This is a genomic window from Terrimonas sp. (assembly GCF_003075435.1).
Lineage (GTDB): Bacteria > Bacteroidota > Bacteroidia > Chitinophagales > Chitinophagaceae > Agriterribacter.
The window spans coordinates 57,672-173,014 of sequence record NZ_QCZJ01000010.1; the positions used below are offsets into that span (position 1 = coordinate 57,672).

A 115,343-nucleotide genomic window follows, 5' to 3' on the forward strand; every position below is an offset into this window, starting at 1 on the left:
CTGGCTAACTGAATAGTTTTTTTACCGGAAGAAAAATATAATGAACCACATTTTTGTGCGGCAAGCTCCAGGAAAGCAATTGTAAGGAAAATAGTAAACAGTAAACTTTTCATTATTGGTTATGGGATTGACAGGAAAGATAGTAATAAAAAACCTTATAATGGTACAAGTGGTTTAACGGATATAAGGAGAAAGCTCCTGGAAAAATTACGTAGGCTCATATCTTTACTACTGTGGGACTTGTACAAAACGAAAGTTTCAATCACATCTGCCAGGAAAATAATAAAGGATTATTTGTGGAAAATATTAAATTGAGGATATGCAAAAGGCAGTTCTATACAGTTTATTCAGCCTGGTGATAATGTCAACAACCTGTTATGCTCAAAGAAGAGCACAAAAACCTGTATTGAAATGGGAGGAAAACTTTGATCAAACAAATGCTTTCGATACTGCCCGCTGGTCTAAAATACCAAGAGGAAGAGCAGATTGGCAAAAATATATGAGTGATTTTGATTCTTGCTATGCTATGCATGACGGGAAAATGATTTTGCGTGGCATAATAAACAATAGCCTGCCAAATGATACAGCAAGATATTTAACAGGCGGTATATATACGAAAGACAAAGTTAGTTTTGGTTTTGGACGACTTGAAATACAGGCAAAGCTGAATGGTGCAAGAGGAGCGTGGCCGGCTTTCTGGTTATTATCGCAGGGAATGGGTTGGCCGGATGGTGGTGAAATTGATATAATGGAAAGATTGAATTTTGACAGTATTGCTTATCAAACCGTGCATTCTCACTATACTTATACGCTTAAAATCAAGGAGCCCAAACAAGGTGCAACCGGCCCCATAAACCCGCTTGATTTTAATACTTACGCGGTAGAGCTGCACCGCGATAGCCTGGTGTTCTTTATTAATAGCAAAAGAACCTTTGCCTATCCACGCATTCAAACAGATAAAGAAGGGCAGTACCCCTTTGATAAATACAAATATTACCTGCTGCTGGATATGCAGTTGGGTGGCAATTGGGTAGGAAAGGTTGACCCTGCTGACTTACCTGTTGAAATGGAAATTGACTGGGTGAGATTTTATGAGTTTAAGGAGTAATTATAAAATACTTTACAGATATTTTTATTGATGATTGACCCAGACCATATTCTTGCTGATATTTCCCACAGACCCTGGGAAATTCCGGATACTGCCTGGCGCTATTACCAGGAATGGAATAATGTGATATTCTTACACTGGCAGGTACATCAAGACGAATTGGAGCGGCTTGTGCCTTCCAATATTACTGTAGATACTTTTGGCGGAGACAGCTGGGTTTCTCTGGTAGCATTTACAATGGAGAAAATTAAACCGGGATTGTTACCGCCCATTGCTGCGATATCCGATTTTCATGAAATCAATGTGAGAACTTATGTAACAAAAAACAATAAACCCGGGGTCTACTTTTTAAGTATTGAAGCAGAAAAACTTTTATCAGTTTTTTTTGCTAAACATCTATCAGGACTGCCTTATACAAAGGCTGTTATCAAACGAAGCAATGATGAGTGTCAAATGTATGCTTCTGTGAATATTCAAAAGCAGTTTCAGTTTGATATATCTTTTAAAATCGGAGCAGAGATTGATAGTCCTACAGAATTAGATCGCTGGCTTACCGAAAGATATTGCTTGTATTTTGATAAATCTTCTCATACTTTCAGGTATGAAATTCATCATAAACCCTGGAAGCTTTTTGATGTTGAGATAATAAAATTAGAGACGGAATATACAATAGGGGATATTAATTTGAGCAGGAAGCCAGACCTTGCTCATTTTTCTGATGGGGTAAAAGTAATTGCCTGGCCCAGGCAACGGTTAGATTGAAATAATTTATTACATTTTCAGGCTTATCAATCTTCCTTAATTTAGTACCAGGAAGGACATTGAAAATTAATTATTATGCCAATAAAAATATTTGCAGGTTTGATTGTGCTGATTTGTATCTCGTGTAATACCAACAGAAAAAAACAAGTGCCGAAAGTGCTGGATAATAAAAAAATATCTATTGAAAAAGCTGTGAAACGCGGCGAAGAAGATATTTTAGAAGGGTTATATAAAGAGATTGCCGATACAAGTGAAATATTAAATCATTTTGAATCTGGCTTACAGGAGTTATATAAAAGTAAAGATGATTCTCTTGCTGCTATAAGCACTTTTGATAATCAAAATGGTAACTATTATAAATCGGCAGCAGCTCATGCAAAACAAATTACTGATAGTGTCTTAAGAATAAATATCAGCATCCTGATATCTTCAAGTATAAAAAAATACGATTCCATAACCAGCAGGCACGACAGCCTGGTGAAAAATATAATGCAAAATGAAGCAACCCTGAAAGATTTACATAAAGTATTGAAGATAGCATACACATTGCCATTAATAGAAAAATACCAACAGGATAACCTGCCTGGTGCAGAACCGTTAGAAGGATTTTCAAACAGGCAGCATGAAATAATGCAACTGGCTGATACATTGATAAAGAAATAATGTAAACAATATATGAAACGAAGAAATTTTATCACCAACAGTACTATTGCTACTGCCGGCTTGAGCTCATTGCTTACTGCCTGTAATGGTTCAAAAGAAAAGGCAGGTATCCCGGCAAAGACTGAAAGTGAAGAAGTTGCTTCGTTTGAGTTAGATGAAGAAACAATAAGTTCTCTACAGGAAAAAATAGCAGCCGGGAAATACAGTTCGGAGCAAATAACAAAATTATACCTGCAGCGTATAGAAGCTATTGATAAGAACGGACCGAAGCTTAATTCGGTGATAGAAATAAATCCTGATGCCGTTTCTATTGCAAAAGCAATGGACGATGAAAGAAATACCGGTAAGATAAGAAGCGCAATGCACGGCATTCCTGTATTGATCAAAGATAATATTGATACAGCAGATAAGATGCAAACTACAGCAGGTTCACTTGCAATGGAAGGAAATATTGCTTCGCAGGATGCATTTGTGGTAAAAAAGCTAAGAGAGTCCGGGGCGGTTATTATTGGTAAAACAAACCTGAGCGAATGGGCAAATTTCCGGTCTTCCAGTTCCTGCTCAGGCTGGAGCAGCCGTGGAGGACAAACAAAATCTCCTTATATACTTGATCGTAATCCCTGTGGATCAAGCTCCGGTTCCGGTGTGGCTGCTGCTGCTAATTTATGCACTGTTGCAGTTGGCACTGAAACGGATGGTTCTATTACATGCCCGGCTGCTGTAAACGGGATCGTAGGCTTAAAACCTACGGTTGGGCTGATCAGCCGCTCCGGCATCATTCCTATTTCTGCTACACAGGATACTTCCGGGCCAATGGCAAGAACGGTGAAGGATGTAGCGATTTTATTGGGTGCGATGACAGGCACAGACGAAGCAGATGCTGCCACAAAACAAAGTGAAGGGAAAGCTTTAACGGACTATACAAAGTTTTTAGATACTAATGGTTTAAAAGGCAAACGTATTGGCATTGATAGAAACCCGCAGGGTAATAACCAGTACATGCATACCCTCATTAAAAAGGCATTGGATGTTTTAAAAAAACAAGGCGCCGAAATTATCGAAATAGCATATGCCGATGCGATTGATAAATTGGGGAAATATGAATCAGATGTATTGAAGTATGAGTTTAAAGACGGGGTGAATAAATACCTGGCTTCGGCAAACGCGAAAGTAAAATCGCTTACAGAGGTAATTGCTTTTAATAGAGCTAATGAGGATAAGGCAATGCCATATTTTAAGCAGGAAACACTGGAAGCTTCGGAACAGAAAGCATCCCTGGAGAGTAAGGCATATAAAGACGCCTATCAGCAAAGCCATATAGCATCAAAAAAAATAATTGATGAAGTAATTCAGAAAAATAAGCTCGATGCTATTTGCGGCTTAACGATGGGACCGGCATGTGGTATTGATGTGGTATATGGCGACCGCTGGGGAGATGTTTTTCTGACAGCACCGGCAGCAGTTACCGGTTATCCTCATATAACCGTTCCTGCCGGATTGGTATATGCCCTCCCCGTTGGTATTTCTTTTTTTGGAACAGCATACAGCGAACCTGTCTTACTCACTATAGCATACGCATACGAACAGTCCACCCGTAACAGGCAACAGCCTTCATTCAGGAAATCATTTTTGCCGTAACAATACCTGTTATTGATTATTTAGCATAAGCATATACTCTTACCGGGGTAAATATCAAATGTACATTTCGACTAAAGAACTGCATATGCAGATGAACTAAGATACTTTATGTTTGTAGCATACGTTTTTGCTGCAAACAACAACCTTTATGCTGCCGGCACCATTACCTTTTAATGAACTTCAGCGATTACAGGATCTATATGCATATGATATACTGGATACACATGCAGAAACGGATTTTGATGAGCTGGTTGAACTCGCAAGTCACATTTTGGGATGCCCGATTTCTTTGGTTACTTTAATTGATAAAGACCGCCAGTGGTTTAAGGCAAAAAGAGGTATTGATTTTTCTTCTACAAAACGCGAGCTTTCTTTTTGTGCACATACTATTTTACAGAATGATGTGATGGTGGTGGAAGATGCTGAGAAAGATGAAAGATTTTCTGATAATCCGTGTGTGGCAGGTGAGCTGCGTATCAGGTTTTATGCCGGGGCACCTATTATTTCGCCTGCCGGTCATAAACTGGGAACGCTTTGTATAGCAGACAGAAATCCCAGGTCGCTGTCTGCTGACGAGCACAGGTATCTTGTGCTGTTATCAAGCCAGGTTACAAAATTGCTGGAAATAAGGAAGAGGAATATAGTTATACGGGAAAGGGCTGCCGAGATTATAAAACTTAAGAGTGATGCCATTAATCGCTATATTGGCGATATTGAGCATGAAAAAAAAGTCATAGCCAGGGATCTGCATGAGCAATTTGCACAGGAAATAGCTTCAAGCCTGATGTACCTGAAAATGGCAGAAAAGGAAAAAACGGAAAAGCAATTGAGCTATATACTGTCTGCTAAAGAACAATTGAATAACACATTGCATAATATCCGTAACCTTTCTTATAAAATTTCGCCGCTTGCCAACCAGTTATTGGATACCGGCGAAATGGTATCGGAATATGTAAAAAGTGTAGCAGCTACCTGCTCATTTAAAATCATTTTGAACCTGCCTGATATAAGCAATATCAGAGCTGACCGTGAAAGATTATTAATTCTGATACGGACGATTGAATTATGGCTGAAAATGCTGAATTACAGAAAGGATATAACCGAGGTGCAGATTACGGTTAAAATAAAATCACAATTGCTGATAGAGATTAAACATAACGGCATCGCTATTGATGAAAGTCTTAAAAACGAAATGCTTCAGCATATTTTATGCGATAAAATTTATTCCTATAATGGCAGTGTGAATATTCCTTTAGAACAAGGGAAAAATATGCTGCTCATTACATTACCGTTGCCGGAATATATAAATGAAAAACCTGTGCCTGGCATACTATATAATTAGGACTTGCTGTTTAACTCCCGGCATTTATTTTTTTAAGTTTTTACCAGTAACCGGGTTAGCCGCCGCTTTTTGTCTGGTTTCGCCGAAGGCGAAATTGAAAAAATGCGAAGTATATTTTTTCAAAAGACAAAAAGCAGCGGCGTTCCGGTTACGCAGCCCGCCGGCTGTGGAGGCAAAAAAGGTTCGTAAAATTTAATTATGTCGAAACAGCTGCATGGTTTTTGAAAAATTTGATTCAAAACCCTTGCAGCAATTTAATAACCAATGCATGAATATACAATGATCTTTATCAGCATATCACCAAAATGGAGTTAAACAGCAAGCCCTAATTAGCAGTATAGGAGATGAGCCTATTTTCTCATCCTCATCCACGGATTACTGATCAGCACAACATTAAAGTAAAACTGGCTTATCCGGTCTTCCGGGGCATTGGCCAATGATTGTCTATCATTGGTTCTCCATGCACGTTTTTGAAAACTACCTGTATAACCTGCCTGTAGACCTATAGAAGCAGGATGTTTTGGAGATTTGAATAATACTCCGGCTCCTGCACGATACACAAAAAAGCCATTGGTAAACTTTACAGGCGTAATGTTTTGCTGCACGATGGGAGATTCAAGTACATCATCAAAATCCACCTGGGAATTATCCTTATAAAATACTGACTGGTATCCCTGGTAACCTAAACCGACTAATGGAAATAAGGTGATATGTTCGTTCTTCAGAACGTCATAGCCAATGTTGGCATTAAAACCTATATACCTTATTGTGCTGCTTTTTTCATCACGCCTTGCGCTCATGCTGCTGCCCAATGTTATGCCCGCATCAGAGATAATGCGGTTTCTTTCTTTAAACCAGCCAAGACCGATGGTGGCTGTGTAGTTTTTTAATGGTTCATATTGGGGGAGATTGACCAGCCTGTTGTTAAGCCCGCTGAATTTTTGAAAACTTCCGCCTAAGGTGCGGCTTAGTGATGGCATATATTCTGCCATTTTTTCTTTATCCCATTTCTTATGTTCCTTTTTATGTTGCGCTGTAGCTGGCAATACAGCGATGCTGAATAAGCAGCAGATGATGAGCTTCATGATAATATATTTATGATTTTGTATTACAAACGAAGTGCCCAAATTACTGGATGCGTGAAGGAAAGAAAGAACGCTTATATTTTAAATGGTTTTGAGAACTTTAAGATTTGCTGAATAAAGTTATATATTAATGAGTGGCCACGTGTGGTTGGCAGGCGACGCCCTGCAGTTGATAAGCATTACGGGACTGCAGGTAACATAAGAACTTTAAATGTTTTAGTCTACAATTGTTGTATCAATAAGATTGATGGTTCTGGCTGCATCATCATATTCTGTTGTGCGTATAGCTTTCAACATCATACCTGTTAATAAACCTGGAGATGCTATGCCCTGGCAAACGCGAAGTACAACGGTATCCATCTGGTTGATGTAAAACTGCTTTTGTTCTGTATTCAGTCCTGCCAGTATAAGTGCGCTGCTCCAGGAAGCCGTTCTGGCTTTATCTATACTGAAATTTAATACAGGCACATGCCTGCCGGATACTATTTTATCCAGCAGCCGCATTGGCAGCCAAACCTGTGAAAGGCATTCCTGCACATCATCAATTAATGTGGCGATTACGTCGTTTATCTTATTAAAATCATTTTGTAACGCATCTATCCCGTTTTTGTCAGCCATTTCGGCCGTGGCAATAGCAAGATCGAGATTAATATGTGTATTTACGCCAAGTAAAATATGCTGCACAACGGTAAGATCATTATTACTGCAATTGTCAAAAACAAACTTCCACGATGATGTACACTGCCCGCCGGCCTTGTATGCTTCATATGCATCAATATAGCGCTGCGCGAAAACAACATCTAACCTGTCCATCCTGCTGCCATCTTCAAAAAGATTATGCTTTATACCTTCATCAACAGCTATGGTCATTCTTTTATATAAAGCGGCAAAATACCCAAAGCAGCTTTTTTCAGTTTTGGTTTGCTGAACAATAGCATCAAGACGGGTAATTACTTCAGCAATGTTTTGAATCGGCATATAAAGGGATTTGTACAAGTTACGGTAGAAAACAGAGATAACAAATTACAACCAATTCTTGATTGTGTTTTAAATACTGGCTCTTCTGGTACAAATAAAGGAGCTGCTGAAACTTTCCTGCAATTTTTAAGCGGTAGTAACGTATTCTTCGTAAAATTTATCGCACCACTCTTCCATTTTACTGAATGTATCGTTTGCTGATTTTACAATTTTTTCTTCATTGTTTGCCGCCCGCTCATTTACTGCTGCTATAAAAGATTGCCACATCGGTAAATTATCTTTACCATACCCATTAAAAAAAGTGAGCGATTCAGGTGGAATAGCTGCCTGCTTATTCAGCATTTTAGCAATAATAGTTCCTCCCATAGTTGAGCCCTCCATTACGTATAAAACACCTAAAGCCTCTATTACATCATTTACCTGCGGCAGATTTCCGCACTTTCTGAAATTAATTGCCCCTGAAGAAATGGTATTGATATCCTTAAGAATGGTGTCGCTTTTTCTTCTCTGGCTATAAGCAGGTATAATGTTGTTGTTGATATATTTATTGAGCAGCGGCTCAAGGGGTGCATAATACCCATAAAAGAGACGAAGCAGCTTTTCATAATCCTTTCCTGATGCTACTTTCTTAATATAACCCACCATTTTCTTTTCAAGCGAAAGATGAGCCTGCTTTGTCTTTTCTTTAAGTTTTGCCGCGACCATGTATTACTTATTATTATGCAATTTACGGTATCGGATTTTATTTCGTGTTATGTATAGATTAAGTTCGGGGGGCGCGAATCAAGCAAAAAATATTGAATATACATTACAGGGATATTTTTACTAAATTTGTTAGTATGAAAACTGTTCTGGAAACAACAAAAATTCACTTACAATAATATTAGCATACATTCCATGTTTTACAAAGCAGATCTCCATATTCATTCTCATTATGCAAAAGCAACAAGTCCGCAATTAACACTGGAATTACTGGCAAAATGGGCAGCAATAAAAGGAATACAATTGCTGGGTACAGGCGATTTTACACATCCTGCATGGCTGAAAGAGATAAAAGAAAAACTGAAAGCGGCAGGTAACGGATTTTTTTATTTAAAAAACGCCGGCGATACAGGGTTTTGCTTATCCACTGAGATATCTTCTGTGTATGTATATGGCAATAAAGTACGAAAGAATCATAACCTGGTATACATGCCTGATATTGATGCTGTGGAAAGATTCAATAAAAAGTTGAGTAAGTATGGCGATCTTTCTTCAGATGGCAGACCAACTGTAACGCTGTCTTCCCGCGATTTGCTTGAAATGGTGCTGGAAATCTCTGATCATGCACACCTGGTGCCTGCCCATGCATGGACGCCATGGTTTTCGACTTTGGGTTCCAAAGGCGGATATGATAGCATAGAAGAATGTTTCAGGGATTTAACACCAGACATATTTGCCATTGAAACCGGTTTATCTTCTGATCCGGCAATGAACTGGCAATGGAGCAAACTTGATCATTTGGCTATGATGTCAAGTTCTGATGCACATTCACTTCATAATCTTGGCAGGGAGGTTAATTTGTTTGATACGGATTTTACATATGATGCAATGTTTAATGCGGTGAAAAACAAAAATGGCTTTTCAGGCACTTATGAATTTTTTCCTGAAGAAGGTAAATATTCTTTTGACGGACATAGAAAATGCGGCATATCTATGTCGCCTGAATTGAGCAATAAAGTAAATAATATTTGCCCTGTTTGCAAAAAGCAGCTAACCATTGGCGTTATGAGCAGGGTGAGCAAGTTGTCGGATCGCAGCGTAGCTGTCAGGCCTGCAAATGCAGCGGCTTTTGAGTATATTATTCCACTTCGTGAAATATTGTCCGAAATAAATGGAACAGGAGTGAACAGCATAAAAGTGGAAAAGGCATATACCAATGCTATTTCATTTTTTGGAAACGAATTTGCTTTATTAAAAGAGGCGCCGCCTGATGGTATAAGGAAATATGACCCGGTGCTTGGCGAAGCGATATCCCGTATGAGATTGGGTAAAGTAAACAGGGTAGCGGGCTATGATGGTATATACGGTAAAATAATGTTATTTGAAAAAGATGAATTGCAAAAAAATAAATCAACCCAGGTAAGCTTGTTTATATGAATATTCTTATCCGGAACAATAGCAAAATTTCGGCAATATGAAATGGAATAAGTTAGAAACGGAAACACAATGGCAGCAGATATTGGAAAACTCAAAACAGCGGCTTCAGCTTGTGTATAAGCATTCTACACGCTGTTCAATAAGCAGTGTGGTGAAAAGCAGGCTGGAAAGGGCAAACGTGCCGGCAGGCATAGATTTTTATTTTCTTGACCTTATCAGCTTCAGGTCAGTTTCAAATAAGATAGCGGAAGATATGCGGGTGATACACGAATCTCCGCAGGTACTGCTGATCAAAGATGGTGAATGTATTTATAATGAAAGCCATACCGGAATAAATATGGATGATATTGTTGCGGAAGGAATGCGGGCGTAATTTGCTACAATTAATTCGTATATTAGTAGTTGCAATTCACCAAATAAAAAGGAGGTATTCATGAAATCTACAGATAAATCATGGAAATCTTCGGTTATTATCGCGTAACCGGGTTATCCATAAAAATAATCTGCTGACAATTGTCAGGAGCCATCGGTAAAACGATGGCTTTTTATTTTTGCTTATTTAATCAACGAGAGGTAAGCGTTCCGGCCACAAGTCAGGCAACTCCCCACTGAAGCCCATTTGCGGTAAATTGTTTATCTGTTCAATTTCTTCATCTGCAAGATTAAAATCAAAAACATCCATATTCTCTGCTATTCTTTCTTTGGTAGTAGATTTGGGAATAGGGATGGCGCCGTGCTCTATAATCCATCGAAGGCAAATTTGTGAAACAGATTTATTATGTTTTTTCGCCAGTGATTGAAGTAATGGATTCTTAAAAACCCTTCCGCGGGCCAGTGGCGACCAGGCTTCAATGGCAATATTATGCTGCTTGCAGTAACCTGTAACTTCCGGTTGCCAATAGCCGGGATGAAATTCAATTTGATTCAATGCCGGTCTTACTTTAGCGGTTTGCATTAATGCACCAAGTTGAACAGGAAAGAAATTACTTACGCCAATGGATTTTATCTTTCCTTCCTGCTGCAGTTCTTCCATTGCTTTCCAGGAATCTGCATTGGCTTTTTGCCAGTTATCATAATTACGTGCATTGGCAGGCCAATGTATAAGATACAAATCTATATAATCAAGTTGCAATAGCTGCAGTGATCTTTCAAAAGCTTTCTTCGCTTCATTATAACCCAGTTCCTCCCGCCATAATTTTGTAGTAATAAATAATGCTGTACGCGGAATACCGCTTTTGCGGATGCCTGCTCCAACTACAGCTTCATTCTCATATTTGGCAGCAGTATCAAATAGCCGGTAGCCTTTTTCAACAGCGAATTTAATGGCATCAATGGCTTCCTCTTCCGTGGCTTTATAAGTGCCAAAACCAATAGAAGGTATGCTGTTACCATCATTAAGGGTAATGAAGCTTGTCATAATTTTTTGGTTTGTTAAATGTTGTTTTCATAAAGGAACAATTATAATGCCATCAAGACATAATTATAAACAGGGCACAATGGGTTTGAAAATTTGAAAATAGAAATATAATGTAAATTGTTTAATTCATAACAAATACCTGCCGTTCCAAAGAGTATGCCTGGTGTCTTATAAAGACATCATTACGTTTGAATTGAGAAAATAAGGTTTCCTGCGTTGCGCCGTGTGTATAATGATTTAACATTACAACAAATACTTTTTTATAGAATAGCACACGGAATAACTGATGATACTGATAAACACCGATACATTCCGTAAATATCCGCCATATCCGTTTTATCTGTGTTCCATTCTGCGTATTGGGCATGCCCGAAGTTATTTTTAAATAACCCCTGATATATTTCCTGCCACGAATTTCGGTGTCTGCCCGGCGGGAATGGGTTTGTTACACAAAGAGCCACGAAGGATACATAAAGTTACACAGAGCGTTTTATTATTCTTTGTGGTTCTTTGTGTAGCCTTCGTGTACCTCCGTGAAGTAACCAGTGAATAATGCAACCGGTAAGCCGGGAACTTATAAGCTGTAACCGGGCATCCTGCCGCGTAGCGGTTACCTGTTTGTAGAAAGAAAGCAAATGTCATCTTCATATTTTTCCTGAATCAGGCTTGGTACTCGGAATGAAATAAGTTTTATATCCCATCACTTCATTCAGTAACTTTACCTGATCTATACAGAAATCTAACACCATCTATTTCATGTTTCATTCTTCTTTCGTTACTTATCTGCAGGAAAAGTTTACCGGTTTCTTTTCATCGGATACTATTATTTATAAACACACTCCTGTTACGGGCGGAGATATTAACCAGGCATTTTTGCTTGAAACCAGCCAGGGACGATTTCTTATAAAAATTAACGCGGCAATGTATGGGTTGGATATGTTTGAAAAGGAAGCGAAAGGATTGCTGCAATTAGCCGATACCAAAAGCCTGAGGGTACCAATGCCGCTGTTTGACGGAAAATATCACCAGGAATTATTTTTTGTGATGGAATATATTGAACAGGGACCGCAGGTGAATGATTTTTGGGAATTATTTGGTGAGGGTATTGCAAATCTCCATACTAACAGTAATGCATATTTTGGTTTAGCATATAATAATTTTATTGGCAGTCTTACCCAGCCCAATAATACACATGAAACCTGGGCTGATTTTTATGCTAAGGAAAGATTAATGCCGCTTGCGCATAAGGCAAATAAAAGAGGTGTGCTGACAAATGAATATATTGAACAGGTTGAGAAAATCGGGAACAAATTATCATCCATTTTCCCGGATGAGAAGCCGGCATTGCTGCATGGTGATTTATGGAGCGGCAATTTTATGGCAGATGAAAAAGGGAATCCGGTAATTTTCGATCCCGCGGTTTATTATGGCAACCGCGAAATGGATATTGCGATGTCTTTATTATTCGGTGGATTTGATGATGCGTTTTATGACGCTTATAATGCTCATTACCCGCTACAACCAGGCTGGCAGGAAAGAGTCGGCCTATGCCAGCTATACCCGCTGCTGGTTCATCTTACACTGTTTGGAGGAAGTTATTATGAAAGAGTGGTTGAGATAATAAAGCAGTACAGGTAAGCTATAAGTTGTCAGCAATCAGCTATTAGCGGTCAGCTTTGGGTGTCGGCTATAAACGTCTTATATTTTCACTATTCAGTATTGCCCATTCAATACTACTCCTTTACGTCAAACCAAACTTTTTTTTCATTGTTCCAGGTGCCGTTATAATTGATCGTTAACTCTTCCCCCGGTCGTATTGCTCTTACTGTTTTTATAAACATGGTGTTGTCATCATAGTCCATAAAATATTCGCAGTTAGATTGATAGGAATGATTGTAAACAGGAATATATCCCAGCGCCATGCAGCATTGATCTTCATTATCTCCCCACACAAAAATATAGTCGTGTAGTAAAGTTTGGTCGATCAGCTTTCTTTCATCATTGCTCATTACAATTACGGGCGATACTTCTATTACTGTCTCAGGCTTTATTTTTTTTCTTGTAAAAACACCCCGTCCTTTATCTTTGGTAAAATCAATATACAAAAAGTCTGATATCATATTTTTAACAACATCTTTTTTATCGATAATATTGGATGCATTTCAAATTTTCGCGTGTTTGTCAATTTTGTGCAGATGCCTCGTGCCTCGGCATGACAGGCGGTTGAATATATGATGAACAATAGTACAAATGTGGAACGATTGTTCTACTGCTGAACATATCTCTGCAGTTTGTCATGCCGAGGCACAAGGCATCTACAGTAGTAGTACCTGCATACGAAAATCTGAAATGCACCCATAATATCTTACCTCAAAGCTATTTGTAATTTTGATACATTAAAATAAATATAATGTCTCTTGACCAGGATGAAATACCGTTGCAGGATCAGTTTGAGGAAGTAATTAACTCGAACGATAAGCTGGCTATACAGGAGTTCCTGAATAACCAGAACATCAGCGATGTGGCTCAACTGATCAGCGATAACGAAGACTACGAAACACAGATCATATCTATTCTTTCGCTGCACCGGGCGGTAAGCACGTTTAAAATACTGGACGTGCCTGAGCAAAAAAGGATCATTCAATCCCTTCCTCCTATAAAAACAGCCGAATTATTAAACGAGCTGCCTGCAGATGACAGAACCGCTTTTCTGGAAGAGTTGCCAACCAGTGTGGTGAGAGAATTGATTAAGCTGCTGAATCCTGAAGAGAGAAAAGTTACGCTTTCTTTACTGGGGTATGCTGAAGGCTCAGTAGGAAGGTTGATGACACCTGATTATATAGCTGTGCAGGAAGACTGGACCGTTGCCGAAGTGCTGGAAGAAATAAGAAAAGAAGGCAAGCACATGGAAACGATTGATGTGATATATGTAACCAATGAAAACGGGGAATTTATAGATGATATGCGTATCAGGGAAATCATATTATCAAAACCTGATAAGATCGTTTCTGAGATTATTGACCGCCGGTATATTGCTTTGCACGTAAATGACAGCCAGGAAGAAGCAAATAATATTTTTAAGATGAATAACAGGGTCGCCCTGCCTGTTGTTGACGATAATAATATACTGCTCGGTATTGTAACCATTGATGATATGCTTTGGGTCGCCAATGAAGAATTTACAGAAAATATACAGCGTATAGGTGGTACCGAAGCATTGGATGAACCTTATCTTGAAATGCCATTGTTTAAACTGGTTTTAAAACGTGTTGGCTGGCTGGTGATCTTATTTATCGGTGAAATGCTAACTGCAACGGCTATGAGCTTTTTTGAAGATGAAATTGCAAAAGCGGTTGTACTGGCATTATTTGTACCGCTGATTATTTCGAGTGGCGGCAACAGCGGGTCGCAGGCCTCAACGCTTATTATACAGGCAATGGCGATGGGCGAAGTGTATGTAGAAGACTGGTGGCGTGTAATGCGGCGGGAAATACTTTCAGGGCTTATGCTTGGGGCTGTACTTGGTATTATTGGATTTCTCCGCATAGAAATCTGGTCGCATTTCTTTCCGGAAGTATATGGACAGCATTCATTTTTTATAGCGTTGACGGTAGGCTTTTCTTTGATTGGCGTGGTGTTATGGGGAACACTGAGCGGTTCTATGCTGCCATTGCTGCTCAAAAAATTAGGCGCTGACCCGGCAACTTCATCTGCTCCTTTTGTTGCTACATTGGTTGATGTAACCGGGTTGATCATTTATTTTTCGTTTGCATATGTTTTTTTGCGCGGCATCTTGTTGTAAATATTGCCTTCTTAATTTATTAAACTGCTTTATAAATAAAATTGCTTATGCGAAAATTAATTATACTTTCCATATTACTGGGTGGGATATTCTTTGCTGAGGTACAGGCACAACTTTCCCCCCTTACTGTTGAAAAAATAATGAGAGATCCTGTATGGATTGGCACTTCCCCGGCAGATGTTGAATGGGATGATACAAATACTTTGTACTTTAAATGGAATCCTGATAAGAATAAAGGAGATTCTATCTACTCAATAACTATTACCAATAAAGTGCCACAGAAAGTGACCGCGGAAAAAAGCGGTGATATTGTTTATTCCCGCCGGCTTGCCTACAACAATAAACGAAACGCGTATACATATACAAAACGCGGCGATATTTTTTTCTCCGATATATCAAAGAAGAAAACCATCCAGGTTACGCAGACATCGGAATACGAAGCAAACCCCGTATTTTCTTTTAATGATAGCTGTATAGTATATGTTCGTAGCCAGAACCTGTATGCGTGGAATATTTTTTCAGGCAATACCATTCAACTCGCCAATATCCAAAAAGGAAATGAACCGCCGAAAGACCCTAAGCAGAAATTGAATACGCAGGAAGAGTGGTTGAAGAAAGACCAGTTGCAATGGATGGAAATATTGAAAGAAAGGAAAGAGAATAAAGATATGACTGATGCCTACAACAAAAGCCTGCCTGAACCTGATAAGTTAAGAACAATATACACAGGAGACAAAAGCGCATCCTCATTACAGGTGAGTCCTGATGGAAGATTTATTACCTACCGGCTTAACCGTTCTGCTAATGGTGCAAAAAATACCATTATTCCCAACTATGTTACCGAAAGCGGTTTTACAGAAGATATAAATGGACGTACAAAAGTTGGAGCGCCTCTGGGCAGCAGCGAATTTTTTGTGTACGACAGGTACAACGACACTATAATTGCTGTAAAAACAGATGCTATACCCGGTATAAAAGATATACCTGGTTTTATTAATGATTACCCAAAGCTGCTGGAAGAAAAACAAAAGAAAGCTGCATTGCGTGAAGTAACCTTTGCCAGTATCAGCTGGTCGCCAAAGGGAAGTTTTGCTGTTGTTGATATACGTGCACAGGATAACAAAGATCGCTGGCTGATGAAGCTTGAGCCTGCAACCGGCAGATTAGTATTACTTGACCGCCAGCATGATGATGCCTGGATAGGAGGCCCCGGAGTATGGGGAAACAATACCGGTTGGGTTGCAGAGCATATTTTCTGGTTTCAATCAGAAGTAACAGGTTATTCCCATCTCTATACCATTGATCTTATTTCCGGAAAGCGCGTTTCGCTCACCTCCGGTAATTATGAAGTACAGAATTGTGAGCTTTCTAACGATAAAAAATATTTTTACATTACCACCAATGAAATACACCCTGGTGAAAAGCAATTTTACCGGTTACCCGTGACTGGTGGTAAGGCAGAACGCATTACAACCATGACTGGCGCTAATCTTGCTGCCGTTTCTCCTGATGAAAAAACAATTGCCATATTATATTCTTACTCCAACAGGCCAACCGAATTATTTCTGCAGGAGAACAAGCCAGGTGGTAAACTCACGCAAATCACCTTTAAAGCGCAGAGTGAGGAGTTTAAAACTTACAACTGGCGCGATCCTGAGCTTATTACCTTTAAAGCAAGAGATGGCGCGGAAGTATATGCGCGGTTATATAAACCTGCCAACCCTGCTCCTTCAAAACCAGCCGTAATATTTGTGCACGGGGCAGGCTACCTGCAGAACGCACATAAGTGGTGGAGCAGTTATTTCAGGGAATATATGTTTCACAACCTGCTTGCAGATAATGGTTATTATGTGCTTGATATGGATTACCGTGCAAGTGCAGGTTACGGCCGCGACTGGCGAACAGGAATCTATCGTTTTATGGGAGGAAAAGATCTCACCGATAATATTGACGGCGCAAAATGGCTGACAGAAAAATTTGGTGTTGATCCAAAACACATTGGTATATATGGAGGCTCATACGGTGGTTTTATAACATTAATGGCTTTGTTTACTTCGCCGGGCACTTTTGCCGCAGGCGCTGCATTAAGGCCTGTTACGGATTGGGCACATTACAATCATGGTTATACCTCCAATATTCTTAATACACCTGCAGAAGACAGCATTGCTTACAGGAAGAGCTCACCCATTTATTTTGCAGAAGGATTGCAGGATAATTTGCTTATCTGTCATGGAGTGGTAGATGTGAATGTGCATTTTCAGGATGTGGTAAGATTAAATCAAAGATTAATTGAACTTGGAAAAAACGACTGGCAGGTAGCGATGTATCCCGTGGAAGATCACGGCTTTGTTGAACCATCAAGCTGGGCAGATGAATACAAAAGAATATTTAAGTTGTTTGAAGAAGTATTAAAAAAGTAGTGAAATGCCGCGAATGCATATTCAATCCGGGTAATGGAACATGGATAAAACGGATGTGACGGATATTCACGGATGCTATCCGTGCTATTCGGTATCACCCGCGTTTTCGTGTACTATTCTTCAAAGAGGATTGTCGTAAAGCTATATTATCATGAAGAGCAGGGCGATAAAATTCATGGCTGTATCTATCAGTAAAAATAAATGTTGCAATATGAAATTTAAATTGTTTGTACTGTTTTTATTTGTAAGTATTGCTGGCCATTCCCAGCAGTATACTACAGAAAGGGATATTAATTATTATGAAGAAGCTATCAATAAAAATGATGCTTATATCGCTTCACAATGCAGGCTTGACATTTATTATCCCAAAAACAAAAAGGACTTTGCCACTATTGTGTGGTTTCATGGCGGTGGAATAACGGCAGGAAGTAAAGAACTGCCCAGGGCGCTGATGGAAAAAGGCTATGCCGTAGTTGGGGTAGGCTACAGGCTTTCTCCTAAAGTGAAAGCTCCTGCATATATTGAAGATGCTGCCGCTGCTATTGCCTGGGTTTTCAATAATATTGGCAAATACGGAGGCAGCACAAAACTGATTTTTGTATCCGGTCACTCCGCAGGCGGCTATCTTACAATGATGGCGGGGCTTGATAAAAAATATTTAAGCAAATACGGTATTGATGCAAACCAAATTGCTGGTTTAATTCCATTCAGCGGACAGGTTATTACACATTTTACTGTTCGTAAAGAAAAAGGTATCAAAGAAACGCAACCCATCATTGATGAATATGCGCCGCTGTATCATGTACGTAATGATGCACCTCCTTTGCTATTGATAACCGGCGACAGGGAAATGGAATTGTTCGGGCGTTATGAAGAAAATGCATATTTCGCAAGAATGATGAAACTTGCCAGGCATAAAAAAACGAAGCTCTATGAATTGGAAGGTTTTGATCACGGAGGTATGGCTGAGCCTGCATTCCCGTTATTGCTGAAAGAGATGGCTGCCATTATAAAAGGAGGGCAGACACATAATCAGTAACCATATTCAACAGGCTGTTTAAGAGCTGAAATATTTCAGGAATATATTTTTCGGGTGAAAGATGATCGTGAGGTATATCCCCTGTGTCATACCTGAAACAAACCATGTTAAATTATCGGGAATAGAAGTTATATCTTCTCCTGCCACATACTATTTATTATCTTCGGATACTTCTAAAGTAACAATCATGATAAGCGTTATTATTCCTGCACTAAATGAAGAAACAACGATCAGAAGAGTGATCCAGCGCATACGCCAATCCGAAAAAGCTATTGAAATAATTGTAGTAGACGATAACTCATATGACAACACTGTTACTGAAGCACTGAAAGAAAAGGTAAGAGTTATAACCAGCTCACGGAAGGGTAAAGGTATCTCTATGCGCGAAGGAATGATGGCTGCTTCACATAATATTATTGTATACCTGGATGCTGATATTTTAACCTATCCTAAAAATATTGTATCAATACTTGCTGAACCGATTTTGAAGGAGGAAGCCGATTTTGTAAAATCGTATTTTGACAGGCAGGCAGGCAGGGTAACTCAATTGGTAGCAAAACCATTACTCAGCATATTTTTTCCGGAGCTTGAAAAATTTATGCAGCCGCTTAGTGGTATGATAGCTGCACGAAAGGATTTTTTACAACAAATTGAATTCGAAAATGATTATGGTGTTGATATTGCATTGCTGATTGATGCCTATAACAAAAATATTCGTATTAAAGAGGTGAACATTGGTTATATCAAAAATGATATGCAAAGCCTTGAATCACTCGGTAAAATGTCGCGCCAGGTATCCAGAACCATTTTACAAAAAGCGGGTTCTCTTTCAAACAATAACCTTGAGACACTTTCCGGAATTTATACTATCAGCGATGAAATGGAGATTTCAATTAAAGAAACTTTGCTGGATATGAAGAAGATGATACTCATTGATATCAACATACTCATGGAATATGATTTCAATGAAATTGCCGTCGCATATTTTGGACAAAGCGAACATTATAACTGGTTGTTAAAAACATATGGCGACCCTGCGGAACGGTTAAAAAAAACAGCTATGCTGCTTAAAGGAAAATCTTTGCCTGAGCTTCAGTTTATTGCAGATACAATTCCTCTGGCAAAAAATGCTGCGGAGATAATTAAAGAGCTGAAAAATAAAGGATACGTCTGCGTACTGGTATCTGAAGGTTTTGATGTTGTAGCAAATCACATCAAAAATAAACTCGGTTTTGATTATTGCTTCAGTAATTTTCTGGAGCTTGACAAAAGCGTTGCCACAGGAGCATTAACTATCGCCGAATGTTTTACTCCCGGTGATAATAAAAAAGTATATGATAAGTCATTTGTCCTGGAATACGCTACAAAAAAGTTTGGTATTCACGGGAAGAACACGGTATTTGTTGGCAACAGTCCTGAAGATATCCCGATGCTGAAAAATGCGGGAATGGGTGTGGTTACCAGCAATGCATTACCTGAAACAAGCATATGGGCCGACAAAATAATACCTGCAAACTCTTTAGAGTCAATATTAGACATAGCACACTCCTCTGTAAATAAAAAATCAATACTTGGACAGAAAGTTAAGTATACATTGCTTGGAGCGGTGGCGCTTGGCACGGCAGCAGCGGGATACTACCTGTATAATAAAATTAAAAAGAAAGAAGAGATAGCCGAAGCCTGACTGATCAACATGGACTTGATATTTGTAAAATCACCACATGGAAAAACTTACCGCAGAAAACCTTTTGATTATTATTTGCAGCATCGTTATTCTTTCTTACTTCTTCTCTATAATCAGCAGGTATATCAGAGTGCCTTCTGTTTTACTGTTGTTATTTGGCGGAGTATTCTTCAGATGGTTCTCCGACCTGAACAATGTGTATTATAATATTCCTCCGAAAATGGTAGAGTTGCTTGGTGTAACAGGTTTGATCATGATAGTGCTTGAAGCAGGGCTTGACCTGAAGCTTTCGCGAGATAAATTCAAACTTATAAGAGATTCTTTTTTTTCCGCTCTTGTGATTTTTGTAATATCAGCCGGACTTATTACCGCTATTCTTAAGTACTGGCTGGGCGAAAATATTACGCATTGTTTAGTATACGCCATACCCTTATCCATTATAAGCAGTTCGATAGTAATTCCCAGTCTGCATTCGCTTACTCCGCAAAAAAAAGAGTTCTCGGTGTATGAGGCTTCTTTTTCAGATATCATAGGCATCCTTGCATTTAATTATTTTACCGCTGAAGAGGTTATGACAGGAAAATCCCTACTTTTTTTTGGTGGCAGCATCATTATATCTGTTATATTATCGCTTGTTTTATCTTTTGTACTTTTTATCATTATGGCTAAAACAAAACTTAACATCAAGTTTTTCTTAATATTTTCCTTGCTCATTCTAATATATACTTCGGGAAAAATTCTGCATCTGCCGTCTCTTATTATTATAATAATTTTCGGCATGCTCATCAATAACTGGGAATATATTAAAGTAAAATGGATACAACGATCATTCCCTATTAAACAGGTAGAGCCTATACGTGAATTACTGCACTCTATTACAGCGGAATCATCTTTTCTGCTTCGTACTTTCTTTTTTATACTTTTTGGTTATTCCATACAACTCAACTTTATTAACCAGCCCGATGTGTGGCGTGTTGGAGGAATGATTGTTGCAGCTCTGTTTGTTGTTCGGCTTTTGTATCTACGCTTTTTTGTACATACCAATGTTTTTCCTGAAGCCTTTTTTATACCACGCGGCTTGGTTACCATTGTTCTCTTTTATAAAATTCCTGAAAAGATGAAACTCACTTCTTTTAATGAGGGTATTCTTTTTTTCATTATTCTTACAACCAGTGTTATTATGACGATTGGCATGATTTTTTACAAAAAGAAACCAGCACAAATACTTGAAGAAAGTGCTTTCGCGGAAAGAAATGATATGCTTTGATTTTTTACAGATTAACCATACTGTGCGTGGCGTCTTCGCCACGCACCACTATATTGTTGCCTCGGGCGACTACCATACACCCGGCAACAGAATTAATTAGGGCTTGCTGTTTAACTCCATTTTGGTGATATTCTGATAAATATCATTGCATATTCATGCTTTGGTTATTAAATTGCTGCAAGGGTTTTGAATCAAATTTTTCAAAAACCATGCAGTTATTTCGGCATAATTAAATTTTACGAATCTTTTTTGCCTCCACAGCCGGCGGGCTGCGTAACCGGAACGCCGCTGCTTTTTGTCTTTTGAAAAAATATGCTTCGCATTTTTTCAATTTCGCCTTCGGCGAAACCAGACAAAAAGAGGCGGCTAACCCGGCTACTGGTAAAAACTTAAAAAAAATAAATGCCGGGTGTTAAACAGCAAGCCCTAAGCATTAAGTGTCAAATATTGTCAATAGCGTAATAGTTGCAGGATTTTTTTTATAATATTGCGCAATCGTTTGCTCTGTATGCTTTATCAAATCAAAAACTTTTTTATTTTATGTGTGGAATTGTTGCTTATATCGGGTATCGCCAGGCTTATCCTGTAATTATAAAAGGGTTAAAAAGATTAGAATACAGAGGTTATGACAGCGCGGGAGTAGCATTGCTGAATCATGGAATTAAATTATACAAAAAAAAAGGAAAGGTAGCTGCACTTGAAGAAATTACTATAGGTAAAGACCTGGATGGTAGTATCGGTATCGGTCATACGCGTTGGGCAACACATGGAGAACCGAGTGATAGAAATGCACATCCTCATTTGTCTGCCAACGGAAAGCTGGCGATGATACATAACGGCATTATTGAAAATTATGCCGCACTCAGGCATGAGCTGATTAAAAAAGGTTATGTTTTTCACAGTGATACTGATACTGAAGTATTGCTGAATTTTATTGAAGACATTCAGAAGAACAATGAAAGTACACTGGAAGAAGCATTGCGTATTGCATTAAAACGCATTGTTGGTGCGTATGTGATTGTACTGATAGATAAAGATGATCCTGACACCCTTATAGCTGCAAGAAAGGGTAGCCCGCTGGTAATTGGTATAGGCAAGGGTGAACATTTTTTAGCGAGCGATGCTTCGCCGATTATTGAATATACCAAGGAAGTAGTGTATGTAAACGATTACCAGATAGCTATCATCAAAGCAGATGAACTGATACTGAAAAATCTGGGTAATGAAAGACAAACCCCTTTTATACAAAAGCTCGATCTTGAATTAGCCGCTATTGAAAAAGGCGGTTACGATCATTTCATGCTTAAAGAAATTTATGAACAGCCACATACTATTTATGATTGCTTACGCGGAAGGCTGGATGTTTCAGAGGGAACAATAACCATGTCCGGCATTCAGAATAATATTGACCTGATAAAAAATGCCAACAGGATTTTAATTATCGCCTGCGGCACATCGTGGCATGCGGGTTTGATTGCTGAATATGTAATTGAGGAGCTATGCCGTATACCTGTTGAGGTGGAGTATGCATCGGAATTCCGTTATCGGAATCCGGTTGTTCACAAAGGAGATATGATCATTGCTATTTCCCAAAGTGGCGAAACCGCAGATACCCTTGTGGCTATTGAGAGGGCAAAAGAGCAGGGAGCGGTAATACTGGGTATTGTAAATGTTGTTGGCTCATCCATCGCGAGAATATCTCATGCAGGCGCATATACACATGCCGGTCCCGAAATTGGTGTAGCCAGCACAAAAGCGTTTACCGCGCAGTTAACGGTACTTGCGATGGTGGCATTAAAAATTGCAAAAGAAAGAGAAACGATTACTAATGAACGTTACCTGCATCTTATCAACGAATTGAATGAAGTGCCGGAAAAGGTAAAGCAGATACTGGATGGAGCTGATTATATAAAAGATATAGCTGCAAAATATAAAGATGTACCGAACGCATTATACCTTGGACGGGGATATAATTTCCCGGTTGCATTGGAGGGAGCGCTCAAATTAAAAGAGATTTCTTATATACATGCCGAAGGTTATCCTGCTGCGGAAATGAAACACGGGCCTATTGCCCTTGTTGATGAAAACCTGCCGGTAATATTTGTTGCCACAAAAGATACCTATCACGAAAAAATTGTGAGCAATATACAGGAGATAAAAGCGCGTAAAGGGAAAGTAATAGCTGTTATTACAGAAGGCGATGAAACAATTAAGGGAATGGCTGACGATATAATGCCGATTCCTGAAGCAGATGAATTGATCGCCCCGATATTAAGTGTAATTCCATTGCAGCTGCTGTCGTATTATATTGGCATAGCAAAGGAGTATGATGTAGACAAACCCCGGAACCTTGCCAAGAGTGTGACGGTGGAGTAGAGCTGTCAGCTACCAGTGTCATGTGTTCACCTGGTAGCTGACGGCTGATAGCTCACTCTTCAGAGCCAAAAATTTCAAACTATATTAAACTTAGCTTCTTATTTTTGAATAACATCATCATAAGAAGACACATGAGATTCAAACATCTTTTTTTCAGTATCATTTTTGTATGCGCTGTTCAAACTGTTTTTGCGTGGGGCGTTACAGGTCACAGGGTTGTGGCTGAAATAGCGCAGCGTCACTTAAATTCAAAAGCCAAAAAAGAACTTAAAAAGCTGATAGGAGATGTTCCGCTCGCATTTTGGGCAAATTGGGCTGACTTTATAAAGTCTGATACATCATGGCGCTTTGCGGGTAAGTGGCATTATGTTGATCTGCCCGCGCATATGGACAAAGCTGATTTTATCCGTGACCTTAAAGCATTGCCCGGTGAAAATTTATATACGCAAATTTTATCGTTGCAGGCGCAGATCAAAGATGCAAACCTGCCACTGGATAAGAAACAAACAGCTTTAAAATTTCTTATTCATCTTGTCGGCGATTTGCACCAGCCGCTGCATGTGGGCCGCGATGAAGACCAGGGCGGTAATAAAATACAGCTTACCTGGTTTGGCAAGCCGACCAACCTGCATGTAATATGGGATGAAACGCTGGTTGATTTTCAGCAATGGAGCTATACGGAATATGCTACTGTGCTAAATGTAGCAGATAAAACGCAGGTGGCACAATGGCAAAACACCTCCCTTGAAGAATGGTTTTACGAATCGCATATTATATCTGATAAGATATACGACAATACAGCGCCGGGTTCGAAACTGCGTTACGAATACAACTATATGTTTGTACAGGATTTGAATGATCAGTTACTGAAAGGCGGGTTAAGATTAGCAAAAATTTTGAATGAGATACTGGGATAGAGGTAGTAAATACATGTTGTTATAGATATCGTAAGTTTTCGGCCTTAAACAGGTTTTATAAAAGCATGATTGCATGTTGCGGGAAAATTATCAATGAAATCATGAAAATAAAATGGAAAATGCAACACAGAATACGCGGATATGATGGATGATCCTGAAGCTATCCGCAGGGATCAGTATTATCCGGGTATTCCGTATGCTATTCTTCGAAAATATGTATAATAAATGGTTTACCTGTTTACAGCGCTGATACTGCGGCTATGCCCGGTAATATTTTTCCCTCAAAATATTCAAGCATAGCGCCGCCGCCGGTTGATACATAGCTTACTTTATCTGCATAACCAAACTGGTTAACAGCAGCTACAGAATCACCACCACCAACAAGTGAGAATGCACCGTTCTGCGTAGCTGCTGCTACAGCTTCTGCAATGGCTTTTGTGCCACCCTGGAATTTTGCCATTTCAAAAACGCCCATAGGTCCATTCCATAAAATGGTTTTTGATCTCTTTATTACATTGGTAAACTGCTCACGGGCATTTTCGCCAATATCCAGTCCCATCCAGCCGTCAGGTATCTCATTGCTGGGGGCAGAAGAAGTGTTCGCATTCGCGTCAAATTTGTCTGCAACAATTGAATCAGAAGGTAAATGAATATTAACTCCGGCTTCTTCGGCTTTCTTTAATAACATTCTTGCTACATCCAGCCTGTCTTCTTCACAAAGTGAATTGCCTATTTTACCACCCTGGGCTTTCATGAAAGTATAAGCCATACCGCCGCCAATAATAATATCGGTAGCCTTTTTCAGCAGGTTTTCTATAATGAGAATTTTATCAGAAACTTTTGCACCGCCAATGATAGCGGTAAATGGCTTTTCGGATTGATGCAATACTTTTTCAGCGCTCTTTACTTCACCTTCCATCAACAGTCCAAACATTCTTTTTTCAACAGGAAAGAATTTAGCGATGATAGAAGTAGAGGCATGTGCCCTGTGCGCGGTACCGAAAGCATCGTTTACGTATACGTCACCAAGCGATGCGAGCTTTTTGGCAAATGCTTCGTCTCCGGCTTCTTCTTCTTTATAAAAGCGAAGATTTTCCAATAATAATACTTCACCGGGCTTCATCATGTCGGCAGTAAGAAAAGCCTGCTCTCCAATGCAATCATTCGCGAATAAAACAGTTGTGCCGCTTAACAAATCACTCAGGTGCTTTACCAGGTGTTTTAAGGAGTATTTGTCTTCGGGTCCTTTTTTAGGACGACCGAAATGGCTCATCAGGATCACTTTGCCGCCATCGTCTAATATTTTTTTAATAGTGGGCACAGCTGCACGCATGCGCGTATCATCAGTAATTTCAAGTTTATCGTTCAGGGGTACGTTAAAGTCAACACGCACTAATGCTTTTTGACTTTTAAAATTATACGAGGAGAATTTTGACATATTGCAGAGGATTTAGACAATAATAAAAGCAAAGAGAGTGCTAAGATATACTATACTCACAAACTATGGTGAAGAATCTGTAACAATCTCTTTGCTGTTTAGGCAGCATGAGCGCTGCTGAATATGGTTATAAACGTACAAGAGTGCGACGCAACGAAGATGCCATATGCACTACAGCCGGCTTTCTAACAATTATTTGCTGATTAACTGTGCAAAATAATGCACACTGCGTACGAGCTGGCTTACATAGCTCATTTCATTATCGTACCAGCTAACTGTTTTTACAAGTTGTGCATCGCCTACGGTCAATACTTTTGTTTGTGTGGCATCGAACAAAGAACCATAGGTTGTTCCGATAATGTCGCTGCTTACAATTTCGTCTTCGGTATAGCCGAATGATTCGTTAGAAGCGGCTTTCATAGCGGCATTTATTTCTTCAACTGTAACTTTTTTGGAAAGTATGCTTACTAATTCTGTAAGAGAACCGGTAAGGGTTGGTACGCGCTGGGCGCTACCATCTAATTTACCTTTTAAGCCAGGCAATACCAGCCCGATAGCTTTAGCGGCGCCGGTGCTGTTAGGCACAATGTTCTGCGCTGCTGCTCTTGCACGGCGAAGATCGCCTTTGGGATGTGGCGCATCCTGTGTGTTCTGATCGTTCGTGTAGGCGTGAATGGTAGTCATGATACCGGAAACGATACCGAATTTTTTATCGAGCACATCTGCCATTGGCGCAAGGCAGTTGGTAGTGCATGATGCGCAGCTGATAATGGTTTCTGATCCGTCAAGAATATTATGGTTTACATTAAAAACGATTGTTTTTAAATCGCCGGTTGCGGGTGCAGAAATAACTACTTTTTTAGCGCCGGCTTTAAGGTGAGCGGCTGCTTTATCTTTATCAGTAAAAAAGCCTGTACATTCCAGTACCACATCCACATCATGCTCTCCCCAGGGAATTTGTGCAGGATCTTTTTGCGCGTATATTTTTATTTCATCACCATTTACTATGATTGAATTTTCGGTAGCTTTTACCTCTTCGTTAAAGCGACCCTGTGCGGTATCATATTTTAATAAATGAGCCAACACTTTCGGGCTGGTAAGATCATTGATCGCCACAATATCTATACCCTCCATGTTATGTATCTGGCGGTATACTAACCGGCCTATTCTTCCGAATCCGTTAATAGCAACTTTTACTGTGCTCATTGTCAATTGTTTTAATCTTTTTAAAAATTGAGATGCAAATTTACGACTTAATGTTTAACAAAAGTGAAAGAAAAAGGGTCTCTCTGCATCAGAAATACAGATATTTTAGAAAATTTTTTGGATGGATATGCTGGTACATATATCTTTGCACTCCCAAAAACAAAACGGCCCGTTGGTCAAGGGGTTAAGACGCATCCCTTTCACGGATGAATCACGAGTTCGATTCTCGTACGGGCTACAAGGGGTTTTTCCCAGATAGGAAAATCTAGCAGAAAATTAAACGGCAATTCCTTAGATGGATTGCCGTTTTTGTTTGACTATAGATTATTATAGTCAAACAAAATTTAATTTCTTTGACTATAAAAATTTTTAGTAAATTCGGAAATGTACCTAAAAGATTACAGAGCAGGCGTGTTTAGCAAACAACATGGATATAAGAGTTTCAACCCTAATCCTATCAATAAAGAATGGATAATAACATCCCCCGAAATAATTACTCTTTTAGAAGAAGCCAATTTAAAACTCGGAGAGCTTAATGCTTTTTCTTCTTTTGTTCCGGATGTTGATGTTTTTATCAGGATGCATATTGTAAAAGAAGCCACTCAATCAAGCCGGATAGAAGGTACAAGAACAAAAATGGACGAAGCTGTTCTGGAAGCAAAAGACATCAGTCCTGAACTAAAAGATGACTGGCAGGAAGTGCAGAATTACATTGAAGCAATGCATTACGCCATTAAAAAAATGAAGACGCTACCGCTATCTTCCAGATTAATAAGGGAAGCGCATAAAATTTTATTGAAAGGAGTAAGGGGAAAGCACAAGTTGCCAGGTGAATTTCGCAGCAGTCAAAATTGGATTGGAGGGGCAACTATTAATGATGCAGTCTTTGTGCCACCACACCATTCCCTTGTGCCGGATTGTATAAGTGATTTGGAGAAATTCCTGAATAATGACAACATTCAGGTACCACATTTGGTCAGGATTGCAATAGCGCATTATCAATTTGAAGCCATACATCCTTTCTTGGATGGTAACGGAAGGATCGGAAGGCTTTTGATTACCTTATACCTGATCAATCAGAAAATATTGAACAAACCGACATTATATTTTTCGGACTTTATTGAAAAAAACAGGCAACATTATTACAATAATTTAATGGCTGTTTCATTAGAAAGTAAAATAGAGCAATGGTTGAAGTTCTTTATAGTGGGGATAATTGAAACTGCAAGAACTGCCATAGAAACATTTGCCAGGATCATTGCCCTTCGGGATAAATTGGAGAAAGAAGTCATTGTATCATTAGGGAAGAGGTTACCCAATGCCAAATCTTTGCTTACATATTTGTATAGTAAGCCGGTAGTTACAGTAGCAGATGTTATGCATAGTTTAGATATAACTAAGCAAACAGCTAACGTTCTCATTAAAGATTTTAGTGACTTGGGAATATTAAAAGAACAAACAGGATATAAACGTAACAGGATATTTGTATTTGAGGAATATTTGAGATTGTTTGAAAAATAAGAACTTGAAATAAAAGGTTTGATAGTAAAAGTGGAGGACGCACTCATTTTTCTCTTTCCCCACCGCCAGAATGACAGTCAGGCAATTCACTGAACTGCAAAAAATTCTCTACGATTTGGTCAGATAATTTTCCCGTTAGGGCTACCTCACCGGAAGTTTTGAGAATCATCTCGGAAGTTCCGGTTTCTTTTTCCTCTGTATTGCACTTCAACACATTTCAAACCACCAAAGATGGAAAATTTAGAGGAGCGAACACTTGTCAACATGATGTGGATGTAGTGATTAATATACCCGAAAAATGCAAAGCTGTACAAATGGGTAGGTTTAATCAGGATGGTGAGATGGAGATATTTGAAGATTGAAGATAGACGTGTGGCTCAATAATTCAATGAAACGCATCCTGCTCTTTCCTTAGGTAATAATTTCTTTTAATCTGCCTCTTCAGAACCAATCAGGAATATCTCGAACCAAAATATTCCAAATAAATCAGGAAATGTCACCAGAAGTTGCTAAATACTTCAAGTCGTCTAAAATTTGGTTCGAGTCTTCGACCTTTGGGGCTACCAAACCGGAAAGTAGATTTTTATCTTCTTTCCGGTTTTTTATTTTGCTGAAACCCACATTCAGGCTATATGTCAGCCGAACGATCTTATTAAGCAGAGGAGTTCGATATTTAAAACCGTCAAAAATCAGTTTTCCAGGAAAAATCGAACACAGGATATATCACACTCTGTCCCAGGTTTGGCAGCATTGCCTTGCGCCAGGCCAGATCTGCTGGCTTACTGTTACTTATCTTGATTTTTTAAACAGGTATAGTATAAATAGCATGGCTATTATTATAGCGAAACAAGTAATGCTCAGGCAGCAGATCAGCCAACACACAACACCATCACTTCTTGCATGCGCCAGCGCATACAGCCTGTTAATTATTTACCTGGCAGGCGTAAGCGGAATCAGCAATATGTTTTTGATGATCATTTCTGCTCCTTCTGATTGAATCTGTATGCGGCCGCTTCCCGGATAAACATCAAGCGCCCTGTTTACCAGAATACCGTTGAGGTAAACAGAAATTTCCCTGCCTCGTACAACACATTCTATTTTATTCCATTCTCCTACAGCGTTTTCTATATCCTGTTTTCCTCTGAAATTAATAACATCCTCCCATGCGGCATCACGTCCCCACCAGTTAATTCTACCGCCGTTGATAGTGACTGTATCCTCTCCGTTTTTTTGAAAAACATAGCTGCTCTTTTGCTTATCCTTTGCTACTGTGCATGTAAGTGAAAAGTTTTTACTGCCATCGCCCACCACCAACATGTCTCCTGAACCGCCTTCTATAATCTGGCATTCAATGCCATGCATCCAGGTGCCTGAGTATCCTCCGTCTTCGCCATTTGAATGTACGAGTATGCCTCCGTCTCTTGCATTTTCTTTTCGGGGTATATGTGTTTTCCCTCCCCATTTATATTCTACAGACAATGTATAATTCTCGTAAATATCATTTGTAGTAATACATCCCCATTCTTCTCCTGAAATATGGAGTAATCCTTTTTTTACGGTAAATACTTTTTGGGGATCAGTATTTTTTCCCCGGTCTTTAATAAAAGTATACCAGCCATTCAGATCTATACCATTAAATAATTTTATTACCGTTGTATCGGTGTTTCTTTTAGTAGCAGGTAAAGCAACAACCGTTATATGCTGCAACGCCATTATGCAGAAAAGAAATAAAGATGTTGGAATTTTTATCATAATCAATGTATGTTTTAATGTTTTTTAATGGCGCCCAATCCGTCAGGCAATGATTCAAGATAAGCAACCAGGTTGGAGAGCTCTTCTGTCGTCAAAATTTTATTTAGCCCTGAAGGCATCATTGATGTATTTTCCTGTTCCATAGCTACAATATCTGAACGCTGTATTTGGGTTTTAGCGCCAGGTCCTGTTGATATGGTTATTGCGTCAGTGGTTTGCGCTGTAATAATTCCTGTAAATACATTGCCGCTCGTTGTTATTTTAACCGTTTCATATTCCCTTGCAAAGCTTACACCCGGATAAACTATGGCTTCCAGTATATCATGGCGGGCTCTTATTTCGCCAATATTAGTGAGGTCGGGTCCGAAATCTCCCCCCTCATTTTCAACAGCATGGCAGGTAAAGCAGGTTGCTTTTCCGAAAAACAATCTTCTTCCTTCATCTACATCTCCTTTTTGAAGAGACGATTCTAATCGCTCAAGTTGCTGAATCCGCTCTTTTTGTTGCTCTTTCAAAAATGCAATCAATGCCTGTGCCTGCGTTTGAACATTTACAGGGTAATTGGCAATAAATTTTTCAAAGTCTTTCATCGGTAGATTATCCAATTTGGTTTGTATCTTCTTAAGTGATGCGACCATTGCTAAGCCGGTATTTTCGGATGAATCGCTTTTGAATGACATTACAAGTTCCGGCACCAGGTAGGCGTCAGCCACAGGCAGTATATCTTTTGCAAGTACATTTAATTGTGCATTACTGAGGTTTGCGTTTGACAGTATACGGGCGGCCTGTTGCCTTACAATGGATTTGTTTGAAGCATCTATACTTTGCACCAGTATCTTAAATTGATTGTCTGACAGTATTTTTTTCTTGTTGATAATAACCCCGAGTGCTTTTAGCCGGAAGGATTGGTCCATTTTAGTATTGTTGGCAATGCCTTCCAGAATTTTGTCAAATGACTTTATATCCCGTAATTGTACAAGATTCAGAATGCGTGATTGTAATTCAATATTGCTATCATCCAGTAACATTTTTTTGAGTAACTGAAGCCAGGCGTCCGGCATGTTTTTTACAGGACTGCTTTCAATAACATCCAGCAGAAATATTTTTTTATGAATTGATTCACGCTGCAATAGTGCTGATGTAATTAAATCCTGTACACGGGAGTCATCACTGAACTTACTCATCAGGTTATTAATACTTTTATGTTCCTGTTTAGAGAAATCAGTTTGGGTTAATGCTGTTTTTAGAAATGCTGCCACCAAATCTCCCCACTGAGGATGATGCATTGTAACCCATATACCTGTTTCTTTAAGAACGCTGTCTTTTCCAAATAAAAATGGGTATACCTGTGATTTTTGGAGCGGATTACCCTGCATTTGGTCAAGTGCAATGAGCGAAGCCCTGCGAACAGCAGGAGAGGGATGCTGCAAAGCCGCCTCCAGTTGTTTACTATTTTTCAGAGTAATAAGCGCATGAATCACTGCGTGCTCCACAAACCTATCATTGGCATTGGCAGCCGCATTGATTAATGCAGGAACCGCAACAGTATCTCCTATTTGTTCCAATGCAATTGCAGATTGCCTTTGTACCGGTGCTTTATCATTTACAACCAGTCGGGAGAGTTTGTTAACTGACGATTTATCTTTTGCCATCCCCAGCGCTCTTGCTGCGGCTACCCTTATAGCACTGCTGCTGTCTTCCAGGGCATTCCTCACTATTTGCAGCGCTTGTGATGTGCCTATGCGATAAGCTGCAAAAATAGCAGCAGCTCTGTATTCGTTATCTTTTATTTTCGGAACCGCTTTTGCCAGGTCTTTTACAATGCCGTCTTTTCTTTGAATGATTTCTTCAACTGCCTTATCTCTTACGGGAAATCTTTGATCTGAGATGTAATGTATTAAATCCGTATTATCCAGTTTAGCATATTCAATATTACGCCCCCAGGGGTCATTAGTTTTTGGGGCTTTATCTTTCCTGATCCTGTATATCGCTCCTTTAACATCTGTTTTCGCAACTACAGATAACGGGCATCCTGCAATAAACCATCCCCCGGTATTTATCACCAGTAAACTGCCGTCAGCATCCTGCAGCACATCCGTCGGGTGTACATCATTGTTATCAGATTCCATAAAAGAAGCGTCCTGCGTAGTATAGGTGGCGCCATTAGCCAAAACAATATGACGCATGATTTTACCAGTATTAAACTGGGCGCTGAAAAGATTATCACGGTATGTTTCACCCATAGCATTATCTCTATAGCGCATCAAACCGGATGGTGCGATCCTTGCCATTTTAGTCATTACGGGCATTAAATCGCCGGTTAATATGAGCTTATCGTCTTCAATAACCTGGTTAGGTTTGGGATATACTCCTCCTTCCACCCAATGCATTAATGCATCTCTGAAGCCTCCCTGCGGGTCGGTAAAATAAGTCATGGTTCCGATGGTTTCACCTGAAGGCATAAACGCTAATTCAATTGAATTATCGAAACCGCCACCTGCTATTGATTCAAGTTTTGATCCGTCAGGCAGGCATCTCCAGATGCGTGCCCCTTTTCCCTTAAGCGTATCCCCTTCTTTTGTAACAATATCAAATCCCCGCCTGGCGTCTGTTAAATATAGCCATCCGTCGGGCCCCATATAGGGACCGCTTAATGTTGCGGCATTGTGGTTTAATGTCCATCCACTCAAAATTACTTCCCGTTCGTCTGCAACACCATCGTTATTGGTATCTTTAAATCTAATCAGGTCTGGCGGAGCCGCCACATAAAGACTGCCATTGTAAAATGCGCCTCCCATTGCATAAGGAATGTTGTCTGCAAATACCGTACTCTTGTCAAAAATGCCATCACCGTTTTCATCTTCTAAAATCCGTATTTGAAAAATGGGGTTTTTCAATACATCTTCTGTGGAGGTGGTTGTGCCATTCGATTCATAGGTAAAGAGTCTTCCATTATTATCAAAACCAGCGAATATAGGATAAGATACAAGCCCGCTGTCAGCCGCATTTTCTATGCTGAATCCTTCGGGTACTTTCAATCCTTTTGTTAGTTTGATTTCTTTTGAAGTGCATCCATTAAGAATACAAATAAGAACCCCAATAATAACCAGGTACTTTAGTACAGGATGTGAGAAGTGTTGCATGTTTTTATAAATTGTAGAGAGAAGCTAAAATAGTGAGTCAAGGTTTTCCGGAAAATCACGCTTACACCGTTCTTTAAATATAATTATATAGGGGCGTTGTTCTGGTTATTTGCTTTTAATAGGATGCAGAAGATATAGGATTCGCAGACTATGAGAAATATATTCCATTCAAACAGGTAGTTTCCTGCTTAATCGTGCTTTCACTTATCAAAATTTAAAAATACGCTTATGGTTTTCGGGTTATCTGAAATTAATCAGGAAGATAAATACAATTCGTGGATATTTAACACAGGTACGAAAATGAATCTGCATACTTTTCGAACCGCACCCTGGTGGCGCTCAGGCACAGGTTTAGTAGCATTGCCTTGTGCTTAGGCAGCAGGTCAGCTATCACACAGCTCCAGCGCTACAGACCTGCACCTGGGGGAAAATATGCAAGGATATTTTCAATACATCCTTTATAAGGATCAATGATTATTTTTTATTAGATTGTGTGTCATTCTGTTTCCAGGTTAACTTGTATTATGAAGCTGTTATTGATGATGGTGTTTTTTTCCTATGCAGGCAATGCTTTTGCTGATACTACCAGGTATGTTAAACTGACGTATACAACCTATATTACTAATCTGCCTGCAGGTGCAAAGGAACTAAGATGGTGGATACCTGTTGCTGTTTCTGATGAACGGCAGACTGTAGAACTTTTACCCGGAGACCAGTCTACAGGGTACATTACAAGGGATGCGAAATACAACAACCAAATATTATACAAAAAGATCAGTTTAGCAAAAGCCAATCCAAACGACACGCTGAAAGTAGTACTAAATTACAGGTTGGTATTGAATGAAAAGAATGTGCCTGAAGCCAAACATATACAGCCCACCGGTGCAAACCCGGTTAATAGCAATATGCAGGTTTACCTTACTGACAACCGGCTTATTCCATTAAAGGGGCCTATTGAGAAGTTGTATCAACAATTGAAATTACCGGAAGATCCTATTGCAGCAGCAAGAAAAACATATGATTACCTGATCGATAATATGGTGTATGATTATAAAGCGCCAGGGGCAGGCATTGGTGATGTGCTATGGGCATGTGATAGCAAAACCGGTGATTGCTCTGACTATCATTCTGTTTTTATTGGTGTATGCAGATACGCAGGCATTCCTGCTGATCATGTTTTTGGGCTACCCCTTAAAAAAGGTGTAGGAAAAGGAATTGTAAAAGACTGGCACTGCTGGGCACGCTTTTATGCAGGCAAGCCGGGTTGGATAACCATTGATGCCTCAGAGGCTGATAAGCACCCTGAACTCCGCGATTACCTGTTTGGTTCTTTGAGTAATTTATATCTTACCTTGTCGCATGGGCGTGATGTGATTCTATCGCCTGCTCAGAAAGGAGCGCCAATCAATATTTTTGCTGATCCTTATGCAGAAGTTGACGGCGTAAAATTTGAGAATGTTAAGTGGCTGGGCTCTTTTGAAGAACAATGATAATGAGTGCACGCTCCCGCATTAATATTTTTCTTCAACCTGAGATTAATTATGCAATATTCTCTGTATTTCTGTTTTGTATATTGCTTTTGAGTAGGTACAATTATCAACTTTATAATTTATACAGCCAGGTTTTCTGCAGTGGTTTGTATTTCAATTATCGTATCGACTAAAACAATTGTGATGACCGCTTTTAAGTTTCATGAACAAAAGTCCGGGCGATAAGCTGCTTTCCTGTAAAATATTTGTTTACCCCTTTGCCTCAACATAGCGCTCTGGCAGCGCATTGAGTATAGATCCTTAAATACGGTCTCTATTTTCACAACTTAATTTTTCAACAATTGAAATGCAGATGATTTTTTGAATGGCATATCTGCGTTCAAATTAAATGAACAGATGAAGTTTTATGAAGTATTTTTTCTACTATACAACCACTGCCTTGCTATTTTTTACCTCCTGTAATGAGCATATTAATGACAAACCGGAATACGCAAAAGATACACAGCATACTATCATTTATTCTCAGCAGGGGAGATTTGCAGGATGGCCGGCTAACTGTGCCGCCTTTATTTTTAATAATGATGAGATTGTTACAGGATTTATTGAAGCTCCCTATAAAAAAACTGATGGACATAATGCTGAGAAACCTTACCTGAACTGGCTTGCACGCAGCATTGATGGTGGTAAAACATGGACTGCTGCTGACCCGGAAAACTATGCCGGCGACTTTGGTGATAAACCTGAGCTGAGATCTGTTGACACATCCATTAATTACAGCCAGCCGGGTTTTGCAATGCGGGTGGTTGGTGCAGGTTACCATGGCGCAAACGATGGCAGAGCACATTTTTTTTATAGCTATGATGTGGGAAAAACATGGAAGGGCCCTTATGGTTTTGGTGATGTGCTGAACTGGTCTGAATTAACCAGTGCCGGATTAAACGAGCTTACTCCAAGAACAGATTATATAGTGAATGACAGCAGTAACTGCCTTTTGTTTTTTTCTGCGAGAAAAAAAGATGAGTTTGCTTCTGACAGACTTTTCTGTATTGAAACCAATGATGGTGGAAAAACCTTCCATTTTTCAGGCTGGGTTGTAGGCCCTGCTGGCATTGATACAGCAGGAAAATCTGTAAAAGTTAATTTATTTGAAGATGCTGGTAAAAATCCGGATGCTGATGAATGCCGTGCTGTAATGTCGCAATCCCAAAAACTCCATGATGGCACGCTTGTATCTGTAATCCGAAGGAAATTTATTGTGAAAGGCGGCGACGATAAGCACTGGATTGATGCTTATACTTCCACCGATGGTGGAAAAACATGGAACTTCTTATCTGAAATTGCTGATACAGGAGGTGAGAACGGTAATCCACCTGCGTTGGCACTTACCAGGGATGATCGTTTGTGTGTTGTATACGGAGAGCGTAACCAGGGCACCATTCGTACTGTATACAGTGCGGATAATGGGAAAACGTGGAGTCAGCCGCAAATACTTATGGATGGCTTTTGGTCAGAAGATATGCAATTGAATGATTTGGGATATCCCCGCGTTGTTTGTCGCAGTGATGGAAAAATGGTAGCTATGTACTATTATTCTACAAAAGAAAACCCACACCACCTGAGAGCTACGATCTGGCAACCCTAATCGGCAACAAGAATTGCGGGCACATTCCAAGTTAATAAAGCTGCGTTGCAGCAGATGCAGGGATATACTCAGCAATTTGCCAACTTTAAATTATCCTTTTCGAATTTTAGGTAGCTTACATTATATTAATGGAAGTTTATGATGAACAGAATGCTTGTTTTCATAATTGTTTTTTTTCTTTTATTGAACAGTCAACTACATGCACAAACTGCTAATGAACCAAAGCATAACCCTGAAGAATGGTCTGAACCATTTAAACCTTTCAGAATTGCCGGCGATGTGTATTATGTAGGAACTTATGATCTTGCCTCTTATCTTATAGTTACCGGTAAGGGAAATATTCTTATTAATACAGGGCTTGCGGGTTCTTTGCCCCTGATCAAAAAAAATATCGCTGAGCTTGGTTTCAGGTTCAGCGATATAAAAATACTGCTTACCACCCAGGCGCATTTTGATCATGTTGGCGCGATGGCTGCCGTAAAAAAAGAAACTGGAGCAAAATTCTGGGCTGATAAAGCTGACGCAGATGTGTTGAGATCCGGGGGTGTAACAGATTATGAACTGGGTAGACTGGGCATAAGTTTTGAACCGGTAATTCCTGACCGTTTGCTGGAAGATAATGCTGTTATTAAACTGGGGAATACAGAAATTACCCTGCTGCATCACCCCGGGCACACAAAAGGCTCGTGCAGTTATATGCTTACCACAAAAGATCAGGAAAGATCTTATGTAGTATTGATCGCGAATATGCCTTCCATCATTATCAACAAAAAATTTCCGGAAGCAACGGCATATCCTGCTATTGAAAAAGATTATGCCTATACTTTAAGCGCTATGAGAAAATTAAAATTTGATATATGGCTGGCATCTCATGCAAGCCAGTTTAATTTACATACAAAGTATAAACCCGGTAATGGGTATAATCCATCTGCATTTTTTGATAATGGCGGGTATATAAAAGCCCTGGATAAACTGCAGCAGGATTTTGTGAAAAAACAGCAGGAATAATGCCTGTATTTTCCAGGTTGTTCAATAAATATTTTCCGCACCTTCTTAAGCGGATGGATCAGTTTTACATATAGAAATTTTTCAGTCATTAGAAATATGGATACTTCCTTAAGTTGACAAACTGTGGCACAATGTTCAGTATGGTATAATCGCTGAACATTAGTATCGTTACTTGTATGCCGACCAAAGGATACAGCGATACTTGCTCTTTCTTATACATGGCAGCATTTCATCTGCCGGGAAGCGAATATGTTGCGAAAATGGAAATACATTCTATTGAGCAGGCTTTTCTTTTTTGAGCGCTATAATGGTGATAACTGAAGACAGCAATAATGAACCTGCCATAAAAATATACGAAGCGCTGAAACTGCCGGTTGTTCCGTTAAGATAGCCTACAAGGTATGAGCCTGCAAACGACCCCAGGGCACCAAAGCTGTTAATAAGCGCAATAGCTCCTGCTGATACATTCCTGGGCAACACTTCTGTTATGGCAGCAAAGAATGGACCGTAAGGCGCATACATAGCGCCACCGGCTATTACCAGCAGTGCAAACGACAGCCAGAAATTATTTTCTCCGGCAAGATATGAAGCATAAAAAGCAATAGCGCCTGCTAACAGAAACGGCCACACGAAAATTTTACGGGTAAGCATTTTATCAGAAAACCAGGAAACAACCAGCATTGAAACAGCAGCTAAAAGAAAAGGAACAGAAGATAACCAGCCAGTAGTAACAATATCGCTGTTGGGCGCTGCATTGATAATAGATGGTAACCACATTACAAAGCCATATACGCCAATGCTCCAGAATGCATATTGAAGGCAAAGCAATATTACTGTTTTTGATTTAAAGGCTTCCGCGTAATTCTTAACAGGCTTAATACCCTGTTGTTCCTGTTGCAGCTTTTCTTCCAGTGCGTCTTTTTCGTGATTGCTTAACCATTTCGCGTCGCGGGGTTTATCTGCAACAAGCTTCCACCAGAAGAAAGCCCATACAATGGCAGGCACGCCTTCTATAATAAACATCCAGCGCCAGCCAACAGATTTGATAAGATAGCCCGATACAATAGACATCCATAAAATAGTAACCGGGTTCCCGAGTATTAAAAAAGTATTGGCTCGTGACCGCTCCGATTTTGTAAACCAGCGGCTGAGAAAAATGATCATGGCTGGCATAACCGCGCTTTCCACAACGCCAAGTGCAAAACGAATAACAATTAAAAAATTCACATTACTTATCATTCCTGTTGCTGCTGCCAGACCTCCCCATAATATCAACGACCAAAAGATCAGTTTCTTCGCGCTTTTATTGGCGGCATATAGCGCACCGGGTATCTGGAAGAAAAAATAACCGAGAAAGAACAGGGAGCTCAGTAAAGAAGACATTACAGGTGTGATCTGAAGATCCTTGGCCATTCCCCCGGCAGCGGCAAATCCAAAGTTTGCCCTGTCAAGATATGCAAGACTATAGGTAATAAATGCAATGGGAATTAACCTTACCCAGCGTTGCTGGACAATCGTTTGTGTCATATTTCTACTGGTTTTTCCGGTAAACCAAAATACTGGTTACTAAGGATTGTCCCAGTTGGGATTTAATCACAATTTAGCCTGAAAATTGATACACGGTACAGGGGCATTCAAAATTGTCGCACTGCTTTTTTCTCTCTGCTGCGCGGAGAGGGAATAAAAAGGGGAGAGCAATTAAAATTGCAGCGAAAATTTGTAATGCACCCGGCACAAGCTGCTTCATTTCATTTCTTTAAATTAAAACCGGGTAATTATGAAAACACCTGTTATATACAAAGCAATATCCTGTATATCTTTTTGAGTTTAACGCTTATTGTTTCGTGCAATAAAGCCAGTTTATAAATAAGCGCTTCCTCCATTGAAATTAAATACTTTTTGCATGTGCGGAGATACCATTCTTCTGTAATCATCCGATACCTATATCCTGTAAAATTTAATTGAAATTACTTAGTATGTTGTATGAAAACATATAGTTATTTAAATAAATATACTTAATAAATATAAGTATAAACACTATTGTATTTGTTTAAATCACTATTTTCGAATATCTGATTCCTGGTACCCCCCAACTTTCACAAACCTTATCTAAAGTCTTTCCAGGAATGTATGCTCCAGGAAAAAATATTAGTTCTTAATTAATAAACCCAAAACTTGTCATGATGAAAAAACATCTACAATTTGTTCTTGCTGCCCTCTTAACTTTTATTTGTTTTACTAACAACCTGCTTGCTCAAACAAATGTTGCACTTAATCAAACCGCAATAGCATCATCTATAGAGAGTAGTGCATATCCTGCTTCCGGTGCCATAGATGGAAATGGCAGCACACGCTGGTCCAGCACATTTAATAATAATCAATGGATATATATTGATCTGGGAGAAGCTTATAACCTTACAGAAGTAAGACTAACCTGGGAAACAGCCAGGGGACTTGATTTTGATATTGATATTTCAAATGATGCTATTACCTGGATTACCGTACAGAGCATCAGGGGAAATTCAGACTTTAATAATGTAATTGATGTTAGTGGTTATGCTGCACGATATGTAAGAATGAATGGATTGGTAAGAGCCACGCAATATGGGTTTTCACTTTTTGAATTTGAAGTATATGGAGTGCCTGTAGACGATACACCCATCGTTAACCTTGCCCTTAATAAATCATCCAGTGTTTCTTCTCTTGAAAATGCAACAATGCTATCAGCTTATGCTTTTGACGGACTGGGAACAAATGTTGGAGCCGGCGGAAAGGCTTATGATGGCAGCAGCGTTGAGTATGGAAGATGGGCAAGTGAATATTCAGATCCTCAATGGATATCTGTTGATTTGGGCGGAGTATATGAGATCAGGGAAATAAGGCTTTTCTGGGAGGTTGCTAATGGTATGAACTTCAATATTGAAGTTTCTGATGATAATGTAAACTGGACATCTGTAGCCGGAATTATCAATAATAGTGCTAACCAATATATTAATCATATCCCGGTACCTATAGGCACTACTGCGCAATATGTGCGGATGTATGGTATAACACGAAATACCGGCTATGGCTATTCATTGTATGAATTTCAGGTAATGGGAGTTAACAGCATATTACCCATTAACCTGGTCAGCTTTTCTGTTTCAAAAAAAGAAAACAGCGCTGTGATCAGTTGGGACGCGGCATTAGATAAAGAAAGTAAATTTGAAATACAGCGTAGTAATGATGGTATTAGTTTCTCTACCATTGGCTCAAAACATGAATTAACAGGAAGCAATGGTATTGTAAACCATTATTCATTTGTTGATCAAAGCCCGGTAAATGGTATAAATTATTACCGCATTGCTTATTCAGAAGCAAACGGAGGGAGATTATTTACAAGAATAGAAGCTATTTCATTTGGAGCTTCATCACGATTAAAAGTGTATCCCAATCCTGTTACCCGCGATGTAAACCTGCTGCGTATTGAAATTCCTGATCAGATTGCAGGAAAAACGCAGGTGAGAATTATTAATATGGCCGGGGTTGTGGTTAAACAACAGCAGTTTGCTGAAGGCAATACTATTTTACTGGTGGAAGGAATTTCTAAGCTGGTTAAAGGGCAATATATCGTACAGGTATTACCGGAAAAATCAGCTCCGGTATCAAAGATGATTATAGTAAGATAAAATATCTTTTACTAAAAAATGAACGACGGAAATCAATTTTCCGCCGTTCATTTTTTGTAGCCGAGGTTCATGCTGGTGTAGAAACTTATTTTATCAATTCCTCATACAATACATTTACTACTGCTCTCAGCGGCTGGTTAAAATCATTTACATATACCGGGTTGCATCCATTGGTAATGGCAACTATTCCAAATTTTTCTTTTGGTTCAAAAAACATCATACTATATAATCCGTATGCTGACCCGGTGTGCCCGGTTAATGTTTTTCCGGGTATAATCTTTTTGGTTTTGTGCAATGCCAGTCCATAGCCTTCTTCCCCGCTGGATACGGGCGTTTGCATTATACGTGAACTTTTCTTTTTTATAATGCGTACACCCTTATAATTCCCGAAATACATGTGCATCGTCATATATTTTGCAAGATCAGCAGCGGAAATTTTCATGCCGCCCGTAGGAGAAAAAATTGGCGTGCTGTATCCTATAACATATTGTTCAATCTCTGATGTGCGCGGGTTGTATGCCATTGGAGCAGCGGTAAATTTTTGTGTAGCAGAATCATACTCGTACAGTGTAACAAACTTTGAAGCATCCAGGGCGCCAACCTGGTAACCTCCATACAAACCTAATGGATCAAGTATGTGCTCTTTCACATATTTATCAAAACGCTGACCGCTTCTTCGTTCTATGATTGTACCAACCATGTTAAAATTAAGGTTGCAATATCTGTAATCTGTTCCGGGAGCATAATCACTGTAGCATTTTGCCCAATTTGTATTTTTCTCGGGATTGATAACATCAAGCGTAAAATACCCTTCTGAATCATTAAGGCTGGATGTATGGGATAAAAGCATTTTCAGGGTAATCACTTTATCAGGGAATTTTGGATTGCGCACTTTAAATCCTATAAGATTGCTTACATCATCATCCAGCGATAATTTTTTTGCTTCAACCAACTGCATAATAGATGTGGCGGAAAATGATTTTGATATGGATGCTATCCTGAAAATATCCGTTTCTTTCAGTGGTGTTTGGGCTTCAATATCCTTTAACCCGTAAGAACGGGTATATATTAAATCTCCTTTTTTTACTACCGCCACAGATACGCCAACCATTTCATACTGCTTCATAACACTATCTATACGGAATGCTATTTTTCCTTCCTGCGAAAAAACAATGGAACTGATGCATAAGCATAATAAGAGAAATGTGTTTTTTTTCATGTATGGATTGTTTAAGTATTAGTGGTACTGTAAAACATTAAGAAGTTAAGGTAATTAAGTTTATCCTTAGTTGGTTAAATTCCTGGTAGTTTCTATTAAACATTTGAAATCAAAAAAATGCCGTGATTTACCCTGGTATCTTTGTGTGCCTCTTTGTGATTAAAATTGTATATGGCATAAGGCGGTGCAGGAGCTTTGTATACTGTTGTGTGTTATCAATGGTTTTTATAAGCCCTGTTTATATACCCAGCATAGTTTTGTATATGTTATGATTCTCATCATCAAAGCAAACAAAAATAATCTTATTAATTGTGCCGGGCATTAACATAAAATTCCTGGTAGTATCTATCGCGATTGCTGCGGCTTTTTGTTTGGGAAAATTATAAATTCCCGTACTTATGTTTGGGAACGCAATCGTTGTAATATTATATTCAACTGCAAGCAAAAGGCTGTTTGTATATGCGGCAGCTAACAATAATGCTTCATTATTATTGCCCCCATGCCAAACCGGTCCAACAGTATGTATAACAAATTTTGAAGGAAGATTACCTGCGGTTGTTATAACTGCTTCACCTGTTTTGCAACCACCCTGCCTGTTTCGTATAGCAATACATTCTTCCAGAATGGTTTTACCACCGGCTCTGTGAATGGCGCCGTCAACTCCGCCACCGCCAAGCAGGGAAGTATTGGCAGCGTTTACAACAGCATCTGTTGCGAGTTTGGTAATATCTCCTTTAATAAGTTCAATCATACTTACTGCCATTCAAAGCCTTCGCCCCTGGGTATTCTGTAGAATACTTCAGCAAAATGTGGGGGAGGAGTTGCAAGCCGCCGGCGTTCTGTATGTATCCATGCACCATCTACTGTAATCACCGCGGCAAGTGTTTCATCATTTATATAAATATGATGCTGCATTGTCCAGCGTGAGCCGTCTTTACGTGCTTTCAGCATGTGAAGCGTGATATCTAATTTGTCGCCAAATTTTATTTCGCGTTTAAAAACACATTCCTCCCTAAAGAGAATGGGACCCATTTGATGTTCAGCCATCACCTGCAGGTTCAGTCCATGCTCTGTTAAAAAACACATTCTTACATAAGCACCCAGGTCGTAATACCTGGAGTGCAGCATGTGGAAGTTGGGATCAAGATCGGCCCAACGTACTTCTGGAGATTTTTTATATACATCCATTATATTGCATTATACAACAGGCGGTAATATTCATCAGCCATCCTTCCCGATTCAAAGCGGAACCGAACATCCTTCATGCCGTTTTTCATGATCTGTCTCCATAAATCCGGGCGCTCATAATACAGGGGAAGAATATCACCTTCCAGTATTTCATATAGTTTCCTCAGGTCATATTCATCCTGGTCGTGCACACTCATGTTAGCATAATCTGCTTTAGGAATTACAAAACCATTATGACCATTATGAATAAATTCAGGTATCCATCCGTCGTCTGTAGAAAAATTCACGGCGCCATTCATTGCTGCCGTCATACCACTTGTTCCGGAAGCTTCGCGTGGCACACGGGGATTGTTCAGCCAGATATCCGCAGCCTGTTTAAGGCGTTTGCTCAACGATAATTCGTAGCCGATACAAACCGCTACATTCCTGTAGTTTTTACTAAGGTTTACCAGGTAGTTAAAATCGCTGATGGCAGGATAGTCAACAGGGTATGGCTTGCCTGCCCAAATGATCTGAACAGGATATTTCTGGTTTGACAGTAACGCTTCAAACCGTTGTTTATCTCTTGTAATTAAATCAGCTCTTTTATAACCCGCGAATCTTCTGGCCCATACAATGGTGAGCACATTAGGATCAAACAATTTTCCTGTTTGATCTGCAACAGCGTCAAAAGAGCGTTTTTTCAAAAACCATTTCCTGTCTATAAAATTGTCTTCATTATTTTCTTCGGCGGCATAGTATAATTGCTTATCTGCCCAATACCTGAAGTTTTGTGAATTGGTAATATGAATAATAGAACAGATGCCTTCATATTTGCCCCACATAGCACGGCTTACATGACCATGCAGCTCACTAACGCCATTGGCTAAACGAGCAAAACGCAGTGCCGCCAGCGAATGGTTGAACTGGTCATCGTATATGCCTGTCAGCTTACGCACTTCATCAAGCGGTATTCCGCAGAAATAACTCATCTTCTGGCATAAATATATATCATGCTTTTCATTGCCTGCCTCTTCAGGTGTATGCGTAGTAAACACAAGTCTTTTTCTTACATCTTCTTTATTGCCGAATTTTTTATACAGATAGAAGGCAGCGGAAAAACCATGCGCTTCATTTAAATGATATACCTGCGGATCAAACCCTAATTCATCCATGAGCTTTGCTCCGCCAACACCCAGCAAAATAAACTGCGCTACTTTGGTGGCAACATTGGCATCGTATAAACGATGGGTTATTGTTTGGGAGATATAATCGTTTTCAGGGAGATCGGTGCTTAATAAGAATATAGGAGCGCTTTTGAAAGTATCAGGATTAAGGTAATAAGCTTTTACCCAAACCGGGTGATCGTGAATATTGATCTGGAATTTTATATTATGATCTTCGAGAAAATTATAAATTTTCTCATTCCACTGTACCTGAAGCGTCTGATCCTGGTTGCGTGCCTGGTCGTAATACCCGTATTTCCATAAAATACCAATGCCTACCAGGTTTTGTTTTAGCTCGTAAGCGCTGCGCATATGAGATCCGGCTAAAAATCCAAGTCCGCCACTATAAATTTTAAGCGGTTGGTGGATAGCGAACTCCATTGAAAAATAGGCTACTCTTTTGGTGTACCTTTCATCAGGTGTATAAGGCACCTTATAATTCGTAAATGACGTCATGATGGAAATTTTCCTTAAAAATTGCCGCAATATAAAAGGAATTTTTTAAACGGGCGTATTTAGACGTAACAGGGAGGTGTTTCAACCTCGCTTTCATTGCGCGCCGCATAATCAAACCTGCAATATCAGCGTGTTACGCGGCAAAGCAATGCCAAGTCCGGTTTTTTTGATAGATTGCTTCACCCGCCGCAAGATGCTTTAATTCAATCTTCATGATGGCGGGATTATAATGACATCATTACGGATGAATTGAAAATCAGGTTTCCTGCGTTGTGCCGTGTGTATAATGATTTAGCATTACAACAAATACTTTTTATAGAATAGCACACGGAATATACTGATGATACTGTAAACACCGATACATCCCGTGAATATCCGCTATATCCGTTTTATCCGTGCTCCATTCTGCGTATTGGGCATGCCCGAAGTTATTTTTAAATAACCCCTGATATATTTCCTGCCACGAATTTCGGTGTCTGCCCGGCGGGAATGGGTTTGTTACACAAAGAGCCACGAAGGATACACAAAGTTACACAGAGCGTTTTATTATTCTTTGTGGTTCTTTGTGTAGCCTTCGTGTACCTCTGTGAAATAACCAGTGAATAATGCAACCGGCATCCTGCCGCATAGCGGCCAACTGTTTGTAAAAGAAAGTAAATGTCATCCTTATATTTTTCCTGAATCAGGTTTGGTACTCGAAATGACAGACAAGAGTATTTGTAGTTCACTATCCGTTCTCAAAAAAATAGTGAAATATTTAACAGCCCTACCCAACCTGTGGCACTATTTTCATAGTATTATTGTGGTGGTAATAATTTCTGAATATACCACCTTCAATTTACCAATAACCATATATCTCTCCCTGCTTTTGAGAAGCTTTGTTTAACTAAAAACTTTAATGGTATAGTAGAATTCTACATGTTCCTTATTTCTTACTAAACAGGAAACTGCAGATGAATGCTATATCAAAAAAAATAATGGTAATTACGCCATTACTGTCTTTTCAATATTTTTTTATTTGTGCGCAGATATATACCCATCGTTTTGAAGCAGGTATAAATGGCGGTGCATTTATTTATACCGGTGATCTTTCACGTAGCGATTTAGGTTCATATGTTACCATGCGACCCCAGTTCGGCTTTCATGCAGCTTATCTTTTAAACAGGTCTTTTTCTGTACGGGCTAATTTTTCTTTTGGTTCGCTGAGGGGTGATGATTCAAAATACAGCACACCAGCATACCGGCAACAACGCAATTTTAAATTTACCACACCGGTTACAGAGTTTACAGGTTTGCTGGTTTGGGATATTTTCAGGAAAAATGCTGTTGAGCAAAGGCGTGGATTTGCGCCGTATATTTTTACAGGAGCAGGCATTTCACTGCTTAACATACAAAGAGATTACAGCCGGTATAATGCCGAATATTTTGATGCAGAAACAACAGGAGCAGGACTTGCAGCAGATATTGCACACCGTACCCCCGTATCACTACCCGTAATACCCGTGGGAGCAGGACTGAAATATTATATTTCACCAAAATTGGCTGTTCAGGCAGAAACAAATTACAGGATAATGTCTACCGATTACCTGGATGGTTTCAGCCGTTCAGCCAATCCTGCAAAAAAAGATAATTATTACAGCTTCTCACTTGGGGTGGTGCTGGCATTGGGATATAAAGACAGAAATGATTGCCCTCCTGTGAGGCCCTGACGAACGATATATAAATTCCATGGTTATGGCACTGCGGAGTTTATATACGTTGTCAGCTAATGCATTGGCGAATAACCCTGAAGGGCGACACTATATCCATAAATGATTACAATCCGTTTAAAGCGTATTTGCGTCACAACATGTGTTAAGATGCAGGTATTATTAAAGAATAACTATTTAAGAAAGGAAGAAATATAGGATAAGGTGTTTTTTTGAGAGGAATGAGGAGGCTCGTATATTTACGCGCTAACGGCAATTTCATGGTGACACTTTGTATTGTGCAGGTTCTGAAAAGTTACCTGAAGGAGCAAAGTTTTACAGGACTAAAAACCACCGCTAACATGTGCATCTACAAGTATCAACTTTTATTAGCTGACAGTGCAATTTCCGGGCTTTACAACCCTAAGTTTTGCATCAACCCAAAAAAGAACAATAAAATTGGCGAGGCAACAAGTACGAATTGTAAAGCTTACCAGTCCAAAGACAAACGTCGGGTATACATTTATATGTTGAATGGCGAAGGTGCAGAACAATATGAAGTAACCTGGATTATAAATGAAAGCAATTACTACAGACGTGTAATTGACAAGATTATGCTTTAAAAGCGAAGAAAAGCAAGCATACAATAACCAAGCTTTCGTTTTGCTTCCGTAGGAAGCACCTCTCACACTATGGCGTTGGTTTCGTAGTTCTCTTGTTAGTTTTCTGAAAATTATTTACCGCAAAACAACTGAACTATGAAGCAGGCAAAAGCCGTGTTACTAAGCGTGGCAGCAATTATTGCATTACTATTTCCCGGTAATGAATATAAAATTATTGTCCTTCTCACTTCTTTAATTTATAATGACTCCTCTTTTTTTTCCACTACTTTCAAATCAGGAAACAGCGCGGCTAACAGCATAATTACAGACCCGAATAAAACCATATACAATCCATATTTTCTCTCGGGGCAGGTTCCCATTTCGCAACGGGCATATAATAAAAAATTTCTTGCTGCCCATGCCACACCCAATGCGCAAAATATAAGGTTCGCCCTCTTTGCCCATACTTTGGGAATAAGGTAAAACGCTATGGCAATAACACAGAATATAAGATGCAGCTTGGCCGGTTTACCAAGATTTGTTCCTGCATTATCCATACCTGTAACTATCTTTTGCAAAGTGGGGATTTCCATCCACGGCAGGTAACATGCTATCATCACCAGCACCGCTGTAGCTACACCTGTCCATTGAGAATATTTCATGTATATCGTCGTTATAATTTATAAACAGGGTGCAATTATACTATTTTTAAGTATGTGGATGATATCTTAAAGACTATTGCCCCTAATTAAGTATTTTTATCCTGGTTATTATATTAATTCATAAGCCAATTTCATGACTGCAAACACCCCTGAGGCATCTTTTATTGAGCATTTTCTTAACCCAAACTATAGTTATGCTGAATTTGTTGGAAAAGATGCTAACCTTCAACCTCACTGGAATACATTTTTTAATTCATTATCAGGCTTTAGCCCATCAGATATAGAAGCCAGAAGGCAGGATATTTTCAGAATGCTGCGGGAGAATGGCGTTACCTATAATATTTATGGCGATCCTTCCGGGCTTAACCGCCCCTGGAACCTTGATATTATTCCATACCTGATTGATAAAACAGAATGGGCTACCATAGAATCAGGACTGGTACAGAGAGCAGAATTGCTGAACCTGATTCTTAAAGATATTTATGGTGAAAGAAGATTGGTCAGGAATGGCATTCTTCCGGCAGAGCTCATATACAACCATATCGGTTTTTTACGGCAATGCGTGGGAGTAAAGCAATTGCATCAGCGCAGCCTTATTTTATATTCTGCTGATCTTGCACGCAGCACCAATGGCAGTGTTTGGGTATTGAACGACAGAACACAGGCGCCATCCGGCTCAGGCTATGCTTTGGAAAACCGCATTACTATGGCAAGGGTTTTACCTGAGCTGTTTAATGATTTACAGGTAAGGCATTTATCTGCTTACTTTGAAACCCTACGTCAGTCGCTACACGAAATTGCACCTGTAAAAAAACAGGATACACGTATTGTAATTCTTACACCGGGCCCGTCTAACGAAACCTATTTTGAGCATTCCTATCTTTCTACCTATATGGGTTTTACACTTGTGCAGGGGGATGACCTGATGGTGATAGATAATCATGTTTGGTTAAAAACACTGGGCGGCCTGGAGAAAGTTGATGTCATACTGCGCAGGGTAGACGACAGCTTTTGTGATCCGCTTGAGCTTAAAGACGATTCAAAGCTTGGGGTGCCTGGCCTGATGCAGGCTGTGCGTAGTGGGAATGTAAGTATCGCCAATCCCCTGGGCAGCGGTATATTGGAAAACCCGGGACTGATGCCTTTTATGCAAAGCATGTCGCGGTATTTTTTAAACCAGGACCTGGTTTTGCCAAGCATAGCATCCTGGTGGTGCGGGCAACCTAAGGAAATGCAATATGTACTCGATAATATACAATCGCTTGTAATAAAAAAAATACACAAAGTGTCCCGTGCAAGCACATCAGTTGATGGCGCATCGCTCACCGAAAAACAAATTGAAGATCTTAAACAGTCAATTAAGGCGCACCCGTATTTATATGTAGGACAGGAAAAAATTTCCATTACTTCCACTCCTTCATTTATTAACGGGAAAATTGAGCCCCGCACGGCTTTGTTCAGAACATATTTAACCAGTAACACATACAGCTATACTGCTTTGTCTGGCGGGTTAACAAGAACAGCGCCTAATAATAATTTCCTGATCTCAAACCAACTGGGGAGCATAAGTAAAGATACATGGGTAATAGCACCGGAAGATGAGTATAGAACCATTATGCCAAAAGACCAGATAGAGGTTGTTGCATCAAAAAAAGGAGATATTACAAGCAGAACGGCTGAAAATCTTTTTTGGGTGGGCAGATATGCCGAACGTGTATTGGGCACAGCAAGATTTTTGCGGACTGTAATGCGGTTTATTACCGAAGGCAACAGGCACAGCCAGAGCAATGACATTGAAACAGAGCAGCATCTGCTGGAAGCACTTACGCATTATACGGTCACCTATCCGGGGTTTTTGGAAGACGCGGAAAAGAAATTTGCTAATCCCTGGAGTGAATTGAACAGCATTTTGTTTGATGAGCAAAGAAGCGGAAGCCTGGTATATAATTTCAGACTTTTCTGCAGAGTGGTATATGCAGAACGCGATCACTGGTCAACCGATACATGGCGGGTGATATGGAGTATGGAAAATGTATTGAAGGGTACTTATGCTTCAGATACGACGCATATAAGAGCGCTGAATGTGCTGGATAGCATCATTACCTCAATGGTGGCATTTATTGGCTTGAACAGGGAAAGCATTTCCCGAGAGCAGGGATGGATAATGCTTGATATGGGACGAAAGATTGAGCAATGTATGCTGCTTACAAGTATGTTGCGGTCAACACTGGTAAATAAGCATGATGAACAGGTGGATTATAACCTGCAGGAGGCTGTTTTAAAAAGTAATGAAACATTGGTGAATTACCGGTACAAATACCGCGTACATATTCAGCATACATTAGTGCTTGAGCTGATGTTGCTTGATCCGAATAATCCGCGTTCTATTATTTACCAGCTCGACAGATTGAAAGCATATTTGAGTAATTTGCCTAAACTACAGGATGGTTTTTCTTTACAACCGCATGAAAAATTGATATTTGAAGCATACAGCCTCTTAAAGTTAGCCAACAGGGAACAGCTATCAACTCCTGATGAAACCGGAGCGCAGTTTAAATTGCTGGATGAATTTTTAGAAAAACTATACGACCTGTTATTTAATATTACCGGCGCGGTATCCAAGCTTTACTTCAAGCATGCGCAAAAGCAAAAGCAATTATTTTCAGCAGAATCATTTTAATTTTATTCAATGCACTATAAGGTTACACATTCTACTGTTTATCAATACAACGAACCCGTGAGCCTTTGCCATAATCTTGCACTGTTAAAACCAAGATCAACTGCAACCCAGATATGTCATAAAACGCAACTGGATATTACACCGCTGCCGGATATCATTAATGAGTACGAAGATTTTTTTGGCAATAAGGCTACTTATTTTGCTATACAGCAGGAGCATAAAAAGCTCGTGGTAACTGTAACTTCATTTATAGAAAATACGAATACCAGGGCCAGCCTGTTTAATTTTTTTGAAAGTGCTGCGTGGGAAGAAGCTAAAAAACATATTGCTGATCCCATGCCTGAAAACGCGGAGATACGGCAGTACATAACTGAAACACCGATGACTACTTATAATGAGGATATTAAAGCATACGCATTGGCATCATTCACGCCCGGCAGGGCTTTATTTGACAGCGCCAACGATCTCATGCAACGCATATACGCTGACTTCCGGTACACACCCGGGTTTACCACGATAGCAACTCCTGTTGCCGATGTTATGAAGAGACGCAGGGGGGTTTGCCAGGATTTTGCTCACCTTGCTATTGCCTGCATAAGATCATTAGGGCTGCCTGCAAGATATGTAAGCGGCTATATTGAAACAGTACCTGAAGGCGGAGCGCCAAAACTTACCGGTGCGGATGCAAGCCATGCATGGTTTTCAATATTTATTCCCGGTACAGGGTGGGTGGATTTTGATCCTACCAATAATCAGATACCTTCTTTTCAGCACATTACTATTGCATGGGGCAGAGATTATACTGATGTTACTCCGCTGAAAGGTGTTATACTCAGCAGTGGCAAGCATAAACTGGATGTGGCAGTTAGTGTGACAAGGATGTAAAATCTGGAACCACAGTATTGTTGAATGTCCATCCCTGCGATTATATGCATGTGCAAAATGAACCTGCAGTTCTGAATATTTTTTTGACCAGGTTATACCAACCCGCTATCAAGATATATAAAATAAAACATTATCTTTGTCTTCCAAAAAGACAATGCGCTTAATACGTTTATCTCCACATTTAAGTAATAAGGAATTACTATTGCGAATGCAGTCTCAAACCGACCTTCGTTTGTTCAAGTATTGGCAGATACTATATAGCATACAGCTAAATCCAGGCAAGCAGGCAGATGAATATGCATCGTTTTTAGGAACTGATGTTGCAAAGATTTATAGAATAGTCCAGCTGTATAATAAAGAGGGGGGCGTGTTTGCAGATAAACTTGTTTGGGGTGGGCGACGTGATGCCCGGAGTTTGTTGTCACTTGATCAGGAGCAGTTATTAATGGAGGGTTTAAAGCAAAAAGCACTAAAGGGGCAGATCATTACCATGAACGATATCCGCTTAACAGTGGAGAAGCAAACCGGATGTCCTGTTTCGGATGATTATTTGTGGGATTTATTTAAACGCCATGGCTGGAAAAAGAAGGCGCCCCGCCCCAGCCACCCTAAAAGGAATAACACAGAACAACAGGCATTTAAAAAAAACTCCCCGAACTACTGGAGTCCGGCATAAAGACATTCAAGAGTTCCCGGCCGTTATTGCTTTGGTTTGAAGATGAAGCCCGGTTTGGAAGGATCAATAACCTGTCGCGATGCTGGGTCAGTACTGGTCAACGAGCTGTTGTCACACAACAGCTGATACGGGAATATACTTATGCGTATACCGCAGTTTGCCCTGCCAATGGACAATGTTTCTCCATCATATCACCTGTCAATAATACCGACGCGATGAATATTTTCCTGGATCAGCTTTCTCAAAAATATTCGATCCATAACCTGATCATTATATTGGATGGAGCAGGATGGCACACCAGCAAGTCATTAAAAATCCCTGCCAATATTGCGCTGTTAAGGCTCCCTCCGTATAGTCCTGAATTAAATCCGGTAGAACATCTATGGGATTATATCCGCGAGCAAAAGGGATTCAATAATCACACGTTTAATTCCCTAAAGCATGTTGAAGATCAACTTGAGCTTGCCTTAAAACAAATCGCCAATGAAAATGACATTATTAAGTCTCTCTGTAATTTCTCTTGGATATATCAATTATCTTGATAGCGGTTTGGTATTAAATATTATTACTACTTCGTGTGAGATCGCAAAACCGCAATCAGCCTGTCAACATCTTCGCAGGTATTATAAAATGCCAGTGACGGGCGAACAGTAGTTTCTACACCCATCCTGCGCAAAATTGGTTGCGCACAATGGTGGCCAGTACGAACGGCGATACCTTCACGGTTTAATGCTTTACCTACATCGTCGTTTGAATAACCTTTTAAGGTAAAAGATAACACACTGGCCTTATGTGCTGCAGTGCCGATAAGCCTTACGCCAGGTACCTGCTTTAAATGATGTGTGGCGTATTCAAGCAGGGCATGTTCGTAAGCGTTGATATTAGCCATGCCGAGTTTTGTTACATAATCTATCGCGGCGCCAAGTCCAACAGCATCTGCAATATTTCCTGTGCCTGCTTCAAAGCGGTTAGGGGCTTTATGATATTGTATTTTTTCGAAAGTTACATCCTGTATCATATTACCTCCTCCCTGCCAGGGCTCGGTGCTGTTCAGCAGGTCTTCTTTGCCATATACCACACCAATACCGGTTGGGCCAAATACTTTATGCCCTGAAAAAACAAACCAGTCCGCGTCAAGCGCCTGCACATTCACCGGCATGTGCGAAACAGATTGAGCGCCATCTACCAAAACTTTAGCGCCAGCGGCATGTGCCATGGCAACCATCTGCTCTGCCGGCGTTACTGTGCCTAATGCATTAGATACCTGTGTGAATGCCACTAACTTTGTTCCGGAGCTTAGCAGTTTTGCATATTCATCTAATAAAATCTGCCCGTCATCATCCACCGGAATCACTTTTAATATGAGTCCCTTTTTATCTGCAAGTCTTTTCCACGGCACTATATTGGCGTGATGCTCCAGGTGACTTACAATAATTTCATCACCGCTCTTCAGGTACTGATCGCCCCAGCTTTGGGCTACAAGATTAATTGCTTCTGTAGCACCACGAACGAAAATGATTTCATTGGGAGATTTTGCTCCCAGGAATTGTTGTACTTTCTTTCTTGCTTCTTCATATGCATCGGTAGCTCTTGCTGCCAATTCATGAGCGGCACGATGTATGTTAGAGTTTTCGTGCCGGTAAAAATAACTCAGTCTGTCAATTACAACCTGTGGTTTTTGTGTAGTAGCCGCGTTATCCAGCCAAACCAGGGGTTTGCCATTCACCTTCTCATTGAGAATGGGAAAATCTTTTTTTATTTTATATGCGTCAAAGCCATGCGTAAAACCGCCCAATGTATTATTGCTTACAGGCAATTGTTCGCGCTGTAAAAAATAAAAGGATGGCGTATTTGCATCCGGAATAGCTGGAAAAGTTTGTGCATGTGTATTAACAGCAGGATCGCTGATATGAATAAACTTCAGGATTGATTCAATATCCGACCAGTATGGTTGTTCATCTGTAAAAGGTAACGCAAATGAATCATGCTGTTTGCCGGGAGTTTGTTTATCTATATTAGCATCCGGAAAGCTGGTTACCGGTTCTTTTATGCTGAAATCTTCCTGCTGGTGTACATACGAAGGAGACGCGCCACTGCCTGCAACAGAAGAAGGCACACCGCCACTCAGTGTAGATTTGTCAGACTTCGTTTGTTCGTAACCGGGAGTTAAGCCTGTGCCGGCACCTTTTGTTGAATAATCAGGAGAGGAAGGAGATATACCACTTCCTGCCACGGAAACCGGTACATTGCCGGTAGAGAATGGAGTGTTCTCTGAGGGCAGATGATTGTCTCCTTCAATTGTACCGGGAATATCACCAACGTTGTTGTAGTTTGTTATTGAAGATGATGCTCCCAATCCTGAAACGGAAGGCGGCGCAGTGATTACGCCAAAAGGATCAGATAATGCAAACGGCGCCGGAGCTCCGGCCTGAACCAATGCATCATCCACCGGAACATTTGCTGCCGGAACAATTCCTTCACCAGTAATTGATTTTGCAAAAGCTGTTGCACGCGGGTGATCGTATGGATCAAATGAAAACTCCTTTGGCGCATCTTCCGGTAAAGCTTTAAAAAACTGGTTAGCCAATTCCTGCAAAGCTTCAACCGAAGGAAGATTATTTGTATTTGTACTCATGATAATTACCAATTTCAACGTCATCCAATACAGCAATAGCATCATCAACCAAAACAGCTAAAGAGCAGTATAATGATACCAGGTAAGACGCGATTGCTTTTTCATTGATGCCCATAAAACGAACAGAAAGCCCGGGCGTTTGTTCGCCCTGCAAGCCAGGTTGAAACAATCCTACAACGCCCTGCTTTGCTTCTCCTGTGCGCAGCAGGATGATTTTTGATTTGCCTTTTGTTATTGGTAATTTATCAGAAGGAATTAAAGGAATACCTCTCCATGTTAAAAATTGAGAACCAAATAAAGAAATGGTAGGGGGGGGCACGCCGCGGCGCGTACACTCTCTGCCGAATGCCGCAATAGCTAAAGGATGCAACAAAAAGAATCCAGGCTCTTTCCACACTTTGGCTATAAGATCATCAAGGTCATCCGGGGTAGGAGCGCCGGTGCGTGTTTTGATGCGCTGACTGTCTGCAACGCTATGCAGTAAACCATAACCTGCATTGTTGATCAGCTCACTTTCCTGTCTTTCTTTAATGGTTTCAATTGCCAGCCTTAGCTGTTCAGATATCTGGTTATATGGTTTGCTGTACAGGTCTGAAACACGGGTATGCACATCAACAATGGTTTGTACAGCCGCCAGGTTGTATTCTCTTGGATTTTCAATATAGTCCACAAAAGTCTGCGGCAGTACTTTTTCATCGCGTGAAGAACAATCTACTTCAATTCTTGTGGCATCTTTTACTTTGTTCAAACGATATACACCGGATTCAACAGGTATCCAGTTTAATAACCTGGTCAGCCATCTTGGTGTAATCGTAACCATCTGAGGCACTGTTCGGGTAGCAATAGCAAGCTGCCGGGCCGCTACGTCGCCAAGGGCGGTTTGTTGCGTTTTTGTTTCAGCCATAGTATGAAATTTAGTTTATTGAGCAATTTATTTGAAAGTCACAAATATATAGTGAAAACAATTTAATAGTCCACAAATATTATAGACTATTAAATTTATCCATAAAAAATTTTGAACGCTTGTTTTTGTTTCTATAAAGATAATTATAAGCTATATCCGGCAGAAAATAAATAGTGCACAATTCGTTAACTGTTAAAAAAACTGAATGCCTTAACAGGCAGTGTTGCAGCCGGAGTATAAAAAATGCAGCATCAACTGTGATTTGCATCAGGATTTGAGCATTCAACCACGCAAAAGGGCTGTTTTAACCCGGCTTGATATTCCGTATTGCGGCGTTATATGTATGTAAGCCCCGGCTGTATATAATCCCGGCATTTCAGGATATTAAATGACCGGTTTTTGTTTACGTTGTAATAATTTGAAAAACGGTTGTACATTACCGTTTTATGGCGCAATACGATTATGACGCTGTAGTGGTAGGCTCGGGTCCCAATGGACTGGCCGCGGCAATAACATTACAGCAAAAAGGATTATCCGTTTTACTGGTAGAGGCAAAAAGAACGATCGGTGGCGGCATGCGAACCGAGGAACTGACTTTGCCTGGTTTTAAGCATGATGTATGTTCTGCTATTCATCCGATGGCGGCCAATTCTCCTTTTTTCAAAACACTGCCATTAGAGCATTTCGGGCTTGAATATATTTACCCTGGGGTATGTGCCGCACACCCCCTTGATGATGGAACTGCCGCTGCCCTTTACCCTTCGCTGGAAGAAACAGCAGAAGCACTGGGTGTTGATAAAGACGTGTATCTCCGGCTGATAGTACCTGTAGTGAATGATTGGCCGTCTATTGATAAAGATGTGCTTGCTCCTTTATATCTTCCTGCTCATCCATTTAAGATGGCGGCATTTGGTTTGAAAGCAATGTCATCAGCATTGCAGTTATCAAAGCGGTTTTCCACCGTTAAAGCAAAAGCGCTATGGGCCGGCATGGCTGCGCATGCTATTCAGCCACTCACTAATCTTACTACATCGGCCATTGGTTTGGTGCTGATGTCTGCAGCACATATTAAAGGTTGGCCTTTGCCAAAAGGCGGTACCCAGGCTTTGGCAAATGCATTGGCTGCTTATTTTCAATCACTGGGCGGAACTATACAAACAGATACATATATTGCTTCACTTCAACAACTGCCTGCTGCCAAAGCAGTTTTGTTCGATATTACGCCAAAGCAATTGCTGCAGATAGCGGGGCATAGATTTTCATCTTTATATAAATGGCAGCTTAACCGTTACCGGTATGGCATGGGTGTATTTAAAGTTGATTGGGCATTAGACGACGCCGTACCTTTTACGGCTGAGGTTTGCCGGCAAGCCGGCACCGTGCACCTTGGCGGTACTATTGAAGAGATAGCGGCTGCAGAAGCATGTACAGCAAAAGGTGGCTATGCTGAAAAACCCTTTGTGCTGGCTGCACAGCAAAGTGTGTTTGACAAATCGCGGGCTCCTGAAGGTAAACATACGCTATGGGCCTATTGCCATGTACCCAATGGCGCTTCAAAAAATATGACGGAAATTATTGAAGCCCAGATTGAACGTTATGCACCTGGTTTCCGTGAAAGAATAATCGGCCGGCATGTTATGGATACCGCGGCTATGGAATTGTACAACGCCAATTATATAGGCGGGGATATCAATGGTGGCATTATTGATATCGGCCAGTTGTTTACACGTCCGGCGCTGCGTTTTTCTCCTTACAGAACTTCAGCAAAAGGGTTGTATATATGCTCCGCATCTACGCCACCGGGTGGGGGAGTACATGGTATGTGCGGGCATCATGCAGCAAAGCAGGTGTTGAAAGATATTTTTAAGATGGTGATTTGATTCTTGCGGCCCTGTTCAAAAAAAATTATTGCAGATCCCGCCTGGTTCAGCCTTAACGGTTTTTACAATGCCGGTGCAAAATATTATACGGATTCCAATACAAGCAATGACTGGACATTTTACTGGTCAAGCGCCCAAGCGCCGGATGTTCTGGTAGGCCTGTATTTGCGTAAATCTTCTGATGCTGTTAAAGCACGGATTGGGGGGGTATGGTGGAGAAAAGACAATTTATCCAGGAATACGCCATCCAATATGCCTGCCGCCAATAAATCACCGGTGCTTTTGGGCAGCGCATGGAACACCCTGCCGGGTAATAGCACAGATTTTACCGTTCAGTTAAGTGACATTATGTTATTTGAAGCAATGGCTGAATTGAAAAGGATCAGTTTAACAGATTAAATTTGTAAGCATGAAATGTATTTTTTGGAAAAAACCGCTTGTTATTTTGACAGGGCTGTGCATGTTGCTGTCAATAAAAGCTATTGCACAAAAGCAGGAAGACTATTCAGAAAGAATGGCAATAATGTATAAAAACATCTACCAATATTTTTATAAAGAAGGCAAAGGGCTGTTTGCGGAGCACAATACACCCAAAAAGGATGATAAAGAATTCTCTTACCTGTGGCCACTATGTGCACTGATACAAACAGTAAATGAGCTGGAATTGCCGGAGCCTGGAAAACAGTACATGAAACAGGTAGTGCGGACAATAGATAAATATTATGATAAAAAGCCGCCGCATCCCGGTTATGACAGCTATCCCGTAGAAGCCGGCGGTGGCGACCGTTTTTATGATGATAACCAGTGGATCGGCATCGCGTATATGGATGCATACAACCGGACTAAAGATATTGCATACTTAAACCTGTCAAAAGAAATATATGGTTTTATGATGACAGGATATGATACTGTTGCAGGCGGAGGCTTATACTGGAAAGAATTTGACAATACCACCAAGAATACCTGCTCAAACGGGCCGGGGGTATTACTGGCACTGCAGTTATACAAAGCCACCGCAGAGAAAAAATATTTGGATACCGCTTTGCTATTGTATAACTGGGTAAATAAAAACCTGCTGGCTCCTGATGGTTTGTATTATGATAATATAAAGCTGCCGTCTCTTGATATTGACAAACGGAAATATACTTACAACACAGGTACAATGTTGCAGTCTGCCGTGCTGCTGTACGACATCACAAAAAATAAAAGTTACCTGGAAGCAGCCCAAAAAATGGCTTCTTCCAGCCTTGCTTTTTTTTATAAGAATGGTATGTTTCCCAATCACTATTGGTTCAATGCCGTTTTGCTGAGGGGGTACATAGAATTGGCCAAATTTGACAATAACAAAGAATACATTGCCGTCTTTAAAACCTATGCCGATAAAGTATGGGAAACGCAAAAAGACAAAAATGGATTGATTGGAACGCAAAAGGAAAAAGCATTGATTGACCAGGCTGCGTATCTGGAAATATTGACCAGGCTGCAACCATTTTTATAGTGCTGCTTTTAAATCCAATGCCAGGTTCCTTTGAAGGAATGTTCTCAGGAATGTTATATCATAACTAAATGGAGAAATTGATCCCTTCATCAAAATCATTATTGGATCGCACACGAACCTGGCTCTTGTGATAAACTAAAGAATACGGCGGTACGCTTTCTGTAAGCCATACGTTACCACCAATAATAGAATCGTGACCGATAACTGTTTTTCCGCCGAGTATGGTTGTGCCGGAATAAATTACCACGTTATCCTGTATTGTCGGGTGCCGTTTTACAAAGGCCTGTGTTTTTGAAACATTCAATGCGCCAAGTGTTACGCCCTGGTATATTTTTACATTGTTGCCTATTACGCATGTTTCGCCAATCACTACCCCGGTGCCATGATCAATAAAAAAGCCTGAGCCTATTTCCGCACCTGGATTAATATCAATACCTGTTATACTATGTGCATATTCAGAGATCAATCTTGGCAGCACGGGAATTTTTAATTTGTACAGTTCATGCGAAAAGCGATATACCGCTACTGCATTAAACCCTGGATAGGCGCCAAATACTTCTTCAATGGAATGCGCAGCAGGATCAAAAGCTAAGATGCCCTGCGCGTCTTTTTGCAGTTCTTCAAAAATATCCGGTATGCGGCTGAAGAAAGTATCTATAATTTCATCAACAGGATTTATTACATTTTCTACAGGAGAAAGCAAATGCCGCAGTTGCAGTTCCAGTTCGCTTATATCGAGCGCAGTAAAAGATTTGTCTGTATTTACAGGAAACAGCAGTGCAATAAGATTGCTGATCCATGCCTGTGCACTACTTCTGAAAGGAATGGGTTGCAGATCACTCCTGTATTTTTCATGTATCTGCTTCAGCCTTTCGTGCAACAATAATTTTTTAATAGTAGTGCTCATAAATAATTGATTGCAGTTTTTGTTTTACCACATAGGAGCAATAGAAACATAGGAACATATAGACATAATACTTACTATGCTTATCTATGAACCTATGTTCCTATGTGTTGTATTGTTTTCTTAATCAAACAGATCCGACGACAGATACCGGTCTCCTCTGTCACATATAATACATACGATCACACCTTTATCAATTGTTGCAGCAAGTTCAAGCGCAGCATATACCGCACCGCCGCTGCTCATGCCACAAAATATGCCTTCTTCTTTTGCCAAACGTTTTGTCATTTCCTTTGACTGCCTTTCGCTTACTTCAATAACAGCATTCACTTTTGTTTTATCAAATATCTTCGGGATATATGCTTCCGGCCATTTTCGTATGCCGGGTATCTGCGAATTATCTGTTGGCTGGCAACCTACAATCACCACTTCCGGGTTTTGTTCTTTGAGATATTGCGACACGCCCATAATGGTGCCGGTAGTGCCCATGGATGATACAAAATGTGTTACAGTTCCTTTAGTGTCACGCCATATTTCAGAGCCTGTGGTTTCGTAATGTATGCGTGGATTATCCGGGTTGGTAAATTGGTTCAGCATAAGGTATCCTCCTTTTTTTACCAGCTCGTTTGCATGATCTATAGCGCCTTCCATGGCCCTGCGTTTAGGTGTCAGTATCACTTTTGCGCCAAAGGCCTGCATCGCCAGCACTCTTTCCCGCGTTGCGTCTTCGGGCATTATCAACGCTATCTCCACACCAAATAAACCTGCCATTAAAGCCAGCGCTATGCCGGTGTTGCCGCTTGTGGCTTCCACCAGCTTCATTCCTTTTTGTAATTCTCCCCTGTCTATAGCACCTTTGATCATTCCGTAAGCAGCACGGTCTTTTACACTGCCGCCGGGGTTATTTCCTTCAAGCTTGCAATAAATACTTATGTTGCTATTGGTGTTGATCGCTTTTAGCTTTACCATTGGCGTGTTGCCCACCTGGTCAAGGATATCCGACATGCACCTGTTTTAATTTTTTGAAAAAGCCTTTATATGTTTCTGGATATGCTCAGGAATAAAACTTTCTGCTACCAAAAGCAATAATCCTGCAATAGTCTTCCTTTCCTTACCTAATCTTTTGTGCATCAACTCTTTTTTCGACCATGTATAGTCTTCTTCTTCGTAAATCTTTTGTTTTAATTTTTTGCGTGTCATATCATAGTGTAGTTTATTGCCGGAATACTATTGCTGAAATTTTACAGTGTACCGTAATGTAAGTCCGTAGGTACGCGCATCTCCCACCACGCCGGCATACTGACCATAGTTACCCGGCGCTGCCAGCAATTGCTCGTAATAATTTTTATTGCCAAGGTTGCGGCTCCATACAAATAGTGTAAATCCATTATTTGCCCTGAATCCTAAACGGGCATTCAGTAAATAATAAGCATCTATATTCAGGTATAGTGAAGGAGAAGAATTTGAAGAGAACTTAGAGCGATAATACAGGTCCGCGCCGAGAAAATAATTACCCTGCCAGCCAATAAATTTACCCTGGGTGTTTAACTCTGTACCCAAAGTCCACGACCATTTTGATATACCCGGAAGCACCCCGCCTGAAATATCTTTAAACGCCTGTGTGCCGCCAACTTCTTCAAGCGGTACCGGGGCGTTGGCAAATTTTACATATTTACCATCAGTGTATGCCAGTGCAGCGTTTATGCTGATAAAATCAGAAGGTCTGTAACTACCGTCAAATTCAAAACCCTGTGTTCTTACTTTTTCAGCATTAGCAAGGTATCCGCGGTTTACGCCAGGTTCCGGCGTTTGCACCAGTGTCTGGTAATCTTTAATATTATTTTGATACACTGTAAGGTTCAAAATAGTATTGGGGAAGGGTGATGTTTTTACACCAAACTCCACATGCTGAACGGATTCCGGTTTTACGGTTGCCAGTTCTGTTAATACTTTCCCATCTGCTGTGGGCAAACCGCCAACGTTTATGCCAATTGGTTTATAACTCCTGGAATAGGTGGCAAAAGCATTATAGTTATTATTGAAAATATATTGCAGAGATACCTGCCCGGATAAATTACCTGCATCTGCATTTACATTAAACGCCTGGTTGCTGTAAACCTGTTTTTTCAAAGCTAATAATGCGGGATCTTCGGTTTGTAGTCCACCATAAGTTACACGGTCATAGTTTGCCACTTTCTTATCGTAATTATACCTCAAACCTGGCAGCACATGCAGTTTGGAGGTAACAGACCAGTCAATTTGCCCAAAGGCAGCAAGGCTGGTACTCTTTATGCCATAAGTTGTTTTGATACCGAAATTATCAAGAAGTCCGGGTGTTTCCCAGGCTGTTGCATCTGCATTAGACTGGTAAAAACGCCATAATGCTGAGCCGGCTTCTTCTGTATGAACCGGATCAGTTTTCAGATCCTGCCATAATCCGTATACGCCTATCACCCCTGTAATTTTATTGCCTGCCTTTCCTGAATACCTGAATTCCTGCGACCATTGATCATGTAAGGAATTTCCGGCAGAAACAGTAAATGCCGGTATGCCAAGATAATCCCTGTCGTTTAAAGGAACCCATTTCCAGTAACGCCAGGCAGAGGTTGAGGTTAAGGTTCCATTGCCTATTTTGATATCGGCATTCAGTGAAACGCCACCTAATTCATTGTCTGCTTTTGATCTTGTATCTAAATCAACCTTTCTTTCAAAAGCGCTTTTATATGGAATGGTATATCCAAGGTCGGCAATAATATTATTGAACTGCCTGTAATCTGAACGTTGTGTTTTTATAACACCTGCTACTGCCCAGCCATAGCCGTCAGGCTTTTGTGATGTAACATCTCCGGCTAATGATATTTTTACATTATCAGAGGGGGTGAACAGCAATTGGGCTCTGCCACCTAAATTATTAAGATCATTTATTTTACGATCCGAGTTTACATTGTACAACATTCCATCGCGCTGTGTTCCTGAGAAGGAAACACGTGCAGCTAACTTATTTGCAATGAGCGGGCCTGTTATGGATGCTTTTGCCTGTATATATCCATAGTTGCCATAGCTGGCTTCAAAAACAGCGCCTGGCTTAAATTCAGCGGCACGTGAAGTAATATTAAAAGCGCCTGCGGTTGTGTTCTTGCCAAATAATGTTCCCTGCGGTCCGCGCAGTACTTCAATACGTTCAACATCAATAAAATCAAGCACGGTAGCTGCAGGACGGGCCAAGTATACACCATCAAGATAAAAGCCGACGCCCGGGTCAATACCATCGTTGGTTAAACCGTAGGTTGAGCCCAGCCCTCTTATATTTAAAGTGGTATTACGTGCATTGGATGAATATAATTGCACAGAAGGGATCAATTCTTTTATACGCCCAACATTAAATGCACCGGCATCAGCTATACGGCTGCCGCCAACAACAGAAATAGGGATGGGAATATTCTGTACAACCTCGCTTCTTCTGCGTGATGTTACCACAATATAATCCAGTAACTCATTTGCTACAAGTATGATCGCAACAGGTTCTTCAGGAATTTTGTCGTATTTGGTACTAAGCCCGTGAAACCCGGCTGCGGTAACATGCAATGTAAAGGGCACAGTGCCCGGGGCCTGAATACTGAATTCGCCTAAACTATCTGCCGCTGTATAGGCAGTTGTTCCTTTTATATTGATAGTAGCGCCCGGAATCCGCGCACCTGAACCATTTTTCACTACTCCTTTTATTTGTGTTTGAGCGGTAACTAAGTTGAAGAATAACAGGGAGAAAATGGTAATTAAAAACAGCTTTTGCATTAAACAATTTTTTTGGTTTGTTAAAGAAAGACACCCTTAAAATTAATAGTCTATAAAATTGGTGGACAAATGTATGTCATAAATTTTAACTACAATCAATTTTGCATAAAAAAGTCTACTTTTTTAGTAGACTTTTATTTTTTCATTGTTTTTTTGAGGATTAACGGCTAAATAAGTGTAATGAAAGTCACTGGTTTAGCATCAGTTATTTAAATGTGCTAATTCTTGTTTTTAAGTACCGTAAATGAGAATTTTTTGCCGGTTTTTGCCGCGGCGCGTTTTACATTATCTACTACTTCCTGCAAAGCGATATTACCTTCTTTTATATACCGTATGCGTAAATATTTTTTTTCACTTTTAGCGGTATCGGCAATTTGCTGTTTGCTTTCCGGAGAAAATTGATGGGAGCGTAGTTCTTTATCCAATAAAAGATAATCATCTGTTGCTGCATGATGCAGCTCTATATTTGTTCTGTATGATGGCATAAATAAGATTTTAATGGCGGATGCCGGTTTTGTAAAGCTTGTTTTTTATAGATTGCTATTAACAACAATAATAGCTGGAGCAATAGCAGGAGATACTTTTTAAGGCAGATTGCTTTTTCTCATGATGTGTTTTTTTCATTGGATGTATTTTTATGTATTGATAAAATTATTGACGGGGCCTGATGTAAATAGTAGCAAGTGTTGTTTGAACTTCTACCTGTATGCATTTTCCATTTTGATAGGTATATATATTGTCACCATCGGGAAGCCTGAGCGTATAAATGTGTGGCGCTGTTTGGCTCACTGCTATATATTTTCCAAAATTTTCTGAAAAAATATATTTCATACCTGAAGGCTCGGCGTACATCAGGCATGCCGTGCTGAAATGTATGGATGATTTGATGGAAGCAGATTTGCCATCATTATTAATAAGGTATTGATCTTTGCTTCGTATAATATGTTTGTCAGCCTTTGTTTTACCATTCACCAGCCTGATAAGTTTGCCATCCTCCAGTATACCGTTACGGAACGAGCTTTGCAGTTTGCTGTAAACAGCTATATCAATAATAGCTGAAAATTTTGCAGAAGATTCGTTAATATATTCTGTTATTTCAGTATTGCCCAGCTTGCTGCATTTCATGTAGCCGATTATTTTGTCATTCCTGATAATATCATAGTAAGCATGATGGTTATAATCCGGTTCATGCTTTCCTGCTGATAAGAGGGCAGGGAAGAAGCTGATCAGCGACCAGTAAATAATGGCTATCATGATGTAAAAAAATTAAATGATATAGTAATGATCTGTTATCATCTAAAACCTCCTGAGCAGAGGCTTTAGATGAATGAACAAATGGGTTAGTTTGTGCCGGGTGAACTGCCTGAATAAGTGAAACCAACTGCGAAAAAATGCAATACCCGGACTTAATATGGTTTGTATCAACAAAATGATCATTTTGATATTTGTATTTCCCTCCCGAAAATATTTGCGCCAAATTTTTCGGCCCAGGATTTTGGCGCCAGCCATGACAGGAATACACCAAGCTTGGTTTGAAGCCCGGTAATCCGCTCCGCATTGCCTTTAAATAAAGTATTAATGGCTATTTTGGCAACAGCCTGGGGCGTCATATTGTATCGTTCCGCTGTTTTTCTTATCTGCTTGCCCATGCCTGCACGATCAACGAAGCTGGTATCTGTACTACCGGGGCTTACACAGCTCACGGTTATTCCAGATGACTTTAATTCGTGCCGCAGGCTGCGGGTGAATGAAATAATAAATGCTTTTGAAGCCGCATAAATATTCAGGTAGGGCACAGGCTGATAACCTGCATTGCTGCCTATGTTTAATATATAACCTTTACTTCTTTTTTTAAATACTGGTATAAACTGGTGGCTTAGCGCAACTACAGATTTAATGTTAACATCAATAATGTTTAATTGTTCCTGTAAGGGTAATGTTGCAAATGCGCCGTTCAATCCGAAAGCTGCATTATTCACCAGTACCTCCAGCTCATTATGCCAGGTTGAGCTCCATTTAAAAACGGCATCAGGAGTTTCTGCTATGGAAAGATCCGCTACAAGATATACAACCCGTACACCGGTTATTCTTTCCAGGTCAAGTTTGGTTAATGCGAGGCCTTTACCATCAATATCAACCAACAGCAGGTTATAATTTCTTAAGGCTAACTCCAGCGCTATGGATCTGCCAATACCTTTTGCAGCGCCGGTAACAAGAGCATAAGCCATAATGTTTATTGATTTACAGTATTACGAACATCGTTATCAGCGGCAATGCGGGACAGGTTTAATCCTTTCTTCAGGTTAGACCAGCGGAAAGTTTCCCTGTATTGCTCCAGCTTTGGTAAGGCAAGCTTATGATAAAAAGGTGTTGGGCTGTTGGCGTGCCTGGGTTTGTATGCTCCTGTAATAATAGGTATATACATTACGCGACGCCTGCTTTCATCGCCAAAAAATGATGAGCGTTGTACACGGTGCCATAAACGTCCGTCATGCACAGTAAGGTCGCCTGCTTCAATATCGAATCCTATTTCTTTTGGATCAGGGTCGTTGTCAACAAAATATTTTTTTCTGAACAACAGTTTGAAGAGTCCCTGGTTGTGTGTACCTGCCAATACTCTTAACCCGCCTTTTTCAAAAGGGTAATCATCAAGGTGCAGACCTACATTAAGCATGGGCATGATCCTGGAACCCAGGAATATATCCCGCGGACTGTCTGTATGCCATCCTAGTTGTTTATACTCGCTGTCAGGCGTATTTACATAATGATTTAAAACAAGACCATCTTTTTCGTTCTCACCAATTCGCCCTTCATAAGGGTATAATAGTTCCGCTAATTGCGCAAGTCTTTTGTCTTTAAGAAAATTGCTCAGTGTTTTACTGTATTGTGAAGTGAAGGCGATGCGCTGGATAAATTTTCTGCCATCAGTATTTACACCAAATTTTAATGGTATGCCATTTACTTTTTGAGTACCGGAAGAGATCAACTGTTCTTCTACATTTTGAATTTCGGTGATAAAATCTTTTACCGTTTCTTTATCTACAAAGTTTTTAAACTGTATTACACCATATTTATTAAAAATATTTTTTTGTTCCTCAGTGAGTGATTGCCCGAATTGGAAAATGAAATTAGTGATGTTGCTCATATCATTTTTGATTTGATGATTAAGAAATAATGGAATGGGAAAATTAAAGTTTACTTACAGCGGGATAGATGGTTGTTACCCCTGGATCAATATGTTGCCTGGCGGCAACAACAATACATGATATGTGATTTTATAAATTTCACAGAGCAAAAATAGTATAAAATACTAGTCTACCAAATTTATAGACTAATATTTTAAAAATATTTTTTGCAAGTGAAGAAGGAAACCAGATAAAACGGATATGACGGAGACTCACGGAATGTATCTGAATTATTCAGCACCATCCGCGTATTCCGCATGCTATTCATATTTGTGTGAAGAATGTATAGCTTCAACGTTATCGCTGTTAATATATAGAGGAGGATGTTTGTGTGCTTTCCCCCGACAAATTGCTGACGGCCAGCCACCCTGTATTTTTTTCATGAAGAGGTTTGTCCCATGAGGTTATTTATGAAGTATACATTTTTTACAAATTTTTCTACAAAAATTTTTTTTGAAAAAAAAAGACATTATTTTTGTCTACTAAATTAGTAGACTAATATTTTGTCAACCACCGGCAGAGTATTTAATAAGTAAAATCAAAAATGGAACATGTAAACTGCTGCAATGCCAGTGGCATTGTTAATGATTTGATTGTAAGTACGGTGGAATATTATATACCTGCTCACAAATTTTCTTGTTGCACATCCTGTTGTTGTAATACTATGCGCAGTTAAGCGCTTTTTCATTTATTCAGCTTGCTATAAATTATTGCATTCATAAAAATTATGAATGGTAAGGTTGTCTCCACGTCATCACCTGTAATCGGTGGTTGATTGCGGGAGAAGGACTGGGACAGCCTTTCTGTTCAGCCAATATATAAAACGTTTTTTCTATGCAGAAGCAGGATTATTTTTTGCTGATCAAAAAAATAGCCATAGGCATACTGATTTTTTTGATCCCTTTCCTGGTTTTTTATTTTGGACTATTAATCATTTCTAAAAACTAATATTCAGCTATGAGCTCTGCAAAAAATGCAACAGTTAATATCACGAGAGATGCGGTAACCAGCATTTTTATATACGCGTTGCCGGTAGCGCTGATGTTTGTGTATTTTAAAATTACAGGTCAGCAACCCTGGAACAGAGCAGCAGGAGAAACATTGCCATTTAAAGCTCCTGCGCCTGTAGAAAATGTTTTCAAAAATCTTAGAACATGGGGACTGCCATTATTAACACTCATTTGGGGCATTATAGAATTTTCAGCGGGACTATACAAGAATAAGTGGAATAAGAATGAAGCTATGCTTGATATAGTTTGCTTTGCTGCTCCAAAACTGGTTTTCCGTCCATTGCTGGTGTATATAACGCTGCTGGTATTCCCTTATGTATTACCGGGTCAGCAAAATGCATTCAGTTGGGTGCCTTTCTGGTGGGCTTGCTTAATTATTGCGGTTGCTGATGATCTTACACAATACTGGTATCACAGGTTGCATCACCAGGTGCCGTGGTTGTGGCGGTTTCACCGCACACATCATTCTGCTGATTATATGGGAATGGCAATGGCAGGAAGGCAGAATTTTATCTATACCATTTTCTTTTCTCAAATATACCTCACATCGGCGCTTACCTATCTTGGACTGGGATATGCAGCATTGTTTGTGGGAGGTGTAAAGTCTGTTATAACATTATCCGCACATTCAAGCATTCCCTGGGACAGGCCGTTTTACAAATACAAATTGTTGCATCCTCTTGCATGGATACTGGAACGTACCATATCAACTCCTGCTACACATCATGCGCATCACGCGGATTCTATGGATGATGGTATTGGCTATTACAAAGGGAATTTCGGGAATATGTTTTTTATATGGGATATTATTTTTGGCACTGCTAAAATTACGCGTCAATATCCTACGAGCTACGGCATCAGGCATTATAAGGAAGAAGAGTGGTATGCCCAGTTTTTGTGGCCCATCTTCAAATCAAAAAAAGAAGGCAGCGAGCTGTCGGCTGACGGACCAATGGTTGCTGATTTGGAACCATCAAACAATACTGAAGCTGTGGCACAAATAAAAGTAGTTCCCCAGGGATAAAATTTTTCTAAAATACTATACTGAATCAATAGACCAATCAATAACTGATGTTTACCGGAATCATTTTATATAAACGCCATCTGGCAGGATTGGAAAAATACCTGGACGCTATGTTGTACTATGAGTGTTGTGCATAGCATCATACAGTATCTATGTTTTAATTCTTTTTTACACAATTATTTTAACGAAGGTTATACTAACAAACATGAAAATTAAATTTTGGCTTCTTTTCTCATTACTGGGCAGCAGCTTATTTATAGCACAGGCTCAGCAGGGTACGATAATCAACTCTATACTGGAGGGACAGGTAACAGATAAAAGTAATAACGCACCGCTGGAAGGTGTAAGCATCGTTATTAAAGGAACAACCAACCAAACCCTTACCAACAGTAAAGGTCAGTTTATTTTAAGAACAGGTCAGAAGCTTCCTTATACATTGCTGGTTACCATTGTAGGTTATAAATCAACTGAAATAAAAGTAGATAGCTCACCTGTAAAAATTGAGCTGGAGCAGGATGTGCAGTCATTATCCGATATTGTTGTGGTAGGCTATGGTACACAAAAACGTAAAGACCTTACCGGCTCTGTGTCGTCAATCTCTGCCAAGGATTTTAATAAAGGCAGCAATGTATCGGTTGATAATCTTATTGCCGGGCGTGCCGCGGGTGTGCAGGTAACCCAATCATCATCCGAGCCGGGCGCCGGCGTGTCTATACGCATACGCGGCGCTAATTCTATTAATGCCAGCAATGAACCATTATATGTAATAGATGGTTTTCCCATTGACAATTCAAACCGTACTCCAACGTCAGCCGTGGTTACGGAATCTGCTCCGAGAAACCCCCTTAATTCCCTAAACCCATCTGATATTGCCTCTGTTGAAATTTTGAAAGATGCTTCCGCTACTGCTATTTATGGTTCACGTGGAGCAAATGGCGTTATTCTTATTACAACAAAGCGTGGCAAAAGGGGAAGATTGTCAGTGGAGTATAATGTATCAGGCGCAGTGCAGGAAGTGGCAAAAAAAATACCGGTATTGTCTACATCACAGTATATCAGTTTGCTTAATGATCTGAAGGCCGCACAGGGGCTTGCACCTGAATTCACCGATGAGGATATAGCTGCTATTGGTAAAGGTGTAAACTGGCAGGATGAAATATTCAGAAAAGGATATACACAAAATCATCAACTGAGTTTTTCCGGGGGACAGGATAAATTTACTTATTACGCTTCGTTAAATTATCTTGATCAGACAGGAATTGTTATCAGCTCCGGTATTAAACGTTACACCGGCCGCGTAAACCTGAATTATACAGATGCAAAGTTTAAATTCGGCATCAATCTGAACACTGCGAAAATTAATGATGATTATGTACCGAATGGTGTAAGCATTAACGAAGGCGCCGGAATAGTAAACGCTGCTATCTTCCAGGATCCTACATTGGGTATTTATGATAAGAATACCGGAAAATACGCGCAGACCAACCTGGTAAATCTTGAAAATCCGCTCGGGCTTGCTTACGGCGTATCTGATTACGCGGTCACCAGCAGAACATTTGGCAATGCTTTTCTCGAATACTTCATTATTCCTGAATTTTCGGTAAAAATAAATGGTGGCACAGATATTCAAAGTTCGCGACGTGATACATACCTGGGACGCAATACAAGAAAAGGAAACAATGCCAATGGTATTGCCAGTGTGCAAACAACAAACAGCAATAATGCTTTACTGGAGCTTACGGCGAGATATGCAAAAACATTCAGTAATCATTCCCTGGAAGTACTGGGCGGGTATACCTGGCAGAACTTTGGCTGGAATACATTGAACTCCGGCGCGCAGAATTTTACAACAGATGCTTTTGGCACAGATAATATGGCGGCAGGATCAAGCAGTACATTTACCATCAATACATATAAAAGCCGTAACCAGCTACAATCACTTTTAGGCAGGATCAATTATACCTTTAATGATAAATATCTTTTAACCGCCAACTTCAGGGCGGATGGTTCTTCGAGATTTGGCGCTGATAATAAATACGGGTATTTCCCTTCGCTTGCTTTGGGGTGGCATGTTAACAGGGAAAATTTTTTTAGAAATGTGCGTACCATTTCAACGCTTAAACTAAGAGCAAGTTATGGCAGGACCGGTAACCAGGAGATAGGTAACTACCGTTCCCTTGTATTGCTGGGTACACAAGGACAGGCTGTTTTTGGCAATGCAGCGGAAGTGGGTATTTCAACCACGCAACTGGCAAACCCCAATTTAAAATGGGAAACGACCAGCCAATTTGATGCAGGTGTGGATTTTGGTTTGCTTGATGACAGGATTACCGGTAGCATTGATTATTTTAACAAAAATACTAAAGACCTGCTGCTTGAACTGCCTGTGCCTGCTACAACAGGTTTTGCTACAACGCTTACCAATATAGGCAGCATGAATAACAGCGGCTTTGAATTTACAGTTAATACCGTAAACCTGCGTGGCAAATTTAACTGGACTACTTCGGCAAACCTTTCTGTAGTCCGGAATAAGGTAACAGGTATTGGCGGGCTGCCTGATATACTCCAGGGCTCTGCAGGCTTCTTTAATAGCTTTAGCATTCTCAAGGTTGGGCAACCATTGAATTCTTTTTATGGCTATGAAGTGGTTGGTGTGCTGCAGAAAGATGAGCAATACACTCCGCAGCCTTTATCTGCCCCGGGAGATTTGAAATTTCTTGATGCAAACGATGATAAGACAATCTCTGCTTCCGACAGGAAAATTCTGGGCTCTTCATTCCCGGATTTTACGTATGGTATTAATAACAGCCTGGGCTATGGCAGATTTAACCTGTCGTTTTTCTGGCAGGGTGTTAAAGGTGGTAAAATTCTTAACCTGAATATTTCAGAGTCTGAAAACCCGATTTCGTTCAGGCGTAACCGTTTGAGCCGCTCATATACCGACAGGTGGACAGAAACAAATCCCACCAATGAGAACCCATCCGGTTTATCACCGGCATTTGCGTATGTTGATGCCAGCGGCACCATTAACAGCCGGGCGGTACAAAGTGCCTCTTTCCTCAGGCTGAAAAATATTTCACTCAGTTATGATATACCCGCAAACCGTGTGTTCCAGTCTGCCCAGGTATATTTTGTTGCGCAAAACCTGGTTACATTTTCCAACTATTTTGGCTTTGACCCTGAGGTTACCGCTTTTGGAACATCTAATGTGAGGGTTGATTATAACGCGTATCCGTTGTCAAAAATTTATACACTTGGATTAAATGTGAAATTTTAAAAAGAACACAATGAAGCTTAATAATATTAAAAATATGAAAATGAAACCCTATTATATATTATTGTTGTTATCGCTTACACTTGGCGGTTGTGGTAAAGATGTTTTGGAAGAAGATGTGTATTCTTCGCTGGGCGTAAGTAATTATTTTAAAAATGCCGATGACGCGGAAGCAATTTTAAATGCCACGTATGCTTCTGAGCAAAGAAGACCATTCCGCGATTATTTTATAATGTCTGATGTAACCAGCGGAACGCTTTATGATCGCGCAGGCGGGCTGGAAGCACTGGCTAAATCTTTTGAAACCTTTAGCTGGGGCGCTACCCACTCATTTTTTTCAGGCATCTGGGCAAGACATTATACCACCATATATCGTGCAAATCTTGTGCTCGATAAAGTACCGGAAATTGATTTTGATGAAAACAGGAAAAAGCAAATACTGGCTGAGGCTACTTTTCTCAGGGCGTCTGCGTATGTAATTCTTAAAGATCTTTTTGGGCCTGTACCTATTATCACAACCAGTAATACAAGTGCCGACGACAGACCGTCACGACCTACAAAAGAAGCATTTGATAAGTTTGTGACCGATGACTTTAAGGCAGCCGCTGAAGTTTTACCCGTTACTGCCGACAGAGGGAGAGCTACCAAAGGTGCAGCGCTTTCGCAACTGGCAAAATATTATCTTAATAATAAGGACTGGGCTAACGCTGCAGACTATGCGAAACAGGTAATTGATCTGAATGTATATCATTTGTTTGACGGATCGGCAGACAGGTCGGAATTATTTAACCCGCTTAATGAAGATAACAGCGAGTTTATATATATACGCCCGCGTTTGGCAGTTGCAGGGTTGGGGGATAATTATATATCGCATGCTGCTCCGCCGAGTTACAGGTGGAAAGGAGGCAACAAAGAGAATTATGCAACGCAATTTAAAACATACAGCAGCTATTACGATTCATTTGCAGATAATGATACAAGAAAAAATGCTTTTATTACGGAGTACTATAATACCAGTGGCAATCTGGTACAATTAGGTAAAGATGATATAAGAAATTTTAAATTTAAGGAAGACTTCACTGCAACAGGTGCAAACAGTGGCAATGATTTTCCTGTTATACGCTATGCCGATATTTTATTGTCGCGTGCAGAAGCGTTGAATGAGCTTAACGGACCTAACGTGGAAAGTATTTCACTGGTGAACCAGGTTAGGGAAAAAGCAGGGATTGCGGATCTGAGCCTTGCTGATTTTGAAGGTAAAGATATTTTGAGGACTGCTATTTTCCAGGAGCGGTTGTGGGAGTTTCCGGCAGAAGAATTACAAAGGCAGGATTTAATAAGACAGGGTATCTTTATACAAAAGGCGAAAGACAGGGGATTGGCAGCACAGGATTTCCAGGTGTTGTTTCCTATTCCTCAAAGTGAGATTGATAAAAACAGTAACCTTACACAAAATGATGGATACTAACCAAAGCGCATCCCGTTTTTTACAAGGCATCGCATTTGTTTTGATGATGCTGGTATCGTATGGCAATGGGTATGCACAGCAAGCTTCCCATCCTAACATTATTATCTTTTTGGTTGATGATATGGGATGGGAAGATACATCTGTTCCATTTTCAGGAACGGTAACTGCCAATAACAAAAAATATCATACGCCTAATATGGAGCGGCTGGCTAGAGGCGGATTAAAATTTACCAATGCCTATGCGGCACCCGTATGTACACCCACACGGGTAAGCATTATTACCGGTATGAATGTAGCGCATCATGGCGTTACCAACTGGACATCACCATTTAAGGATACTTATTCAGATGCGAAAGACAGTCTGTATGATCCTGCCAATTGGAATGTGAATGGTTTTACGCCGGTTGCAGGTATAGATAAAGCGGTACATGCAACTGCATTACCGCAATTGCTGAAAGAAGCAGGGTATTTTACAATTCATGTTGGTAAAGCACACTGGGGACCGCAGGGAACACCAGGCGCAAGCCCTTATAATGTTGGCTTTATTGTTAATATTTCCGGTCATGCCGCGGGCCATCCGCAGAGTTATCTTTCTGAAGACAATTATGGCAACCTGCCGGGTAAAAATGCACCTCAATCCGTGCCCGACCTGGAGCAATATTACCAGTCAGGTACATTTTTAACCGAAGCACTAACGCAGGAGGCTATACGAAGTTTGGAATATCCTGTTTCCAGAAAGCAACCTTTCTTTTTAAATTTCGGGCATTACGCGGTGCATGTGCCTTTGATGGCAGATAAAAGATATTATCAAAAATATATTGACCGCGGACTGGATTCTGCTGAAGCTAAATATGCTTCGCTGATAGAAGGCATGGATAAAAGTTTGGGTGATGTGCTGGATTTTGTAGAGAAGAAGGGCATTAAAAATAATACCGTTATACTTTTTCTTACAGATAATGGCGGGCTTGCCCTTACGCCTCCGAGGGGTGGAACGCATCTAACGCACAATGCTCCGTTAAAGGCCGGTAAAGGTTCGGTATATGAAGGCGGCATCCGTGTGCCTTTTATTATTCAATATCCGCCATTGATTAAGGCAGGAGGCACTACGGAAAATCCTGTTATAGCAGAAGATATTTTTCCTGGCATACTTGAATTAGCCGGTGTCCGTAATTATAAAACTATTCAGGAAGTTGATGGAAGATCATTCGTTCCGGTATTGAAAAATCCATCCATAACAGATACTGCGAGGGTATTGCTGTGGCACTATCCCAATAACTGGAAAAACCAGGCAATACCCGGCACCAATTATTTCAGTGCATTAAGAAAAGGAAATTGGAAATTAGTATACAGTCAGCGTAATAATACCGCGGAGCTGTATGATTTGTCTAAAGACCTGGAAGAAGAGAAAGATTTGTCAGCTGCTTACCCGGACAAAACCAGGGAATTGATAAATCTTTTAGGGAAGCGATTAAAAGATTACAAGGCGCCAATGCCTATTGATAAAAAAACAAATAAGCCGTTGCCATACCCTGGTGATGGCGTAAATAAGTAATAAAAAGATGACAATGAAAAAAATAAGCTTGTTCATGATGTTGTTGTTGTGCATCGGCGTTGCTTTTGCACAGAATAAGAGGCCCAATATCGTTTTTATTTTTTCAGATGACCATGCTTACCAGGCAACAAGCGCTTACGGTAATAAATTGATTCAAACGCCTGGAATTGACCGCATAGCAAAAGACGGTGCTTTGCTGGAAAATAATTTTGTGACGAATTCCATTTGCGGACCAAGCCGGGCAACATTGTTAACAGGTAAGTATAGTCACAAAAATGGATTTTACGATAACACTGGAAAAAAGTTTGATACCGCTCAACTGGTTTTTCCTGAATTACTACAAAAAAATGGTTACCAAACTGCCTGGATTGGTAAAATGCATTTACATGCATTACCCAGGGGCTTTGATTATTTAAATGTATTAGCCGGCGCCGGGGGGCAGGGTACTTATTTTAATCCTGATTTTGTTAACCAGGATAATGATACTGCTTCGTATAAGGGGTATGTAACAAACCTGATCACAGATTTTTTCTTTGACTGGTTAAGCAACAGGGATACAAGTAAACCTTTTTTTGCCTTAGTTGGAGAAAAAGCAACGCACAGAACATGGCTGCCTGATATTCCTGATCTAGGGGCATATGATGATATTGATTTTCCATTACCGGATGATTTTTTTGATAACTATGATACACGGCTGGCAGCTAAAGACCAGGATATGACTATTGACAAAACCATGCGGTTGAAAGAGGACCTGAAAGTGGGAGAAAAATTTGGTACTGATATCACTGATGAAGATATAGACCAGCAGATCAGGAATCTGCAGAAACAAAATCCAAACTATAAAGTAAATAAAGCGCAGTTTAGAAAAGGAAGTCTTGATAGTGCGCAAACAAAGGCCTATAGGGCATATTACGGAAAAATTACAAAAGAGTTTGAAGAAAAAAAGCTAACCGGCAAAGAACTGGTGAAATGGAAATACCAGCGGTATTTGAAAGATTATTATGCCACAGCTAAATCAATGGACCGTAATATAGAAAAAATACTGCATTATCTCGACAGCACCGGTCTCAGCAAAAACACGGTAGTGATTTATGCATCAGACCAGGGTTTTTATCTTGGTGAGCACGGATGGTTTGATAAAAGATTTATTTATGAGCAATCTTTAAAAACATCTTTTCTTATTAAATATCCCGGCGTAATAAAATCCGGTATACGCGTTAATGATTTTGTTTCAAATATTGACTGGGCGCCAACTGTTTTAGATATTGCCGGTGTAAAGAGCCCTGCAGAAATACAAGGGCAGTCTTTTTTGCCTGCACTGAAACAACAAACCCCAAAAGACTGGAGAAAAGATTTTTATTATCACTATTACGAATACCCGCAGCCGCATCATGTATCACCTCATTTTGGCATCAGGACCAAAGATTATTTGCTGGTTCGTTTTTATAAGGGTGTAGAAAGCTGGGAATTGTTTGATCTGAAAAAAGATCCTGATGAATTGAATAATGTTTATGCCGATGTGAAATATCAAAAGATTGTAGCTGATCTTAAAAGCAGGCTTAAAAAACTGATACTTCAATATGATGATAAAGACGCGCTGGAGATTTTTAATCAGCAGCTACCATAAATCCAAAACGATTAATAATACTGAAATGGATAATAAAAGAATTATATCAATTGGTTTTGTCATACTGTTTTTTGTGTCAGGAATAAATGTTATTGCTGCCCAGGGCAAATCTTCGGGTAAACGCCCGAATTTTATTTTAATACTTACCGACGATCAGGGCTATGGGGATTTGAGTATTAATGGTAATCCAACTATTAAAACACCAAATATAGACCGGCTTGCACTGGAAGGGCAGAAGTGGACAAATTTTTATGTAGCAGCCAATGTATGTACGCCCTCAAGAGCCGGATTGATAACCGGCCGCTTACCTATACGCAGTGGTATGCAGGGAACAAAGCAGGCAAGGGTATTGTTTCCCAAATCAAAAGGAGGATTGCCGGAAAGTGAAGTAACCATTGCTGAGTTATTAAAGCAAAAAGGATATCATACTGCAATGATCGGCAAATGGCATTTGGGCAGCCTTCCGCAGTACCTGCCGCTCAACAATGGCTTTGATTATTATTATGGTCTTCCTTACAGCAACGATATGGACAAAGTTGATTCTGTTCCTTACCTTAAAGCTATAACCGAACCGAGGAATGAATATTTCCAGGTACCGCTTTACAGAAATAAGGATATTATAGAAAAACCGGCGAATCAGAATACCTTAACGCAAAGGTATACAGCGGAGGCTGTGAGATATATAACTGATCATAAAAAAGAGCCTTTCTTTATTTATTTCGCTCATTCCATGCCGCATGTGCCTTTGTTTCCTAATCCCAGGTTTGCCGGTAAAAGCGCAAGAGGAATTTACGGTGATATTATTGAAGAGATTGACTGGAGTGTGGGTGAGATATTAAAAGCATTAAAGCAAAATGCCATTGACGATAATACTTATATTGTTTTTATAAGCGATAATGGTCCGTGGAAATTATTCAGGGAACTGGGTGGTTCAACCGGCCCGTTATATGGCGCAAAGGGCAATAGTTACGAAGGCGGAGTGCGTGTTCCTGCCATTATATGGAGTAAAAAAAATGTTTTTGCCGGGCAGGTTACGGAAATTGGCAGCAGCCTGGATATTCTTCCTACGTTCGCGAAACTGGCTGGCGTTGATCTCCCGGCAGACAGGGTGTATGATGGTTATGATTTAAGCAGTGTTCTATCAGGCAGCAGCAATAAAAGTCCTCGCGATGAAATGTATTATTACCATGCAGATACATTGGTGGCTGTTCGTAAAGGAGTGTACAAGTTGTTGTTGTATGGCAATAGCGAAGTGGGTTACCCGGATGCATTAAAAAAGTTAGATAAGCCTGTCTTGTATAATTTGAATGAAGATATCTCCGAAAGATATGACATCTCGGATAAGCACCCCCGAACAGTGCAGCAACTGATCGCATTATTAGAGCAACACAGCAAAACCATCACGCGGGTAGAAGATCAGCTGTTGAAATAAGAAGTGTTAGGCCGAATACCGGTAACCTGCACCTGAAGTTGTATTGATGCTATAAAACATGTTTGTGTATTTTTTTTAATCATGTATTTTTTAGCTGATTGTACCTATTGTTATCATGAAGTTGGTGGTGTATATTAGCCTGATACAAATGACACCTTCTGTTTTATTATGGCGCTTCTTAAGCAGTTAAATATATTGACATTTTTTATTTTAACGCTGGCGACAACTGCTTCATGCCAGGCGAAAAATTCAAATAAAAGCAATCAGGAAGTCTATACAACAGTAAAAGGACTTCGCTCATTTCAACAAATATTTTGGGATAGTTTACCTGAGCCAACAGGATACGTTAATGACTACGAAAATCTTTATACGGATACCGAAGAAAAAGCCCTGGATAGTTTAATGAGTGATTTTCAGAAAAGTACTGCTATCCAAATTGTATTAATCACTTTTGATACAACAATGACAACGAAAGATAGCCTTGAAGCATTGACGTTAAGAATTTTAAATGCTTGGGGAGTTGGGCAAAAAGATAAAAACAATGGTATAGTAGTCGGCATTAGTAGCGGATACAGGAAAATGCGAATTCAAAATGGTTACGGAATAGAAAGAATCTTGACAAACAGCGAAACAAAAGAGATTATTGACACAGCTTTTATACCAGGTTTCAAAGAAGGGAAATATTTTGAAGGAACATTGACAGGGCTTAAAACATTGATGGCAACTCTATTGAAGAATGCTGAAGAAAGGTCCAGGGTAAAATTCTAAGTCTGCTAATGTTGACAGGACAAAAAGGTATGTAAAAGCAGCTTCCCCCGGTAGCAGTGGCGATGAACAAATCAATATCTTAGTGTTACTGTCAGCTACATACCCGGTTGACCGAATACTAATGAGCTACAAAAAATGTTCCTGGTTTTGGTGCCTTACATTGTATACTGACGATTATTAAAATTTAATCACAAGCTAAATATGGCTAAGAAATGCTAATTTCCAGTCTGCATAAAGCCCTGTTTGTTGGGCCTAAGTTTAAAAAAGCACCATTACATTGGCAGGATATCCTAAAGACATAAAATTCAAATATAACTGGCGAAAATACCAACAGCGGGTGCTTGACGACTTGCAAGAACACCTTATGGATGGACATTTACACGTTATTGCACCACCGGGTTCGGGCAAAACGATTTTGGGACTTGAAGTGGCTATCCGGCTAAAAAAACCAACCTTAATACTTGCTCCAACTATTGCAATTCGTAACCAGTGGATACAAAGATTTTGTGAACTGTTTTTGCAAGCGACGCAAATACCCGATTGGATTTCGAGGGATATTCGCAACCCCAAATTTATGACTGTTGTAACCTATCAAGGACTTCACGCAGCTTGTAATAATTTTAGAATTGAAGAAGATGATAAGGAAGAAGAAGAATGGGAAGAAAATGGAAACAGCAAAACAACAAATGCTAACCTTGACAATATTGTAAGCGGATTAAAATCGCAAAACATAAAAACCATTGTTGTGGACGAAGCACACCACCTGAAAAACGAATGGTGGCTAACCCTAACAAAAGTTAAAGAAAAATTAGACCCGGTTGTTGTGGGGCTGACAGCAACGCCACCTTATGATGTAACAGCAACAGAATGGCAACGGTATATTGACCTGAACGGAATTGTTGATACGGAAATTTCAGTTCCCGAATTGGTTATTGAAGGAGATTTATGTCCGCATCAGGATTACGTTTATTTTACTTCGCCAACTGAAAAAGAAAATCAAAGCATTGTCGATTTCAGGAAAAAAATTGAAAAACTTTTTCAGGAAATAAGGAAAGATGAAACAATTATTAAAGCCATTGAACAACATCCTATCTGGCAAAGGCCAAATGAACATGTAGACTGGATTTACAATAATCTTTCCTGTTATTCGGCTTGTTTAATTTTTCTTCACGATAAAGGAAAAGAAATTTCAGAGTTCCATCTTGAGATTATCGGAGATGTAAAATTTGAGATCCCCAAATTGGATTACGGGTGGATGGAAACACTTTTGGACTTTTATCTTTACAAAGAAAAGGAGTATTTTAAAGCATTTGAAGAACATCAAATTTTACTCGAAAACAAATTAAGAAGATATGGGGCGATTGAAAGGCGGCAGATCAAGTTTGCTCATAATAAACGTGTAACAGGTTTTCTAACTTCAAGTATCAGTAAGCTAAATGGAATTAAAAGAATAGTTGATTTTGAATATGCACAATTAGGCAAAGATTTGCGGTTGGTAATTCTTTCTGATTTTATAAGAAAGGAGTTTTTTCTCAATACAAAGGAAAATAATGTCGAACTTAATAAAATTGGGATTATTCCCATTTTTGAGAAATTAAGACGAGAAAATACCGACAACAAGAAAATTGGTGTGTTGACAGGTTCGATGATTATCATTCCGAAAACGGCATATGAAGCATTTGAAGCAAAAGCAAGCAAGTTTGGAATGGCACAAATCAATGCGAGCCCTGTTCCGTTTGACAACAATTATATTTTAATTCATCAAACTGAGCAACTTAAACACAATATTGTCCATATTGTTACACAAATTTTTCAGCAAGGAGAGATTGAGATTTTAATCGGGACTAAATCATTACTTGGTGAAGGTTGGGATGCTCCTGCAATCAACTCCTTGATATTAGCAAGCTTTGTGGGTTCGTTTGTTCTTTCCAATCAAATGCGTGGCAGAGCTATTAGAACACAAAACGGCAATCAAAATAAAACGGCAAACATTTGGCATTTGGTCTGTATTGACCCCACTTCTGCCGTAGGTGGAGATGATTTTGAGTTATTAAAAAGGCGTTTCAGAAGTTTTGTAGGTGTTTCTTTTAAAAAAGAACCTTCTATCGAAAACGGGATCGGTAGATTGAATTTGCCTGAAAATATCTACCACAAAGAAGGAGCAGAAAAGAAAAATGATGAAATGCTTTCATTGGCAGGCAATAGAGAAAGTCTGAAACAGCGTTGGGAAGAAGCATTAGCGACAGGTGTAAATCTTGTGGAAGAAATCAAAATACCATTCCCTGAAGAAAAAGCATACAAGACTATCAAATCAATGTATCTGACCAGGACCATTGCCAACTTAATTGCTACACTTGGGTTTAGCTTGCTTACTTATTTTGACGGATTACTACAAGGCTTGTGGCGTTCTATCCGAAATATTAAAACGCTTCAGGATTTTTATCTTATCCTGATTTTATTTGCAGGTATGGGAGTTCTTTTTTTTGGCAGGCAAACCTACAAAGCTTTGCGACTCTATCTTAAGTATCGGGATATTTCAAAAGACATCAGGCAAATTGGAGAAGCATTACTGAACTCACTAATTAAAGCAAATGTAATTCTCACGGACTATTCAAAATTAAAAGTTATGGCAACAGTTGACAGTTTTGGTGCTGTTTATTGCCACTTAGAAGGCGGAACAACTTTTGATAAATCAACTTTTATTAATGCTTTGCAGGAGATTATTGTCCCTATTGATAACCCGCGGTATGTAATTATCAGAAAAAGCAGGTTCATGCTTTTTATTAAACAAAAAGATTATCATTCCGTTCCCGAGATACTTGGGCGAAACAAAAACCTGGCGGAATATTTCAAGTACCAATGGGAACGATTAGTTGGGGCTTGTGACTTGATTTTTACGAGGACAATTGACGGGCGAAAATTACTTTTGAAATCGAGAGTAAAATCATTAACGGCACAATTCGACGACAAAATAGAACACATAAACAAATGGAGATAAGAAGGACTGGCATTCAACAAGCAGTTCTATGCAAGTTGGGCTTGACTTTGTAGTCATCAGCTCTTTTCAATTGGCAGCGGTTGTGTACAAAAGGCATAATACCCAACCTGCATAATACCCGGCTTGTTATATATCTTTTCTTGCAACACACATTTTATTATTTATGGCGGATTTTGTTTCTTTACTATTTATACATTGAAATTATATGAGAAATATTTTTTACCTGATATTTATATTTATACCTGCAGTGTCATTTTCTCAAACGCCTGACAATGACTCAACAGAACAAATTATAAGGGTTATATGCGATGATAAAATTTTTGAAAAATGCGAAATACCTGTCGGGTTTAAAAACGGTCAATTGGCCGTAAAAGACAGCATAACAAATTATTTGAAAGAAAATAATACACAGTTTCAAAACGGAAAAGCAACTTTTCAATTTGTTGTAGCAAAAAATGCTAAAGTTTGCGATGTTAAAAAGGTATCCGGAAATATTGCGAGCGAAGGAAATATAATCAAAGCGCTACAGCAAATAGCTGATTTATGGACAGTCGGAAAACAGAATTCCCGCTTTATATGCAGTTATGCAAGACTTGAAATTGAGATTATTGATTACAGCGTCAAAGTTAACCTGACCAATCTCCATAAATAGTATTACTTCAGTTTTAATACTTTGAAATTCAGGTTCCGCCTGGGCAGGTGAATGACTGAACTTTTTAAAGCTTGGTATCGACTCCTGCTTAGCATTTTGTAAGTAAATTGCGCTATGAAAACTTTTTTTTCAACGGGCACTATTATCATATTTTCTTTCCTGTCTTTACAGGTTTTTTCGCAGAAAAAGTATTTTATCAAGCTGAATAATCAAAAAGCTTTGCTGGATTATTTTCATTATTACGGTAAAGCTCATGCGCCTGTTATCAGCGGGCACAGGGGAGGAGTGATGAGTGATTTTCCTGAGAACTCGATAGAAACATTTGTGAATACACTAAAATATACTTCCGCATTTTATGAGATAGACCCACGGCTTACCAAAGACAGTGTGGTTGTACTGATGCATGACGCAACACTTGACCGTACAACAACAGGCAAAGGAAAGGTTAGTGACTATACCTATAAACAATTACAACAATTTTTCTTAAAAGATGTTGATGGGAAAGTAACTTCTTATAAAATTCCCACACTGCTTGAAGCTTTACAGTGGAGTAAGGGGAAAACGGTGCTTAATCTCGATCATAAAGGTGTCCCTTTTGAAATGATAGCGGCTATAATAAAGCAGAGTAAAAATCCGATAGTCATGCTTACAATTCACAGTCCGGAGCAGGCGCGGTTTTATCTGGATAATGATCCCAACAGTATGTTTTCCGTGCATATACTTACAAAGGAGGCTTACGATAAATATGAGGCAGCTGATATTCCCTGGAAGAATATGATAGCATATATAGGTCCAAAGCTCACAGGTGAAAACAGGGTGTTGATGAAATTGTTGCATGAAAAAGGAGTGATGTGCATGGTGTCTGCGGCGCCTACATTTGACAAGCTTCCTGGTACCGCTGAGCGGGCAAAAAGCTATCGCGAAATTTTTTCCGAGGGTGTTGATATTCTTGAATCAGATTTGCCCATAGAAGTTGCAAAAGCAGTGAATACTGATAAAAGATGATTTTGTTCAATACCTGTTTGCAAGGATACCTTGCTCCGTTCATCGATAAATCCGGTTTTCTGTCTACGAAATAAACCTGTGCCGTAATAAATGATATGGCAACAGCGCTCAGCCATTAAGTTTGCAAAATGAACATGGGCAGGCTTTATAAAAACAATAGCAGAGTGCTGGTACATTTGCTATTCTGGTTGTTCGCCTTTGTATTACTTACCTATATTTATTCCACAGCATATGAAAGTTATCAGCTTGGCGTTGTAGTGATCCTGATATTATTGCCGGTGCACATTTGCTATTATTATCTTATTACATACCGTGTGCTGCCTCCTTTCTTCAATGGTAATTATGGTAAGGCTATTTTTACGGCAATAGGTATTATGATCGCTATGGCGGTACTGTACAGGCTGGTTGAAGTTTTTATTGCCAATCCATATATCTACAATTACTACAGGCAAAGAGATAGTGGTTTTACCTGGAATAAAATATCCAAAAGCTGGTGGTTTCAGTTGCAGGACAAAGGAGATTTTGTGAACGCCATAGAGAGAAGTAATGTGGTAGTATGGATAGGCATTACACTAAAATTATTTGCGTTGTGGCATGAAAGAAAAAACGCAGTATTGCAGGCTGAATTAAATGCGCTCAAAGGTCAGCTGCACCCTCATTTTTTGTTTAATTCGCTCAACAATCTTTACGCGTTATCCTTAAATAACGCACCCCAGGCGCCCGGCATTATCCTCGGGCTTTCCAATATACTCCGGTATGTAATTTATGAATGCGCGGCTGATCGTGTATCACTTGAAAGAGATGTGGAAATATTAAAAGATTATATAGCGCTTGAAAAATTGCGCTACGAAGAACGCCTTGATCTTAATTTGAATATTGATGATAATATTAAGTTATGGAATATTGCACCACTGCTTATGCTGCCACTGGTGGAAAATGCTTTTAAGCATGGCGCCGGTGAAACGATAGATAATCCCTGGATAAATATTGAGCTCCGTATGCGTAACGGGGAAATGTTATTTAAGGTAAGCAACAGCAAACCGGAACAGGTTGTTTATAGTAACGGAAAACAAAACGGGAGTGTTGGGTTGTCTAATGTTCAGCACAGACTGAAGCTTTTATATCCTGATGCGCATTCGCTGAAATGGTTTGATGAACAGGACTGCTTTATACTTGAAATGAAAGTACAGTTATCTGCCAATAATAGTATATAATTATGCCCATTCGAACTTTGATAGTTGATGATGAACCTCATGCCATAGACATTATTTGCAGGTATGCTGCCAATGTACCGGATATTGAAATTGTGACAACAAGCAGTAATGCTGTGCACGCATTCCAGGTACTTCAGCATAATAAAATTGATTTGCTGTTTGCAGATATAAAGATGCCCGGGCTTTCAGGCACTGACCTGATCAGGAGCCTGAAAAAACCGCCGATGGTGGTTTTTACTACTGCCTACCAGGAGTACGCAGTTGAGGGATTTGACCTGAATGCTATTGATTACCTCGTAAAGCCCATACCCTTAAACCGTTTTCTTCGCGCAGTTGACAAGGTGATGCATTATATCAACGGGAATAATAATGATGGTATGGAAAAGGCTGAGCCTGTAGCCGTAACCCCGGGTAAACATTTTTTATACCTGCGCATTGAGCGGCAAACCGTAAAAATTGATACGGAAGATATACGCTGGATTGAGAGTATCAGGGATTATATCAAGGTAATAACAAAGGATAAAGTATATGTTACCAAGCAGAAAATAAGCGTAGCTGAAAAATTACTTCCTACAGGGCATTTTATGCGCATACATCGCTCTTTTATTATCCCGCTTAATAAAGTAGAAAGTTATCATCCCGGTTATTTTACGGTAGCCGGTACTAAAATTCCTATCGGTCGAAATTATAAATTGGCCTGTATGGAAAAGTTTCATGATGATATGCAAGACCAGCCTGGCCTACTTTAATTTTTTTTGACTGCGAGGTTAACTATTAAGACTTTCTTATTAATCTTCTTCATAAGCGTTGCTTCTTCAAAACACGATAGTCGTCAGCATCATGCGCCTGCCGATTAAAAAATGCGTGTGTCGATCTGTTTTGTACACCTGTTGAATTTACCTGAATCTTGCGCTCCTTTTTAAACAATTAATTATTTCAACATGGAACTATCTAAGGCTGATGATTACAGGTATTATAACGGAGGATATTTCAGAACGCTGCTCTCCCCTGAACAAACCAATAATGCTATGGCATTAATAGAATTTACATTACCAAAAGGAGCTGAACCGCCATTGCATATTCACCAGGATGAGGATGAAAGTTTTTATATCCTGGAAGGTGAGCTAAAGGTTAGAATAGGAGATGCGGTAACTACATTAAAACCCGGTGAGGCAATTTTTGCCCCGAGAAACATACCGCATGCCTTTACGATTCTTTCAGGTAAAGTAAAAATGTTAAACCTTATTACGCCAGGCACACTCTGGAATTTCTTTAACGAATTCAGTGCGCCTGTTACAGGTCAGCCGCATATTCCGGAAGAACAGGTTATGCCTGATAAAGAAGCTGTATCGCTAATGCTGCAAACCATCAAATCAATATATCATATCAATTTTTTCGAAACAAAATAATATACAGAAAATGAAGATCATTAATTATTCTAAGCTCATCGTACTGGTATCGTTTATTGCATGCACCCAAAAAGACTCATCCGAACCTGTGCGGTATAAGGTTGATGAAAGCGCTTCAGTTATTGAATGGAAAGGAAGCGCTCCCACGCATTTTCATACCGGTGCATTTAAAGTGTCGGGCACATTGATTGCTGATAAAAAAGGAAAGATATCTGGTGGAGATTTTTCAATTCCTATTGCCAGTATCAGCAATTTTGACCTGCAGGGAGAGGAGCAGGTTGAATTGCTGAAGCATTTGAAAAGCTCGGATTTCTTTGATCTGGTGTTATACCCGGAAGCCGCTTTTCATATTACAAAAGTGGAAGATTATAAAGATGAGTCTGCCGCAAATATTATGATCACAGGTGAGTTTACGATGAAGGGGCAAACCCATCCTATCCGTTTTCCGGCAATTTTAAAAAATGAGCAACATGCCATTTCTGCTGAAGGCTCTTTTATATTAAACAGAACAAAATGGGGTATGAGCAAGTATAATGACCCGCAGGAAGGGTTGTATATACTGCCTGGTATAGACATTAAGGTGAAGATCAGTTGCAGCAAGCCCGGGGTGTAGAACCATGGGTTTCCATCAGGTATTCTCAATAAAATAAGCTGGCTCATACTCCTGAGGCAGCTTATTTTTTGGGATTACATTTAAAATTGTTGAAGAGGTTGAATAGCTTTACCTCAAAGTTGCACAAAGGGTTGCACAAAGCAACACAAAAGCGAAACAGCGATAATATAATTCAGCGCTTTATGTATACCGATGTCTCATGCTAAAAGTTATATACAATACCTGCTTAATAATTTCTTCTCCAATCCGTTCATCCTGGCTATGCTGTTGAGTAATCCAAAGAGTGGTGTAAATAATGCGCCGGCGCCGGCTGCATGCATGTCGCTCATTGTTGAAATAACTGCTAATGTTTGCAGGCTTTTGGGCACGCCCTTTTTATTGGTTGCCCCGTCTTCTGCCAGTCCGTACAATATCCGCAATGCGTTTTCAAACCCGGTTGATCCGGGTAAAATAACTGTAGTAAAAATAACAGGTGCGTTTGACTCGTTGGAAAAGCGATGGGTGACTTCTTTTTCAACGGTAAATTTTTGACCGGATGAAAGCGTAAACCTGCTTTTTTTTGTAGTAAGTGTAAGCGTACCTTCCATCACAGCAAAAGTTTCTGAAAAGTTTTTGTGATAATGCATCGGCGTTCCTCCGCCTGGCATAAGCTTTACAAGGAGTGAGGTAATGCGCCCACCAGTTTCCTCCGCAGTTTGCGTAAAAGTTACCTGGTCTTTAATAACCGGGTTAATGATTGTTTTTTTCATGCCCTAAATTATTGTAGTAAAGGAGCTGTTGAAAAAATGATCGACGTAAGTGAAATGATATATACAGACAGCCGAAACTGTAGACAGGTGGATGCTATTAATTAATAGTAAGTGTAAAAAAAATAGTTTGCAGATTTTTAGTATGCATTATTACATCCCGCTTATACCTGTTGCTGTAATACTTTGTTAATCGGCAAGCGCATATTCCATTACGGTAATATTCCTCTTGTTTATTGTTAGCCTGTCAGTCACTGTCCACCCCAGGCGTTGATAAAGCGGCTCTGCTGTATCTGTAAACAAATTCATTTTTTCTATACCGGAAATTTTTGCATGATGGAGTATATGGTTACAAATGACAGCGCCATATCCCATACGTCTTTTTTCAGGTACAGTATAAACCAATGCCAGCCACTTTTTGTGGATAGCAAGTTCAGGTACTTTATCAAGTAATCCAACATGATTATAAACGCCGCCGGTGGCAATGGGTTTTCCGTCAAGCGTCATCAATACCTGGAACTGATCCTTGTCTGCGGTTATGGCTTTAAGTCTTTCTATTGTTGTGTTCACCGGGATATTCCATTCGGAAAAATACCAGTCTGCAATCAACATAAAGATATCCGGGTCGTAAGATTTTACAATTTTAAAATTGATATTGTTCATTTATTGTTTTATACTTTGTTGCTGAAAACATTACTGCGCGGGAGCAGCAGTGTTAATAGACATGATTGAGCAGATCTCCGTTGCTTCGTGTATTATAAACCGGTTATTTTGGTTGACCTGAACATGAATGTATTGTTGCTGAGCCGCAGCGGTTTGCCACTGGACGTGGTCACATTTTTTAAGATCACTTCCTTGGTTACAACATAAGGAAATTGTTCTTTGTAGGTGTTGTCGTTCATCTTTGGGTTGAAATCAGAGAAGATAGCAGGTCCATCATAATTGGTGGGATGATTGCTGTCGTCTATTTTTATATTTTCAATAGTGATGCGTTCCGGCATATAACAGGTGTATCCAAAATTATGCAAACCGGAGTACGATCCGGTAATAAGTGATGCGCTGACCGGTTTTCCGGCTTCGGGTATAAAAATGCAATTGCGTATAATAAACTCTCCCTGCCAGGTGCTGCCATAATCGTTGCGGAGATTAACAATACTTCTTCCATAAATAGTGCAGTTCTCAACAGTTAAAGTGCCGCTACCTATAGCGTTGATGCCCATATGCCCGAGTACCGAGTTGCGGATAGTAGCATTGGCAACGCCTTTGTGCGCATCGAACCTTGAGAAAGTGCAGCCATCATACAAAATATTCTTGCAGTAATTAGAGCCCATAATACCCCAATACCTGTTGTCCTTGATATCATTTGTCTGGCTGCAATTCAGGAAAGATATATTTAGCGCACGGGTTACTGAAATATCATAAGTGCCCATAGAAACAGGCTCCCCTGCGGAGCCAATGGTGCGGTATGTTTTATGCCCGGTTAGCATGGTGTTTTTAACCGTTACGTAAGCACAGTTGCTGATGTTGATGAAACCACCATAAGGCGCTCCATGATCTTCCTCCCCGGTAATGTGGTGCTCAAGTCCATCTATTACAACATTTGATCGCTGAATGGCAATGTTTCGGGCATAATAGGTATACTTTGATTGAGCTTTATTGGCAATGGTAGTAAAATGCCCGCCGGTGATATTCAGTGTCTTTTCATCAACAGGAAGCGCGGTAATATCCGTGATACTGTCAAAGTTCCAGATAATAGGTGCGTTCATATCCACGTTGCCGTTTTTATCGGTAATAAAAATATCTGTTTGCGGAGATCCATTATCCTGGTTCGGGCCAAAGCGGATATATTGCTTTACCCCGGCGTTGGTTACTGTGACCAGGCAGGGGTAGGGCAGGGAGATATCTATCTTGCTTTGATTGCTTTTAAGCGATAATATTCCTCCTGGCTTAAATGGCAGCAGTTTAGAGCTTACCTGAAAAACAGGCGCATTACGGTCCTGCACTTCGCTGTCATCAATAATAAAATTTGCTGTGTCAAAATCTGTGTCGGTTTGTACAATGGCTGTACGTTTCTTCCCACTGATGTAGTAAGTGGCTTTTTTATCTGCTTTTACCAAAAGCCCGTATTGATTGGCGAATGCATGAGCGGCGGCAATGGCATCCATGTCATCATTTTTGCCATCTCCCTTTGCGCCAAAGTCACTGTAGCGCACCAGGCCTGCAGCTTTAAATTTTTGAACATCTTTTGGCGATACATTCACCTGCAATGCTCCGTTTTCATTACTATGTATTCCGGTTTTTTTATGCAGAGATGTTATGATTGTTTTTCCTGCTATACTTTCAGTTTGAGATAGCGCTGCACGTACAAAACAGAGCGAAAAGAATAAGAAGATGTATTTAATCATTATTAAAGTTAACAATTCCGGAAAGATTGTTCAGAGTGCAATTCAGGTTTTCGCGCTGAAAGTGGGCGGTGGGACATCGCCTGTGGTGGAGGGGGCGCTCACGGCGTACGAAGCCGATGACTATTGTGTCTTTATCAATCAGTGAAGATATGAGATGCCCAAAGCTCACCGTTAAAGTACTAATCATTGATTTACTCAATAACGGCATTTATTTTTTCCCAAAGTTGATTATCGAATCCTGAAACAGCGAAATCAGGATTGTCAGGATTTGAAGCATCCCCCATACGTATAACAACCATTTTTTTACCGGGAATAACATAAATGCGCTGGTCATTAGCTCCCATGGCTGCATACATGTCGGCAGGTGCATTGGGCACTAAATATCCCGGAAAAACAGTTTGTGCTCCCGGTACCATAAATTTTTCCCTGCCGTTAAGCCACCAGAAATATCCATAAGATGGATTGATGTTTTGTGAAGTGTTGACACTCTCTGTAAAGTAGGCTTCATTGACTATCTGTTCATTGTTCCATTTGCCTTTATTGAGTGCAAGCAGCCCAAACCTTGCCATACTCCTTGTTGTACTATGGTAGATGGTAAATATGGTTCCATGGTTCCAGTAACCGTCCATACCTGTTTTATTCCTGATCTTTTCATTGAAATAGGTATCAAATTCCTGGTTGCCGGCTGCTGCCACAACATCAATTAATTTTTGAAAAACATTACCATAAGCCCATCGGGTACCTGCATCTGCTACATAAGTTAAATTAGATTTTATTACCCATTGTTTGCTGTCGTCTATGCCGGAAGTCATGGTTAGTAAATGCCGGAGTGTGATCAGGCTTTCCTTATCAGAAGGCATATTTGTCCATCCCGCGCCAAGATAGTCAGATGCTTTATCACTGATTGTAAGCAGGTTTTCCTGTTGTGCTATTCCTGCAGTTGCAGATACCAGGGTTTTTCCGGCACTGTTCCATTCCCAGTCAGCAGCAGATGAATGCCCATTGAAATATTCCTCCATAGCAATCCTGCCGTTCACAAGTATCATAAATGATTTTGTGTGTTTGTCAGTAAGAAATTTTTTTAAGGGTTCAATTGCGTCCTGGTTCCAGCCCAGTGCAGTAACAGGCGTTTTTTCCCACCCGGTGCCTGAGTTTGCAGGAAAATACATTGCTGTTTCCTGGTCATCAGGAGGAGTGACAGTATCTTTATTACAACCGGTTATCGATATAAGCAATAATACCGGCAGGATTATTTTTCTCATAACACATTCAATTAAAATCTTGGACTTTGTATTCTTCAAAAAGTTAAATACGGGCTAGTGATTTATTTTGAAACGATTTTTTGTTAAGTTTCAGTGTGCTGCAGCAATAAATATGCTTCATTACAGGCAGTAATGCCGGTAATCAAATTATCAGCAGTCGCAGTATCTATCCGGAAATATTGTCTCTCTGAAAAAATAATTATTTTAGCAACCTTGTTGCTCTGTGAGATCCCCGTCTTAATGGATGTTTATTTTAATTTTAAAGACTGGTTTATTGTATGCGTATAATCACGGCATTTTTTTTATTATTCCTTATAGGTTCATGGGCTGCCTGTTCGCACACAGGTAAAAAAGAAACAACCCTGCACGGCACATGGCAATCGCTATGGCAAAAGGATATGACGCTGCAATTGGAGCTTGACGATGGTAAACAATTTAAGGTAACACTAAACCGGACCGGCCAAACGCATACCAATATCGGCTGGTACGATACAGAAGGTAACACCTTTTTTATTAAAGATTCTATAAACTATCCTTTACCGGTATGCAATATTGCAGATACCGGTAAATATAACTTCAGCATCATTAAGGATACGCTTCACTTTAAAGTGATTGAAGATAAATGTGAGCGACGCAGCGCAGCGCTGCAACTGGAAAGATTTGTGCGGATTAAATAAAGTGCTGTACGCATCAGCGGTTAAACCATTTTTTAAAGGCAGGCGCTTTATCCCTGCTGATATCAATTTCGGCTTGCAGCGGGGCCCTGAGTTTCAGCGTCAGCTTCTGGTTTTCATGCAGCTTTACGCTGGCAATGGCATTTATGTTTACAATATACTGCCGGTTGGCGCGGTAAAACCTGTTAGGATCCAGCAATTCCTCAATTTCTTCCAGCGAGGTGAATTCAAGAATATACTGATCACCTGAAAACGTATGAAGATAATGCAATGCCTCTTTTGAAAAGCAGGCAATATCTGTGGTGTTCACCGGTATCCATTGTTGCCGTACATGCACAATAAATTTTTCTTTGTACAAAGATTTTACATTGCCGGAAGCAAAGGACTTCATCAGGCGAAGCAGGTCAGCTGCAGCAGGCGCAGGCTTATCCTGCATCTGCCTGCTTTTATCTATTGCTCTTTTAAGCTCAGCTACATCAATAGGCTTCAGTAAATAATCAATGCCATTTACCTTAAAGGCATTGATGGCATATTCATTGTAGGCGGTGGTAAAAATAACCGGGCATTTTAATGTAAAATCATCAAACAGGCTGAAGCTGATGCCGTCTCCTAACTGAATATCCATAAAAAGCAGGTCGGGTTCAGCGTTTTCCATAAACCATCTCCTGGCTGTTTTCAAACTTGGCAACACGGTTTCCACTTTTATATCAGGAGCGATGGAAGAAATTTTACGTTCCAGTTCTTTTGCCACCAGCAATTCATCTTCAATAATAACGGCATTCATATGTATTGTTTTATAATAACGGGATACTGACCCAAAAGTGCTCAGCTGTTTCTTTCACCACAATCTCTTTTTCGGAAAGATAATTATAGAGTGATGAAAGATTGGCAAGCCCCTGCCCGTTGCTTGTTTCAACAAAAGTTTTTTTATTAAGATTATTTTTAACTACCAGTTGATTGGTTTCATTTACGTAAATATCTATTACCAGGGGTTCTTCGCCGGTAACAATATTATGCTTGATAGCGTTTTCCAGTAGGTTCTGTAATGTTACAGGTGCTATCTTATTGTAATGAAATGCTTCTTCTACTTTAATATTAACCTGCAGCGCATCACCAAACCTGGTTTTCTGTAGTTTGATATAGGTTTCTGAAAAACGGATTTCATTTAAAAGAGATACCAGTTCTTTATTCCGGTTATTAAGTATATACCGGTATATCCTGCTTAGTCCATCCAAAAATTCCTCTGCAAGCTCCTGGTCAGACCGTATGAGGCTGCCAAGCGATGTAAGTGAATTAAACAGGAAATGAGGATTAAGCTGCTGCTTGAGGCTTTCGTACATGATCATTGCCTTTTCTTTTTCAAGCTTGCCTGCCCGGCTATTTAACTCATATACCCTCCGCTGATTGCGAAGCCTTAGCTTGTAAATAAAATACATTACAGCAAATGCAGCAACAGCTACCATTAACCAGAACCACCACATGGTATAAAAATACCCGGATATATAAATCGGTACCGCTATCGCTTCGCTGTCGAGCTTGTGCGTGTTGCCTACTGCGCGAACTTTAAAAATATAATTGCCCGCTTTAAGATTACTGTAGCCTGCATAACGGTTATAGGTTGTTGTCCATCCGGTATCAATTCCTTCAAGCATATAGGCATATTGCTGCTTTGATGTACGGTTGAAATCTATGCTGGCAAACTCGAATGCAAACATTTTTTCAGACGGATCCAGCACCACTTTTCCATTCCTGGCAAGTTCATTGCCATAGTAACGCTGACGGCCATTTACATTAAAAGAAGTGACCAGTATCGGCGCTGTTTCCCTGAGTTGAGAAAGGTAGGCAGGGCTGAAGGTATAATACCCCTTAATAGTGCCTACTGCCATCTGACCATCATACAGTGTTTGTATTTTGGAGCTTATTTCAGGATTTTCCAAACCATCACTATACCCGTAATTAGCAATTACACCTGTACACGGATTAAGCCTGCAAAGCGATAGTTGCGTAACGCACCATATATTCCCGTCTTCTGCTTTTGCAACCCCTTTTACAAAATCTGAGCTAATACCGTTTTCAGATGTGAATACCTGTTTAAATACCGCGTTACCCTCACGTACCTGGTATTGTAATAAACCTGCATCAGTGCCTACCCATAGTGAGAGGCTATCATCTGTAACAATATCAAATACAGTATTTGCATTTATATCTTCTTTGGGGAAATAGGTGGCGTATGTTTGTACGATCCCGGATGTAATGTTTAACTTTCCTAAAAAGCCATTTCCACCGCCTATCCATAATGTACCATCTTTACTACTGTGCAACGCACTGATATAACGGGTAGGGATATACTCCATTCCCTGCTTATCGGACGTATAATGATGCGTAAACCTGTTGTCTTTTTTATTATAAGCAAATAACCCGTTTCTGAGGCTGGCAATCCATAACACGCCTGATATGTCTTCCTGTATACGGATAAAATAATTTCCCTTTTTCTCCACAGAAGATGGTGAACTTATTTTTCTTAGCTTCATGGCAGTGGTATCAAGCTGGTATATATAATCCCTGGTCAACACCCATATTATTCCTTCACTGTCCTGTATAATGTCAGTTACAAGCAAAAAATTTTCTTCTCCCGGTAATGTTTCAAAAGCAAGTGTATACTGTTTACCGTTATGCTTGTTTTTGATGTGTAATCCGTCGCTGTAAGAAGTACCCAGCATAAGAAAGTGATCATTTTCAAAAGCAACATTTACCCGGTGATAACCTCCATTCATGCTTACATTGGTGTTTAGAGCATGAAAGGAGAATTTTTTTGAAGTCCGCCATATTTTGATCAATCCCCTGTCACTGGCGATCCAGATATTATCTGCCTTGTCCTGGTAAACGGATTTATAATCGCCTGTTTTTATTAGGTCGTCATTACCTGCAAAAGAAAAGCTGCCGGTATTTTTATTGAAATAACCCAGTCCCTTATCGTTAGATATAAAAAGGATGGAATCTCCTGGTAATAGCCGGATATCAATTATAATATTTGTTGTGGGAGAATAATAGTCGTATGGAAAATGCTTCCACTCATTTTTGACCATATCATAACAGGCCATTCCTCCAGCCCAGGCACCAAGCCAGAGTTTATCTCCCTGTCTTGCTATACATAAAAACAAGTCGCGGTTTTCTGCACTTTCTCTTAAAGGTGTTTCCCGCAGTTGTTTCATGCTGTTTGTTGCCGGCTGAAAATAATACAGTCCGGCAGCAGTTGCCAGCCACAAAGCTCCTGATGGATCTTCATAAGCGCCAAACACTGTGTTGTATGCTTTAACGGCATCTGCGGTAAAAGCTATGCCTTTTTCATCTGCCAGGTTGTACCGTGTATATTCACCGGTGTGCTTATCCAGCTTAAACATTCCCTGCCGGGCTACCCCTATCCATACTTCATTTTTCCGGTTAATAAAAAGCATGGTTACTTCGCCGGACTTTATGTGATCGCTTTTTGTATATGTTTTTAACGGATAGTGCCTGAACTTGCCGGTAGTAATATTATAGCAGCTCACACCTCCAGATAAATAACCTATCCAGATATCACCCACCTGGTCTTCTGCCAGTTTGGTAATAAAATTTGATCTTATAGTGCTGCTATCAGTGCTGCTTTTTCTGAAGGTATTGAATGTGTAACCGTCATAATAGTTCAACCCATCCGGTGTTCCTGCCCACAGTACGCCTCTGCTGTCCTGCAGAACGCAACGCACTATATTACTGCTCAGCCCATCCGCTTCAGTATAAGCGGATACCCTGAGCTCGTCAGACTGTGCTTTTGCTCCTGCCGTAATACACAGCAGAAAAATGAGGCGATTTAAGGTATGTAATGAAAACAACTTCATAATAAAGGAACACTGTAAAACTAAAAAAAAGCATCAGCCATCAAATTTTATTTTACTGAACCGTGGTTAAATGCCATTGAACCGTTTTGCCCCTGTTCTTTTAAAAAATGGTAAAAACGGTTAAGAGGAGCTATACCCCCTTTCCGGAGATTTTTACTACGGTTAAACCAATAATAATTGACACGCGGAAACCGCCGGAATAATTTTGCCTCATCAATTAAAACAAACAATTTAAAAAAATTACAATGAAAAGGTTTTCGACATTACCAGGATTAAGCCGTCGTATAATGGCAATTGTTTTACTCGCCGGCATAGTAACGGTAACGTATAGCTGTAAAAAAGACAAAGCGCCAACCGGTAGTTTTATGTTTTATACTTTTTTAGATAGTGATGCTTACGACGCGATAAAAATATATGTTGACGGCAAAGAATCTGGTACTATCACACTTTCGCATATTGAGCGGCCTGATTGTGGCACACCCACCAGCATTAACGTGGTAAATGTACAATTGCCCGCAGGTAAACACAGTTGGTCTGCCAAACAAATTAAAAACGGGCAGGAGATTGACGAATGGGATGAAAGAGATGATACCATTAAAGAAGGTGACTGCACATTTATAAAGCTTACTGATTAGTAGTGCATCTTATGCTTCAATGTTATTATGGTTTAACTAAATAACATTGAAGCTTTCTCTTTAAGTACATAAATAAAACAATCAGCATCATGTTTTTTAAGTATGGGTCTTTTCTGCACTGTATAGTTATTGCCTTTGCATTTTGCCTGCTGCTTCCCGGGTGTAAAAAGCCAGAAGAAAAATCAAAACCACCTTCGGTAAATACACAGCCTGGCATGTTTTTTATTACTGATATTGTGGGTGCAAATAAATATATTGGCTTTATAGTAAACGATCCTTTAGACAAAAAGCAATATGCTGCTTTCGGGTCTAAAAATGAAGAAGGGCAAATGGATTCCATAAAATTTATTATGGAAAACTATACGGAAAACGAAGGCTGGCTGTCACATGAGCTTGATGAAAATTTTATTCCAAAAGAAACAACTACTTCCACCGGGCATACTATTGAGTACCGGGATATAGATGCCGGTTCCGGAACAGGCACCATCCGCGTGAAAGAAACTGCTAATGGTAAGGTACTGTGGGAAAAATCAGGATTGCCCTTACCCGATAATTTTTATGATCTCGCAGACAAAATAGAAGAATACAGAAAAGATGGTAAATACAGGAAACATCCCACCAAGGCAGACCTGCTGTACCTGGGAAGTAATATGGCAGGCTGTTTTATAGGAGCCGCGGGTATCGGCATGGGAGGACCTGTAGCCGCACTATGGGGCGCTTATAATACCTACCAGAGTTGCAAAGGCGCTGTTGGGGCACTGAGCAATATGATGGATGGTAATCCGGCTTTCGGATGTATGTCGGCAGAAGATCATGCAAATGCACTATCCAGCTTTGGCGAAGCGTACAAGTTCGGGGGTAGCCTGGGTGGTATGGCAAAGGGTAGCTTGCCAACGCTTGTTGGTTATGCATTGCAATCTGCAGGACAGGGTGACTGCGACAATGGCGATGGGCCTCCGCCGCTTCCTGAATTGCCACCCCGCGATGCTGGTGTAAGCTGGGGTGATCCACACCTCATTACCCCGGATGGTTTTACTTACGACTTTCATGGCGTGGGAGAATTTATCGCGGTAAAATCCCTGACTGACAATTTTGAAGTACAGATAAGACTGGGTAATCCTTATGTAAGTAATCCACAAACAACATATAATATGGGCATTGCAGTGCATACCGGGCAGGATGTGGTTTCTTATGTTGCAGAAGGAAAGAAACTGCGCATCAATAACAGTGAACAATCGCTTCAGTTTACGTATATACCGCTTAACGGCAATGCTTTTATTAAAAAGGAAACCACTTCAGCTTTTGATCGTATTATTATACAACATACAAGCGGAGACCAGGTAATATTGATCGTTTCAGGGCTGCCGTATCTTGATTATCATTTACGTCTCACCGACCTCAGGAAACAAAAAATACAGGGATTGATGGGCAACTATGATGGTGATCCGAATAATGATCTTTTTTTACCTAACGGTGAAAAGGTTGAAAAGAAGCATGAATCCCTGTATCCCAAATTTGCAGACAGCTGGCGTATAGAACAATCAAAATCCCTGTTTTATTACGAGCCTGGAAAAAACACTGAAAGCTATACACGTAAAGATCTTCCACAAAAAACAGTGGCATTTGATATGGAAAAATACACCTGGGCAGAGCAGGTATGCAAATCTGCCGGCGTTCAGGAAGAACCATTTTTAAGTGGTTGCATTGTGGATGTATATACTTCCAACGATCCTGCGGTAGCACAAAGTGCCGTACATGCGCTGCAATCAGTAGATAATATTAATTTCCCGCCGTTAAATATGAGCGATATTACATTGCAGAGCGATGCTGCTTTTGTTGACAACAGTATCAGGCTTACCCGCAATCTTAGTTATCTCGCCGGACAGGCATATCATAAAAACCCGGTTTCGGAAAACTTTGAAACGTCTTTTACCTTCCGTTTCGGGCTATCTGCTAATGGCGGAGCAGACGGGCTTGCCCTGGTAATTGCAAAACAAATACCTGCTGCGATTGAAAACGCCTATCCGGGCAGAAGCGGAAAACTCGGCTACAATGGAGTGCCGGCCAGCCTTGCCATCGAGTTTGATTCAAATCTCGACTTTAATGATGAAGATGAAAGCACCAACCATATAGCCATTCATACCAATGGCAAAGACACCAACGGAACAGGCAAGCCATACAGGATAGCATTCAATAAAAATATTCCACTGCTGGAAGACGGGTTATTTCATACGGTTAAGGTGCAGTATAAAAATAAAAACATAAAAGTATGGCTGGATGCCGCATTGGTGATAGAAAAGCAAATTGACCTCAAAGCAGTTTTGGCACTTGAAGGCGGTTGCTACCTGGGGCTTACTGCATCAACCAGCAGCTCTTCGCAGGCACATTATATTCATAGCTGGGAAATCAAGGCATTATAGTATACGTACATTAGGATTGGATATGCCCGGCTGGTAATGCAGCCGGCTTTTTGTTTATAGTAAAAATAGAGAGCCATGAGAATTCATCATTTTTTTACAATATTTATATTAACGCTTTTATTTGCCGGTAATGAGTATTCGCAACACAGGAAGGTATTAATTGTATCTACTAATATTGATAGCCTGCAAGGCGAGCCAACGGAACATTCCTGATGGAAATTGCTTATCCTTTTGCTGTATTTGAACGGATGGGAGTTGATGCTGATATACTGATGCCCCAGGGAGGGAAAGCAGCCATATATCACCGGGGAAAGGTGGATAGCAGCCTTGCAGCTATAGAAAGTAGTGAATATTTTAGGCAGAAGATAACACATTCTCTTGCGCCCTGTCAGGTTATTCCCGGCGGTTATGCGGGTATTTTTTATCCCGGTGGCGGCGGGCAGTTTTATGATGTAGTTAATAACGATAGTATTGCGGGCATTGCTGCTACCATATATGCAAACGGGGGCATAATAGGAACGGCAGGGCATGGCGCGGTATCATTGCTAAACATCAGGCTTAACGATAGCAGTTACCTGGTGAAAGGAAAAAAGATCACCTGTTTCCCAAAATCTATTTCTGCAAAATGGCTGCCTGTTGATTGGGAGAAAGGTTTGAAAGAAAGAGGTGCAACAGTAATACTACCTGTCACCGCGAACGAAAAAGAATACGGGGTTCAACTGGTTGATGAAAGCAGAAAGATCATTTCAGGATCTTATGCGGAAAATGCCGCATGGGTAGCTGAGCAAATAGCTGTATATATTAAAATGTAGCTGCTGTCTTGGTGCAACCAGTTTGTTTGCATCATTGTAAGAGTGTCACGGAGCGCCCGCTCTGCGATAAATAGCTTATATGAAATAAAACATACCGCGCAGCGGTATAATGCTACATGATGGCAGAATCGTTGTCTTGTTGGTAAAAAATCTTTGTAAAGGCTGATACTCTTGCTGAAATGCGATATACACTCTCTGAACCAAGATTGTTAAATTTTTATTTTATCCCATCGGTGTGACTATTATCACTCAGGTAGATATGCGCACAGTTTATTTTGCCTGTTTCAGCATTAGCCATTTATAATGTAAAGCAATTCTGCGATCATTGATAGGCTGATAATGAAATCATTAAACACTACTGGTTTTTTGATATTAGAAGCATTTGAAAAAGAGCAGTTAACTTTACCATCAGGAGGGCCAAAAGATGGAACGATATTGTATGATGCCCCATTGTTGTGTAATGATTTTCAGTTTTTACATATATGAATTACGAACAGGAGAACGTTTTTCCTGAAGTAGGGAAATTTCATTATGGCCAAGCTCCTATGCAAAGATTAAGCGGGCAAAAACTGTAATAGTATTGAAGTAATATTTGTTTCTATACCGAATAATAAAACCTTATATCTGAACATGAATGATCAAAAACAATTTTATGAGCTCTTTCCAAATCTTGAAGAGGGATTATACGAGGAGTTAATGAAGTATGGAGACGTAAAAGAAATTCCTGCAGGAACGGCTTTACTTAAAGCAGGACAAACCATACGGTCAACAATGCTGGTACTGGATGGCATTGTAAAACTATACCAGGAAGATGATGAAGGCAATGAGTTTTTTATGTATAACCTGCAGCAGGGACAGGCCTGTGCGGTATCTATGATTTGCACCTACCAGCAGGAAAAAAGCCAGGTAACGGCTAAGGCAGTGACAGATGTGGTTTTGCTTACCATTCCCCTGGAATACATGGATAAATGGTTAAGTAAATATAAGAGCTGGCATTATTTTGTAATTAAAACCTACCGTTCCCGCTACGAAGAGCTGCTGAAAACCATCAATGAAATTGCTTTTAAGAATATGGATGAACGCCTGGAGTTTTATCTTAAAAAGCAGGTAAAGCAATTTGGAAAACATGTAAAGCTCACCCATCAGGAAATAGCAACGGATCTTAATTCATCGAGGGAGGTGATAAGCAGGCTGATGAAAAAAATGGAGAGAAATGGCTGGATCATCATCAACAGGAACTCTTTTGAGTGGATTAAAGATTAAACAGTGTTCATTTTTCTTCAATAAAAGATTCAACTAAATGTTTGTAAGTAACCATAATCACAGATAATACAATTTACATCTGCCATCTTTGCTGTGTAAATTATAGTACAGCATGGAAATAGCAGGTTATATAGCATCACTGGTTATAGGCATCTCATTAGGATTAATAGGAGGGGGAGGATCTATTCTTACTGTACCGGTATTGGTTTATTTATTCAGGATTCAGCCGGTTATTGCAACAGCATATTCACTTTTTATCGTCGGCTCAACAAGCCTTGTCGGTAGTTATCCCAAATACAAGCTGGGGCAAATCAACCTGAAAACAGCGCTCATTTTTGGTATTCCTTCTATTGCAGCGGTATATGCAACAAGAGCTTTCATTGTTCCGGCAATACCTGAAAATATATTTACAGTTGGGAACCTGGTAGTAACAAAATCATTGTTAATGATGATACTTTTTGCAGTGCTTATGGTATTTGCATCTGTATCTATGATAAGAGATAAGAAAGGACCTGCGGAGGAAGAAGGAGAACAAAAATTTAATTACCCTTTCATATTGCTTGAAGGTTTGGTTGTAGGTACGTTAACGGGATTGGTTGGCGCGGGTGGCGGCTTCTTAATTATTCCCGCGCTGGTATTACTTAGTAAATTGCCCATGCAGCAGGCTGTAGGCACATCGTTGCTTATTATAGCGGTAAATTCATTAATTGGCTTTACCGGCAATCCTGGTAAAGAAGCTATGAATTGGTCGCTGCTTTTCACCGTAACAGGACTTGCCATTGTTGGTATATTTATAGGAAACAAATTAAGCGGCAAAGTATCAGCAGGTAGGCTTAAAAAAGGATTTGGCTGGTTTGTGCTGGTAATGGGTATTTACATTATAGTAAAAGAACTATTCTTTCCAGGTACAGGCGGAGGACATTAGCAAAAAGAATTTATTTAACTTCAGAATCATGGTATGTGACTAATGTCATTTATGGATGAATAAAACTGTCGGATATTTGCATCATTATAAAAATTAATAACTATGAAAATAGAACAGATATACACAGGGTGTTTAGCACAAGGTGCTTATTATATTGAAAGTGATGGTGAGGCTGTGATCATCGATCCATTACGTGAAGTACAGCCTTATATTGACAGGGCTGAGCGCAGCAAAGCAAAAATTAAATATGTTTTGGAAACACATTTTCATGCGGATTTTGTATCTGGTCACCTGGATCTTTCTAAAAAAACGGGTGCGCCTGTTGTATACGGACCTAATGCAAAGCCTGCATTTGATTTCTATGCAGCAAAAGACGGAGAGGAATTGAAGGTTGGTAAAGCAACCATTAAGGTTTTGCATACTCCGGGGCATACCATGGAAAGTACCTGTTATTTATTAAAAGACGAAAAGGGCAAAGCAATTGGTTTGTTTAGTGGCGATACATTATTTATTGGTGATGTTGGCCGTCCTGATCTTGCGCAAAAAATAAAATCTGATTTAACACAGGATAAACTTGCCGGCTATTTATTTGATTCATTAAGAAACAAAATTATGCCGCTGGCAGATGATATTGTTGTATACCCTGCACATGGAGCAGGGAGCGCCTGTGGTAAAAATATGAGTAAAGAAACTACGGATACGCTTGGGCACCAGAAGAAAACCAATTATGCATTACGTGCCGATATGACGAAAGAAGCGTTTATTAAGGAAGTAACAACAGGACTTGTTGAGCCACCTGCTTATTTTCCGCTGAATGTAATGATGAATATACAGGGATATGAAAGTATTGATAAGGTATTGGAAAGAGGTTTGCACGCAATGTCGCCTGATGCTTTTGAAACCGCTGCTAATGATACCGGTGCTTTAATGCTTGATGTAAGAGAAGCGCAGGAATTTGCAAAAGGGTTTATCCCTAACTCAATCAATATAGGCCTTGAAGGATCATTCGCTCCATGGGTGGGCGCAATGATACCTGATATCAAACAGGAAATATTGCTCATTTGTGAGCCGGGCACAGAAGAAGAAGTGGTGACACGTTTAAGCAGGGTTGGATATGATTATGTAATTGGTTACCTGGAAGGAGGATTTGCATCATGGAAAAAAGCCGGTAAGGAAATTGACGAAATTAAAAGCATTAGTGCTGATGAGCTGGCTGAACTTCAGGCGAAAAATTCTTCGTTACCCATACTTGATGTACGTAAAAACAGTGAATACCTGAGCGAGCATATTGTTAATGCGGAAAACACACCGCTTGATTTTATCAACGATTCTATGGGCGTAGTAGACAAAGATAAAACTTACTATGTGCATTGTGCCGGAGGATATCGTTCCATGATATTTAACTCAATAATGAGGGCAAGAGGATTTGATAACCTGGTTGACGTGAAAGGTGGTTTTAAAGCAATTAAAGAAACTAATCGTTTTAAAGTCACTGACTATGTTTGTCCGTCAACCTTATTGTAAATGATTTAATAACTGGTAACGATGTTAGGAATAATAAAAAAATTATTGGGTGGTGGCAGTACTGTTGACTATAAGTTGCTGCTGAGCCAGGGTGCTGTAATTGTAGATGTAAGAACAGTCGGTGAGTTCAGGGGCGGGCATATTAAGGGTGCTATAAATATTCCGCTTGATGAAGTAAAAAGCAGGACGGCAGAGTTGAAGAAAAAAAATAAGCCGGTTATTACCTGCTGCCGCAGCGGCAACAGGAGTGGTGTTGCAAAGAGCCTGCTTGTATCAGCAGGAGTGGAATGTTATAATGGCGGTGCATGGGATACATTGAATCATAAAATAGTATAGATGATGAAAGCATTATTAACTACAGGCTGGAGTTTCATGCGTATCCTCAGAACAGGAATGGGGATCGCGGCCTTGATATTTGCAATTAAAGATCATGATGTTATGCTTGGTATGGCCGGCGGGCTTTTATTAATAATGGGAGTAATGAATACAGGATGCTGCGGCGTTAACGGGTGTAGTGTAAATGCGCGTCCTGCTAAAAAAAGTACCACAAAAAACACCGGAGAAGAAATAGCATTTGAGGAAGTGGTGTAGTATCTTATGATTGATAACAGACAATAATCTGCTACATAGTATCCTTATAAAATAACGGAGGGCTTAGCACATACATAATAGTGGAAGAATATTTATCAAAAAAACAGTTGAACGAAGCAAGTTAGTATCTGCCTGGCTAACAGGGTAATATGGTTTTAGTACAACAAAGCGGCATTCTGATTTCCTAAAAATGAACAGGATATCTTAAATTACAGTATAACAGCAGGGCATATACAGTTATCAGGTATATTGGTTATTGGTATCTTTTCTGAACAAGGCACCTAAAATCAGCGGAATTGAGATAAAATAATATGCTGAAACAACAATGATCAACCCGTTAAAAAAGTTTTTCAAAAAAATAAAGTGTATAACTGGTGATCATAAAGCGCCGGTCGGTGCCATACAGAATTTTATGTTTTGCAGGGTTAGAAAAAAAGCAATAAAACAATGAAGCATATTTATTTCTTTCTTCTTCTTGTCATTTTTGTATATGGTTGCGGTAACAGTGTTAATAATATAACGGCTGCCCCAAAAGATACCGGGGCTGTATCTTCTGAGGCAGGAAAGCAACTTCCTTCCCTCAGTTTAAAAGATGTTAACGGTAACACCATAAACCTTGCAGATTTTAAAGGAAAGAAAGTATTTGTAAATATGTGGGCAAGCTGGTGTCCGCCATGCCGTGCGGAGATGCCTTCTGTTCAAAAGCTGTATGAAAAAACAAAAGATAAGAATGTGCAGTTTGCCATGATAGCCCTTGATGATAACTTCAGTAAATCCATTTCATTTATGAAATCAGCCGGATTATCGATGCCTGTATTTTACCCCGACGCTCAGTTACCTGAATTGTTAAATGTTGAAGCTATACCTTCCACATTTATCTTTAATGAAAATGGTAAGCTCATTAAGCATATAGCAGGAGGAGATGATTATGATACGGCAGCATACCTGGAATTATTAACACAATAACACTTTTGTGCAATCAAAATATAAAAGAAAATGATAGCGTTTTTAAAGCAGCCCTGGCCCTGGTATGTGGCTGGTCCAATTATCGGATTGATTGTTCCGGCGCTGCTGATACTGGGTAATAAGCATTTTGGGGTTTCAGCGAATTTGCGGCATGCATGCGCCGCATGTTTTCCCGCTAATATTAATTTTTTTAAGTACGACTGGAAAAAAGAAGCCTGGAATTTCTTTTTTGCAGGAGGAATATTTCTGGGGGCAATTATTGCGTCGCAATTATTAGCCAATCCTGAACCTGTTAAAGTTAACCCCGGGCTTGTTGCTGAAGTAGGCAGTTATGGCATTAATGATTATAGTAACATGATACCGAAACAAATATTCAGTTTAGAAAGTTTGTTTACACTAAAAGGACTAATACTATTGGTAGGTGGAGGCTTCCTGGTAGGCTTTGGTTCAAGGTACGCTGGGGGATGTACTTCCGGTCATTCCATTATGGGGTTGAGCAATCTTCAATGGCCTTCACTTGTTGCAACAATAATGTTTATGGCCGGAGGATTTTTAATGGCAAATCTTATTTTGCCTTTTATTATGAAGCTGTAATTATCATCACTATAAAAAAATATCAATGCAAACCCCACATATTTTACCCGTTCAACAACCCGTTGCAGAAGCAGACCTGGCAACGGACAATACAGATTTTGAAGTAAGATCCCTTGATACCATATGTGTGAATGAATCCAGCAAAATTCATCCCTGGTGGCATAATTTTAAATATATTATTGTGGGTGCGGTATTTGGAATTGTATTTGTAAAGGCAGAAATTATTTCCTGGTTCAGGATGCAGGAAATGTTCCGGTTACAAAGTTTTCACATGTATGGAGTAATAGGCAGCGCGGTAGTAGTAGGAATGATTTCAGTATGGCTTATAAAAAAGTTCAATGTTAAAACCATATATGGAGAGGAGATCGCTTTTCATCCTAAAAAATTTAATAAGGGGCAGGTATACGGAGGTTTATTATTTGGCTTAGGATGGGCAATGACCGGCGCATGCCCGGGTCCCTTGTTCGCGCAAATAGGAACCGGGGCATTTGTAGTGCTCGTTGTACTCTTCAGCGCCATTGCCGGAACATGGACTTATGGCTATTTCAGGGAAAAGCTTCCGCACTAATAATATGTTTTGAAAGCGTTGATAAAGGATATGCTCATTGTGTATTCTTATATTATATTTTGTAAACTTGCGTGTGCTGTTCTTAAAGATTTCCAGGGAATAATCCCACTTATTTGCAAATGGAAGCGTGTCTTTTAGCTGGCTCTGTCTGTCAAGTCCACAACTGAAGTTGAATAGTGAATAAATGTTGAAAATTTTTCCGTCTCCTACGATTGCGCCAATGTTAGTTGTAGTTTTTAACTTATCGATGTATTAGCGACTTTGAATTTTAAAAAAAAGATACGGGGCAAACGAAACCCAAATAGGAATTAATACCCAAACACGGCCTTTCATAATATTATACTCTCCCAGTAGCTGAGATATTGTACTTCCTCGCATCAACCCAAATCCAAATTCAAAAATCAAAGTCAGGATTAACCAAAATAATCCCAGTAAAATGGCATTCATCTCTGATTCAACAGGAGTTTTTTTCATAACTATCCAAATGTAAATACCAAAAAGAAGCACAAGTGAAAACGTAGAAATTTGATGCGCTCTAATTTCACCAACATATTTTTTATACCACAAATCTCTTGCACTGCCATTAATAATGGCAAGAATAAGCATAGGAAACCAGCATAAAAAATATCTCCACATGTAATGTCAATTAATAACTTAATGCTTATTAAAATTACAGATAACGTTCAACAGCTTTGCGTTCGGCAGGGCATTTGAAAAACGTTCAGCCCGGAAATGCTGCTGGTGTAAGATACAAAAGTTGAGAATATATTTTACTGTTCATTTGCGTTCACTTTTAGGTTTGTGCTGCCTTTTCTGTTTTGGATTATTGAACAGTCTGTTTAAAAAATTTCGAAGCATTGGGAATGTTAATTAAAATACCAGCTAACGTTTTTGCCAATACCGTGTTATAGCCAGTGGTGTTTGTCCTCAGTCTTTGTAAACCATTGTTCATACTGCGTTTCAAAGACGTATCGGGTTGTGCGGGTGCGTATTTTTTATTTTACTCACTGGTTTATTATCATTTTAATTGTGTTCGTGAATGCTTCGCATTTCAGAAGGGGAGGAGATTTTTTTTAATTACTCACTTTATAATTGTTTTTTAAAAGGTGTTCGTGAACCGTAAACGGTTTCAATTTTGTCTGCGTAGGAAAAGTGGAAGCTCTTTTGCAAGCTTTGGCCTGTGCTTGGGCTTGTGCGGCTTGCAAATGTGCTTACACCTGTGCATTGGCCAATCTTAGACAGATTGAGGATATAGTTCATTTGTCTGCATGTATTTATAGCCAGTCATAATTTGTTCCGGTGTGAACTTCTTCTTTTCAGGATGAAATTTATAGAATCCCTCAATCAAAGCGTTGTCCGAAATGATTGTCTTTTCTGCCTTCAGTTCTTTCCAGGCGAAATACAAAGTAGCTACAATTTCTGCTGTCTGCGTTTTTTCTTTTCTGAAAAGCTCGATTATTCTGTTTATGGTTTTAGCCTCTGATTCAAAATAATTGTTGAAGTACTTTTTGTATAACAATGATTTATCGGTCTTTTTATAAACTGTCGCTTCTCTTTGCTGATCGTTTACTAAAAAAGTTTTTTTCTCAATCGTAAACCATTTATTTTTTTCAAATTCTTTGTCAATGAGTGTAAGTGTTTTGCCGTCAAAAGGGCCTGCGGCAAATTTCTTATAGTTCGTTTGTAAAGCCATTCCGCCAGCCTGTTCACATAAATACAGTAACTTCATTAACTTGGTATGCCCAAATGTTGGTTCTTCACATAGTTCATATGCAATATGGGAGGCCAGCATCAGTTTTCTTAAAAATGCCTGTTGTTTGGTCAGTTCAGTCTGAATAATTTTTGCTTCCTGTTTGATCGGAATAACAACTTTTTGTTCTTGGGCTTTTGTGGTCAACTCCCCACTAAACGCCTTTTGGCTTAAACTGCCATATAAATTTTCCAACTCCTGCAAGCTTTGCTGGTATTGGGTTTTGAGGGCTTCTGTTTTTTCTACGATTTGGGCAAATTGGGTTTGGAGTGAGAGGGGTGGTTTTATCATTTTTATTTTTTCAAAACCTCCTTTAGTCAATATTTTCTTCATTCCATTAGAAGCAGCATCTTGGATATATTTTCTTGAAATCTTGAATAGCCAATACAAATACAAAGGTTCAATTTCTTCGTTCGGTTGTATTGCATTTATTTGTTGATTAAAAGATACTTTTCTATTAGTCAATGCTGCTCTACCAACTGATTGAATACTTCCTGCAATGCAAGCAACAAGTAAAGCACCAGCTTCAACAGTTCGTGCATATCTCAATCCTGATTCAGAAAGAAATTCGACTGCCTTTGTAATGTATGTATCATCAACTGGAATGTTATCTGTTTTTATCCATTCAATAAAATCAGATGAGTAGTTTTCTGCATTATTTCTCGGTGGTGTATTTCCTGTAACTATTTCACCAAAATATTTCAATTCAACCTTATCCCATTTCTTTTCATTTTTGGTGAAGTCTCCAAACATCTCCAAAAAAGTGCTTTTCAAAAATTCATCCAGCAGGCGGATGCTTTCTTTGCGTTGGGCTATCAGGTTTTCGGCTTTGCTTAATAGGTTGGCGATGTGGAGTTGGTCGGGAAGGGAGGGAACGGGAATTGTGAATTCTTCAAATTTACTCTTTGACAATTCTTTGAATGTTGAACCCGTTCCTAAATCTTGTAGTTTCTTTACGCTTCTTTTTAAAGCATAGTAAACATATTCAGAGGCGTAGTCTTTTTTTAAAATAATGCTTTTGAATCCTTGATTAGTGCATACTTCAATATTGTTGATAGCTAAATGTCCAATAGGAGCTCTTGATGTAAAAAGAATATTCCCTGGTGGAATCAACCGTGTTGAGCATGATTTAAAGCCTTCTTCTGTAATTTTCCTTTCAGTATCGGTTAAATATTTTTCGTGTAATTGACCAAGTTCTTTTGGAGTTACCCAATTTATTTCACCGTCCCAATATTCTTTTTTCTCAGTCTTAGGAGTAGAACCAGAAATGACATCACCTATTTCTTTGATTTTTAAATATTTCATCACACAAACTCTTTTAATTCCGCCAACCCTTTTTGAATATCGGCTTCAATGCTTTCTAATCTCCTGAATATCACATCGGGCTTTTCATATGCCACTTCTTCATACACTTCTTCCTTGTAGGTGCTTAGGTTCAGATCGTAGTTGTTTTCGACAATTTCCTTTTTCGGCACCATAAAGTATTTCTGTCTCCTGTCTGAATCAGGATTTTCAGAATTTGAGGATTTGCCGGATTTTTTATTTGCATTTATCTTGTTCATCCCATCATCCTGAAAATCCTGATTCAGACGGTTTTTGTAGCGTTGCACAATGTCGGGCAAATCACTTTCGGCAATTTTGTTGCGTTTATCGTCTAAAGTGTAGCCGTCTGCCTGCATATCGTAAAACCACACATGATTGGTTTCACCGCCTTTAGTAAAAATTAAAATGGCGGTGCTTACGCCTGCATAGGGCTTAAACACTCCGCTTGGCACGGCAATCACGGCTTTCAGTTCGGCTTTTTCAATAATCAGTTTTCGCAGGGCTTCAAATGCCTTTCCGCTGTTTTGTATTACACCACTTGGTACAATTACGGCAGCCGTTCCGCCCATTTTCAGCATGTTAAAAATGCGTTCAACAAACAGCAGTTCGGTTTTGGTGGTGGGCAGTTTCAGCCCTTCGTTAATATCGCCTTTGTCTATGTTTCCTGTAAAGGGCGGGTTCGCCATAATGATGTCGAACTGGCTGTCTTCGTTGTAGCTTTTGCTCAGGGTGTCTTTGTAGTCTATTTTGGGTTCGTCAATGCCGTGCATCATCATGTTCATCAAACCCAGGCGCACCATGGTGGTGTCAATATCATAACCTACAAAACTCTGGTCTAAAATGGTTTTTACTTTTTGCGTCAACATGGCACTAATGGCGGCACGTTCAAAACCGTCTTCGTCTTTGCTTAGTTTGGCAGGGTCTTTTTTTCTTACCAAATCGGTAAGAATGTATTGATACGCCCCCAACAGGAAACCACCTGTTCCGCAAGCCGGGTCGGCAATGCGTTGTCCCAACTGCGGAGCCACCAGTTCAGCCATCAGTTTTATAATGTGCCGGGGAGTGCGGAACTGTCCGTTTTTTCCTGCCGTGGCAATTTCACTCAACAGCATTTCATACACATCGCCCTGTATGTCCTGAAAAGCATGTCCGCCTTCGGTGGCATCTTTTTCAATTTCCCTGAAAATTTCCTCTACAATGTTGATGGCAGAAACCAGCAAACTGGCTTTGGGCATGATGAACACAGCATTTGCCATGTGGCGGGTAAAATTGTCTGAATCAGAATTTTCAGGATTAGAGGATTTGCTGAATTCTTTAAGGAAAGGAAATACTTTCATTTGCACATGCATCAGCATTTCGTCTGCGGGCTTGTGTTTAAAAACACTCCAACGCAATTCGTTTTTGTCAATGCTTTCGTTGCTGCCCGGTATTTGAAACTTGCCTTTAAAACGGCTGCTGTATTTTTCGCCTGTAAACTCGGCATCCCTTTCCCGTTTGGCTTCCAAATCGTCCAAACGTTTCATAAAAATGAGGTAGGTAATTTGCTCAATGGCGGTTAAGGGGTTGGCAATGCCGCCTTCCCAAAAGTTTTGCCAGAGCTTGTCTATAAGCGATTTGAGTTGTGCGTTGTTTTGTAACATCTACTTCTTTTTGTTTTTCGGTTTTTTCTTTTCACCCTCATTCAATTGCAATGCGCTTTTGGCATTTAGAGAGGTTACTACGTTTTTTCCTGTTTTAGCTTCCAGTTCTTTGCGGGCTACTCTTGCTACATTGCCGCCTTGTTTGGCTACTTTCTTGCTTTCTTCAAAATCTTTCGGACTGGTTGCAGCTGATATGTCCTTTGTGGATGCTTCGGCAAGCATGTTTAAAATAAGTTCCGTGTTGGTCATGTTATCCCTCAAGTTTTGTTTTTTTAGCCCTTTCAGGATTTTATATTCTTTCGTGGTTTTATCACTCCATGCTTTGGTAATAATATCGGTAAGCGTTGCAAACTGAACGCCCTCTTTCAAGCCTCTTTTTTTCCATTCGTCTGTTAGTTCCTTTCTAATTTCAATACTTTTCAATCGTTGGTTTATCCAGTTTTCTGAATAACCGAGTTTCATGTATTGTTCCAATGCCCGGTCAATACTCAGTTCAGGGTCTTGCATTTCATCTAATCGTTCTGCGGCTACCTGTGCCAGCCATTGTTTAAAGGGTTCTGCTTTGGGCGATGGTATGGATTGTATCAGGCGAAAAAGCTGTTCGGTATCAGCCACATCGGTCAATCTCATTTTGCCGTCTGGGGCTGGCATTTTCAAAGCGTTACAATTTGTAACGGTTTCATTTCCCTCGTCTTTTAATCTCTTTTTTAATACCCGCCAATACACCTGAGGATTAGGGCTATCGGTTAAAACTGCAATAACATCAACAATCGATAAATACCATTTTTCGTTTTCAGCATCCCAAAGCGTTCTAACCTTTTTGTCCTCAAATATTTTTATTTCATTTTGCTTTTTCATTGTCTGAATCAGAATTTACTGAATTTTTGAATTTGCTGAATTGTGTTTTGGATAATACTTAGGATTAAATAAAAGTTTATGCTGCAAACTTTGGCTTCCAAAATTTATCAATAGTCCAAGGGGGAAATCATAAGCCACCGTATAGTTTTTTGCTTGTGCGATATGAACATCTTCAAGATTCACCAACGCTTTAAGTTCAACTACTACTTTGCCTTCCACAATGAAATCCGCCCTTCTTGTTCCTACTTCAATGTTTTCATAAAACACAGTTTGCTCTTGCTCTCTTTTGAAACCTAATCCTACTCTCTCTAATTCTATCGCAAGGCATCTTTGGTAAATCACTTCCTGAAAGCCGGGACCCATCGTATTGTGAACCTTCATTGCACAACCAATTATCTTATACGTCAACTCGTCCTTTTCCATATCCTATTTTTATTCTGTTATTTTTTTCATTTTGTAAATTCTGATTCAGACCATTTATGCTGCTAATACTTGTTCGGTTAAACTTAAAATTTCGTCAATCTCTTTTTGATTGAAAATTCCCCTGATGCCTTCGGGATGAAGCATGGTAAAAGGCGATTCAATCAGGTTGCATTTGCTCACATCACCTTTTTCCAACACAAAGTTTTTGAGCAAATCCAAAAATTGAAGTTGTCGGCTGGTGAGGTAACTGTGTTTGGCAATAAAATCATCAAATGCTTTGGTAACGGTTTCGGCAAAGGTTTCTAATTGCTCTATACCCAAAATATGTTTTATGAATTGCACCAATGCCGCTTTGCGATGGTTGTAAACCTTGCGAAGCAAATCAATAGTAATATGCGGATGCTCGTTGTGCAGTTCTTCTGCCAATTGTTCCGCTTCATCTGTTGAGATTTCCTGTCCCTGTTTTAATTTCTGTAAAATCGGATTGCTTGAAACCAGTTCGTTGATTTTCTTTTCAACCAGTTCACGGTATTTGGCTACACTCAACGCTTCGTGTTGCGGACCAAACTCTACAAACTCCTTTTCGGCAACAATGTCTTTCAGGTTGAATTTTGCAGGAGCCAGCGGAATAACCGCTTCACGGAATTTCATCAATGGTGATAACTTCTGAATCAGTTCTTCAAACTTGTCTTCATTGATGGTTGCCCAATAATGATTGCTTTGTGCCTGTCGAATCAATTCCTGCTCTCTTGCTACAATGTTGATACTCAAAGGCAGTTCGCCAATTTCTTCAATGATGCTTTCTTTCAGTGTTTCAAACTTTTCCGTTTCACCTGCCAAATGAGCCAAAGAAACTTCCACAATGTCTTTTTCAAATCGCATGGCTTTGAAATCAACATCTGAAACCGTGCGAAGCAGTGGTTTTACAACGGCTTCCAAAAACTCCATTTTGTCGGAAGTCAGATTGTTCCAGAAGTTATCATCTTCTAAGCGTTGCAGTTCGTGTTTGGCTTCCATGATTACAACTGAATTCTTCGGAAGCGACTCAACCTGCTTTCTGATTTTCTGAACTTCTTTATTTACAATTTCGGAATTGCTTTGTGTTTGGGCTTCTTCAATTTTTTCCAGTCGAATACCAAACAAGCGAACAGGCAAAGGAATTTGTCCTTTCAGTTCTTTGCCTCTCGGATTGAGTTTGAAATATTCAAAGTTGTCCCAGCAATCAAGAATCAGGAAATTGTCTTTCTGTGTGCACCAGGGTTTTATTTTTTCAGGTTCGAGTAAACGGGTTCCTCTGCCTATCATTTGCCAAAATTTGGTATAGCTGTAAACAGGTTTTGCAAAAACCAAATTCACCAATTCCCGAACATCAATACCCGTGTCGAGCATGTCCACACTGATGGCAATGCGTGGCATGTCGTTGCTCACAAACTGGTCGAGCAAACCGCCTTTTCCGTAAACTCTTGGGTCTTCACTTACCAATACTTTGGCTAATTCTCCTTTGTATTCTGGATAAAGCGAATCAAAAATTTCTTCAACTCGTCTTGCATGTGCTTTGCTGATGCAAAAGAAAATCGTTTTCCCTGGCAAAACTCCGTTGGCATCTTTGATGCTTTCTTCCATGAATTCACGGACAATTAAAGCGTTGGTGCCACGGTTGATTACCTTCTTTTCAATCTCTGTTCCTTCGTAGTTGATTTCTTCAATTTCCTTTCCTTCCAACATCAATTTTTGTTGGTCTTCTAAAGAAATTGTCCGCTTGCTTATGCCTTCGTCCTGAAACTTGGTTTTAATTTTCATTACCTGAAAATTGCTCAGGAATGGAGGAATGTGATTTACTGCTTCATCATAAGAATAAGCAAAAGTCGGAACGCCATCCTCGCATTCAAACAATTGAAACGTGTTGTGGTCAATTACGTCCGTTGGCGTGGCGGTCAAGCCAAGTGTAATGGTATTGAAGTAATCAAGAATTTCCTGATAGGTGTTGTAAATGCTGCGGTGGCTTTCATCCACCACAATCAAGTCAAAGAAATGCGGACTTAATGATTTTTCTTCATTGCGAATTACATTCAACATAGTCGGATAAGTTGAAACATAAATCCGTCTGTCGGTGGCAATTTCCTTTTCGCCTTGCTTTAGCCAGCGAGGTTCGTTTGGCAAATGCTCTTTGAATGCTTCCAGTGTTTGGTCACGCAATGCGATTCTGTCAACAAGGAATAAAACTCTTTCTACCCAACCTGCTCTCATTAAAGCGTCCACCAGGGCAATGCAGGTTCTTGTCTTGCCCGTGCCGGTAGCCATTACCAACAAGAATTTGCGTTTCCGTTTTTCAACGGCTTCCATTACGGCACGAATAGAAGCAATTTGATAGTTCCTTCCTGCAATGTTGGTATTGATAAGTTCTCCTGCTAATGGCTTTCTCGCTTTGCGTATGTAGGCATAGCGTTCAAGGTCGTCCCGTGTCGGGAAACCATAAACT

The 115,343-nt window shown here is 39.9% G+C and carries 93 protein-coding genes and 1 tRNA gene (2 of these 94 cut by a window edge); 56 read left to right on the forward strand and 38 right to left on the reverse strand.

Annotation, left to right across the window (positions count from 1 at the left end; genetic code table 11):
* A protein-coding gene (locus DC498_RS12415) for a TapB family protein (protein ID WP_116874484.1) crosses the window boundary here: on the reverse strand, positions 1 to 113 show its beginning. Its footprint begins 565 nt before the window's first position; the window shows 113 of its 678 coding nt (coding positions 1-113); it begins with the start codon at positions 111 to 113; its stop codon lies beyond the left edge, outside the window.
* Positions 114 to 319: 206 nt separating this feature from the next.
* Here DC498_RS12415 and DC498_RS12420 point away from each other — a divergent pair, with 206 nt between their 5' ends.
* From DC498_RS12420 to DC498_RS12440, 5 genes are all read left to right on the forward strand, one after another.
* Positions 320 to 1,108: a glycoside hydrolase family 16 protein gene (locus DC498_RS12420; protein WP_116874485.1), complete on the forward strand. Its 789-nt coding sequence runs from the start codon at positions 320 to 322 to the stop codon at positions 1,106 to 1,108.
* A 30-nt stretch (positions 1,109 to 1,138) separates the two neighbouring features.
* A complete protein-coding gene (locus DC498_RS12425) occupies positions 1,139 to 1,870 on the forward strand; it encodes a YqjF family protein (RefSeq protein WP_116874486.1) in 732 nt (243 codons plus the stop codon).
* 75 nt (positions 1,871 to 1,945) lie between these two features.
* Positions 1,946 to 2,533 carry a hypothetical protein gene (locus DC498_RS12430; RefSeq protein WP_116874487.1) on the forward strand — a complete coding sequence of 196 codons (588 nt, stop codon included), beginning with the start codon at positions 1,946 to 1,948 and terminating at the stop codon, positions 2,531 to 2,533.
* A 12-nt stretch (positions 2,534 to 2,545) separates the two neighbouring features.
* Complete coding sequence (locus tag DC498_RS12435) at positions 2,546 to 4,171, forward strand: amidase (RefSeq protein ID WP_116874488.1); 1,626 nt, start codon at positions 2,546 to 2,548, stop codon at positions 4,169 to 4,171.
* A gap of 148 nt (positions 4,172 to 4,319) precedes the next feature.
* The gene (locus tag DC498_RS12440) at positions 4,320 to 5,513 is read left to right on the forward strand and encodes a sensor histidine kinase (RefSeq protein ID WP_116874489.1); all 1,194 of its coding nucleotides are present in this window, start codon (positions 4,320 to 4,322) and stop codon (positions 5,511 to 5,513) included.
* Between the two features lie 350 nt (positions 5,514 to 5,863).
* On the opposite strand, the gene DC498_RS12445 is transcribed toward DC498_RS12440, so the two are convergent.
* The 3 genes from DC498_RS12445 to DC498_RS12455 all read right to left on the reverse strand — a co-directional run bounded on the left by DC498_RS12445 (position 5,864) and on the right by DC498_RS12455 (position 8,281).
* Positions 5,864 to 6,598, reverse strand: coding sequence for a hypothetical protein (locus DC498_RS12445; protein ID WP_116874490.1), 735 nt, complete (start codon positions 6,596 to 6,598; stop codon positions 5,864 to 5,866).
* 216 nt (positions 6,599 to 6,814) lie between these two features.
* On the reverse strand, positions 6,815 to 7,576 hold the full coding sequence (locus tag DC498_RS12450) for a DUF5995 family protein (protein WP_116874491.1): 762 nt from the start codon (positions 7,574 to 7,576) through the stop codon (positions 6,815 to 6,817).
* 126 nt (positions 7,577 to 7,702) lie between these two features.
* Entirely contained in the window at positions 7,703 to 8,281 is a 579-nt protein-coding gene (locus DC498_RS12455) for a biliverdin-producing heme oxygenase (RefSeq protein ID WP_116874492.1), read from the reverse strand.
* Positions 8,282 to 8,473: 192 nt separating this feature from the next.
* Here DC498_RS12455 and DC498_RS12460 point away from each other — a divergent pair, with 192 nt between their 5' ends.
* Complete coding sequence (locus DC498_RS12460; protein WP_116874493.1) at positions 8,474 to 9,715, forward strand: endonuclease Q family protein; 1,242 nt, start codon at positions 8,474 to 8,476, stop codon at positions 9,713 to 9,715.
* A gap of 37 nt (positions 9,716 to 9,752) precedes the next feature.
* Positions 9,753 to 10,088 carry a bacillithiol system redox-active protein YtxJ gene (gene ytxJ / locus DC498_RS12465; RefSeq protein ID WP_116874494.1) on the forward strand — a complete coding sequence of 112 codons (336 nt, stop codon included), beginning with the start codon at positions 9,753 to 9,755 and terminating at the stop codon, positions 10,086 to 10,088.
* 186 nt (positions 10,089 to 10,274) lie between these two features.
* Here ytxJ and DC498_RS12470 read toward each other — a convergent pair whose 3' ends face one another.
* On the reverse strand, positions 10,275 to 11,132 hold the full coding sequence (locus DC498_RS12470; protein WP_116874495.1) for an aldo/keto reductase: 858 nt from the start codon (positions 11,130 to 11,132) through the stop codon (positions 10,275 to 10,277).
* A 756-nt stretch (positions 11,133 to 11,888) separates the two neighbouring features.
* On the opposite strand from DC498_RS12470, the gene DC498_RS12485 reads away from it, so the two are divergent.
* Positions 11,889 to 12,770, forward strand: coding sequence for a fructosamine kinase family protein (locus DC498_RS12485; RefSeq protein WP_116874498.1), 882 nt, complete (start codon positions 11,889 to 11,891; stop codon positions 12,768 to 12,770).
* 95 nt (positions 12,771 to 12,865) lie between these two features.
* Here the strand turns inward: DC498_RS12485 and DC498_RS12490 are convergent, their stop codons facing one another.
* Positions 12,866 to 13,252 carry an SET domain-containing protein gene (locus DC498_RS12490; RefSeq protein WP_116874499.1) on the reverse strand — a complete coding sequence of 129 codons (387 nt, stop codon included), beginning with the start codon at positions 13,250 to 13,252 and terminating at the stop codon, positions 12,866 to 12,868.
* A gap of 290 nt (positions 13,253 to 13,542) precedes the next feature.
* Between DC498_RS12490 and mgtE the strand changes: the two genes are divergently transcribed.
* The 7 genes from mgtE to DC498_RS12525 all read left to right on the forward strand — a co-directional run bounded on the left by mgtE (position 13,543) and on the right by DC498_RS12525 (position 24,637).
* Entirely contained in the window at positions 13,543 to 14,934 is a 1,392-nt protein-coding gene (mgtE, locus tag DC498_RS12495) for a magnesium transporter (RefSeq protein WP_116874500.1), read from the forward strand.
* Between the two features lie 47 nt (positions 14,935 to 14,981).
* Positions 14,982 to 17,354, forward strand: coding sequence for a S9 family peptidase (locus DC498_RS12500; RefSeq protein WP_116874501.1), 2,373 nt, complete (start codon positions 14,982 to 14,984; stop codon positions 17,352 to 17,354).
* A gap of 211 nt (positions 17,355 to 17,565) precedes the next feature.
* Complete coding sequence (locus tag DC498_RS12505; RefSeq protein ID WP_116874602.1) at positions 17,566 to 18,393, forward strand: alpha/beta hydrolase; 828 nt, start codon at positions 17,566 to 17,568, stop codon at positions 18,391 to 18,393.
* Between the two features lie 187 nt (positions 18,394 to 18,580).
* Complete coding sequence (locus DC498_RS12510; protein ID WP_165813829.1) at positions 18,581 to 20,077, forward strand: HAD-IB family phosphatase; 1,497 nt, start codon at positions 18,581 to 18,583, stop codon at positions 20,075 to 20,077.
* Positions 20,078 to 20,114: 37 nt separating this feature from the next.
* Positions 20,115 to 21,344, forward strand: coding sequence for a cation:proton antiporter domain-containing protein (locus DC498_RS12515; RefSeq protein WP_116874503.1), 1,230 nt, complete (start codon positions 20,115 to 20,117; stop codon positions 21,342 to 21,344).
* A gap of 540 nt (positions 21,345 to 21,884) precedes the next feature.
* Positions 21,885 to 23,720 carry a glutamine--fructose-6-phosphate transaminase (isomerizing) gene (glmS, locus tag DC498_RS12520; protein ID WP_116874603.1) on the forward strand — a complete coding sequence of 612 codons (1,836 nt, stop codon included), beginning with the start codon at positions 21,885 to 21,887 and terminating at the stop codon, positions 23,718 to 23,720.
* A 131-nt stretch (positions 23,721 to 23,851) separates the two neighbouring features.
* Positions 23,852 to 24,637: a S1/P1 nuclease gene (locus DC498_RS12525; RefSeq protein ID WP_116874504.1), complete on the forward strand. Its 786-nt coding sequence runs from the start codon at positions 23,852 to 23,854 to the stop codon at positions 24,635 to 24,637.
* Positions 24,638 to 24,875: 238 nt separating this feature from the next.
* On the opposite strand, the gene DC498_RS12530 is transcribed toward DC498_RS12525, so the two are convergent.
* Both DC498_RS12530 and gap read right to left on the reverse strand, forming a co-directional pair.
* Entirely contained in the window at positions 24,876 to 26,075 is a 1,200-nt protein-coding gene (locus DC498_RS12530; RefSeq protein ID WP_116874505.1) for a phosphoglycerate kinase, read from the reverse strand.
* A 192-nt stretch (positions 26,076 to 26,267) separates the two neighbouring features.
* On the reverse strand, positions 26,268 to 27,281 hold the full coding sequence (gene gap / locus DC498_RS12535; protein WP_116874506.1) for a type I glyceraldehyde-3-phosphate dehydrogenase: 1,014 nt from the start codon (positions 27,279 to 27,281) through the stop codon (positions 26,268 to 26,270).
* Positions 27,282 to 27,447: 166 nt separating this feature from the next.
* Here gap and DC498_RS12540 point away from each other — a divergent pair.
* Both DC498_RS12540 and DC498_RS12545 read left to right on the forward strand, forming a co-directional pair.
* Positions 27,448 to 27,519 (forward strand) — tRNA-Glu (locus DC498_RS12540).
* 146 nt (positions 27,520 to 27,665) lie between these two features.
* Entirely contained in the window at positions 27,666 to 28,802 is a 1,137-nt protein-coding gene (locus DC498_RS12545; protein WP_116874507.1) for a Fic family protein, read from the forward strand.
* 930 nt (positions 28,803 to 29,732) lie between these two features.
* Here the strand turns inward: DC498_RS12545 and DC498_RS12550 are convergent.
* Together DC498_RS12550 and DC498_RS12555 are read right to left on the reverse strand one after the other, a co-directional pair.
* A complete protein-coding gene (locus DC498_RS12550; RefSeq protein ID WP_116874508.1) occupies positions 29,733 to 30,554 on the reverse strand; it encodes a 3-keto-disaccharide hydrolase in 822 nt (273 codons plus the stop codon).
* A 14-nt stretch (positions 30,555 to 30,568) separates the two neighbouring features.
* A complete protein-coding gene (locus tag DC498_RS12555) occupies positions 30,569 to 33,697 on the reverse strand; it encodes a PVC-type heme-binding CxxCH protein (RefSeq protein WP_116874509.1) in 3,129 nt (1,042 codons plus the stop codon).
* 524 nt (positions 33,698 to 34,221) lie between these two features.
* Here DC498_RS12555 and DC498_RS12560 point away from each other — a divergent pair.
* The 3 genes from DC498_RS12560 to bla all read left to right on the forward strand — a co-directional run bounded on the left by DC498_RS12560 (position 34,222) and on the right by bla (position 37,837).
* On the forward strand, positions 34,222 to 35,187 hold the full coding sequence (locus DC498_RS12560) for a transglutaminase-like domain-containing protein (protein WP_116874510.1): 966 nt from the start codon (positions 34,222 to 34,224) through the stop codon (positions 35,185 to 35,187).
* Positions 35,188 to 35,593: 406 nt separating this feature from the next.
* Entirely contained in the window at positions 35,594 to 36,829 is a 1,236-nt protein-coding gene (locus tag DC498_RS12565; RefSeq protein WP_116874511.1) for a sialidase family protein, read from the forward strand.
* Between the two features lie 150 nt (positions 36,830 to 36,979).
* Positions 36,980 to 37,837, forward strand: coding sequence for a subclass B3 metallo-beta-lactamase (gene bla, locus DC498_RS12570; RefSeq protein ID WP_116874604.1), 858 nt, complete (start codon positions 36,980 to 36,982; stop codon positions 37,835 to 37,837).
* A 273-nt stretch (positions 37,838 to 38,110) separates the two neighbouring features.
* Here the strand turns inward: bla and DC498_RS12575 are convergent, their stop codons facing one another.
* The gene (locus DC498_RS12575) at positions 38,111 to 39,364 is read right to left on the reverse strand and encodes an MFS transporter (protein ID WP_116874512.1); all 1,254 of its coding nucleotides are present in this window, start codon (positions 39,362 to 39,364) and stop codon (positions 38,111 to 38,113) included.
* A 653-nt stretch (positions 39,365 to 40,017) separates the two neighbouring features.
* Between DC498_RS12575 and DC498_RS12580 the strand changes: the two genes are divergently transcribed.
* Positions 40,018 to 41,505 (forward strand): discoidin domain-containing protein, encoded by a 1,488-nt coding sequence (locus tag DC498_RS12580; RefSeq protein ID WP_116874513.1) that lies wholly within the window; start codon positions 40,018 to 40,020, stop codon positions 41,503 to 41,505.
* A gap of 85 nt (positions 41,506 to 41,590) precedes the next feature.
* Here the strand turns inward: DC498_RS12580 and DC498_RS12585 are convergent, their stop codons facing one another.
* The 4 genes from DC498_RS12585 to glgP form a co-directional block, all read right to left on the reverse strand.
* Complete coding sequence (locus DC498_RS12585; protein WP_116874514.1) at positions 41,591 to 42,724, reverse strand: serine hydrolase domain-containing protein; 1,134 nt, start codon at positions 42,722 to 42,724, stop codon at positions 41,591 to 41,593.
* Between the two features lie 238 nt (positions 42,725 to 42,962).
* Positions 42,963 to 43,475 carry an O-acetyl-ADP-ribose deacetylase gene (locus tag DC498_RS12590; RefSeq protein ID WP_116874605.1) on the reverse strand — a complete coding sequence of 171 codons (513 nt, stop codon included), beginning with the start codon at positions 43,473 to 43,475 and terminating at the stop codon, positions 42,963 to 42,965.
* A 2-nt stretch (positions 43,476 to 43,477) separates the two neighbouring features.
* Positions 43,478 to 43,912, reverse strand: coding sequence for an acyl-CoA thioesterase (locus DC498_RS12595; RefSeq protein ID WP_116874515.1), 435 nt, complete (start codon positions 43,910 to 43,912; stop codon positions 43,478 to 43,480).
* Positions 43,912 to 45,573, reverse strand: a complete 1,662-nt coding sequence (gene glgP / locus DC498_RS12600; RefSeq protein WP_116874516.1) for an alpha-glucan family phosphorylase — start codon at positions 45,571 to 45,573, stop codon at positions 43,912 to 43,914. Before glgP ends, DC498_RS12595 begins: the two co-directional genes overlap by 1 nt.
* A gap of 953 nt (positions 45,574 to 46,526) precedes the next feature.
* Here glgP and DC498_RS12605 point away from each other — a divergent pair.
* Together DC498_RS12605 and DC498_RS12610 are read left to right on the forward strand one after the other, a co-directional pair.
* Complete coding sequence (locus DC498_RS12605) at positions 46,527 to 47,282, forward strand: DUF6089 family protein (protein ID WP_116874517.1); 756 nt, start codon at positions 46,527 to 46,529, stop codon at positions 47,280 to 47,282.
* A gap of 260 nt (positions 47,283 to 47,542) precedes the next feature.
* The gene (locus tag DC498_RS12610) at positions 47,543 to 47,884 is read left to right on the forward strand and encodes a hypothetical protein (protein ID WP_116874518.1); all 342 of its coding nucleotides are present in this window, start codon (positions 47,543 to 47,545) and stop codon (positions 47,882 to 47,884) included.
* Between the two features lie 236 nt (positions 47,885 to 48,120).
* Here the strand turns inward: DC498_RS12610 and DC498_RS12615 are convergent, their stop codons facing one another.
* Positions 48,121 to 48,525: a hypothetical protein gene (locus tag DC498_RS12615; RefSeq protein WP_116874519.1), complete on the reverse strand. Its 405-nt coding sequence runs from the start codon at positions 48,523 to 48,525 to the stop codon at positions 48,121 to 48,123.
* A gap of 133 nt (positions 48,526 to 48,658) precedes the next feature.
* Between DC498_RS12615 and DC498_RS12620 the strand changes: the two genes are divergently transcribed.
* The 4 genes from DC498_RS12620 (at position 48,659) to DC498_RS12635 (ending at position 53,308) form a co-directional block, all read left to right on the forward strand.
* Positions 48,659 to 51,205, forward strand: coding sequence for a circularly permuted type 2 ATP-grasp protein (locus tag DC498_RS12620; protein ID WP_116874520.1), 2,547 nt, complete (start codon positions 48,659 to 48,661; stop codon positions 51,203 to 51,205).
* A 9-nt stretch (positions 51,206 to 51,214) separates the two neighbouring features.
* On the forward strand, positions 51,215 to 52,090 hold the full coding sequence (locus tag DC498_RS12625; RefSeq protein ID WP_116874521.1) for a transglutaminase family protein: 876 nt from the start codon (positions 51,215 to 51,217) through the stop codon (positions 52,088 to 52,090).
* Positions 52,091 to 52,226: 136 nt separating this feature from the next.
* Positions 52,227 to 52,766: a winged helix-turn-helix domain-containing protein gene (locus DC498_RS12630; protein ID WP_133176841.1), complete on the forward strand. Its 540-nt coding sequence runs from the start codon at positions 52,227 to 52,229 to the stop codon at positions 52,764 to 52,766.
* 26 nt (positions 52,767 to 52,792) lie between these two features.
* Complete coding sequence (locus DC498_RS12635; RefSeq protein WP_165813831.1) at positions 52,793 to 53,308, forward strand: IS630 family transposase; 516 nt, start codon at positions 52,793 to 52,795, stop codon at positions 53,306 to 53,308.
* A gap of 26 nt (positions 53,309 to 53,334) precedes the next feature.
* Here the strand turns inward: DC498_RS12635 and DC498_RS12640 are convergent, their stop codons facing one another.
* Together DC498_RS12640 and DC498_RS12645 are read right to left on the reverse strand one after the other, a co-directional pair.
* Positions 53,335 to 55,401 (reverse strand): family 2A encapsulin nanocompartment cargo protein cysteine desulfurase, encoded by a 2,067-nt coding sequence (locus tag DC498_RS12640; RefSeq protein ID WP_116874524.1) that lies wholly within the window; start codon positions 55,399 to 55,401, stop codon positions 53,335 to 53,337.
* Positions 55,382 to 56,305, reverse strand: coding sequence for a family 2A encapsulin nanocompartment shell protein (locus DC498_RS12645; protein WP_116874525.1), 924 nt, complete (start codon positions 56,303 to 56,305; stop codon positions 55,382 to 55,384). Before DC498_RS12645 ends, DC498_RS12640 begins: the two co-directional genes overlap by 20 nt.
* A 446-nt stretch (positions 56,306 to 56,751) precedes the next feature.
* On the opposite strand from DC498_RS12645, the gene DC498_RS12655 reads away from it, so the two are divergent.
* From DC498_RS12655 to DC498_RS12665, 3 genes are read left to right on the forward strand one after another with little or no spacing between them, the layout of a single operon-like run.
* A complete protein-coding gene (locus tag DC498_RS12655; protein ID WP_116874527.1) occupies positions 56,752 to 58,185 on the forward strand; it encodes a phytoene desaturase family protein in 1,434 nt (477 codons plus the stop codon).
* Between the two features lie 3 nt (positions 58,186 to 58,188).
* A complete protein-coding gene (locus DC498_RS12660; protein WP_116874528.1) occupies positions 58,189 to 58,584 on the forward strand; it encodes a hypothetical protein in 396 nt (131 codons plus the stop codon).
* A 10-nt stretch (positions 58,585 to 58,594) separates the two neighbouring features.
* Positions 58,595 to 59,683 carry a glycoside hydrolase family 76 protein gene (locus tag DC498_RS12665; RefSeq protein WP_206197602.1) on the forward strand — a complete coding sequence of 363 codons (1,089 nt, stop codon included), beginning with the start codon at positions 58,595 to 58,597 and terminating at the stop codon, positions 59,681 to 59,683.
* Between the two features lie 64 nt (positions 59,684 to 59,747).
* On the opposite strand, the gene epsC is transcribed toward DC498_RS12665, so the two are convergent.
* The 8 genes from epsC to DC498_RS12705 all read right to left on the reverse strand — a co-directional run bounded on the left by epsC (position 59,748) and on the right by DC498_RS12705 (position 67,524).
* Positions 59,748 to 60,590: a serine O-acetyltransferase EpsC gene (gene epsC, locus DC498_RS12670; protein WP_116874529.1), complete on the reverse strand. Its 843-nt coding sequence runs from the start codon at positions 60,588 to 60,590 to the stop codon at positions 59,748 to 59,750.
* A 120-nt stretch (positions 60,591 to 60,710) separates the two neighbouring features.
* Entirely contained in the window at positions 60,711 to 61,592 is an 882-nt protein-coding gene (gene cysM, locus DC498_RS12675) for a cysteine synthase CysM (protein WP_116874530.1), read from the reverse strand.
* A 9-nt stretch (positions 61,593 to 61,601) separates the two neighbouring features.
* Complete coding sequence (locus tag DC498_RS12680) at positions 61,602 to 61,787, reverse strand: hypothetical protein (RefSeq protein ID WP_116874531.1); 186 nt, start codon at positions 61,785 to 61,787, stop codon at positions 61,602 to 61,604.
* Between the two features lie 27 nt (positions 61,788 to 61,814).
* Positions 61,815 to 64,379: a TonB-dependent receptor gene (locus tag DC498_RS12685; protein WP_116874532.1), complete on the reverse strand. Its 2,565-nt coding sequence runs from the start codon at positions 64,377 to 64,379 to the stop codon at positions 61,815 to 61,817.
* A 218-nt stretch (positions 64,380 to 64,597) separates the two neighbouring features.
* Positions 64,598 to 64,864 (reverse strand): hypothetical protein, encoded by a 267-nt coding sequence (locus tag DC498_RS12690; protein WP_116874533.1) that lies wholly within the window; start codon positions 64,862 to 64,864, stop codon positions 64,598 to 64,600.
* A 166-nt stretch (positions 64,865 to 65,030) separates the two neighbouring features.
* Positions 65,031 to 65,633: a DUF6134 family protein gene (locus tag DC498_RS12695; RefSeq protein ID WP_116874534.1), complete on the reverse strand. Its 603-nt coding sequence runs from the start codon at positions 65,631 to 65,633 to the stop codon at positions 65,031 to 65,033.
* A 179-nt stretch (positions 65,634 to 65,812) separates the two neighbouring features.
* A complete protein-coding gene (locus DC498_RS12700; protein ID WP_116874535.1) occupies positions 65,813 to 66,607 on the reverse strand; it encodes an SDR family NAD(P)-dependent oxidoreductase in 795 nt (264 codons plus the stop codon).
* Between the two features lie 5 nt (positions 66,608 to 66,612).
* Positions 66,613 to 67,524: a phytanoyl-CoA dioxygenase family protein gene (locus tag DC498_RS12705; protein WP_116874536.1), complete on the reverse strand. Its 912-nt coding sequence runs from the start codon at positions 67,522 to 67,524 to the stop codon at positions 66,613 to 66,615.
* Between the two features lie 997 nt (positions 67,525 to 68,521).
* Here DC498_RS12705 and DC498_RS12710 point away from each other — a divergent pair.
* The 14 genes from DC498_RS12710 (at position 68,522) to DC498_RS12775 (ending at position 87,610) form a co-directional block, all read left to right on the forward strand.
* The gene (locus tag DC498_RS12710) at positions 68,522 to 69,598 is read left to right on the forward strand and encodes a sterol desaturase family protein (protein ID WP_116874537.1); all 1,077 of its coding nucleotides are present in this window, start codon (positions 68,522 to 68,524) and stop codon (positions 69,596 to 69,598) included.
* Between the two features lie 205 nt (positions 69,599 to 69,803).
* Positions 69,804 to 72,875, forward strand: a complete 3,072-nt coding sequence (locus DC498_RS12715; RefSeq protein ID WP_116874538.1) for a SusC/RagA family TonB-linked outer membrane protein — start codon at positions 69,804 to 69,806, stop codon at positions 72,873 to 72,875.
* Between the two features lie 10 nt (positions 72,876 to 72,885).
* Positions 72,886 to 74,340 (forward strand): RagB/SusD family nutrient uptake outer membrane protein, encoded by a 1,455-nt coding sequence (locus tag DC498_RS12720; RefSeq protein ID WP_116874539.1) that lies wholly within the window; start codon positions 72,886 to 72,888, stop codon positions 74,338 to 74,340.
* Positions 74,327 to 75,892: a sulfatase gene (locus tag DC498_RS12725; RefSeq protein ID WP_116874540.1), complete on the forward strand. Its 1,566-nt coding sequence runs from the start codon at positions 74,327 to 74,329 to the stop codon at positions 75,890 to 75,892. Before DC498_RS12720 ends, DC498_RS12725 begins: the two co-directional genes overlap by 14 nt.
* Before the next feature lie 13 nt (positions 75,893 to 75,905).
* Positions 75,906 to 77,519 carry a sulfatase family protein gene (locus DC498_RS12730; RefSeq protein WP_116874607.1) on the forward strand — a complete coding sequence of 538 codons (1,614 nt, stop codon included), beginning with the start codon at positions 75,906 to 75,908 and terminating at the stop codon, positions 77,517 to 77,519.
* Complete coding sequence (locus tag DC498_RS12735) at positions 77,473 to 78,951, forward strand: sulfatase family protein (RefSeq protein ID WP_206197603.1); 1,479 nt, start codon at positions 77,473 to 77,475, stop codon at positions 78,949 to 78,951. Before DC498_RS12730 ends, DC498_RS12735 begins: the two co-directional genes overlap by 47 nt.
* A gap of 168 nt (positions 78,952 to 79,119) precedes the next feature.
* A complete protein-coding gene (locus DC498_RS12740) occupies positions 79,120 to 79,719 on the forward strand; it encodes a TPM domain-containing protein (protein ID WP_116874541.1) in 600 nt (199 codons plus the stop codon).
* A gap of 277 nt (positions 79,720 to 79,996) precedes the next feature.
* A complete protein-coding gene (locus DC498_RS12745; RefSeq protein WP_116874542.1) occupies positions 79,997 to 82,717 on the forward strand; it encodes a DEAD/DEAH box helicase family protein in 2,721 nt (906 codons plus the stop codon).
* A gap of 205 nt (positions 82,718 to 82,922) precedes the next feature.
* Positions 82,923 to 83,369 (forward strand): hypothetical protein, encoded by a 447-nt coding sequence (locus DC498_RS12750; RefSeq protein ID WP_116874543.1) that lies wholly within the window; start codon positions 82,923 to 82,925, stop codon positions 83,367 to 83,369.
* 114 nt (positions 83,370 to 83,483) lie between these two features.
* Positions 83,484 to 84,374, forward strand: a complete 891-nt coding sequence (locus tag DC498_RS12755) for a glycerophosphodiester phosphodiesterase family protein (protein ID WP_116874544.1) — start codon at positions 83,484 to 83,486, stop codon at positions 84,372 to 84,374.
* Positions 84,375 to 84,508: 134 nt separating this feature from the next.
* Positions 84,509 to 85,588, forward strand: coding sequence for a sensor histidine kinase (locus DC498_RS12760; protein ID WP_116874609.1), 1,080 nt, complete (start codon positions 84,509 to 84,511; stop codon positions 85,586 to 85,588).
* 2 nt (positions 85,589 to 85,590) lie between these two features.
* On the forward strand, positions 85,591 to 86,337 hold the full coding sequence (locus DC498_RS12765; protein WP_116874545.1) for a LytR/AlgR family response regulator transcription factor: 747 nt from the start codon (positions 85,591 to 85,593) through the stop codon (positions 86,335 to 86,337).
* A 192-nt stretch (positions 86,338 to 86,529) separates the two neighbouring features.
* Positions 86,530 to 86,997 (forward strand): cupin domain-containing protein, encoded by a 468-nt coding sequence (locus DC498_RS12770; protein WP_116874546.1) that lies wholly within the window; start codon positions 86,530 to 86,532, stop codon positions 86,995 to 86,997.
* Between the two features lie 10 nt (positions 86,998 to 87,007).
* Positions 87,008 to 87,610, forward strand: a complete 603-nt coding sequence (locus tag DC498_RS12775) for a YceI family protein (protein WP_116874547.1) — start codon at positions 87,008 to 87,010, stop codon at positions 87,608 to 87,610.
* 209 nt (positions 87,611 to 87,819) lie between these two features.
* Here the strand turns inward: DC498_RS12775 and DC498_RS12780 are convergent, their stop codons facing one another.
* From DC498_RS12780 to DC498_RS12795, 4 genes are all read right to left on the reverse strand, one after another.
* Positions 87,820 to 88,359 carry a cupin domain-containing protein gene (locus tag DC498_RS12780; RefSeq protein WP_116874548.1) on the reverse strand — a complete coding sequence of 180 codons (540 nt, stop codon included), beginning with the start codon at positions 88,357 to 88,359 and terminating at the stop codon, positions 87,820 to 87,822.
* A 186-nt stretch (positions 88,360 to 88,545) separates the two neighbouring features.
* Positions 88,546 to 89,019: a GNAT family N-acetyltransferase gene (locus DC498_RS12785; RefSeq protein ID WP_116874549.1), complete on the reverse strand. Its 474-nt coding sequence runs from the start codon at positions 89,017 to 89,019 to the stop codon at positions 88,546 to 88,548.
* A 92-nt stretch (positions 89,020 to 89,111) separates the two neighbouring features.
* Entirely contained in the window at positions 89,112 to 90,761 is a 1,650-nt protein-coding gene (locus DC498_RS12790; RefSeq protein WP_116874550.1) for a hypothetical protein, read from the reverse strand.
* A 191-nt stretch (positions 90,762 to 90,952) separates the two neighbouring features.
* Complete coding sequence (locus DC498_RS12795; RefSeq protein ID WP_116874551.1) at positions 90,953 to 92,023, reverse strand: serine hydrolase domain-containing protein; 1,071 nt, start codon at positions 92,021 to 92,023, stop codon at positions 90,953 to 90,955.
* Positions 92,024 to 92,301: 278 nt separating this feature from the next.
* Between DC498_RS12795 and DC498_RS12800 the strand changes: the two genes are divergently transcribed.
* Positions 92,302 to 92,700, forward strand: a complete 399-nt coding sequence (locus DC498_RS12800) for a hypothetical protein (protein WP_116874552.1) — start codon at positions 92,302 to 92,304, stop codon at positions 92,698 to 92,700.
* A gap of 13 nt (positions 92,701 to 92,713) precedes the next feature.
* Here the strand turns inward: DC498_RS12800 and DC498_RS12805 are convergent, their stop codons facing one another.
* Together DC498_RS12805 and DC498_RS12810 are read right to left on the reverse strand one after the other, a co-directional pair.
* A complete protein-coding gene (locus DC498_RS12805; RefSeq protein WP_116874553.1) occupies positions 92,714 to 93,481 on the reverse strand; it encodes a LytR/AlgR family response regulator transcription factor in 768 nt (255 codons plus the stop codon).
* 10 nt (positions 93,482 to 93,491) lie between these two features.
* Positions 93,492 to 96,572, reverse strand: a complete 3,081-nt coding sequence (locus DC498_RS12810; protein ID WP_116874554.1) for a ligand-binding sensor domain-containing protein — start codon at positions 96,570 to 96,572, stop codon at positions 93,492 to 93,494.
* A 245-nt stretch (positions 96,573 to 96,817) separates the two neighbouring features.
* Here DC498_RS12810 and DC498_RS12820 point away from each other — a divergent pair, with 245 nt between their 5' ends.
* From DC498_RS12820 to DC498_RS12870, 11 genes are all read left to right on the forward strand, one after another.
* Positions 96,818 to 97,207: a hypothetical protein gene (locus tag DC498_RS12820; protein ID WP_133176842.1), complete on the forward strand. Its 390-nt coding sequence runs from the start codon at positions 96,818 to 96,820 to the stop codon at positions 97,205 to 97,207.
* 89 nt (positions 97,208 to 97,296) lie between these two features.
* Positions 97,297 to 99,627 carry a VWD domain-containing protein gene (locus tag DC498_RS12825; RefSeq protein WP_116874557.1) on the forward strand — a complete coding sequence of 777 codons (2,331 nt, stop codon included), beginning with the start codon at positions 97,297 to 97,299 and terminating at the stop codon, positions 99,625 to 99,627.
* Positions 99,628 to 99,836: 209 nt separating this feature from the next.
* On the forward strand, positions 99,837 to 100,439 hold the full coding sequence (locus DC498_RS12830) for a hypothetical protein (protein ID WP_255415845.1): 603 nt from the start codon (positions 99,837 to 99,839) through the stop codon (positions 100,437 to 100,439).
* Positions 100,440 to 101,069: 630 nt separating this feature from the next.
* Complete coding sequence (locus tag DC498_RS12835; protein ID WP_116874559.1) at positions 101,070 to 101,702, forward strand: Crp/Fnr family transcriptional regulator; 633 nt, start codon at positions 101,070 to 101,072, stop codon at positions 101,700 to 101,702.
* 112 nt (positions 101,703 to 101,814) lie between these two features.
* The gene (locus tag DC498_RS12840) at positions 101,815 to 102,627 is read left to right on the forward strand and encodes a sulfite exporter TauE/SafE family protein (protein WP_116874560.1); all 813 of its coding nucleotides are present in this window, start codon (positions 101,815 to 101,817) and stop codon (positions 102,625 to 102,627) included.
* Positions 102,628 to 102,729: 102 nt separating this feature from the next.
* The gene (locus DC498_RS12845) at positions 102,730 to 104,151 is read left to right on the forward strand and encodes an MBL fold metallo-hydrolase (protein ID WP_116874561.1); all 1,422 of its coding nucleotides are present in this window, start codon (positions 102,730 to 102,732) and stop codon (positions 104,149 to 104,151) included.
* A 21-nt stretch (positions 104,152 to 104,172) separates the two neighbouring features.
* Positions 104,173 to 104,487, forward strand: coding sequence for a rhodanese-like domain-containing protein (locus tag DC498_RS12850; protein WP_116874562.1), 315 nt, complete (start codon positions 104,173 to 104,175; stop codon positions 104,485 to 104,487).
* On the forward strand, positions 104,488 to 104,742 hold the full coding sequence (locus DC498_RS12855; RefSeq protein ID WP_240628001.1) for a hypothetical protein: 255 nt from the start codon (positions 104,488 to 104,490) through the stop codon (positions 104,740 to 104,742). It abuts the gene before it with no gap.
* A 447-nt stretch (positions 104,743 to 105,189) separates the two neighbouring features.
* Positions 105,190 to 105,708 (forward strand): TlpA family protein disulfide reductase, encoded by a 519-nt coding sequence (locus DC498_RS12860; RefSeq protein ID WP_116874563.1) that lies wholly within the window; start codon positions 105,190 to 105,192, stop codon positions 105,706 to 105,708.
* Between the two features lie 30 nt (positions 105,709 to 105,738).
* Positions 105,739 to 106,302, forward strand: coding sequence for a YeeE/YedE family protein (locus tag DC498_RS12865; protein ID WP_116874564.1), 564 nt, complete (start codon positions 105,739 to 105,741; stop codon positions 106,300 to 106,302).
* Between the two features lie 25 nt (positions 106,303 to 106,327).
* A complete protein-coding gene (locus DC498_RS12870; protein WP_116874565.1) occupies positions 106,328 to 106,870 on the forward strand; it encodes a YeeE/YedE family protein in 543 nt (180 codons plus the stop codon).
* 252 nt (positions 106,871 to 107,122) lie between these two features.
* On the opposite strand, the gene DC498_RS12875 is transcribed toward DC498_RS12870, so the two are convergent.
* From DC498_RS12875 to DC498_RS12900, 6 genes are all read right to left on the reverse strand, one after another.
* The gene (locus tag DC498_RS12875; protein WP_206197604.1) at positions 107,123 to 107,506 is read right to left on the reverse strand and encodes a hypothetical protein; all 384 of its coding nucleotides are present in this window, start codon (positions 107,504 to 107,506) and stop codon (positions 107,123 to 107,125) included.
* A 598-nt stretch (positions 107,507 to 108,104) separates the two neighbouring features.
* Complete coding sequence (locus tag DC498_RS12880) at positions 108,105 to 109,925, reverse strand: restriction endonuclease subunit S (protein ID WP_116874566.1); 1,821 nt, start codon at positions 109,923 to 109,925, stop codon at positions 108,105 to 108,107.
* A complete protein-coding gene (locus DC498_RS12885) occupies positions 109,925 to 111,583 on the reverse strand; it encodes a type I restriction-modification system subunit M (protein ID WP_116874567.1) in 1,659 nt (552 codons plus the stop codon). Before DC498_RS12885 ends, DC498_RS12880 begins: the two co-directional genes overlap by 1 nt.
* Positions 111,584 to 112,441 (reverse strand): BRO-N domain-containing protein, encoded by an 858-nt coding sequence (locus tag DC498_RS12890; RefSeq protein ID WP_116874568.1) that lies wholly within the window; start codon positions 112,439 to 112,441, stop codon positions 111,584 to 111,586.
* Positions 112,442 to 112,456: 15 nt separating this feature from the next.
* Complete coding sequence (locus tag DC498_RS12895) at positions 112,457 to 112,864, reverse strand: GxxExxY protein (RefSeq protein WP_116874569.1); 408 nt, start codon at positions 112,862 to 112,864, stop codon at positions 112,457 to 112,459.
* A gap of 54 nt (positions 112,865 to 112,918) precedes the next feature.
* Positions 112,919 to 115,343, reverse strand: partial view of a type I restriction endonuclease subunit R gene (locus DC498_RS12900; RefSeq protein WP_116874570.1) — the 3' portion only. 365 nt of this gene lie beyond the right edge of the window; 2,425 of the gene's 2,790 nt are visible here — the last part of the coding sequence; the start codon falls outside the window, past its right edge — the gene reads right to left on this strand; the stop codon is at positions 112,919 to 112,921.

What these genes read in the sequence shown, in the direction of transcription:
- DC498_RS12420 (WP_116874485.1), top strand. Translation starts at nt 320, where the DNA reads ATGCAAAAGGCAGTTCTATACAGTTTATTCAGCCTGGTGATAATGTCA.
- DC498_RS12425 (WP_116874486.1), top strand. Translation starts at nt 1,139, where the DNA reads ATGATTGACCCAGACCATATTCTTGCTGATATTTCCCACAGACCCTGG.
- DC498_RS12430 (WP_116874487.1), top strand. Translation starts at nt 1,946, where the DNA reads ATGCCAATAAAAATATTTGCAGGTTTGATTGTGCTGATTTGTATCTCG.
- DC498_RS12435 (WP_116874488.1), top strand. Translation starts at nt 2,546, where the DNA reads ATGAAACGAAGAAATTTTATCACCAACAGTACTATTGCTACTGCCGGC.
- DC498_RS12440 (WP_116874489.1), top strand. Translation starts at nt 4,320, where the DNA reads ATGCTGCCGGCACCATTACCTTTTAATGAACTTCAGCGATTACAGGAT.
- DC498_RS12445 (WP_116874490.1), bottom strand. Translation starts at nt 6,598, where the DNA reads ATGAAGCTCATCATCTGCTGCTTATTCAGCATCGCTGTATTGCCAGCT.
- DC498_RS12450 (WP_116874491.1), bottom strand. Translation starts at nt 7,576, where the DNA reads ATGCCGATTCAAAACATTGCTGAAGTAATTACCCGTCTTGATGCTATT.
- DC498_RS12455 (WP_116874492.1), bottom strand. Translation starts at nt 8,281, where the DNA reads ATGGTCGCGGCAAAACTTAAAGAAAAGACAAAGCAGGCTCATCTTTCG.
- DC498_RS12460 (WP_116874493.1), top strand. Translation starts at nt 8,474, where the DNA reads ATGTTTTACAAAGCAGATCTCCATATTCATTCTCATTATGCAAAAGCA.
- ytxJ (WP_116874494.1), top strand. Translation starts at nt 9,753, where the DNA reads ATGAAATGGAATAAGTTAGAAACGGAAACACAATGGCAGCAGATATTG.
- DC498_RS12470 (WP_116874495.1), bottom strand. Translation starts at nt 11,132, where the DNA reads ATGACAAGCTTCATTACCCTTAATGATGGTAACAGCATACCTTCTATT.
- DC498_RS12485 (WP_116874498.1), top strand. Translation starts at nt 11,889, where the DNA reads ATGTTTCATTCTTCTTTCGTTACTTATCTGCAGGAAAAGTTTACCGGT.
- DC498_RS12490 (WP_116874499.1), bottom strand. Translation starts at nt 13,252, where the DNA reads ATGATATCAGACTTTTTGTATATTGATTTTACCAAAGATAAAGGACGG.
- mgtE (WP_116874500.1), top strand. Translation starts at nt 13,543, where the DNA reads ATGTCTCTTGACCAGGATGAAATACCGTTGCAGGATCAGTTTGAGGAA.
- DC498_RS12500 (WP_116874501.1), top strand. Translation starts at nt 14,982, where the DNA reads ATGCGAAAATTAATTATACTTTCCATATTACTGGGTGGGATATTCTTT.
- DC498_RS12505 (WP_116874602.1), top strand. Translation starts at nt 17,566, where the DNA reads ATGAAATTTAAATTGTTTGTACTGTTTTTATTTGTAAGTATTGCTGGC.
- DC498_RS12510 (WP_165813829.1), top strand. Translation starts at nt 18,581, where the DNA reads ATGATAAGCGTTATTATTCCTGCACTAAATGAAGAAACAACGATCAGA.
- DC498_RS12515 (WP_116874503.1), top strand. Translation starts at nt 20,115, where the DNA reads ATGGAAAAACTTACCGCAGAAAACCTTTTGATTATTATTTGCAGCATC.
- glmS (WP_116874603.1), top strand. Translation starts at nt 21,885, where the DNA reads ATGTGTGGAATTGTTGCTTATATCGGGTATCGCCAGGCTTATCCTGTA.
- DC498_RS12525 (WP_116874504.1), top strand. Translation starts at nt 23,852, where the DNA reads ATGAGATTCAAACATCTTTTTTTCAGTATCATTTTTGTATGCGCTGTT.
- DC498_RS12530 (WP_116874505.1), bottom strand. Translation starts at nt 26,075, where the DNA reads ATGTCAAAATTCTCCTCGTATAATTTTAAAAGTCAAAAAGCATTAGTG.
- gap (WP_116874506.1), bottom strand. Translation starts at nt 27,281, where the DNA reads ATGAGCACAGTAAAAGTTGCTATTAACGGATTCGGAAGAATAGGCCGG.
- DC498_RS12545 (WP_116874507.1), top strand. Translation starts at nt 27,666, where the DNA reads ATGTACCTAAAAGATTACAGAGCAGGCGTGTTTAGCAAACAACATGGA.
- DC498_RS12550 (WP_116874508.1), bottom strand. Translation starts at nt 30,554, where the DNA reads ATGATAAAAATTCCAACATCTTTATTTCTTTTCTGCATAATGGCGTTG.
- DC498_RS12555 (WP_116874509.1), bottom strand. Translation starts at nt 33,697, where the DNA reads ATGCAACACTTCTCACATCCTGTACTAAAGTACCTGGTTATTATTGGG.
- DC498_RS12560 (WP_116874510.1), top strand. Translation starts at nt 34,222, where the DNA reads ATGAAGCTGTTATTGATGATGGTGTTTTTTTCCTATGCAGGCAATGCT.
- DC498_RS12565 (WP_116874511.1), top strand. Translation starts at nt 35,594, where the DNA reads ATGAAGTATTTTTTCTACTATACAACCACTGCCTTGCTATTTTTTACC.
- bla (WP_116874604.1), top strand. Translation starts at nt 36,980, where the DNA reads ATGCTTGTTTTCATAATTGTTTTTTTTCTTTTATTGAACAGTCAACTA.
- DC498_RS12575 (WP_116874512.1), bottom strand. Translation starts at nt 39,364, where the DNA reads ATGACACAAACGATTGTCCAGCAACGCTGGGTAAGGTTAATTCCCATT.
- DC498_RS12580 (WP_116874513.1), top strand. Translation starts at nt 40,018, where the DNA reads ATGATGAAAAAACATCTACAATTTGTTCTTGCTGCCCTCTTAACTTTT.
- DC498_RS12585 (WP_116874514.1), bottom strand. Translation starts at nt 42,724, where the DNA reads ATGAAAAAAAACACATTTCTCTTATTATGCTTATGCATCAGTTCCATT.
- DC498_RS12590 (WP_116874605.1), bottom strand. Translation starts at nt 43,475, where the DNA reads ATGATTGAACTTATTAAAGGAGATATTACCAAACTCGCAACAGATGCT.
- DC498_RS12595 (WP_116874515.1), bottom strand. Translation starts at nt 43,912, where the DNA reads ATGGATGTATATAAAAAATCTCCAGAAGTACGTTGGGCCGATCTTGAT.
- glgP (WP_116874516.1), bottom strand. Translation starts at nt 45,573, where the DNA reads ATGACGTCATTTACGAATTATAAGGTGCCTTATACACCTGATGAAAGG.
- DC498_RS12605 (WP_116874517.1), top strand. Translation starts at nt 46,527, where the DNA reads ATGAATGCTATATCAAAAAAAATAATGGTAATTACGCCATTACTGTCT.
- DC498_RS12610 (WP_116874518.1), top strand. Translation starts at nt 47,543, where the DNA reads ATGGTGACACTTTGTATTGTGCAGGTTCTGAAAAGTTACCTGAAGGAG.
- DC498_RS12615 (WP_116874519.1), bottom strand. Translation starts at nt 48,525, where the DNA reads ATGAAATATTCTCAATGGACAGGTGTAGCTACAGCGGTGCTGGTGATG.
- DC498_RS12620 (WP_116874520.1), top strand. Translation starts at nt 48,659, where the DNA reads ATGACTGCAAACACCCCTGAGGCATCTTTTATTGAGCATTTTCTTAAC.
- DC498_RS12625 (WP_116874521.1), top strand. Translation starts at nt 51,215, where the DNA reads ATGCACTATAAGGTTACACATTCTACTGTTTATCAATACAACGAACCC.
- DC498_RS12640 (WP_116874524.1), bottom strand. Translation starts at nt 55,401, where the DNA reads ATGAGTACAAATACAAATAATCTTCCTTCGGTTGAAGCTTTGCAGGAA.
- DC498_RS12645 (WP_116874525.1), bottom strand. Translation starts at nt 56,305, where the DNA reads ATGGCTGAAACAAAAACGCAACAAACCGCCCTTGGCGACGTAGCGGCC.
- DC498_RS12655 (WP_116874527.1), top strand. Translation starts at nt 56,752, where the DNA reads ATGGCGCAATACGATTATGACGCTGTAGTGGTAGGCTCGGGTCCCAAT.
- DC498_RS12665 (WP_206197602.1), top strand. Translation starts at nt 58,595, where the DNA reads ATGAAATGTATTTTTTGGAAAAAACCGCTTGTTATTTTGACAGGGCTG.
- epsC (WP_116874529.1), bottom strand. Translation starts at nt 60,590, where the DNA reads ATGAGCACTACTATTAAAAAATTATTGTTGCACGAAAGGCTGAAGCAG.
- cysM (WP_116874530.1), bottom strand. Translation starts at nt 61,592, where the DNA reads ATGTCGGATATCCTTGACCAGGTGGGCAACACGCCAATGGTAAAGCTA.
- DC498_RS12680 (WP_116874531.1), bottom strand. Translation starts at nt 61,787, where the DNA reads ATGACACGCAAAAAATTAAAACAAAAGATTTACGAAGAAGAAGACTAT.
- DC498_RS12685 (WP_116874532.1), bottom strand. Translation starts at nt 64,379, where the DNA reads ATGCAAAAGCTGTTTTTAATTACCATTTTCTCCCTGTTATTCTTCAAC.
- DC498_RS12690 (WP_116874533.1), bottom strand. Translation starts at nt 64,864, where the DNA reads ATGCCATCATACAGAACAAATATAGAGCTGCATCATGCAGCAACAGAT.
- DC498_RS12695 (WP_116874534.1), bottom strand. Translation starts at nt 65,633, where the DNA reads ATGATAGCCATTATTTACTGGTCGCTGATCAGCTTCTTCCCTGCCCTC.
- DC498_RS12700 (WP_116874535.1), bottom strand. Translation starts at nt 66,607, where the DNA reads ATGGCTTATGCTCTTGTTACCGGCGCTGCAAAAGGTATTGGCAGATCC.
- DC498_RS12705 (WP_116874536.1), bottom strand. Translation starts at nt 67,524, where the DNA reads ATGAGCAACATCACTAATTTCATTTTCCAATTCGGGCAATCACTCACT.
- DC498_RS12710 (WP_116874537.1), top strand. Translation starts at nt 68,522, where the DNA reads ATGAGCTCTGCAAAAAATGCAACAGTTAATATCACGAGAGATGCGGTA.
- DC498_RS12715 (WP_116874538.1), top strand. Translation starts at nt 69,804, where the DNA reads ATGAAAATTAAATTTTGGCTTCTTTTCTCATTACTGGGCAGCAGCTTA.
- DC498_RS12720 (WP_116874539.1), top strand. Translation starts at nt 72,886, where the DNA reads ATGAAGCTTAATAATATTAAAAATATGAAAATGAAACCCTATTATATA.
- DC498_RS12725 (WP_116874540.1), top strand. Translation starts at nt 74,327, where the DNA reads ATGATGGATACTAACCAAAGCGCATCCCGTTTTTTACAAGGCATCGCA.
- DC498_RS12730 (WP_116874607.1), top strand. Translation starts at nt 75,906, where the DNA reads ATGAAAAAAATAAGCTTGTTCATGATGTTGTTGTTGTGCATCGGCGTT.
- DC498_RS12735 (WP_206197603.1), top strand. Translation starts at nt 77,473, where the DNA reads ATGATGATAAAGACGCGCTGGAGATTTTTAATCAGCAGCTACCATAAA.
- DC498_RS12740 (WP_116874541.1), top strand. Translation starts at nt 79,120, where the DNA reads ATGGCGCTTCTTAAGCAGTTAAATATATTGACATTTTTTATTTTAACG.
- DC498_RS12750 (WP_116874543.1), top strand. Translation starts at nt 82,923, where the DNA reads ATGAGAAATATTTTTTACCTGATATTTATATTTATACCTGCAGTGTCA.
- DC498_RS12755 (WP_116874544.1), top strand. Translation starts at nt 83,484, where the DNA reads ATGAAAACTTTTTTTTCAACGGGCACTATTATCATATTTTCTTTCCTG.
- DC498_RS12760 (WP_116874609.1), top strand. Translation starts at nt 84,509, where the DNA reads ATGGGCAGGCTTTATAAAAACAATAGCAGAGTGCTGGTACATTTGCTA.
- DC498_RS12765 (WP_116874545.1), top strand. Translation starts at nt 85,591, where the DNA reads ATGCCCATTCGAACTTTGATAGTTGATGATGAACCTCATGCCATAGAC.
- DC498_RS12770 (WP_116874546.1), top strand. Translation starts at nt 86,530, where the DNA reads ATGGAACTATCTAAGGCTGATGATTACAGGTATTATAACGGAGGATAT.
- DC498_RS12775 (WP_116874547.1), top strand. Translation starts at nt 87,008, where the DNA reads ATGAAGATCATTAATTATTCTAAGCTCATCGTACTGGTATCGTTTATT.
- DC498_RS12780 (WP_116874548.1), bottom strand. Translation starts at nt 88,359, where the DNA reads ATGAAAAAAACAATCATTAACCCGGTTATTAAAGACCAGGTAACTTTT.
- DC498_RS12785 (WP_116874549.1), bottom strand. Translation starts at nt 89,019, where the DNA reads ATGAACAATATCAATTTTAAAATTGTAAAATCTTACGACCCGGATATC.
- DC498_RS12790 (WP_116874550.1), bottom strand. Translation starts at nt 90,761, where the DNA reads ATGATTAAATACATCTTCTTATTCTTTTCGCTCTGTTTTGTACGTGCA.
- DC498_RS12795 (WP_116874551.1), bottom strand. Translation starts at nt 92,023, where the DNA reads ATGAGAAAAATAATCCTGCCGGTATTATTGCTTATATCGATAACCGGT.
- DC498_RS12800 (WP_116874552.1), top strand. Translation starts at nt 92,302, where the DNA reads ATGCGTATAATCACGGCATTTTTTTTATTATTCCTTATAGGTTCATGG.
- DC498_RS12805 (WP_116874553.1), bottom strand. Translation starts at nt 93,481, where the DNA reads ATGAATGCCGTTATTATTGAAGATGAATTGCTGGTGGCAAAAGAACTG.
- DC498_RS12810 (WP_116874554.1), bottom strand. Translation starts at nt 96,572, where the DNA reads ATGAAGTTGTTTTCATTACATACCTTAAATCGCCTCATTTTTCTGCTG.
- DC498_RS12820 (WP_133176842.1), top strand. Translation starts at nt 96,818, where the DNA reads ATGAAAAGGTTTTCGACATTACCAGGATTAAGCCGTCGTATAATGGCA.
- DC498_RS12825 (WP_116874557.1), top strand. Translation starts at nt 97,297, where the DNA reads ATGTTTTTTAAGTATGGGTCTTTTCTGCACTGTATAGTTATTGCCTTT.
- DC498_RS12835 (WP_116874559.1), top strand. Translation starts at nt 101,070, where the DNA reads ATGAATGATCAAAAACAATTTTATGAGCTCTTTCCAAATCTTGAAGAG.
- DC498_RS12840 (WP_116874560.1), top strand. Translation starts at nt 101,815, where the DNA reads ATGGAAATAGCAGGTTATATAGCATCACTGGTTATAGGCATCTCATTA.
- DC498_RS12845 (WP_116874561.1), top strand. Translation starts at nt 102,730, where the DNA reads ATGAAAATAGAACAGATATACACAGGGTGTTTAGCACAAGGTGCTTAT.
- DC498_RS12850 (WP_116874562.1), top strand. Translation starts at nt 104,173, where the DNA reads ATGTTAGGAATAATAAAAAAATTATTGGGTGGTGGCAGTACTGTTGAC.
- DC498_RS12855 (WP_240628001.1), top strand. Translation starts at nt 104,488, where the DNA reads ATGATGAAAGCATTATTAACTACAGGCTGGAGTTTCATGCGTATCCTC.
- DC498_RS12860 (WP_116874563.1), top strand. Translation starts at nt 105,190, where the DNA reads ATGAAGCATATTTATTTCTTTCTTCTTCTTGTCATTTTTGTATATGGT.
- DC498_RS12865 (WP_116874564.1), top strand. Translation starts at nt 105,739, where the DNA reads ATGATAGCGTTTTTAAAGCAGCCCTGGCCCTGGTATGTGGCTGGTCCA.
- DC498_RS12870 (WP_116874565.1), top strand. Translation starts at nt 106,328, where the DNA reads ATGCAAACCCCACATATTTTACCCGTTCAACAACCCGTTGCAGAAGCA.
- DC498_RS12875 (WP_206197604.1), bottom strand. Translation starts at nt 107,506, where the DNA reads ATGTGGAGATATTTTTTATGCTGGTTTCCTATGCTTATTCTTGCCATT.
- DC498_RS12880 (WP_116874566.1), bottom strand. Translation starts at nt 109,925, where the DNA reads ATGAAATATTTAAAAATCAAAGAAATAGGTGATGTCATTTCTGGTTCT.
- DC498_RS12885 (WP_116874567.1), bottom strand. Translation starts at nt 111,583, where the DNA reads ATGTTACAAAACAACGCACAACTCAAATCGCTTATAGACAAGCTCTGG.
- DC498_RS12890 (WP_116874568.1), bottom strand. Translation starts at nt 112,441, where the DNA reads ATGAAAAAGCAAAATGAAATAAAAATATTTGAGGACAAAAAGGTTAGA.
- DC498_RS12895 (WP_116874569.1), bottom strand. Translation starts at nt 112,864, where the DNA reads ATGGAAAAGGACGAGTTGACGTATAAGATAATTGGTTGTGCAATGAAG.